The 115343-nt window shown below is 43.7% G+C and carries 72 protein-coding genes and 1 pseudogene (1 of these 73 running past the window's edge); 36 read left to right on the top strand and 37 right to left on the bottom strand.

The window, feature by feature from the left end; all coding sequences use genetic code 11:
• Positions 1 to 113: 113 nt before the first annotated feature.
• Positions 114 to 1346 (top strand): nucleoside recognition domain-containing protein, encoded by a 1233-nt coding sequence (locus tag K6V21_RS04830; RefSeq protein WP_217712826.1) that lies wholly within the window; start codon positions 114 to 116, stop codon positions 1344 to 1346.
• 19 nt (positions 1347 to 1365) lie between these two features.
• Positions 1366 to 1776, top strand: a complete 411-nt coding sequence (gene ybeY, locus K6V21_RS04835; RefSeq protein ID WP_224321015.1) for an rRNA maturation RNase YbeY — start codon at positions 1366 to 1368, stop codon at positions 1774 to 1776.
• A gap of 179 nt (positions 1777 to 1955) precedes the next feature.
• Here ybeY and K6V21_RS04840 read toward each other — a convergent pair whose 3' ends face one another.
• From K6V21_RS04840 to K6V21_RS05005, 34 genes are all read right to left on the bottom strand, one after another.
• Positions 1956 to 3977, bottom strand: coding sequence for a hypothetical protein (locus K6V21_RS04840; RefSeq protein WP_224321016.1), 2022 nt, complete (start codon positions 3975 to 3977; stop codon positions 1956 to 1958).
• Between the two features lie 22 nt (positions 3978 to 3999).
• A complete protein-coding gene (locus tag K6V21_RS04845) occupies positions 4000 to 4926 on the bottom strand; it encodes a family 43 glycosylhydrolase (RefSeq protein ID WP_258771239.1) in 927 nt (308 codons plus the stop codon).
• Positions 4927 to 4991: 65 nt separating this feature from the next.
• Positions 4992 to 6023 (bottom strand): family 43 glycosylhydrolase, encoded by a 1032-nt coding sequence (locus tag K6V21_RS04850; RefSeq protein WP_224321018.1) that lies wholly within the window; start codon positions 6021 to 6023, stop codon positions 4992 to 4994.
• 8 nt (positions 6024 to 6031) lie between these two features.
• On the bottom strand, positions 6032 to 7852 hold the full coding sequence (locus tag K6V21_RS04855; protein WP_224321019.1) for a RagB/SusD family nutrient uptake outer membrane protein: 1821 nt from the start codon (positions 7850 to 7852) through the stop codon (positions 6032 to 6034).
• 34 nt (positions 7853 to 7886) lie between these two features.
• Positions 7887 to 11009 carry a SusC/RagA family TonB-linked outer membrane protein gene (locus tag K6V21_RS04860; RefSeq protein ID WP_224321020.1) on the bottom strand — a complete coding sequence of 1041 codons (3123 nt, stop codon included), beginning with the start codon at positions 11007 to 11009 and terminating at the stop codon, positions 7887 to 7889.
• A gap of 373 nt (positions 11010 to 11382) precedes the next feature.
• Positions 11383 to 14136, bottom strand: a complete 2754-nt coding sequence (locus tag K6V21_RS04865) for an MGH1-like glycoside hydrolase domain-containing protein (RefSeq protein ID WP_224321021.1) — start codon at positions 14134 to 14136, stop codon at positions 11383 to 11385.
• A 299-nt stretch (positions 14137 to 14435) separates the two neighbouring features.
• Positions 14436 to 16982 (bottom strand): glycoside hydrolase family 31 protein, encoded by a 2547-nt coding sequence (locus K6V21_RS04870; RefSeq protein WP_224321022.1) that lies wholly within the window; start codon positions 16980 to 16982, stop codon positions 14436 to 14438.
• A gap of 269 nt (positions 16983 to 17251) precedes the next feature.
• On the bottom strand, positions 17252 to 20224 hold the full coding sequence (locus K6V21_RS04875) for a glycosyl hydrolase 115 family protein (protein WP_224321023.1): 2973 nt from the start codon (positions 20222 to 20224) through the stop codon (positions 17252 to 17254).
• 25 nt (positions 20225 to 20249) lie between these two features.
• Positions 20250 to 21356: a glycoside hydrolase family 105 protein gene (locus K6V21_RS04880; protein ID WP_224321024.1), complete on the bottom strand. Its 1107-nt coding sequence runs from the start codon at positions 21354 to 21356 to the stop codon at positions 20250 to 20252.
• A 64-nt stretch (positions 21357 to 21420) separates the two neighbouring features.
• Positions 21421 to 22569 carry a glycoside hydrolase family 130 protein gene (locus K6V21_RS04885; RefSeq protein ID WP_224321025.1) on the bottom strand — a complete coding sequence of 383 codons (1149 nt, stop codon included), beginning with the start codon at positions 22567 to 22569 and terminating at the stop codon, positions 21421 to 21423.
• A gap of 37 nt (positions 22570 to 22606) precedes the next feature.
• The gene (locus tag K6V21_RS04890; RefSeq protein ID WP_224321026.1) at positions 22607 to 24469 is read right to left on the bottom strand and encodes an FAD-dependent oxidoreductase; all 1863 of its coding nucleotides are present in this window, start codon (positions 24467 to 24469) and stop codon (positions 22607 to 22609) included.
• A 9-nt stretch (positions 24470 to 24478) separates the two neighbouring features.
• Complete coding sequence (locus K6V21_RS04895) at positions 24479 to 27199, bottom strand: glycoside hydrolase family 2 protein (RefSeq protein WP_224321027.1); 2721 nt, start codon at positions 27197 to 27199, stop codon at positions 24479 to 24481.
• 51 nt (positions 27200 to 27250) lie between these two features.
• Complete coding sequence (locus K6V21_RS04900; protein ID WP_224321028.1) at positions 27251 to 28354, bottom strand: glycoside hydrolase family 105 protein; 1104 nt, start codon at positions 28352 to 28354, stop codon at positions 27251 to 27253.
• A 535-nt stretch (positions 28355 to 28889) separates the two neighbouring features.
• The gene (locus K6V21_RS04905; RefSeq protein ID WP_224321029.1) at positions 28890 to 32915 is read right to left on the bottom strand and encodes a hybrid sensor histidine kinase/response regulator transcription factor; all 4026 of its coding nucleotides are present in this window, start codon (positions 32913 to 32915) and stop codon (positions 28890 to 28892) included.
• Between the two features lie 187 nt (positions 32916 to 33102).
• Positions 33103 to 34065 carry a glycoside hydrolase family 43 protein gene (locus tag K6V21_RS04910; protein WP_224321030.1) on the bottom strand — a complete coding sequence of 321 codons (963 nt, stop codon included), beginning with the start codon at positions 34063 to 34065 and terminating at the stop codon, positions 33103 to 33105.
• A gap of 51 nt (positions 34066 to 34116) precedes the next feature.
• Positions 34117 to 35667, bottom strand: coding sequence for a sulfatase (locus tag K6V21_RS04915; protein WP_224321031.1), 1551 nt, complete (start codon positions 35665 to 35667; stop codon positions 34117 to 34119).
• Between the two features lie 93 nt (positions 35668 to 35760).
• Positions 35761 to 37581 (bottom strand): RagB/SusD family nutrient uptake outer membrane protein, encoded by a 1821-nt coding sequence (locus tag K6V21_RS04920; protein WP_217712834.1) that lies wholly within the window; start codon positions 37579 to 37581, stop codon positions 35761 to 35763.
• Positions 37582 to 37592: 11 nt separating this feature from the next.
• A complete protein-coding gene (locus K6V21_RS04925) occupies positions 37593 to 40922 on the bottom strand; it encodes a SusC/RagA family TonB-linked outer membrane protein (protein ID WP_224321032.1) in 3330 nt (1109 codons plus the stop codon).
• A gap of 361 nt (positions 40923 to 41283) precedes the next feature.
• The gene (locus tag K6V21_RS04930) at positions 41284 to 42129 is read right to left on the bottom strand and encodes an FAD:protein FMN transferase (protein ID WP_224321033.1); all 846 of its coding nucleotides are present in this window, start codon (positions 42127 to 42129) and stop codon (positions 41284 to 41286) included.
• Positions 42130 to 42211: 82 nt separating this feature from the next.
• Positions 42212 to 43552, bottom strand: a complete 1341-nt coding sequence (locus K6V21_RS04935; protein WP_217712837.1) for a DUF1080 domain-containing protein — start codon at positions 43550 to 43552, stop codon at positions 42212 to 42214.
• A gap of 38 nt (positions 43553 to 43590) precedes the next feature.
• Positions 43591 to 45009: a Gfo/Idh/MocA family oxidoreductase gene (locus tag K6V21_RS04940; RefSeq protein WP_224321034.1), complete on the bottom strand. Its 1419-nt coding sequence runs from the start codon at positions 45007 to 45009 to the stop codon at positions 43591 to 43593.
• A gap of 41 nt (positions 45010 to 45050) precedes the next feature.
• Entirely contained in the window at positions 45051 to 45299 is a 249-nt protein-coding gene (locus tag K6V21_RS04945) for a hypothetical protein (RefSeq protein ID WP_224321035.1), read from the bottom strand.
• Positions 45296 to 46588 carry a Gfo/Idh/MocA family protein gene (locus tag K6V21_RS04950; RefSeq protein ID WP_224321036.1) on the bottom strand — a complete coding sequence of 431 codons (1293 nt, stop codon included), beginning with the start codon at positions 46586 to 46588 and terminating at the stop codon, positions 45296 to 45298. The genes K6V21_RS04945 and K6V21_RS04950 overlap by 4 nt, the downstream gene beginning before the upstream one ends.
• A 151-nt stretch (positions 46589 to 46739) precedes the next feature.
• Positions 46740 to 50690: a hybrid sensor histidine kinase/response regulator transcription factor gene (locus tag K6V21_RS04955; protein ID WP_224321037.1), complete on the bottom strand. Its 3951-nt coding sequence runs from the start codon at positions 50688 to 50690 to the stop codon at positions 46740 to 46742.
• Between the two features lie 21 nt (positions 50691 to 50711).
• Positions 50712 to 52529 carry a glycoside hydrolase family 2 protein gene (locus K6V21_RS04960; protein ID WP_224321038.1) on the bottom strand — a complete coding sequence of 606 codons (1818 nt, stop codon included), beginning with the start codon at positions 52527 to 52529 and terminating at the stop codon, positions 50712 to 50714.
• Positions 52530 to 52943: 414 nt separating this feature from the next.
• Positions 52944 to 53399, bottom strand: a complete 456-nt coding sequence (locus K6V21_RS04965; RefSeq protein ID WP_217712843.1) for a DUF2589 domain-containing protein — start codon at positions 53397 to 53399, stop codon at positions 52944 to 52946.
• Between the two features lie 236 nt (positions 53400 to 53635).
• Positions 53636 to 54268 (bottom strand): DUF2589 domain-containing protein, encoded by a 633-nt coding sequence (locus K6V21_RS04970; RefSeq protein WP_224321039.1) that lies wholly within the window; start codon positions 54266 to 54268, stop codon positions 53636 to 53638.
• Positions 54269 to 54351: 83 nt separating this feature from the next.
• A complete protein-coding gene (locus K6V21_RS04975) occupies positions 54352 to 55143 on the bottom strand; it encodes a DUF2589 domain-containing protein (RefSeq protein ID WP_224321041.1) in 792 nt (263 codons plus the stop codon).
• A gap of 304 nt (positions 55144 to 55447) precedes the next feature.
• Positions 55448 to 56029, bottom strand: a complete 582-nt coding sequence (locus tag K6V21_RS04980; RefSeq protein ID WP_224321042.1) for a hypothetical protein — start codon at positions 56027 to 56029, stop codon at positions 55448 to 55450.
• A 130-nt stretch (positions 56030 to 56159) separates the two neighbouring features.
• The gene (locus K6V21_RS04985) at positions 56160 to 56909 is read right to left on the bottom strand and encodes a PP2C family protein-serine/threonine phosphatase (RefSeq protein ID WP_217712847.1); all 750 of its coding nucleotides are present in this window, start codon (positions 56907 to 56909) and stop codon (positions 56160 to 56162) included.
• Between the two features lie 62 nt (positions 56910 to 56971).
• On the bottom strand, positions 56972 to 57646 hold the full coding sequence (locus K6V21_RS04990; protein WP_224321044.1) for an FHA domain-containing protein: 675 nt from the start codon (positions 57644 to 57646) through the stop codon (positions 56972 to 56974).
• A 30-nt stretch (positions 57647 to 57676) separates the two neighbouring features.
• Positions 57677 to 61006: an AAA family ATPase gene (locus K6V21_RS04995; protein WP_224321045.1), complete on the bottom strand. Its 3330-nt coding sequence runs from the start codon at positions 61004 to 61006 to the stop codon at positions 57677 to 57679.
• A gap of 15 nt (positions 61007 to 61021) precedes the next feature.
• Positions 61022 to 64489 (bottom strand): protein kinase domain-containing protein, encoded by a 3468-nt coding sequence (locus K6V21_RS05000; protein WP_224321046.1) that lies wholly within the window; start codon positions 64487 to 64489, stop codon positions 61022 to 61024.
• Between the two features lie 50 nt (positions 64490 to 64539).
• Positions 64540 to 65529 carry a zinc ribbon domain-containing protein gene (locus K6V21_RS05005; RefSeq protein WP_224321047.1) on the bottom strand — a complete coding sequence of 330 codons (990 nt, stop codon included), beginning with the start codon at positions 65527 to 65529 and terminating at the stop codon, positions 64540 to 64542.
• Between the two features lie 1086 nt (positions 65530 to 66615).
• Here K6V21_RS05005 and mnmG point away from each other — a divergent pair.
• From mnmG to deoC, 6 genes are all read left to right on the top strand, one after another.
• A complete protein-coding gene (gene mnmG / locus K6V21_RS05010; RefSeq protein WP_224321048.1) occupies positions 66616 to 68490 on the top strand; it encodes a tRNA uridine-5-carboxymethylaminomethyl(34) synthesis enzyme MnmG in 1875 nt (624 codons plus the stop codon).
• Between the two features lie 57 nt (positions 68491 to 68547).
• Entirely contained in the window at positions 68548 to 69072 is a 525-nt protein-coding gene (locus K6V21_RS05015; protein ID WP_224321049.1) for an adenine phosphoribosyltransferase, read from the top strand.
• A 26-nt stretch (positions 69073 to 69098) separates the two neighbouring features.
• Positions 69099 to 70925 carry an excinuclease ABC subunit UvrC gene (uvrC, locus tag K6V21_RS05020; protein WP_224321051.1) on the top strand — a complete coding sequence of 609 codons (1827 nt, stop codon included), beginning with the start codon at positions 69099 to 69101 and terminating at the stop codon, positions 70923 to 70925.
• A gap of 101 nt (positions 70926 to 71026) precedes the next feature.
• Entirely contained in the window at positions 71027 to 71479 is a 453-nt protein-coding gene (dtd, locus tag K6V21_RS05025; protein WP_007216627.1) for a D-aminoacyl-tRNA deacylase, read from the top strand.
• On the top strand, positions 71479 to 71817 hold the full coding sequence (locus K6V21_RS05030; protein WP_026366777.1) for a nucleotide pyrophosphohydrolase: 339 nt from the start codon (positions 71479 to 71481) through the stop codon (positions 71815 to 71817). The genes dtd and K6V21_RS05030 overlap by 1 nt, the downstream gene beginning before the upstream one ends.
• Positions 71804 to 72706: a deoxyribose-phosphate aldolase gene (deoC, locus tag K6V21_RS05035; RefSeq protein WP_224321052.1), complete on the top strand. Its 903-nt coding sequence runs from the start codon at positions 71804 to 71806 to the stop codon at positions 72704 to 72706. The genes K6V21_RS05030 and deoC overlap by 14 nt, the downstream gene beginning before the upstream one ends.
• Before the next feature lie 88 nt (positions 72707 to 72794).
• On the opposite strand, the gene K6V21_RS05040 is transcribed toward deoC, so the two are convergent.
• Positions 72795 to 73769, bottom strand: a complete 975-nt coding sequence (locus tag K6V21_RS05040) for a polyprenyl synthetase family protein (RefSeq protein ID WP_224321053.1) — start codon at positions 73767 to 73769, stop codon at positions 72795 to 72797.
• 86 nt (positions 73770 to 73855) lie between these two features.
• Between K6V21_RS05040 and polA the strand changes: the two genes are divergently transcribed.
• The 10 genes from polA (at position 73856) to lgt (K6V21_RS05090) (ending at position 84302) form a co-directional block, all read left to right on the top strand.
• A complete protein-coding gene (polA, locus tag K6V21_RS05045; RefSeq protein WP_224321054.1) occupies positions 73856 to 76681 on the top strand; it encodes a DNA polymerase I in 2826 nt (941 codons plus the stop codon).
• A 279-nt stretch (positions 76682 to 76960) separates the two neighbouring features.
• Entirely contained in the window at positions 76961 to 77353 is a 393-nt protein-coding gene (locus K6V21_RS05050) for a DUF3836 domain-containing protein (protein ID WP_007211197.1), read from the top strand.
• 140 nt (positions 77354 to 77493) lie between these two features.
• Positions 77494 to 78120, top strand: coding sequence for an HD domain-containing protein (locus tag K6V21_RS05055; protein ID WP_224321055.1), 627 nt, complete (start codon positions 77494 to 77496; stop codon positions 78118 to 78120).
• A gap of 10 nt (positions 78121 to 78130) precedes the next feature.
• Complete coding sequence (locus tag K6V21_RS05060) at positions 78131 to 78877, top strand: TonB family protein (RefSeq protein ID WP_224321056.1); 747 nt, start codon at positions 78131 to 78133, stop codon at positions 78875 to 78877.
• A 115-nt stretch (positions 78878 to 78992) separates the two neighbouring features.
• Positions 78993 to 80096, top strand: a complete 1104-nt coding sequence (ychF, locus tag K6V21_RS05065; protein ID WP_044534838.1) for a redox-regulated ATPase YchF — start codon at positions 78993 to 78995, stop codon at positions 80094 to 80096.
• A 73-nt stretch (positions 80097 to 80169) separates the two neighbouring features.
• A complete protein-coding gene (locus K6V21_RS05070; protein WP_224321057.1) occupies positions 80170 to 80985 on the top strand; it encodes a carboxypeptidase-like regulatory domain-containing protein in 816 nt (271 codons plus the stop codon).
• A gap of 14 nt (positions 80986 to 80999) precedes the next feature.
• A complete protein-coding gene (locus tag K6V21_RS05075; RefSeq protein ID WP_224321058.1) occupies positions 81000 to 81923 on the top strand; it encodes a ketopantoate reductase family protein in 924 nt (307 codons plus the stop codon).
• Positions 81924 to 81998: 75 nt separating this feature from the next.
• The gene (locus tag K6V21_RS05080; protein WP_224321060.1) at positions 81999 to 82571 is read left to right on the top strand and encodes an ORF6N domain-containing protein; all 573 of its coding nucleotides are present in this window, start codon (positions 81999 to 82001) and stop codon (positions 82569 to 82571) included.
• A 21-nt stretch (positions 82572 to 82592) separates the two neighbouring features.
• Positions 82593 to 83435 carry a prolipoprotein diacylglyceryl transferase gene (gene lgt / locus K6V21_RS05085; protein WP_224321061.1) on the top strand — a complete coding sequence of 281 codons (843 nt, stop codon included), beginning with the start codon at positions 82593 to 82595 and terminating at the stop codon, positions 83433 to 83435.
• 33 nt (positions 83436 to 83468) lie between these two features.
• Entirely contained in the window at positions 83469 to 84302 is an 834-nt protein-coding gene (lgt, locus tag K6V21_RS05090; protein WP_254882859.1) for a prolipoprotein diacylglyceryl transferase, read from the top strand.
• Between the two features lie 50 nt (positions 84303 to 84352).
• Here lgt (K6V21_RS05090) and K6V21_RS05095 read toward each other — a convergent pair whose 3' ends face one another.
• Positions 84353 to 85894, bottom strand: coding sequence for a hypothetical protein (locus K6V21_RS05095; RefSeq protein WP_217712861.1), 1542 nt, complete (start codon positions 85892 to 85894; stop codon positions 84353 to 84355).
• A gap of 298 nt (positions 85895 to 86192) precedes the next feature.
• On the opposite strand from K6V21_RS05095, the gene rbsK reads away from it, so the two are divergent.
• From rbsK to K6V21_RS05170, 15 genes are all read left to right on the top strand, one after another.
• Entirely contained in the window at positions 86193 to 87101 is a 909-nt protein-coding gene (gene rbsK, locus K6V21_RS05100; RefSeq protein ID WP_217712862.1) for a ribokinase, read from the top strand.
• Positions 87102 to 87125: 24 nt separating this feature from the next.
• On the top strand, positions 87126 to 88130 hold the full coding sequence (locus K6V21_RS05105; protein WP_217712863.1) for a GRP family sugar transporter: 1005 nt from the start codon (positions 87126 to 87128) through the stop codon (positions 88128 to 88130).
• 117 nt (positions 88131 to 88247) lie between these two features.
• Entirely contained in the window at positions 88248 to 91259 is a 3012-nt protein-coding gene (locus K6V21_RS05110) for a SusC/RagA family TonB-linked outer membrane protein (protein ID WP_224321064.1), read from the top strand.
• Between the two features lie 11 nt (positions 91260 to 91270).
• Positions 91271 to 92839, top strand: coding sequence for a RagB/SusD family nutrient uptake outer membrane protein (locus K6V21_RS05115; protein WP_224321065.1), 1569 nt, complete (start codon positions 91271 to 91273; stop codon positions 92837 to 92839).
• Between the two features lie 17 nt (positions 92840 to 92856).
• Entirely contained in the window at positions 92857 to 93846 is a 990-nt protein-coding gene (locus tag K6V21_RS05120; protein WP_224321066.1) for a BACON domain-containing protein, read from the top strand.
• Positions 93847 to 94011: 165 nt separating this feature from the next.
• Positions 94012 to 95046, top strand: a complete 1035-nt coding sequence (locus tag K6V21_RS05125; RefSeq protein ID WP_224321067.1) for a hypothetical protein — start codon at positions 94012 to 94014, stop codon at positions 95044 to 95046.
• A 52-nt stretch (positions 95047 to 95098) separates the two neighbouring features.
• Entirely contained in the window at positions 95099 to 96151 is a 1053-nt protein-coding gene (locus K6V21_RS05130; protein WP_224321068.1) for a nucleoside hydrolase, read from the top strand.
• An 8-nt stretch (positions 96152 to 96159) separates the two neighbouring features.
• Entirely contained in the window at positions 96160 to 97305 is a 1146-nt protein-coding gene (locus K6V21_RS05135) for a sugar-binding protein (RefSeq protein WP_217712868.1), read from the top strand.
• Positions 97306 to 98404: 1099 nt separating this feature from the next.
• Positions 98405 to 99604, top strand: coding sequence for a glycoside hydrolase family 76 protein (locus K6V21_RS05140; protein ID WP_224322001.1), 1200 nt, complete (start codon positions 98405 to 98407; stop codon positions 99602 to 99604).
• A gap of 31 nt (positions 99605 to 99635) precedes the next feature.
• Positions 99636 to 101102: a glycoside hydrolase family 125 protein gene (locus K6V21_RS05145; protein ID WP_224321069.1), complete on the top strand. Its 1467-nt coding sequence runs from the start codon at positions 99636 to 99638 to the stop codon at positions 101100 to 101102.
• A 49-nt stretch (positions 101103 to 101151) separates the two neighbouring features.
• Positions 101152 to 104313: a SusC/RagA family TonB-linked outer membrane protein gene (locus K6V21_RS05150; protein WP_217712870.1), complete on the top strand. Its 3162-nt coding sequence runs from the start codon at positions 101152 to 101154 to the stop codon at positions 104311 to 104313.
• A 19-nt stretch (positions 104314 to 104332) separates the two neighbouring features.
• Positions 104333 to 106219, top strand: a complete 1887-nt coding sequence (locus K6V21_RS05155) for a RagB/SusD family nutrient uptake outer membrane protein (RefSeq protein ID WP_217712871.1) — start codon at positions 104333 to 104335, stop codon at positions 106217 to 106219.
• 17 nt (positions 106220 to 106236) lie between these two features.
• Positions 106237 to 107313, top strand: coding sequence for a DUF5013 domain-containing protein (locus K6V21_RS05160; protein ID WP_217712872.1), 1077 nt, complete (start codon positions 106237 to 106239; stop codon positions 107311 to 107313).
• A 13-nt stretch (positions 107314 to 107326) separates the two neighbouring features.
• Entirely contained in the window at positions 107327 to 109357 is a 2031-nt protein-coding gene (locus tag K6V21_RS05165; protein ID WP_217712873.1) for a beta-L-arabinofuranosidase domain-containing protein, read from the top strand.
• Between the two features lie 389 nt (positions 109358 to 109746).
• Complete coding sequence (locus K6V21_RS05170) at positions 109747 to 110643, top strand: Abi family protein (RefSeq protein WP_217712874.1); 897 nt, start codon at positions 109747 to 109749, stop codon at positions 110641 to 110643.
• A gap of 160 nt (positions 110644 to 110803) precedes the next feature.
• Here the strand turns inward: K6V21_RS05170 and K6V21_RS05175 are convergent, their stop codons facing one another.
• Positions 110804 to 112069 (bottom strand): VapE domain-containing protein, encoded by a 1266-nt coding sequence (locus tag K6V21_RS05175; protein ID WP_224321073.1) that lies wholly within the window; start codon positions 112067 to 112069, stop codon positions 110804 to 110806.
• 338 nt (positions 112070 to 112407) lie between these two features.
• On the opposite strand from K6V21_RS05175, the gene K6V21_RS05180 reads away from it, so the two are divergent.
• The 3 genes and pseudogenes from K6V21_RS05180 to K6V21_RS05190 all read left to right on the top strand — a co-directional run.
• Positions 112408 to 113046, top strand: coding sequence for an HU family DNA-binding protein (locus K6V21_RS05180; RefSeq protein ID WP_224321074.1), 639 nt, complete (start codon positions 112408 to 112410; stop codon positions 113044 to 113046).
• A 122-nt stretch (positions 113047 to 113168) separates the two neighbouring features.
• Positions 113169 to 114422 (top strand): annotated as a pseudogene (locus tag K6V21_RS05185) (AAA family ATPase); the annotation flags it as partial.
• A 232-nt stretch (positions 114423 to 114654) separates the two neighbouring features.
• Positions 114655 to 115343: the 5' end (the start) of an ATP-binding protein gene (locus K6V21_RS05190; protein WP_224321077.1), read on the top strand. 763 nt of this gene lie beyond the right edge of the window; 689 of the gene's 1452 nt are visible here — the first part of the coding sequence; the start codon lies at positions 114655 to 114657; its stop codon lies beyond the right edge, outside the window.

Raw genomic sequence — 115343 nt, forward strand, 5'->3', positions numbered from 1 at the left:
GAATTTCATATTCGAAATAGTGTTATTGCCCTAATAAATGCAATAATCTTTCCATTTATCACGCTAAATAGAAAGATATTCCTACTTTTGCACGAAAATCAACGCGTTATTTTATGGTTTTAAATTACATTTGGGTAGCATTCTTCGTAATTGCTTTCATTGTGGCACTCATCAAGCTCCTGTTTATGGGCAACACAGAAATCTTTACGGAGCTTGTCAATTCAACATTCACTTCCTCGAAAACAGCCTTCGAAATATCACTGGGGCTGACGGGCATCCTTTCTCTATGGCTGGGTATCATGAAGATCGGCGAGCAAAGCGGTATGATTAACGCACTGTCCCGCTGGCTGAGTCCGGTGTTCTGCCGTCTTTTCCCCGAAATACCCAAAGGGCACCCTGCCATGGGTTCCATCTTTATGAATCTCTCCGCCAATATGCTGGGACTGGACAATGCAGCCACCCCAATGGGTTTGAAAGCTATGAAGGAACTGCAAGAACTGAATCCCCAAAAGGATACGGCAACCAATCCGATGGTCATGTTCCTGGTGCTCAATACTTCCGGATTGATCCTGATCCCTATCAGCATCATGATGTATCGTGCCCAGATGGGCGCTGCACAGCCTACCGACATATTCATCCCCATACTGATCACATCAGCCATCTCCACCCTTGTGGGAGTGATTGCCGTCAGCATTGCCCAACGTATCAACCTGATCAACAAGCCCATCCTTATCCTCATCGGTTGCATCAGCCTTTTCTTTGCAGGGCTGATTTACTTGTTTATGAGGCTTGGCCGGGAAGAAATCGGCACGTATTCCACACTGATTGCCAACGTTATCCTGTTCAGCATCATTCTTTTGTTCATAGTCTGGGGATTGTGGAAGAAAATAAATGTATATGATGCCTTCGTAGAAGGTGCAAAAGAAGGCTTTACCACCGCCGTGCGCATCATTCCATACCTGGTGGCGTTTCTGGTGGGTATTGCCGTTTTCCGCACTTCCGGCGCAATGGATATGCTGGTAAGCGGCATCGGTTACGTTGTGGGATTGTTCGGCGCAGACACCAGCTTTGTAGGCGCTTTGCCAACCGCACTGATGAAATCGTTGAGTGGCAGCGGTGCCAACGGTCTGATGATTGACACCATGAAGGAGTATGGCGCAGATTCTTTCGTAGGGCGAATGAGTTGTGTAGCCCGCGGCGCTTCGGATACCACCTTCTATATCCTGGCCGTCTACTTCGGAAGTGTAGGCATCACCAAAACGCGTAATGCCGTCACCTGCGGACTGATAGCGGACCTTGCAGGTATCATTGCCGCCATCATCATCAGCTATCTGTTTTTCTTTTAATTTATAATTTTTAATTGATATGATTTCCTATCAGACAGACGGTGTAGAAATGCCCGCCATCAAAAAGAGCCAAACCACAGAATGGATTAAAGCCGTTGCCGCCACTTACGGGAAAAGAGTCGGTGAAATCGCTTATATTTTCTGTTCCGACGAGAAAATCCTTGAGGTGAACCGCCAGTATCTGCAACATGATTACTACACGGATATCATCACTTTTGATTATTGCGAGGGGAATCGCCTCAGCGGTGATTTATTTATCAGCCTCGATACGGTACGCACCAATGCAGAGCAGTTCGGCAGTGACTATGAAACGGAACTATACCGGGTTATTATCCACGGTATTCTGCATCTTTGCGGCATTAATGATAAAGGACCGGGAGAACGGGAGATTATGGAGGCAGCAGAGAATAAAGCGCTGGCTATGCGATAAAGAAACGAAAGAAAGTCGCTGTTTAGAGCATCTATAGATGGGACGCGCAGGATATATAGATGGGACACGCAGGACCTATAGATCGGATGTATAGGATATATAGATCGGATATGCAGGATATATAGATGCAACGTGCATGAGATTATGACTCATGCACGTTGTATTTTATATCCATCTTTTTATTTCAATAAGAACTTCTCCGCACGTCCCGGAGAGAAGAGTTCCCACAAGGAAGCAACCGTCCAGCCCGGAGCGAAGATATTGTTATAATATCCCTTTCCATTGCGACCATAATCCCAGTTGGTATGCTGCACAACTTCGGGATAAAAGCCCACTTTGGCCACACCGCACATGTGTCCTTCGTACGGCAAAAGTTGGCGCATAGAGGTAGAAATCACCTGTGCAAATTCTGAGAAACGAGGTTCACTGTATTCTTTGGAAAGCCAATTCAATACGTCGGCAAATTCGAAAACAAACACATCGATGTGGTTATTCTCTACCGATACATTTCCCCAGCCACGGGTTTTCAAACCGATATCACCCAGCATCTGACCTTCGGCAAAGGGAACGTCCCAGGTATAATACCAGGATAAAGCAAAATAAGCCGCTTTCTTCGACAGTTCGGCATAATGTGCACGCTCTGCACCTTTAGTAACCAAAGCCAGATAATACGTAGCGGTAGCGGCATACAGGGAAGCTTCTTTATCCTCACAATTTGCATCCAGGGTCGAAGAGAAGAAATCGGCCTTGGAGATAAGTTCTTTCTCCAGATAGCCCACCGTGCGTTTCGCACTCTCCAGATAACGTTTATCCTTGAAATACTTGTAAGCCATCACCAAAGGCAAAGTGGCCGAAGGGGTGCTTCCACCGGTTCCGTCTACAATGGAGAAATCATCCTTAAACTTGCGCGGGAAGCTGCCGTCCTCGTTCTGTAAACGCAGGAAGCTATCCAAAATACCTTTGATACGCTTCTCCCACTCAGGATGTTTGCGCTTCTGCTGCTTTTCGTAACTCAGGTAATTCAGCACGGCATACACACCCTCTGACTGACGACGGATGCTGTGCTTGGATTCTTTAAAGCCACGATTGTAATGTACCACCTCATTGAAGAATCCTGCCGGAGAGAAACCGTTCTGAAGATATGTATCAAAAACACTGTTGGCACTATTCATTAATTCCTGGCGGTTCTGTTGCGTACCATATTCCAGTGCATTGAAAGCATTGAGCAACGTACGTCCCACAAATCCGATTTCGGCAACATCCACATGATCGCAAGTAGCCGTTTTCAGTTCCACGCCTGAGTAGTAATGAGTAGGCGTATTGTCCACATAACTTTCTACAAAGAAATTGCTGAGTACTTCTTTCATTCTGTCCACCGTATAAGGTGTATCAACAGGCTGAGGGCGGTTGGTATCGTAGCAATACTCCCAGGTACGCTGCACGCACTCAGAGAAATCGGCAGCATCTATTTCCGCCAACTCCCAGGTCAGAGTAATGCTGTCTCCCTTGCGAAGCGACTGGAAAGCCTCAACGGGAGGAGCTAAAGTCAATTTACGAATATAAGTTTTCGGAGCTTCCCGATACGGAAAGCCGTAAGAAAGCACAGTCATGCCTCCTACATTTTCAAATCCGGTATAGCCTATGGATGTTTCTCCGGACACAATGACCTCTCCTTCTTTGTGAGTGGCCAACGCCTCCTTGTCAAACTTATCAATGCGGATAACCGACATTGATTTACCATTTGCAGGACTGAAAGCTGCTGTAAGCGGAGTACTCAGACGGTCCTCGCGCACCAACCAACTATCGGAAGTATGGAATGAAGGTGCTTCCTTGGGTGAACGCAGATTGCGACGATACCAGAAACCGGGCATATAGAACTGGCAGTCATCATGCTTATAACCGGTTTTTATCTGCTCTCCATAATTGAAATACACATTCTCCAGAGCTTTGATGACAACATTGATGCGTTGTTTTCCATCTTTCTCTGTAACCTGACGGGTAATGACCAGCGGCAGATTCTCGGAAGGCTGACAATTGTACACGCCATCCTGCACTTTCCGGAGAGTTAATGAATAGTGTTTGGCATCATTTCCCGGAACTTTTAAAGATACGGAAACATTCTCTGGAATATAGTTTGCCGCTCCAATATTTGCAATGCCCGCAGAAAGCATTATCCCTAAAAACAATCTTTTTAACCTCATATTCAATCTTCATTTTACTATTTTACAATACAGGCCTTTCGGATTCTGATGACGGAGAATTGCCAGACACGGATGGCCATCCGTTTTTCCAATCAACCTTATCCAGCATCAACACACGACCTCCGGGATTCTTGGTACTCACTGCATGATAAAACACCCAGTCATTACCCGCCTTATCCGTTACAATCTCTGAGTTATGTCCGGTACCTACAAAAGCCTCATTCTTATGAATCAGTACTTCATGGTGGTTATCCAGCATCTTCCTACCGTTTTTATCCACATAAGGTCCAAAAAGTTTCTTCGAACGACCTACAACCGTAGTATAAGTACTTTTCAATCCTTCACAGCAAGTTCCTATAGATGCAAAGAAATAATAATAACCATCTTTTTTATGAATATATGTTCCTTCATAGGCTGTTCCTGCCACCCGGCGGAGCTTGGCACCTTTCCTAACAGAAAGTCCGTCATCCGACAGTTCAATGCCGTAAATTCCCCGGAAACTACCCCAAAAGAGATATTTCTTTCCTCCATCCTCTATATAGAAAGGATCAATGGAATTCTGTACATTGATTTCATTGCTGCGGAACATCTTTCCATGATCTGTAAAAGGGCCTTCGGGCTTATCGGCAGTGGCACATCCGATACCACAGGTCCATTCGCCACCCCAGACAGACATAGAATAATAAAGCACGTATTTATCACCTATTTTATTGATATCAGGAGCCCAGAGTCCTCCTTTAGGTTCAAAATCCGGACGAGTGCCTTTGGTAAAAGCAGTACCCACATACTCCCACTCCACCAAGTCTTTTGAACGATGGATAGGCAAGTTTCGGATATCTTCGGTGGCATACAGGTAATAATAACCATCTTCCCCTTTGATAACAGAGGGATCGGGCAGGCTATAATTTACAACCGGATTCTGATAGTTTTTGACGGGTCCTTTCGCCATAAGCAAACAGCTTATGGCGAGAAAGGCTCCGATTAACAATATTTTCTGCATATATTCACCATTACTTATTTACAAACCGGAGCTTCTGCCTCGGTAGATGGACTATTACCGGCAATCACCGGCCAATCATTTTCCCAAACAATCCGGTCAATCATCAAATAGCGTCCTTTGCTCGGGGTGTGTCTGTCATAACTATGATATAACATCCATTCATTACCCTCACTGTCCGTTATAATCTCCGAGTTATGACCCGGCCCTACAAAACGATCATTGGCTCTGATCAGCACTTCATATTTATTGTCCAGCATTGATTCTCCGTTCTTATTCACATACGGGCCTAAGAAAGAAGTGGAACGGCCGACAACCGTAGTATAAGTACTCAACATAGAGTTACAGCATGAACCGACAGATGCAAACATGTAGTAATAATCGCCACGTTTATGAATGTAAGGTGCTTCAAAAGCAGTACCCGCAACCTGCACTCTTTCTTTCTTGGCTGTTGCAATGTCGGGATATACTCTTGTACCGTCTTCATTCAGCTTCACAGCATACAAACCGTTGAAACTACCCCAAACCAGCCATTTCTGTCCGTTGTCTTCGAAGAAACAAGGATCGATGGAGTTTCTTACATCAATTTCACTTGAAGTGAACAACTTTCCTTTTCCATCTACCGATATATCCAATGTGAAAGGACCTTCGGGAGAGTCAGCCGAAGCAATACCGATACCGGCAGTTGCAGGCTTGCCCATGGCAGACATGGCAAAATACAGGATATATTTGTCACCGACCTTTTCGATATCCGGTGCCCAAACAGCTGCACCTGATTCCGTAACGAAGGTAGGTTTCGTTGCAAACATCTTGCCTCCGTCTGTCCAATGAATCAAATCTTCCGACTTACGGATTACAGATGTATTGGTGGCATATACATAGAATGAATGGTCGTTCTCTTTCCAGACTGTAGGGTCAGCTGCGCTGTAATCAGTCAATGGGTTTGAATAAGGATTCTTATAGTTTGCAGTTCCCTTATTATCGTCGTCCGAGCAGGATGCCAAGGCTCCTGTCAGAGCCAAGGCAAACAATATATATTTACTTCTCATATATTATCTTATTTATATCTTTGTTCAAGTTCTTCTACCGGGATATTATCTTCATAACCGTCGTAACCATAGTTCTGATTGATACGGCCTTGAGTGTTGGATTCTATGGCATTACGCGGAATGGGCCACAACACGTGATACGGCTTCATGATAAATGCATTGGTTGAATAATAATATTCAGTTGCAAAGAAATTATTCTTCTCCATCATGCGGTCATAATACCAGTTCTTTTCTGAAAAGTTATTGAGTGAATATCCATCTATGCCCTTTTCTGCTTTCAGGAAGGCAATACGAGTCAACTCAGTCTTACGATGGTCTTCCAGGAACAATTCTCTAGCTCTTTCATCCAGGATATCTTCCAGTGTAACAGATGAGAGTTCCGGTGCATTCACACGACGACGGATTGTATTCACATCCTCAGTAGCCAGATCGTTCTTGCCTAACCACCAGTAAGCCTCAGCTCTATTCAGGTAAGTTTCGGCAAGGCGGAAGATATACTGGTCAGTGAAACCACCTACAGGTACTTTACCGCCTGCATTCGGATCATCCTTATCAATCAGAACCTTCACAATCGGGAAAGAGAAATAACAGCGCATGGTATCGGTACAGTAAGCAGGATCAACCGGTTGACCGAAGTAAGCGGCACTACCTCCCTTTGAAGCCGGCAGATTATATTTGATACGTGACTTATCATACCAGTTATTGGAATTATGACGCATATCATCTCCACAATTCTTCCACAACTCATATTGTGCATAGTTGGTAGGACGTATCTTGGCAAGACCTCTACCCAGCTCTTCCAACTGTTCGTATCCATCATAAATACCTGATGCATCAGTCGTTCCGTTCTTTCCGTCCGGTGTCTTCATTTTGCTTCCGGCATGCCACTGCGGCACGAAGTTACGCTTGCGTTTTGAACCGCTTGGAGAAGAACATCCGTCCAGACCGTAGATTTCCTGACCGATCATAATGCCTTCTTTGTTCTCAACAATACTGATATTCTCTTCCTGGAACAGGTCGTTGTATACGTCCTTACTCTTATCATCCATATTGATACCGAAACGTTCGGTCATCAGACGCAATCCGTAATCATTGATACAACGAGTAGTTGCATCTACTGCCTGTTGGAAGTCACCGGTAGCCAGACATATTTTAGCCAGTAAATGTTCACCTGCAGCTCTGCTCACAGCACCACGGATTACTTCTTTTGGCAACCATTGTACGGCATATTCCATATCTTTCTTGATATTTGCCAGAATAGTCTTGCGGGAAACGGTATTAAAGTCCAGTTTTGCACCGGTAATTTCTTCTCCAATCCAAGGTACATCTCCAAATTGGTTAGTCAACAGATAATACCAGTAAGCACGATGGAAATACCCTTCTGCCAAACAAGCGTTTCTGTCTTCTTCCGAAGCCATACCTTCAGCTTCAGGAGCACGGGTAATAACCGTATTGGCATACTTGATACCGTTCCATCCAAAAACCCAGTAACGAAGATGCAGATACATATTAGTGGTTGGAGTCAACTGAGTCACCATATTATGGATTTCCTTCGTTTCAGGACCACCCATAACGGCCAGGTCAGACCAAGCATATTCATATACAGAATAGGTTTCACAGTTTCCGGAGTTGAAAGCGTCTCCAAACCATTCAAAATTCATCTGTTTACGGCAGAGGCGAAGCATGGTTTCCAAACCTGCTTTATCAACAAAAGTGTTCTCCGGTGTCAGGAACGACATCGCCTTCGGTTCAAGATCAACACAAGCAGAAAGACTGGCAGCTATCAGGCAACTTGCCAGACCTTTTAGTATATATTTCTTTGTTTTCATTTGAATATCTTTATTTAATTATCGTTCTATCAGATTATAAGGTAATGTCTACACCAAACGTCCAAATGCGTGGAGTAATGGCCTTAGTCAAGGGATCGGAAGTTCTCCATTTAGAGATAACGAATGCATTATCCACATTAATGCTGAATCTTAGATTATCAATCATAAACTTGTTGATCAACTTCTTCGGGAATGTATAAGACAATGCCATATTCTGCATTCTTACGTAATTTCTCTTTTCGTAAATGTTCACACCCGGACTGTCGATGTTTGCACCCAGACGAGCATACTTGCTATTCGGATTCCATGGTGTCCAATACTCGGTCCAAACAGAGTTTGAAGTATTGTAGAAACGGTTAGTTTCGTTTCTCGGCAGGTTATCAATATCCATCCAACCGAATTCCCCACGCAGCACAAAAGAGAAATTGATGCATTTGAACAAATTCAGGTCACTGCTCAACGTCATACGATGCTTCGGAGTTTTTGTACCCAACCAAAGCTTATCATCATCATTGATCTTACCATCATTATTAACATCCAGCAATCTCGGGTCACCCGGCTGCTTGCCATATTTTGCAGCTTCCAATTCTTCACCCAGTTGCCATACACCAATCCACTTATAATCATAGATTTCATCAATAGCGTGTCCGATATACCAACCGTTCTGTACATCATCGTCTTCACGCTGACCGATAACGTTACCATCTGCATCCAGCACATCAATCATATCACCATACAAGTGCTTGATTTCGTTCTTATTAGTAGAATAAGTAAAGGTGGTATTCCAACGTACATTAGAAGTATTGATATTTACACTTGACAAAGTCAACTCAGCACCCTGGTTAGCAAGCTCTCCTAAGTTAGAAGCAATTTTACCGTATCCTGAGATTTCAGGCATAGCACGGTCCATCAACAAATCGTTCGTTTTGTTCTTATAAAGTTCTACAGAACCGCTCAGTCTGTTTTTGAACAATCCAAAGTCAACACCGAAGTTGAATCCGGTAGTAGTTTCCCATTTCAAATCTCTGTTAGCCAAACTTGAAGGATATACACCTTTATAGTTTACCCCATTCTGAATAACGTTGGTAATAGTTAATCTTGAGAAGGCAGCATAACGACCGATGTCACGGTTACCGGTTTGTCCCCAGGAAAGACGCAGCTTCAGGTTGTTAATCCATTCAACATCTTTCAAGAATTTTTCTTCTGAAATACGCCATCCGGCAGCAACTGTAGAGAATACACCGAAAGGATTATTCTGTCCGAAAGCTGAGAAACCGTCACGACGTACAGAACCTGTCAGCAAATAACGATCCATCAAAGAGTAATTCAAGCGCCACAACAAACCATTACCAGTCTGCATTTCGTCATTTGCACTGACAGTAGGAGTTATACCGGCCTGAATACCATGATAACTCAATGCGCCATTCGGCTGGAAACCTTCATTGTTTCCTGTACTCTGCCAGTTCTGGTACTTTTCAGCAGTATATACGAAAGTGAAGTCAAAGTTATGAATTTTAGCAAAGGTACGGTTCCATTTCAACATGTTATCAATGCTCCATTCATAGTCTGAATAGTCCACACGTTTTGCTTTACCACCTGCTACTACACCCGGTTTGATATCAGAATCAAAATAGTAATCCTTTCTCCAGCCATAACGCACATTGAAAGTTGTCTGCCAGGTAAATCCGAAAGGAAGAGTTAGCTTACCATAAACGCTAGAATTAAAGGTCTGCGTTCTGTAATATTTATCATCCACCGAACGATTCAATAACGGATTGGCAATACGGTTGTCATCCCAAGGTCTAACCTTGATGCTTCCATCAGCCTCATAAACGTCTCCAAAGGGACTGGCTGCCTTAGCTGCACCCGTATCTGCCTTAATATCATCCGAGCCTTTATGAACGAACTGCGCATTCAAACCAATATTCAACCATTTCGTAATCTCAGTATCCAAATTCACACGTGATCTTGAAGCACGGAATTGATCACCTACTACAATACCATCATTATTAGTGTAACCTAACGACACATAATAGTTGGTTCTTGCCGTCTTACCGGAAACAGAGGCACTGTAATCCTGTCTCAAACCATTCTGATAGACGAGATCCATCCAGTCAACGAATTTACCGGCTTTATAGTTGTTAACCTCAATAGGATTGAATTCCAGTCGTTGCATCCAGGTTTCAATATAATCACCAGAGAAAGAGCTGTCATAGCCTGCCCATTGTTCACGAGAAACGCCATCGGGCAGATTGTCGGGATTATCATAATAACCCAAGCCATGCTGTTGTTCACCCGGCTTAAAGTAATCGATTGTTTTGAAGTAATCAACACGCCTCTGCATATACTGTTCAGCAGTAGGCATCTCCGGCATAAAAGTAGCTTGTGAAACACCTATTTTTGTACTTACGTTGATAATAGGTTTCTCAGAAGAACCTCTCTTGGTATTGATAAGAATGACACCTGCCGATCCTTTCGAACCGTAGATAGCAGTAGAGCTGGCATCCTTCAGGATATCCATACTTTCAATGTCATTCGGATTAATATCATCAATATTACCATAGAATACCACACCATCCAAAACAATCAAAGGAGAAGTACTGGCCTTCAAGGATTGTTTACCACGAATCAAAAGTCCGGAGGCACCGCCACCTGCATCAGTAGAAGGAGTGATGTGCACACCGGGAACAGTACCCACCAGGAAGTCAAGAGCATTTGTTGCAGCCCTGTTCTTTGTCACTTCCTCACCAACGTGTGCCACAGCACCTGTTACATCCTTTCTCTTCATCGTACCATAACCCACCACAACAACTTCATCCAGCAACTTAGAATCTTCCACTAATGTAACATTCAGAGTTCTTGCGTTGGCATCAATCGTTTTTTCTACCGTTTGATAACCAATGAATGAGAATACTAAAATAGATTTTTGTGCAGGAACGTTCAATGAATACTTACCATCTAAATCGGTAATAGTACCCAAAGCAGCATTACCCTTTACAGTAACGTTTACACCGATTACTGTTTCGCCCGTGGCATCTTTAACGACACCCGTAACGATTCTGCCCGATTGGGCTTGAGCATAAATTGTAGAAATGAGGAGGAGGAGTAACATCCTAACCCTTGCATCAGAAAAGAATCTTAAAATCTTCTGCTTCATAATATTAAATTTTAAAAAATTGTAAAGACTTACTTAGCTTTAAAGCAAGACAAAAGTAGAGATTTGATTGAATAACAGATGATACTGTAATCCCTAAAAAGAGAAAAAATGTCCCATTTTACCCGTCAGGAGCATCCAAAACTGTGATAGACACAAAATTTTCAATAATGAGACGAATATATTATTCCACTTATTACTTAGAGATAGCACTACGAACCTATTGACAAACTTTCACACCATAAAAAAGAGCAAAAGAAATATTATTTCAAGAAGATAATACAAGATGCCCATTTCACATTCTATGAAATGGGCATCTCATCCCCCAATATAGGCTGATAATGAATATGAAAGAAAATAATGTTATCAAAAACTCTCAATCAAGAGCTTGGATTACAAGCTTTCCCGCCTTATTTGTAGCCGGCAGAGTAATTTCCAACATTCCTGCATGGGCAGGTCTATACTGAACTGGTTTTCCGTTGAAGAATACTTCATATTGATGTCCTGCATCCATACAGACAATCATACAACGCTCATGAGGTGTTGTCGAATCATCAAAAGAGAGTTCAGCCTTATATGCGGAATGATTCTCATTAAAATCACTCTTCGTAATCCATACCTCAAAACCAGTGGAAACTTTACCCGGCCTATAGTATGCTGCAAACCAATTTAATATAGGAGATGAAAGCCCCGAAAACTGGTGCCACCCTGCTCCTCTCCCCGACGAAATGATGAAATGCTCGAATGTGAAATAACTTTCTTCACACTCCTTCTCCCAATTATCCAGAGCTGTATGTGCCACTCGGTAAGCCTCTTCCCCTTTACCCAAATCTAAAAGAGCCTTCCACATCATCCACTGATGGGGAAACCAGACAGCACCGTTCCAATATCCATCTTCTTTATAATAAGGAGCAGACTGATCGACCGTTGAAAGCCCGACTTTAGTCCACAGTTCGTCAGGAGAAAACAAATGTTCCATCAACCGGTCCACCTGAGCGGAAGAACAGATACCTGCTGCCAAAGGGGTAACCCCATCCAGTCCTTTATTGAAATTAGACCGATCCTTATACCGGAAAATATCTTTCGCATTTCCCAGAGAATCATGGACTACATATCCGAAGTATCCGCTTTCTTCATCCCAAGAGTAAGTTTGCAGGGCGTACGACAAGAGTTTGATGATCCGTTCATACTCCTTCACATCCTTTTTCAGCCCCAGTCCCTTCGCTGCCAGGCGCAGAATCTTCGCCGCCCGCAGATAATAAGCAGAGGTAACCACAGGAGTCACCGATTGATACTGCGATTTATTACCACGTAATGCATGTTGAGGCGGATAATCGTCCCATCCACCGGAATTATAGAAATAATCCCATGTACGAAGCAGACCGGAACCTGCCATTCGGGTAGGTGAATACGGATCAGCTCCGACCATAAAATCAAAATATTGTTTCAGCCTGGGATATAAGAATCTCAGCGCTTCCTGTGACAGGCTGTTATTCCACAAATCAGCATAAGCATACATCTGAATGGGTAACGGGGTACCGTGATGTATGAAAGCCGATTCACTCCCCACCGGAGTTGTATAAGCCTTGATACATTCGAAAGCCTTGACCGGGTCCACATCAATCAGTCCCAACGCAATGAAACCGGAGTCCCAGGTATAAAGGCTGTTCCAATTCTTACCCGGCGTAAAATGTCTGATGTATTCCTTCTGTGTATAAACCGGATATACGATATTCGACAAGAGTGAGGCTTGCAGCAGGCGATTTCCCAGAAGATACTTCTCTCCGCCTGGCAGCACCTGGTCTTCAGGCTTCGCTTTTTCCGCTGAACTGATCCGTGCAACCAGTTTATCCGCTGTCGAATGGAAATCCAGCAATTCCTGCTTCACCTGTTCTTTATTCCCACTGCACACCAGCATGTAAATGGTCTGTTCCGAATCAGGTTTCAGCACGATAGGACGCAAAAAAGCATTGGCATAATGCCAGTTCCTGTCCCCAATCAGCCTTGAAGATACATGTTCATGCACCCTTCTACGGAAGAAAGACTCCAATTCACCGTTCAGTATCTCCCTGACTTCCGAATGTTGGTAGTTCCACGCCACGCCATAATAGTTGCTACAACCCTTATATTTCAAGATAAAATCCTTTTGGGTTTCTCCCACCTCCATTACAGGGGTGAAAGGAATCGGTGCGCGGACTACATTCACATTGTTTATATCGTTAGCATCCCCTATAAAGAACCCATCCAGACTAATTGCAACAGTACTGCCCGAAACAAGTTCCAGTTTATATCCTCCTACCTTCTTTCCATGATAAGGAACTGACAAGAAAGAGAATTCCCCCGTACCTTCCAACTCTACAGACTGTTCCACCAGCCCTTTCAGATGCAGCACGGCACTCTCTCCTTTCTTCATCTTAAACCGGAGACCTATCGCCCCGTCTTCCTGCCCCGGAAGGATGTTTACCAGATAACTCAACCTGTCACCTCTATTCCTGCCGAACCCTCTTCCCAATATGGAACCGTCGAGTGACGAAGTACTACGCTCCTCATTCCGTTGCCATCCGTCATACACCAATCTGTATTGAGGGGATTTACTGGCAGGTTCATTCTCAATATAGTCAATGGCATTATACCATTGCAGACCGGCTGTATCCGAAACCGCTACCTGCGGATATGTCTCAGGATAATCTATATACGCCATCTGATTCAAGACCAGATTTTGGGGCATACTCGTATTGTTAACACAACGTATCCCGACCAGTGTACGGTTATCATCCAATATATGATAGGTAACATCCGTATAAACCCGGTCTTTCCACTCCAGTTCATAGCGATAAGTGATGCGGGTCATCTCCGGATTTATTTCCCACGGATAGTAGGATGATTCGAACAGGACATGCGGCACCAACTGGCGGTTCCGGTAATACCCGGGCATCACCGAAAAGTCAAAACGTATCCCTTTACGCATATCAGGTATGTGCGAGATGCCGGCATAACGTTTCGAGTAAGGCCCCCATGCATGCAATGACGCTATATCATGGCTATTGCCCGAAAAAGGCAAAGGAAAAACAGCTCCTGCACAGTAAAGAGCCAGAAATGCGGCCAGAAATGTCATCAAGTATCGTTTCATCTATTACTATAGCTTTAGTATTCGGCACTATGTGCGCTTTCATCATTAATTTACAGAATCATTTACAGCAATCCTACGTTATGAAACAGTCGTTACCTTAACCTATATCAGTCGTTACTTCATTGCCATTCACTCGTTACTTCATCCCTATTCAGTCGTTACCTCATTATAGAGCATTTTTGCCTACTGTTAATCAAAGAGTTACAAAAGAAACAAAGAGTATTATCCGATTTCATAAATCCCAACAAACAAACCACTGATACCTCATTCAGTAACTCCTATTCCGGACATATCCGGAGTTACTTTTCACCCCAGCAAACGGATTGCAGGAACCATGTTGCCTGCTCGCTCTTCAAACCCTGCCGTTCCAATACTGAAGGCAATTCATGATAACTCTTCCAGAAATCAGCGATCAAAGCGGGCATTTCAGACGGAGCATACATCACAGCCTCATTCAAACTACCCATTCTACCGAACTCTTCTTTGAAGACAATATACGAATTACGATACTTCAGTTGTTCCATAGACCGGGCTACTCTTTTGGATGCCCCTAAAAGTCCGTTCATATCCACCTTCCCGGACGGATAAATGATCTTAATCACTTTTTCCTGGTTACAAGGCAATTCCGGCAAATCTACCAGCAATGCAAAGTCTTCAGCCGAATATCTGTATTCTGTCGGAACTCCATTTACCGTGACGGACTGGGGAAGCAGGGATGAAAGCACTTTCACCGTGAACGGACGGACAAGAGGCATTTCTTTATAGCCACCTTCGCGCTTGCCGATAACAATCGTTTGCTCATTACCACTACGGGCAGAAGTCAGCTTAGTCACGGCATACTCGGATGCATAATTCTTATCATTTCCGTTATCTTCATACAAATTAAATGCCGTTGTACCGCTTCCACCGGGAAACACCGTCACCGCTATCTCTTCGTCATTACCGTTAAGGTTCATCACATTCTCCAGATACAAAGGAAGTATAGCACCCGCCTTTACATAAATTGGATATTCATCAATGGCGAAAGAGCGTTCTACAATCCGGTTACCTTCCAGTAAAGCTCCCGTATGCCATTCGTACCATTCTCCTTCCGGCAACCATACACGTACCTGTGCATAACCATCCTTGGCCGGAGTAGTGACCGGTGCAACCAGAACGTCATCTCCAAACATATACTCATTGCCAAAGTCATAAGCTTCTTTGTTCTCCGGATAATCATAATACATCGGACGGCAAAGAGACAATCCGTCGTCATACCCCTTACGAGCCATGGTGTAGATATAAGGAGCCATCACATAGCGTTGGCGAATCGTTTCACGGATAATATCACAATATTCCTTGTCGAACACCCAGGGTTCTTTATTCAGCTTAGCCCCTTTCTGGGAGTGGGTACGCATAATCGGACTTAATGCTCCGAATTGTAACCAGCGGGTATACATTTCGGGATCTATCTGGCTACCGATATGTCCGCCCAGATCATGACTCCAGTAACCGTACAACACGTTGGAAGCTGTAGAATTGAAATAGGGTTGGAAATCAAGTGACTTCCATGAAATCACAGCATCACCCGAGAATCCGACCTGATAACGATGGTTTCCCAATCCTCCCCAGCGATGGTAGAGCATCGGACGTGTCTCCCGACGTTGCTCCATATCGCTGAAAAATGCATAGTTAATCCACCAGGTATTACTCAGATTCTTCATCTTTGAATCGAACATTCCCTGCTGCCAGTCCAGCCACCAAAAGTCCACTCCGTCTTTTTCCATCGGAGCCAGGATATTCTTGAACATATTCTTCATGAACTTCTTATCTGAATTTATCCAAGGGATCGTCTGCTTTGTAGCCGGGTCTACACCCATGTCCTTAGCCATCTCCGGATATTTCTCTTCATAAGCGGCCACTCCGTCTGCCGGATGCAGGTTGAGTGTCACTTTCACGTTATTCTGTTTCAGGTATTTCAAGAAACCCTGAGGATTCGGAAATAAGTCCCTGTTCCAGGTCCAGCCGGTCCAGCCTCCCTTACCTTTCTCGGTATAATGCCAGTCCATATCCACCACTAACACGTCCAAAGGTATCTGATAAGTATGAAAATTATCGATCAGATTACGGAACTCTTTATCAGAATACAGCCAATAACGCGACCACCAATAGCCAAATGCGTAACGGGGAGGCAACGGCATCTTGCCGGCAAAAAGAGTATAGTCTTTCAAGGCCTGTTTATAGTCATGCCCGTAAGCCATGAAGTACCAGTCTTGCCCTTCATTAGCGGGGCGTTCCTTAGCCCAGTCCCAGTCTGGATCATTATCAAACAAAAGTCCGTGGGAATCGTCAATGAGCGACCAGCCATCGGTTGCCAACAAGCCGTCTTCCAGTTTCAGTTTATCCCCTTTCTTCGTATCAGACACCCAAGTTTGAGTCTGTGTATCGCCGTCCATCCCATCAAGAGTGCGATATGTGCCTTTCAGATTGCCTTTCTGCTGCATTCCGGGCTTCCAGGTGAAGGGGAATACTCCCTTTACAGCTTCGATTATCAAATTATTGTTCGTAAACCGCCCACTGTCTTTTTTATAACGCATTTTCATCTTGGAGGTGGTTATTTCAATCCATGCCCCCCTTGTCTTCAGTTTGTAATCAACCTGCGGATATAAACGGTCTACTGCAATAAAAGACTTGTCGTCTACAAATTTTCCATCCGGAGCATACTCCAAACGGAGCGTTCCATCCGATATGACCGTAAACCGTACATTGTTATCAGTATAAGCAATATTCTGCTGTTCACCCTGCGCTTGCAGTGACAACAGGACACCCTGCAAAATGCAAAGAATAAGTATCAACTTCTTCATCATGGTACTATTGATTTTAAATGGTTTCTGAATTCGATATCTCTTTACGTAACATTAGACTATATGTAATATAACGACAACAAAAATAGGGAATTATATCAGCCTGACACCTTAAAAACGATTCAATAAATAGAAGATTCGTATCAAAACAAAAGATGTAGGATTCTAGCGAATCCTACATCTCCCATTTAAGCAATTATACAACAATGCTTCTTAAGAATTTTCAGCTATTCAAGCAAGGAAGCAATTCTATTCACCGTTCACAATGGCTTTTATTTAGCAACCTCTTGTTCGTTTCTGGTAGGTTGCGGTCCCATATAGGAACGCTTCATACCGCCAAAGTCCAACACAACCTTTTGCAGAACTGTTCCAGCATCTCCACAGATGATTTTCACCGTATGCTTACCCGGTTTATCGATATGGAGAGTGGTCTTGTTGATTCTGCAATTCTTCAATACGCTTTCATACCATATCTGTGCATATTCGAAAGAAGAAGTAGATGGAGTCATTACCGGACCTTCGTCTATACATACACCATATTTGGTTTCAACATTGGTTGCTTCATGTCCGGCATATCCTCTGTCCTTGCTGATGGGGAATGTAGGCAGCACATACGTATAAACGTCTACCGATCCCTGCTCAAACGTATAGAAATCATATTCCAGACGCGGTGTATTACGTCCTGCGGTACGTTGCGCCGGAGCAATAGGATTACCCAACTGTACAGCTGTATTCTCGCATCCCAGGTTCGGAATAATAATCATCTTAATGGCATCATTCTCCACTTTACGGTGGAAACTTGCCGCATCTATCGAAACATATCCGTTGTTTTCAACGAACAGCGTATCCATTTCGGCCAATGAAGGAGAGGTAGGGTTAAAGACGGAGATATAGACACTTTCCTTCTCACCACGATCAGAAGTGATATCCAGTGTTCCGAGTATTCTTTCACCGGCAGGGACTTTTGCCCAGTCGATAGAAACTTCAATACGATCTTCAGTAGCTGTCTCTCCAGATTTCTTGCTAACCAAAATCCAGTCATTTGTTACAGCAGCTTTCCATTTCAGCGGAGTAGCGCCCTTGTTGAATACATCTACATAATAGGACTGGCGCAAGTAAGTGTTAAAACATGGCAATGAGTGGAAACTCTGAAGACCTTTCAGCACAGCTTCACCTTCGGCCATTACGCCTAAAGAAGCAGTAGGAGCCAATTCAACGTCTCTCAATTTCGGAAGTTCAAAATAAGCGGCGGCAAATCCCTGTTTCATCGTCATCACATGATTCCACTTACCGCCAAGCAACGAGTTATAGCCGTTGGTAATTATTTCCAGACTATCATAACAGGCTTTCGCTGATTTCTCCAGTTCTTTGGTTAATGCTCTTTGCTGAATGGAATACCAGCGGTTTCTTTGTCCGTCCAGTATCATTCTGTTCAACAATTCGCATCCTTTCACCGGATAATATAATGACTGGTAGAAACATGCTTTCTGTTTCTCGTCCGACATATTGTTCAGAATCTTCTCTACAATACTTCCAATACGGCGGTATTCATTCAAACGATTGTCTGCCTCACGATAGTTGGTAAGTGAGAAATCCGTATCCGTATTCCGTTCTCTCCCATGCTTATCAGTAGTCCATTGGTAACCCCACCCCATAAATTCGGGTTTACGTGCGAAAGCCAGCTTATAGAAAGAATTAACCACATCCTGATATTCGTTACGGTATTGGTCGCCCAACATACCACACAACCATTCAGTACGGTAGTTGGCTGCCCTTTCAAAGTTAAAAGCATCAATATCGAAAGCCATTGTCAGGAAATAATCTACAGCGAACTCACAGGATTTGATATCACCGGCATTCAGCAACCAGATGCGATCCGCCGTTGCATCATACGCTTTACGAAGTTCTTCATACATCAATGTAGGAGAAACCGTGTTCATCCAAAGATGATCGTGAGGCTTGCCAAGATAAGAAGAATGGTAGTACACACCCGAACGACCCGAACGTTTCTGTTCCTTCGGACTGCTCAAACGTTTCATATAACCATAGTTGTCGTCCGGCCAGATAATTGTTACGTCATCCGGTAATTCCAGACCTTCGTCATATACATCCAGCACTTCTTTATAGGGAGTAAATGCTTGGGGAATCTCTTCACCCGGTTTACCGATGGCATCAATCAACATCTGTCTTTGGGCCATCAAAGCCTCCTGAAGCATATCTTTTCTGTCGCCCATATCATTGCTTGCATTCATGGCTCTGTCATGCAGTCCGCGCAATGCCAGCGTATATACATTTTCAAAGGGAGCACATTCCTTCACGCGTGCATTCAACACGCTGTCTACACCTTTTTTATTATTGATGTAGTCCCACTCACCCATTTTATCACGTTTCCATTCACTTGCGGTATTAAACAATAACGGTTCACAATGAGAAGAACCCATGATGATGGCAAAGCGGTCTGCAACCACTCTGTTCTCGGGAATGCGGTGAAATGCCATAGATGCATCATGCATGGCCGGACACAAATAGTTGGCCTGGAGACGGAGCAACAGTTCGCAAACCTTAGCGTAAGTCCGGGGACCGAAATTACCCACTTCTTTCTCGAAGTTTCTCTTAGACCAACGGTAGAGCCCCCAGTCTTCATCGTTGATGAAGATACCTCTATACTTCACAGTAGGCTCTTTAGATATATATTTATCTACTTTCAGGTGTAACTGATCCTTCTTTACAATGGGAGCGTCTGCCCACCAGTACCAGGGAGATACACCGATAGTCCTCGACACAGACAACAATCCGTAAGCAGCACCTCTGCGGTCGCTACCCACAATAACCAATGCCTTGTCTACACCAGGAAGCGGATTACGAACGAGCTGTACCAGATAGCTTTCCCAACGATTCTTCAAAGGTTCCACATCCAGTTTCTTCTTTGCAATCATCTGGTCAATCCATTCATTATGCCCCAAGGTTCCGACAATAATACAATTCTTCTGAGGAGTTTCCTTGGTAGTAGCAACGCCTAGGATTTGTCCACTCACCTCTTTCACATCATTCGCAAATAGTCCCGCCGTTGTTTTTACAACTTCAAAATCTTGTGCGTCATAGTACACGCAGGCTTTATCCTTCTTGCCTACGAGACTGAATACGTTGGGTCCACTACTATTTTGCGATAGCGAAACCTGAGCCAACGCCACTGAAGAACTCAGCAGCAACATGCCTCCTAATAAAACAGATTTAAAAATACTCATGGTTTATTTATTGATAATTTATAAGTTACTTCTCCATCAGGGCAACCACACACCAAAGGTAAGGTCCTTGTGCATGAAAATCACCGGTACGGCGCGGACGGTCATAATAGTATTGCTTGTCGTTCTTCTTGTTGGTACCGACACAGATTTCTCTCACCTGATTTTTTTCGGTAAGGTAAGTCACCAAAGCCATCCATGCCTTGCGGGCTGCCGGAGCATATTCTTTGGCATCCAACCATCCGTTCTTTACACCTGTAATAAAAGCGAAAGTAAACATAGCAGAACCCGATGTTTCAGTCCAGCATTCAGGATCATCGAGCAACTGATTCCACAGACCTTCCGGGTTCTGATATTCCTTCAGACTTTTCATCATAGTCAGGTAACCTTCCATAATGCGGGGACGGTCTTTGTGCTTCTTGGGCAAATAACGAAGTAATTCTGTCATACCTGCTGCCATCCATCCGTTTCCGCGTCCCCAATAGAAAGGCACATCCGGTGCATGATAGAAGAGACCGTTGGGACGTTGCAGTTCATCCAGATACATCACCATCTCTTTGGCTGCACGATCTATATATTTGCTATCATTGGTCACTTTGTAGGCATGTGTCTGTACAATGGTAATCATGTACATATCGTCAATCCAAAGACGTGTTTGCCACGAATAGCCCTTCTCTGCCCATTCCTTCTCACTTGGTTTGGCATCTTCGGGAACTTCCCATTGGGTATCGGCATAAGGCAATCCCAGTTCTTTGTAGCGTTCATCCTTCGTCACCCAATAAAGCTCCAGAGGCAAACTTCCGAACATATTCAGATCGACATGATTCTTGATGGGCAACAACTCCTTTTCGGTAGTAAACAGATGCTCAAATCTGGCTTGCAAAAGTTTGATGAGCGCTTTGTCTTTGGCCGCCGCTGCATATTTAAGAGAACCGTTCCAATAGAAGGTTTCAGGATAACCAATCCATTTTCCGGCATGCAATGCATGTTTCTCGGTTACAAAACGGTAGGCAATACGTCTGCCGATTTCATCGGGAGTATACCCTTCGGGAAAATTCTTCAGAAGACTAGTCTGAGCGATTAGCAACTGGAAAGATGATAATAAAAATAATAATGCGAATACTTTCTTGTACATAACAATTTGAATTCTATCTATTAAACATTACAATAATTTACTTTCTCTGGAATATCCGTTGATATTACTTCACTTTCGATAGTTTCTTGGTGTCGTCGCACACGGCTACCGCCACTTTGGAGTCTGCACAGCCGTAATAAAGATATAGCTTCTTCTTATAATAGGCCAATCCTTCGATAAACACGGTTCCGTCCTTATACTGCCCGCTCTTCTCAAAAGAAGCTTCGGGCATGAAAAAAGGCTTGTCTAAACGCCCCAATACTTTATAAGGATCTTTGGAATCAAGCAGGAGCTGACCAGCACAATAAGCACCTGCCGGATAATTTGCATCGCCTCTCTTTTTATCATTCTTACCATTATACATCAATACGATGCCTTGTTTGGTACGAATAGCAGGAGGACCACATTCAGTCATCTGGCTGTCGAAGTATCCGTTACGCGGCCTGGCTATTTTCAACAATTCGTTGTTCTCATCCAGCACAGGATACCAGTCTGTAAGATTGTCGGAAGTAGCTGCATGCACGGCATATTCTCCCCAATACATGAAGTACTTACCATCTACTTTATCGATAACCAGTTTCCCACCTTTCACCTTGGTAAGCATAGAGGCTGACTTGGTAGCAATTCTGGCGAAACGCCCGTCATACGCTTTTTCAAAAGCAAGACCGTGCTTGGTCCAGTTCTTCAAATCTCTGGAAGTAGCTACCGCAAGACGGGGAGTCTTCCGGTTCCACGCCGTATAAAGCATCACGTATAATCCGTCTTCGGTCATTGCCACTCGCGGATCTTCACAACCACCCGGACACTCTATACTCTCAAATTCATCTCCACCGGGGAAAAGTACCGGGCTGTCGAATCTCTTCATAGTTACTCCATCCACGCTTTCGGCATACCCGATACGGGAAGTTCTCTTCCCGATGCCTTGTGCCGAGTTATCTTCAGCACGATAGAGCACGACAATCTTTCCATCTTTCACGGTGGCAGCAGGATTGAAAATATCACTTTCCTCCCACTTTACCTGTTCCTTTCGCATCGGACAATAGAAAGAGGTAGGCTGTGGAGTGAGTACAGGATTGACACCTTCAGGACGATGAAATGGGCCAATTACCCAGTTCTCCTGTTCTTTCTTATCGGTATCATCTGAAGAAGGCAGAGTAGAAAAACTACTCAATGACAGCACTCCTATCAAACCGACTATGAGTTTTAACTTCATCTTAATATCTATGTTTTGCATGGTTAAAGTTATCGTTTTATTGACGAATATGTTTATAAATCTCGGTCAATACTTCCAATCTGGTTGTTTTTCCGGGAACAGCCCGGGGCTTAAACCCACATAATGTATTCCAGTCCTGCAATGTCTTTTCATCGACCGTTCCTTGCAAATCCGCATCCCATCCGGGCAAATACCCCCTCAATCCCATATATTGAGCTAAATGGAAATCAGGGTCTCTCGGACGCAAGTCACGAAAGTAAATCAGCGTTGCTTTCTGATCGATCAGCAGATCCTGCAACATGGACATATCCACATCCTGCACAGCCACTTTACAATCAATAGCCAGCGAAGCCGCGATACCTGCTGCCTGCCCCAATGCCATCCAACATGGCTCCATACGCAATGTGGAGAATCCTATATGCGAACCGGATACAGGTACAGGTAATAGCAGATTATCTACATTCCGAGGTAGAATCACGCCCAAGGGCACCGTATACACTGCTGTAGGGTAGCTGATGAATCCATCCAAATGTACTCTTCCGGCTTCCCGCTTTCTGGCAGCATGCGAATCGAGTGCATAATGGCTGGCTGTCACGCTACTGCCATGCAAAGGCGGGCGTTTGCCCGGTGCAGTGGGTAAAGCGTCCTTAGCAGTAAAGAAGTAAACTCCTTCAAAGCGTCTTCCTTCACGTACATAGACCTGGCGGGGAAAATATTCATTATCCTGATATTCGTCTTTAGCCAATCCCCATTCTAGCATTGCTTTACGGAAATGCTCCGGCAATTCCGGATCATTCTGGGCAAACCAGAATAAACCCAATGTATAATCTTTCAGACGTTTGGCAAACTTATCCCTCCACTCCCAGGAAGAAGTAGGCCAAGGCCAGTTCTCTTCCGGCAGATCAGTAGAGATAAATGCAGCATGCTGATTATTGCCATCTGTCTTCTGATTAGGCAGTTTCACGATACTGCTCAGTTTTCTGATTCCCCAACTGTCTCCTGGAAGTTTAGTCTGGTTGCCGCCAGCAATATGACGACGGTTTTCTTCCATCATTTCACCGGTCACTTTCAGCATGGCCCGTTGAGTATTCTTTCCGGTCCATACATCTTCAATCAGTGAAACATATTCGTTCCTGTTATACGATGCCGGCTTCGGAAAAAGAATACGATTATCAGGATCATTAGTCAGGCAAAGGCGATAGTTATATGCCTGGACTGCATTATCAGACTCTCCTGTGCTGCCACTGGCTGGCAGGCTTTTCCAGTATTCATAGGTTCTTCCTGCTCCGGGTTCTCCGAATTCGGCTTTGCTTTCCCTACCTACGCGGAAAGGCACACCTGCCGCAGCACCCAGATCACCTTCATAAGTGGCATCCACAAAGATGTCACCCTGATAAAGTTCTTTCTCTCCATTCTCACGATTCAGTATACAGATGCTTTCAATGCGCCCGTTTCTGAGAGTGATATTCTGATCTTCAGCATCGAACTGCCGCATAAGAAGCACGGTAATCTTATCCTTATGTTCGTTCAGCATATCCTGATAGATAGAGGCTGCAACAGACGGTTCGAAATGAAAGCCGTCACTGCAATCCTTCAGCTGCTGAGAGTTCTTTCCATACCGTTCTGTATAGTATTGCTTGATTCTGGAAGTAAACTCCATGAACAGACCGGTAGTTGCCTCCCGGGTAGCAATATCAGTAGCTCCCAGTCCGTTGGCCGGAAGTCCTCCAATATGTTGGGTACGTTCCAAAATAACCGAGGTCTTGCCCTGCCGGGCCGCTGCAATCGCCGCCATTATGCCACCGGGATTACCGCCTACCACCACAATATCAAAATGATTTTGAGCGGATATCCCCCAGCTGAACAGCAACAGAACAGTAAGAATATGGAATCTATTCACGTTATTTTTTTATTTGAGTTTATACTTCTGAGTAGTTACATTCCAACCCTTCAATACCAGAACAGCTCCCTCAATCAACTTTTCTTCCGCCGTTTCAATGGTGACAGTTTTCTTTTCACCCGGAACCAGAGAGAAAAAGTTATCCGAATAGAACGACGGGCGTATCGGACTCATCTTAGAATTGAGGAATTGCAACTGATTAAAGAAAGCGATACCACCGGAGGTATTCTTCAATGTAATGTCTACGAAATAGCGACCATTTGCCTGACGCGCTTTATAGGAGAGCTTCACATTAGCCGCTTTCAGCTTACTCAAGTCTTCAAATCCTGAAGATGCAGGACCGGTCAGAGTCTTACTGCCTTCATACTTATCATTTGATCTCCAATAAAAGTTGGAAGAAACGTCTTTACCCTTCTCATCCTTCAGCACCAGCTTGATAAAGTGAACCTGAGAGATGTTTTCAGGAAAACGGATGGTCAGTACATCATTGGCTACTCCATCTTCCGGAAGATTCACGGAAGCAGATTCTTCAAATACCTTCCGGCTATTGATATCATATACCCGTGCTATCACTTTGTAATTATTAAAAGAGCGATAATAATCGTTCACCACAGACACTGTATTCTTCAGATAATCGAACTGGGCATGTAGTGGCTCCAATGAATTGGCTGTATGGTACAAAGAAGCAGTGGGTTCCAAAGACCAATCCCACATACGGGAAGATACCTGACGCATGGAGCAGTTATGATACCAGAACAAGAGTCCGGAACAGAAACGATCACCATAATCCAACTTATTGTAATTCCACACTTCCCAGATACTCTTTGAGTTAATGGCACCCAACAGTTGTCCTTTCTGAGCAAACTCATCAATAGAGGATGACTTTCCATAGTTGTTCACCAAATCAGTATACATGGTAGTCATCAAATGGAACCCATTTCCATCCAGGTAATCCCATACCTCTTTATTGATAGGCCAAAGATCTTTTTCATCCATCATCTCACGAAGAATCTCCACTGTGGGAAGTGTAGGCGCACCATACTCCGGATTGAAACCATCGACACGGCTTCCACGCGGAGATGCCGTATTTTCATAATGCTGCATCGGATTCACCTGCTTATACGGACTTCCATCATGCACTCCGGCACATTCTGACTGCATCTGATATCCTCGCGTACCGTCCAGCTTGTTCAATAATTCAGGCGTACCTGTAACCTCGGTACTTTCATTAGAGGCTACATAATAAGCCAGAGAAGGATGATTGCGGATACGTTTCACAGTAGATGCCACATTATCCAGATAATTGCCCTTATCGTTCGGATGGCGTGTATCACCCGTCATCCAGAATTCCTGCCATACCAGCAGTCCCATCTCATCACACAACTGGAAGAAATAGTCGGATTCGGCAATACCACCTCCCCACATGCGTAAGAGATTGACACCCGACTGACGGCTATATCGCAGTTCGGCATACGTACGCTCGTCAGAAGTTCTCAACATAGCTTCCGGTATCCAGTTCGTTCCACGGATAAAGAGACGCTTGCCATTGACATAAAAAACACGTGACTTATCAGGCGTATTCGTATCGGAAGTAATCTCACGAATACCGAATTTTGTTTTAACCGAGTCGCAGACTACTCCATCGATGGATACGGTCATTTTCAACTCATACAGGTTTTGAGGACCTTTGTTCACAGGCCACCACAAACGAGGAGAGTTAATCACTAATTGAGGAAATTCATCCGGAGAAAAAGACAAGATTTTCTCTTCTCCACGCAAAACTTTAAGCTTTTTCTCGAAAGTTATATTTTCACCTGTAATCTCACCTCTTACCGTACAATTAATTCCGCTAAATCCGGTAGTAGGATTTACAACTTCCACAGAAATGAACTCACGTGCCTGGTCATAACCGGGTTTACGCAGTTCAGACTTCACAAAAGGATGACGTAACGCTACTTTACCGGTAGCATAGAGAGAGATGTTTTTCCAGATCCCCGTATTACGGTCGCGGATACCATCCATGAAAGTAAAATCCCAGCCTACGGTCATCAACATAGTAGTGTTCAATCCGATATTTCCGTTTCCACCATTGTGGAACTCACCCACTGCACCCCAGGATTTGGGTTTGGCACTGCCGGGGACATCAACCGGATATACTTTTATAGCCAATGCGTTAGCCTTATCTATCTTCACAAAGTCAGTCACGTCAATATAATCCTGCATAAACATACCTTTAATAGTACTGAGCAGATTTCCATTCACCCATACTTCGGCACGATAGTTGATACCATCCACTTGCAACCAGACATGTTTTCCTTCAAATGATTTGGGAACTGTAAATTCAGTCCGGAACCAGTAGGTATAAAAGTCACGACCGGTTTCAGAGATATCCGGTATTAATTTGGATTCGATCTTATTGTTGATTCCGTAATAAGGTTCCGGATATTTCCGGTTATGTACCAATGAATTCAGAACTGTACCGGGCACAATGGCAGGCAACCAGTTCGCGGTCGGGTAATCTGACAATGATACCTTTTCTCCAGGATCTGCTACATCTCCTGCCTTTATCATTTTCCACTGATAGTCTCCATTATGGGTAATTTTCGAGTCGAGCCAGAGGCGTTCAGAGTCTCTGACATCATTTACTTTGGTTTGTCCGGTTACTACTGTCGAATAGGAAAACAACAGTACAACAAAGGTAAGGGCCTTCACCCAACTGCTTATGTTCATCTTATAAGTATAAATAGATTTTCGATATGAGATTATTAAAGTAATGCTATCTTATTCCTCCAAAAGTGCAACGGCACACCAGAGGTAAGGAGCTTGTCCATGATAATCACCTACATTTTGTTTGCGATCATAGTAATACTGTTTGTCGTTCTTCTTATTGGTACCTTCGCAAACAGATTTCACATTATCATTTTCATCTATGTATTTCACCATAGCCATCCATGCTTTGCGGGCAGCGGGTGCATATTCCTTGGCATCCAACCAGCCATTCTTCACTCCTTTAATGAAAGCAAAAGTAAACATGGCAGATCCCGAGGTTTCGAGCCAACAATCGGGATGGTCCAGCAACTGATGCCACAAACCGTTTGAAGACTGATATTTCTTCAGACTTTTCATCATGGTACGGTAACCGTGCAGAATACGTGGACGATATTCACTGTCTTCGGGCAAGCTGCTCAACAATTCAGCCATACCGGCAGCCATCCATCCATTACCTCTTCCCCAATAGAAAGGAACATCCGGAGCATGATAGAAAAGGCCATTCGGACATTGCAGTTCGTCCAGATACATCACCATCTCTCTTGCAGCACGATCTATATATTTACGATCACCGGTAACTCTGTAAGCCTGAGTCTGCACAATAGTAATCATGTACATATCGTCAATCCACAAACGGGTCTGCCAGGAATAACCTTTCCGGTCCCATTCTCTTTCTTTCGGTTTGGCGTTTGCAGGGAGTTGCCATTGAGTATCGGCATAAGGAAGACCCAATTCCAGATAGCGTTGGTCCTTTGTAATCTTATACAATTCCAAAGGTAAGCTACCGAACATATTTACATCCACATGATTCATGATAGGCAATAGAGCCTTTTCTGTTGTGAACAGAAGTTCAAATCTGTTCTGCAAAAGCTTCACAAGTTCCTGATCATTGGTAAGTGCAGCAAACTTTAGCCCTCCATTCCAGGTAAAAGTTTCCGGATAACTAATCCACTTTCCAATATGAAGCATGTGCTTTCCATCTACAAAATGATATGCAAGACGTTTACCGACTTCTTTAGGGGTATATCCCTCGGGAAAATCGGTCAATAAACTTGTTTGAGCGAACACGAACTGAAAAGGAAGTAAAAACAGCAATAATAACGACTTCTTACACATAAGGTTAATTCTTTATTTATTAGACATTAAGAAACACATAATTGTTATCATGGTATAATCTCTTATGAGACGGTTACAAAGATAGCGCACAGTATCTTCTCAATACGAAATAAGCATTCCAATAAATAGAAAAAACATCTCAAAATCGCATAAAAGCCACAATTTTATTCCAAATAAAGCCACTAAATATCAGTCATCAATGAATTTGTTCACTCCGTCATCCTGAGCTTGCTGAAAAATCTCATTTCTTTGCACAAGTTACTTCTTACTTACTTTAGTCGGAGCGTCCGGAACATCCGGTGCATGAGTTTAAACTTTCCCTGCAATTAGTTGTATAGATAGGACGTGCAGCATCTATATATCGGACGTATTGCATCTATATATCCAATGTGTTGCATCTATATATCCAATACGTTGTATCTATATATCCAACGCCACCGACATATAGATGCAAAACGAACAGAAAAAAGAAAGACGTTCAAGACTTCCAATACCGATGATTTAACTCATACACCGGAAATTCCGGATGCCCCCTTTAGCCGGCAAAATCCTTCGGAAGCACCCCAAATTGCTTCAGGAAGCATTTAGAGAAATAAGAAGAAGAATTGAACCCGACCATATAACAGATTTCATTGATACGGCTCTCACCTTCTTTCAATAATTGGGCGGCACGCTTCAAACGTTCTATGCGTAAATACTCATTAGGACTCAAGTCTAATACTCCCTTCATCTTACGATAGAAACTGGAACGACTCATATTCAGGCTCTCTGCCATATCATCCATACTGAACTCCTGGTTTGACAGGTTAGAAAGAATTATTTCGTTCAGCTTCTTGATAAATTCTTCATCAGCCTTAGTCAATGCCATTGTATTGACCGCAACAAAAGGAGATTTAGCAAAATCCCTGCGAAGCTTCTCCCGGTTATTTATCAGATTGGAAACCACAGCCAGGAGATATTCCGGTGAAAAAGGCTTTTCAATATAAGAGTCCGCTCCCAGTTCCATTCCCTCAATCTTAGACTGGATATTTGTCTTTGCAGTTAAAAGTATAATAGGAATATGGCTATAACCTACATTCGATTTTATAGTCTTGCAAAGTTCAAAACCATCCATCAACGGCATAACGACATCACTCACCACCAGATTTACGAAATTACTATCCAAAGCTTCCAAAGCCTCTTTACCATTGGTAGCGGTGATTACAGCATACTGAGACGATAACTGACGTTCGATGAAAGCGAGCATTTCCGGATTGTCTTCTACAACCAAAACCATATGTTTGCTTTCTTTCGAATGTTTCCCTTCCAATTTATCATCCGGATAGGATTCACCGGATGTTTCCGCTTGCAACTCTGCATCTTTATTCTCTACATCAGAATCCAAAGCTATGACCATATCCTGAATGATAGGAAGTGTCAAGCGGAAAATGTTCGCTTCTTCTCCTTGAACCATGACCAAAGTACCGCGATGGAGCTCTGCCAACGAACGGGAAAGAGCCAAACCGATACCCGCGCCTGTAGTAACCTTTCCCTCTTCCTTCTGGCTAAAACGGACAAAAGGCTGAAAGATCTCCTCTTTCATCTCATCAGGAATGATTACTCCGTCGTTCTTAGTCACCACATAGAAAGCCTGCTTTTCCTGATCTACCTCCAGCTTTATATGCATATAACTATCAGCATACTTCATTCCATTATTTAAAAGATTACTTATAATCTTCGTAAAAGCTTCACGGTTGACATGCGCACAGAAGTTTTCATCCGGCAACTCCAATGTAAAGTCGAGACCTTTCTGGCGCGAAAGAGAACTAAATCGCATATAAGTCTCTCTCAAAACATTAGTAATATCACATTTGGTAAAGTTCAGACTGTATCCCTGACTCTCTACCTTTCTGAAATCCAGAAGTTGGTTCGTCAGGTTCAGCAACCTTTCCGTATTATGCTGCATGATATTCAGATCCTCATGAGTTTCCGGATCCAAATGCTTTTTCAGAATGATATTCTCCAAAGGTCCTTTTATCAATGTCAGCGGAGTGCGGATTTCATGTGCTACATTCGTAAAGAAATCTATCTTGGCATTATAAATCTCACGTTCTTTTTCCTGTTCGAACTTCTCAAGCTGACGACGGTGCTGCCTGCTGCTACGTTGCTTGAAATACCAGAAAGTATATACAAAGCAAACAATAAACAACAATAAATAAATGCAATAAGCCCAGATGGACAGATAAAAAGGAGGACGGATATGGATATATAACAACTGTTCTTCAGGTCCCCAAATACCATCACTATTGGATGCTTTCACACGAAACTGATAATCACCATGCCACAGATTGGAATAAGTCACAATAGGGCTTTCCCCCACAGTTATCCAGTCCTTATCAAAGCCATCCAATCTGTACATCAATTTATTCATTTTCGGCACCTGATAACCCAGGGCTGCAATACGGAAGGAAAATGAGTTCTGATTAGCCTGAAGGGCAATGCTGTCCGAGAAAGTAATGCTCTTATCAAGAGGAGTACTCTCTTCATCGGCACGAACTTCTTTATTAAACAGCATAAAATCGGTAATCACCACCGGCGGCAGGTTCTTATTCTCTGTAAATGTCTTAGGATTAAATACAATAAATCCATCAATACTACCCAGATAAATGTTACCGGCTTCATCCTTATAGCTGGAACGATAGTTAAATTGATCGCCAAGCAATCCATTGGCCGTAGTATATCCCTTCACCTGTTTAGTTACAGGGTTAAAACGTACCAACCCACTATTCGTAGTCAACCAGAACAAACCCTCCGCATCTTCTACGATCTGGTAAACGACATCATTAGGCAATCCGTTGGATGAATTATAGCTGGTAAAAGTCTCCGTTTCAGGATGAAACAGACAGAAACCACCTCCCTGCGTAGTCAGCCAGATCTGACGATGGGAATCTTCAAAAATACTCAAAACCTTATCATAAGGAAGGCTCTCTTGATTACCCTCATTGTGCACATAGTTTTTCCATCTCTTTTCATTCACATTATAGCAATAAGCGCCATTCGCATAGGTTGCCAGCCACAGGTTACCGCCCGAATCCTCCTTTATATCATATACAAACCTGCCTGCCAGTTCTGTAATCCTTTCAAAGTCATCCGTTTGCCCATTGTATTTTAACAGACCGAACATCGTTCCCAAATAAATATCACCAGTCGTTGTTCTGCAAATAGCAAAGATGCTGTTATCAATTAATGAACGCGGAGAATCATTTTTCTGGTAGGTTTTCAGGATATTACCGGTATTAGTATCTACAATTTTCAAACCTTTAGAGAAAGTTCCAACCCACAACTTATCACCCACCATACAGAGCCCATGAATATTCGTAAATCCAGAACTAGGTGCAAAGAATGAGAAGGTCTTGGTACTCGGATCAAAACGGTTCAAGCCACCATCTTCGGTACCAATCCATAATATGCCCTTATTATCCTGACAAAACTCACGGACCCGCTTACCTTGCAAATTATTGTCCCCATCTTTCGGATAATACTTCTCAAAATAAGTATAGGATTTCGGATAATAATCTACTCCTCCAAAATATGAACCTACCCAGATACCACTTTCACGATCCTCGCACAACGAATAAACGGCATTATCGGACAACGAATAAGGATCATCCTTAGAACTATGCAGATGCACATACTTGTCCGTACGAAGATTGTAGATATAAACTCCCGATTCAGCCCCTATCCACAGTTCATTATCCGAATTTACCAACAGGTCACGGCTATATACCATTTCACCGGTTTCATCCATCAACAGCAAATTTCTCAGGTTACCGGAAGTCAGATTCAACTCCTGCACTCCCTTTCTTATGGAACTTATATAGATGCAATTATACGCTCCCGGAACTATCTTCATGATAACATCATCCTTAAAAACCTCATCACTATCCTTCGGGGAAAGATAAGGGTGAAGCGTTTTTAAATTATCCTTGGAATAGAACAGCCCATTGCCATAAAATCCTACCCAGATTGTTCCACTATTATCAAAAGCAACGCTCTGTACATTGGCTGAGAACTCATTCAATGTATAATTATGAAGTTGGCCTTTTTGCGGCTCATAACAGAAGAGTCCCTGTGTTTCGACCGCTATCCATACCCGGCCCTGTTTATCTCCCGAAATAGCGGAAACAGTCCGTTCTATCTTTGTATTTTCCCCACTCAGACGGTCAAATGGAATAAAAATCTCCTGGTCAGAATAATAAATATACACCCCGGCATCTGTACCAACCCAGATATTCCCTTTATTGTCCTGATAAAGACAAGTCACGAAATTGTTTCCCAAACTATGATTATCAGTCATATCACGCTTAAAGTTCCGGAATGACATCCCATCGTATCGGCTCAGACCACCCTTGGTACCAAACCACATAAATCCCATCTTGTCCTGTATAATTGCATTGACTGTAGTCTGGGATAACCCATCCTGAATACTGAGGTTTTTGAAATAGTAATGTTCATCTGCTGCTTGTGCCCAGCAAATGATATAGCAAAGAAAACTAATAAGGGCTATTATTCTTTTCTTCATTTTCGTGCTTTTTATAGATTCATACGTCAAATATAGCCCAATTTGGCGATAAACAATAAAAGAAACATTTCAATAAATAGAAATATCGTCCCTTTAAGATTTAAGAGAATCAATCAAACAACGGCTTATAACAGAACTTCGATAAAAATAGCCCTTTTCATCGAAGTTCTGTGACTCAAAACAATCCTCATTCCACAAGTTTAGGGGTTATATACTCTTCACTAATTCTCATGCGGTCCACTCCATCGACATTTTCAAACGAAACTTCTCCGATGTACATGGCACGCGGATGAATGTTATCCTTATCTTTATGAGCATGATAGACTATGCGAAGCTTGCCGGCTTTATCCGTAAACATAGCACTATGCCCCACTCCAACCAGCTTACCGGGCTTTTGCAATAAAGGGTTTTCATCATACTTCGTCCATGTACCCATCAGATCGGTAGCCGTAGCACAGCCTACACCATAAAATGGACTTTCATAACTGTTAGCCGAATAAGACATATAATAAATCCCATTATGCTTAAGAATATAGGAACCTTCATTCACGCGAGGCCAGACTTTCTCCCATTCCTGAGTTACATGGAGGCAAGGATGCATTGTCTCTTTCTTGATAGTAACCAAATCCTTTTCCAACTCTGCTATCCAAATGTTGTTACCGTCATTGAAACGTACAAAAGATAAATAGGGCGTACCGTTATCATCTATAAACAGAGAATTGTCAATACACTTCTCATCAGCAATCATCGGCTCCTTCTTATCCTGAACAAACGGTCCCGTGGGAGAGTCCGCAACCGCTACACAGATATGTTCATCTGCCGAATAATACATATAGAATTTCCCATTTACAAAATAAATCTCAGGAGCCCAAAACCAACGGTCCGCCCAGGAATCTTCCTTATTCAATGCCAACCCTCCATACTTCCAGGTCAGCAAGTCATCGGAGGTGTAAAATTCAATTCCTTTATTCGAATGCGTACCATAGGCATAGTATACTCCATCGTGCAGCAAAATGAACGGATCGCCCAAAGGCACAGGCGTTTCAGTGGCATTGACAACAGCATTGTCAGCACTCTTTTTAGAGGAACATTGACAAGATGCCAATGTTCCAAACATAAACAAACAGACAAGAAATAAATTCTTTTTCATACAATTCTATTTCGATAATACTCTATTGACACAACCTGAATACATTCTTCATTAGTCAGTAAAATGATAGTTATAGGGGTTCCGCTTAAAATGATAACGGTGTCTTGGCAATGGCAACGGGTCCTGCAAACGCAATTCCCAGGCCAACAATTTTGTCAGCAACTCGCTCTGCTTATCTATCAACTTGGGATTTCCAAATAAATTATTAATTTCATACGGATCTTTCTTCAAATTGTACAGTTCCCCTTTTCCATAACTATTCATAATCAGTTTCCAGTCACCCATACGTACCATTCGGGAAGTTCCACTTTGAGTCCATGTATTCAGTTCGTCAAAATGAGCCACTTTATTGGGGCCCAGTGCACCTTCCTGCTCGAAAGTCAAGTTATCGTCCAAAGGAACATCCTCTCCGCCAAAACCTAACTGTACAACAACGCTTGAGAACTCTTCTTTCGGATATTCTTTACCCGTCAACATAGGCCATAAACTCCGTCCCTGAACACCTACCGGTATTGAATCACCTATCGCAGTACAGAAAGTAGGAAAAAGATCGGCCAACGAAACATGCGCATCCAGAGCCTTAGGTTGCTTCTTTATCTGATAGCCTGCCCAAACCATCGGTATTCTGGTTAGAGACTCAGACAAGCCTACCCCCTTACGAATTAGTCCGTATTCACCGCAATAATCTCCATGATCGGACAGGACAACGATGATCGTTTTCTCAAATAACCCCTTTTCCTTCAGATCCTCAACCAAACGTTTGATCTGATCATCAATGAGACGAATCATTCCCATATAATTCCCACGCAACCGAGGCAGGTCTCTTTCAAGATCAGGACAAGAAGCGTCTTCCAGCTCCGCCAGAATCTGATACTTTTCTCCCTTCTTTAATACATCCTTACGTGAAGTCTTCACAGCCGGAATCTTATCCGGTGCAAACATTGAGTAATAAGGTTCACAGACCTGATACGGATTATGCGGTTCAGGGAATGATACCCATACAAAGAACGGATTGTCCTTCTGGCTGTCTATCCATTCTATGGCCTCATCCACAATTCTCGTAGGTTGCTGATCTTTCAAAGGTATAGGCGAAGGTTCCAGATACTGCCCGACTGCCTCTTTAAAGAATTTGGAAATAGCACGCTCTCCCTCCGTCACCGGCTTATTCTTCCCCCAGTGGGAATATTCAGACCAGAAATCCATATCCTTTGAGTTCAGATAAGCATGATTCTTACCTACTAAAGCTGTTTTATAATGATTCTCCTTCAGAACAGTTACCAAGTCTTTCGCATAATTAATGTCACGCACATTGTGATTGGTACGTACATGAGTTGCAGTTGGAAAACGGCCGGTAAACATGGAACAACGTGCAGGAGTACTGGCCGGCATAACCGTATACGCTTTATCGAACCAAGCGTTCTGATGTGCCAATTCATCGACAAATGGAGTAATATCCATAGGAAAACCTTCGCGTCCACACAAATCGGCACGTTGCTGGTCTGTCATTATCACTACGATATTAGGTTTATCTGTCTGTGCAAACAAAGACAAACCTATTCCCTGGAGAACGATTCCCGAAAAAAGATGCTTTCTAAAATTCATAACTATCTGATTTTAATTAATAACCATATAAAAATAACACATACTCCATAACCCCTATAAAGAGATTATGAAGTATGCAGAGACTCAATCATATCAATCCCAACCCGGATTCTGCACCATATTAGGATTCATTTGCATTTCTCTCGCCGGTATCGGAAGACTCCAGTAATGATCTCCTCCCCAGGCATAATTATTAGTTCTGGTTCCCCATATCTGGGTCATACCGTTCATTTTGCCTTCCTTATCCTTATAGAACTTCAGATCTTTCCAGGTCCTCCAACGAATCTCATCGAAATAAATCACGTCTTCACCTATTAATTCCCAATGGCGTTCGTTCATGATACGCTGGTGCATATCTGTTTTTCCTGTAACCTGAGTAAATTCATTGGTTCCCAGTAACTGGGCTCCTGCCCTTTCGCGCACTTCATTCACTTTGCTTATAGCTCCCGGAAGATCATTCAATTCATTCAATGCCTCCGCCCAATTCAACAGAACATCCGCATAACGGATAAACGGCAAATCCAATTCAGAATATATGTTCGGTAACTCTAATCCTTCACCTACAAACTTACGATTTAAGTAATAGAACTTCAAACTTGTATCTGTTTTCAAATCTCCGTATGTGGTATAAGAACGGAAAGGATAACGCATCACATACTCTTTAGGAGTTCCTTCAACCCCACCAAGAAAAGAAGCATAGGGAGTTATAACAGACATTGCCATTCTCGGATCACGGTTTTCATAAGCTTTTTTAATCCTCTCCTCGTTACCGGAAGCATCATATTGGGACATATCAGCTCCCGCAGCTACTGCGTTCTTTCTTTCAGTTTCCGTGATGTTATTCCGCAGGAAATACACCATACGCTTATCAATGCCCATATCATTATATCCGGGGATAATGTCATCCCAATTGAACTTACTACCGTCTCTATTTTCGTAAGACTCGGCAAACTGCGGGTTTATAATATAATTATTCCATCCCAATCCATTGCCTGAAGGGTCAGGCGGCAAGCATCTGTTACCGAAACCTCTGTTCTTTTTCTGCGTATAATCCGGATGGTCCAGACACTGCAAAGAGAATATCATTTCATCGCAACGCTCATTTTCCACCTTAAACAGCTTCTTGTACGACTCCTCACCCGCACCTTTATAGAGCGTGTATCCACAATCCTTTACTGCCTGAAAATCATCAGCTGCTTTCTTCCACTCTTTCATCCACAGATACACCTTACCTCTTAAAGCATAGGCTGCACCTTTCGTAATATGCCCATAATTGGCATCATCCGAACTGTATTTATCCGGCAGATTCGGATTATTGATACAGGAAGTCAGATCATCCACTATATACCCCCAGACTTCATCCTGAGTGGAACGTGCCAGTTTTGCCTCATCAATATCCTTAATCGGATCCTTATAGTAAGGAACTCCATTATACAAGATATTCAGCCTGTAATACCACCAGCAACGCAGAAACATACATTCTGAAATATAGCGGCTTCTTTTATTCTCATCAAATCCCTCGACCGTAGGCAGATTGCCAATCACATCATTTGCCTTGATAATTCCCTTGTAGAATCTCTGCCAGGGAGCAGAACTTCCCTTAACAGAGCTCGGAGAATTTGTCGCGAATAAGAAATTAAAAGTAGGAGCTATACCTATACCGTAGTCCATAGTACTGGACCATATATCAAACCATCCGTTGGCAACATCGCTATAATCCACATACAGTTGATTATACACACCCGCTATCGTCTGTTCCGCCAAGGTAGGAGTCGACCATACATTCCCTTCCGCCGGCTTTCCATTGGGTGACAAATCCATATCTACGCAACCTGCGGTTGACATTCCCACAAGGACCACTGCGGCCATTGTTTTCATCAGACTTCTTCCTCTGTTTATATTAATCTTGTTCATATCATTTAATTTTAGAAAGTAACATTTACACCAAAAGCATATTGTCTCATTGGAGCATAACCCACTCCACTCATCATCTCAGGATCAATGCCTTTGAACTTAGTAATCGTCAGCAGATTCTCTCCCGAAACATAGAAACGCACATTTTGCATACATACCTTCTGTACCCAATCTTTAGGGAGCGTGTAGCCGACTGTCAGATTCTTCAACTTCAGATAATTGCCATTATGCAAAATATGCTGCCCGGATGCACTTACCTGAGCCGCTTTATCCATGGTCAGACGAGGATTCGCTGAAGTAAGGTTTGTCCGCGGGTCATTCGGATTCTCAGGATCATAAAAGTAATGGTCATAAGCCACATCTTTACCCATTCCATATCCAAACCAGGTTATACTGCTATTCTCCCCAGACTGATACCAGTTGATTTTGAATCCGGCAGCACCAGCCCAGTTCATAGAGAAGTCAATGCCTTTCCATGACAGATTTGTCTGGAAGCCAAAGTAATACTTCGGTGTTTTAGAATAGCCCTGGAAATCCTTGTCATCGTCGTCACCATAAATGCCGTCTCCATCCAAGTCTGCATAAATGATATCACCATACCAGATATTACTCTTGCCGATTCCCTGTTTCGGATAGAACTTATATCCGGCATCCGTCATGGCCTGCAACCATTTCATATCATCTTCCGTACGGATCATTCCGTCAGAAGGCCCTCCTTTTGGATTTACCGTACCGTCGGCATTAAAATAGTTTCTATCGCCTTTATATACGTTCAGCACATAAAATTCATTGATCATGTGTCCTTCCAAAACACGCTGTAAGTCTCCTGTTGAAACCTCACCCAGATTGGTATAATAAGTGGAACTACCATCCGCATTCTGCTGCCATCCGCGAACAAGTTCTCCTTTGTATTTGGTTACTTCATTCTTGTTGCAAGAGAAGTTTCCGGATATGCCGTACGAGACAGAACCGATCCGATCATTCCAACCTAAGGTTATTTCAAGCCCCTTATTAGTAACCTCTGCGATATTCTGGCGGGGAGAACTGAACCCTGCCAAAGTAGGTGACAAAGTCGGATTATACAAGATACCATCCGTCAACTTATTATAAACCTCCACTGTTCCACTCAAACGGTTTTTCAGCATAGAAAAATCGAGCCCCAAGTTGGTTACCGTAGTTGTCTCCCATTCCAAGTTGTAGTTAGAAAAGCTTCCCATACCCAACCCGGGGACCTCCTTGTTACCAAAGGCATAATGGGGAGCCGTAGCATAAACAGCCTGCCATTCATAGTTACCGATTGAGTTATTTCCGAGTTGTCCCCAGGAAACGCGTAGCTTCAGGTTATCGAGCCAATTCAGCTTCTTCATGAATTTCTCTTCCGACAAACGCCATCCTGCCGAGAAGGATGGGAATATACCCCAGCGGTTCTCCGGAGAAAAACGGGAGGAACCGTCATAACGGACATTCGCCTCAAATAAGTAGCGGGAATCATACGTATAAGTAACACGGCCAAAGACAGAACGGGATGAAAATTCTGTAGTGCTTCCGTCGATATAATCAGGTTCCGTCAATGCGTCAAAGTCTGTAAGACTGGTATCAAGCATCCCTTTCTTACTAATATCGGTAGTACGTGCCCATTTACGGAATTCCTCATAGCCCACTAAGGCTGCCACATCGTGTTTACCTTTGAAAATCTGTCCCCAGTTTAAGGTGGTGGTATTTTTCCAGCTCTGATTCCCATCAATATAATATTTCACAGGATACTCTGCAAGCAATTCGGAAGTAGGAGGAACATTCATCGTTTCTCCACGCTGGAATGAAAATCTTTCCTGATAATCGGAATAATGCCACAGATTCTCCTGCCGATAATGATCGTAGTAGAAGTTAGAAGTCAAATGGAAGTTCTTAAGGAAATCAATCTTAATATAAGGGTTTACAAAGAATTTCGTTGTTTTATAAGAGCCTCCCGCACTATTCAGATAATAAACCGGATTGTTGACTACCGGATCTTCTTCGAGGGCTTCGGGAGCTCCATATTTCCCATCGTAATACGGATAGGTTCCCGGTGTGCTTTTCTGCATTTGCAAACCATTCAGATCATCAACATTATTTCTTTCCTGATCGACATGATACCCCCATGCATTCAGTCCCACAGCTAGGAAACTGGCGACCTGCGACTCCAGATTACTGCGCATATAATATTTCTTCATTCCTGAATTTACCACCAGACCGGGATTATCCACGTACGTGGCATTCAGGCTATACCGGGTTTTCTTTTCCGCACCGGTAAGCGTAATAGAATGTTCCTGCATCAACTTCGGATTATACACCTCATCGTACCAGTCCGTATTCGGATAGGCCACATAATTCGGGTAGCCCGATTCGGATATTCCATTCGGATTGCTGGCCGCTGAACGCCACGTATCAATGGTAGTTTGGCTAAATACCTGTGCCTGCCCTGCATTGTCCGAAGCCTCATTGATAAATTCCATATAGTCGGCATAGTTTGAAACCATGCGAATCAGATTAGCCGGTGTATTATAGGAGAATTTTCCTGAATAGGTCACGTTGATTTTCCCGTCCGTACCTTTCTTGGTAGTCAATAGAATAACACCATTAGCACCCCGGTTACCATAAATAGCACACGAAGCGGCATCTTTCAGGATGGAAATGGAAGCGATATCATTAGGATTGACATTATTCAGCGACATCTCCATTCCATCGACCAACACCAATGGTGCAGAATCATTTAAAGTACCTGTACCGCGAATACGCAGAGTAGATGATTCCGAGTTGGGTTTACTGGATGTCTGCATCACATTCAGTCCGGCCACCATACCCGATAAAGTAGAGGCAAGCGTAGTTACGGGACGCGACAAGGTCTTATCATCAAAATTAACCGTAGCAACAGAGCCCGTCAAATTCACTTTTTTCTGAGAGCCATAGCCCACCACTACCACTTCATCCAACAATTCGTTATCGGACATCATCCGGATATCCAAGACACTCTGATTGCCAACCACTATCGACTGGCTTTTATAGCCGATATACGATATCTCCAAGACATCTCCTGTAGCCACAGGCAATGAGAACTTCCCATCAACATCGGTCACCGTACCCATAGAGGCTCCTTTAACCAGAATGCTGACACCAATAAGAGCCTCTCCGGTATCTCCGTCGATTATACGTCCTGTAATGTTCCGTTCATTTTTTGTTTGATCCGCCGAAAGGACAGATACGTGCACCGTTTCATTTGCCAAAGAAGACGATCCCGCCGCATTCGCAGAAAGACTCCCCATATATATAAGCGAACACACGAGGAATTTTGTATTTACCTGCATAAGATTTAAAGTTTTAATTAAACATCATTTTCTGTTTTCCATAAGACCGGTTCTTCCTGATAGTTTCCGGATACTAACAAGCTGAATCCAGCCATTCAAAGGTAGCGCTTATGTGCTATTTCCGATAGAACGAAAAGATCATTTTATAGAATAATCGAGGCAAAAAGGTATTAGTAGCGTATCCGGCTATACCTCTGACACAGATATTATACAAACAGATCCTATCCTTGCATACAGAATACCTGAGATGTACTTGCTCCGTACCAAATCCGTAGTTTCTTCGTCCAGAAGTACCTCTGAGCGAAGAATGTACGGAGCAAGTACGGCTCAGATATCTCATTACTTCAGTTGAAAAGTTCTTTTAAAGATCAAGAATCAAACGCGGATGGAACTCCGCTTTCAGAATTTTTCGCTGACGGACATCAGCCACAAATAAACCGGTCGATAAAACTTCACCTATAGCACCATTGTCCGTAACCACCGCTACCTCTCTTTCCCCTTCCACCGGTTTTCCATTCCGAGGATTGATGATATGTTTTCGCTCATATGAATCATTACCGGAAGTTGTGAGGCATTCATTCTGAAGAAGCAACTCCTGTGGTTCCCTCCCCTTTGGAACAGCGCCCTGTCCAAAACTGACCTTCCATCCATCAGCCAAGGGATGATGCCCCAAAGCCAATACAGAACTGTTTCCCATATTGATCAATGCATCCTTCACTTCATAATGTTGCAGTAATTTCCGTGTCTTTTCCAAAGCATACCCTTTCAGGAATCCGGAAAGGTTGATAGTCACTCCCGGTCGCAAAAAAAGAAGGGTACGCTCCTGAGGTGATAGTTGAACACAACGGATTAAATTGGGTGTATAGTCAGCCGAATGAATAGTTACATCAAAACATCCAGCAGTACGGGTATAGCAATCTACACAGAAAGTAAGCATATCATAAAGCTCGTGGCTGACCTGTTGCGGATGTATAGAAGCAGTCCGGTTCAAATATGCCAGTTCACTATCCGCATCATAATAGTTGGCCATCTTTTCTAAACGACACAGCATTTTGTACACCGCATCGACTACCGACAGCAAAACGTCCTCCCCCTGCCTGCCACACAGCATTATATCGACACGTGTATGCATGGATGGAAACCAGGCATAAAGCAAGCCACCCTGAGAAGGTGAATATTTATAAAGATGTTGAATAACGTCCGGCATTTCCAAGTCTGTGTTTCCTAAAGAAAAATGAAAGGGCAAGCCACAATTCTGCAACTCACCCTTTTCAAAGACATACTATTAATTACAACTCTTTGATCTTTATATTCTTAAACCAAACTTCATCGCCATGGTCTTGCAGAAGAATGTTTCCAGACTCTGAATTACCGAAGTTAGGCCAATCTCTATACTTGCTATATGCAACCAGTGCATCCCACATCTGGTTCTGACGTGTGTATTCGATGAGCTTCACACCATTCAGCCAATGCTCTACGTGGTCACCTTTCACGATAATCGTAGCCGTATTGAAATCTTTCTTGTTGAAAGGTTTGTCTGCCGGGGCAGGAATCAAATCGTAAAGTGAACCCAATGTGCGGTTTCCTTTCACGCCCAATTTAGCATCAGGATGCTTATCATCATCAAGAATCTGAAACTCGCAACCAATAGCCGAACCGGCTCCTTTATTCATATCGGGGTTTACGAAATATTTCACTCCACTGTTAGCGCCTTCAGTAATCTTGAAATCTACTTTCAGGATAAAGTTTTTGTATTGACGGGTAGTCACGATATCGCCACCGTTAGCAGATTCAGCGCCACCACTCTTCATCACTTTCAGGATGCCGTTTTCCATTTTCCAACCCTTTTCAGGGAAAGAATTCAGTTTGGCTCCTCTCCAACCTTCTGAAGTCTTACCGTCCCAAAGGAGCGTCCAACCTTCTTTTGCTTCATTCGGAGAGATGGTATTGGGGATAACATTTATCTCCGGAGCTTTCCGATCTGTCCGGTAGCGCTCTACGTCTGTTGTACAAATGCGGATATTCTTCCAACTGACTGTTTTTCCTTCATCGGCAGCATTACCGATAGCATGTACTTGCAAAGCAATAAAACCGGCAGGGGTCATATCGTCCCAGATATTGGCACAAGGCACTCCATTGATCCAGGTAGCGATAGAATTACCTATAGCCTCGATACGGGCCTTATTCCATTCATTGTTCTTAAAAGCACTTTTAGCTGCCGGATTTTGTGTCAGCGGATAAAGCCAGTTACGACGGGCCTCATCATAGATGCCACCCGACCAGGCGCGCTTGGAGGGATCAATTTCAAACTGATAGCCATGTACACGTCCTTTCTGGTAGTCTTTCTTGCTTTCACTGCGCAGCTGCACACCCGAATTCAAGCCATCATCTACTTTGAAATCAAACTCCAGGATAAAATCACCATATGTCTTCTTTGTAGCCAGAAATGTGTTAGGTGTTCCCATCTTCGAAATGCCGACAATAGCACCATCTACCACTTTGTATTCGGCTTTACCATTCAGCTTCTTCCAGCCACTCAGGTTCTTCCCATTGAAAAGCGGCTCCCAGTTTTGCGCCGAAACCACAGACGCACAAAACACAAACAAAAGCAACAAATAATTCTTTTTCATATTGATATTTCTTCTATTGATTATTTAATACTATGCAATTACAGTTTATAGAACTCGTCCCATCCTTTACGAGGCGGTACGCCGGTCAACATTGCATTCGCAAACTCATTATTTGTAATCTGCTTGGTGCGAGGATCAAAAAATATTTGCGTATTGAGACGTTGCGCAATCACTCCCAACGAGAATACCTGCCCCAGCACACCGTTAATTTCAAACGGTGAACGGGTCTTTTCCTGTCCCATACAAGCCAACAGGAAATTTTCGAAGTGATTCGACGGACTCTTAGGTACTTCCGGCAGTTTGCCTGCCATTTCCTTAGCTTTCTCTTCTGGTATTATGGAAAGTGTACTGCCATGGCTTCCACCCTTAAATATCAAATCCTTTGTATAAATAATCTTTCCGGGGTTCAGACTGGAGGCCGGCGTATCTCCCTGATTAGTTGCAGGAATATTAGGATCTAAACCGGATACACCATAACCGGCAGGGATAGGAGGAAGATTATCCAGACCATCATACCATGTAATGTCAACCGGCGGCATACCCTTACGTTGAGGGAAACGGAACAGGATAGTGGAAGAATAAGGGAAGAAATAGTCATTATGTCCGTTGGCATATTTCATAGACACTTCGTAGGGCAATCCCAATTCCAGGAATTCGTGAACCGTATCCAGGATATGCGCACCCCAATCACCCAGACAGCCCATTCCGAAATCGTACCAGCAGCGCCACTGTCCCAAATGGTAGTCTTTGTTATATTCGTGATAAGGAGTTACTCCCAACCAGGCATCCCACTCCATGTCTTTCGGCAGTTGCTGGCCGGAAGGGAACTTATAGATATTGGTATCCCATTTGTGCCAGCGACGGGGATTATTCATGTGTGCCGTTACAGCCGTTACATCCTTGATAATACCGGCATCCATCCACGCCTTGAACTGAAAATAGTTAGCTTCCGAATGCCCTTGATTACCGACCTGTGTAGCCAGGTTCGGACGTTTCAGTGCAGCTTGCATCAGCAATTCTCCTTCATAGAAAGTACGCGCCAGTGGCTTCTCCACATACACATGTTTGCCTGATGCCAAAGCCAGCATACTGATAGGGAAATGTGAATGGTCGGGAGTTGCTATGGCTACTGCATCAAAATCATTGCCCGCCTTGTCAAACATCTGACGGAAATCACGGAAGCGTTTCGCCTTAGGATACTGGTTCATCACTTTCTGGGTGTGAGCGGCTCCCATATCCACATCGCACAGAGCCACGACTTCTACCATACCGGTACGGGCAAAATCGCTTATAATCTGCTCGCCACGGTTTCCAATGCCTATATAGGCAATCTTCACTTTGTCCGTCATTTTCCTTTGCGTCGTGGAAGCACGGGCTCCCAGCACATCACCGGCTCCGAATGCCAGTCCGGCAGAAGCCATTGTCATCGTTTTCAAAAAATCTCTTCGTGTCGTCATATATCATTGGTATTAATTAAGTTACTGAATCTTGATCATCTTCAGTCCGCATCTCTTTTCTTCAAAAACAGACTTCTTATCCCATAGAACAGAATGCGCAGGATTGTCCAGAAGACATAAAGCACGCCCGAAAACGCGAGGACATAGAAAAAGGATGTCAGCATCTCCGAGAAAGGTGTCTTATAAGAAATTATGGCATACAGATTTGCCAGATTGCCTATAATGAAGCACGCCAGCAAAGTCAGCAGTTCTATCTTTTTCCGGCGGGCGGTAATGACTGTGTTTTTCATACGGCTTCAGGTGTTTTAGCTTGATGATTCAAGTAATTGATTTTATATTCATCGGGGAAGTATAGTACCCGTTCTTCCTGTAAAGCCTGATCGCCCAACAGGCAAAGCATACTTGCATAATAGCCCTCTTCGGCTATGCGTTCCGGCTGCCTACGGGTAATAACAGCCTCAACAAAAGCTTCTAATAACAAAGAAGTACCATCCGATTTAGGCCGTTCTCCCAGAATGAATTCTCCTTTGTTTTCATTGGCAGTTTCCGGTGCCCAGCTTGTTCCGGCAAAAGGTAAGGAATCAAACACTTTATTCTCCCATTCGTTAATCATCTGCAAAAATCCAGGTGCAGGAGGGACACTTTCAAAGAAGTATTTACCTTTCTCCGGTTCCACCGTCCCCAGATTACCCATGATTTGTTCTTCCAAACCATAGAATTTATTGGATATGACAGAATCAAATGTCATCTTCACTCCGTCATCGAACACATATATGCAACTTACATTATCATATACTTCCCTACCGTCTTTCCAATAGGTGATAGCCCCATGTCCCATCACTTTCTCGGGAAGCTTTTGCAGTGCCCAGCTCCCTATTTGTAACTGATGACAAGCCAGTTCGGTCATCAGTCCTTTGGAATATTCGCGATACAGACGCCAGTTAATCAGACGTTCCAGATCAGGTGAAGGCACTTCCCGCCTCCAGTCTCCATTCCGGTTCCAGAAAGTACGGATGGCATTTATCTCACCGAAAGTGCCGGCATGAACCATTTCCATGACCTTGATGTATCGCGGATCGAAAAGACGTTGCTGCCCGGTAAAGAATATTTTGCCCGTACTGATGTGCTTACTATAAATGCGGAAACATTCTTCCATCGTAAAGCCTATGGATTTCTCACAGAACACGTGCTTGCCGGCATCAAAAGCATCCAGCACAATTTGGCAATGGGAATTAAGAGGAGTAGCTACCAGTACGGCATCAACGGTTTTATCTTCCAGTATTTTCCGGTAATCGTCATAAACTTTAGCTTTCGGAGCCAGTTCCAGTGCTTTTTCAATAGAGGGCTGATAGATATCGCACAATGCCACAATTTCTACTTTAGGATTCTGCACCAGGAAGCTCATCAAAAAACGTCCTCTTGAACCCGGACCGATGATAGCCAGACGGCACTTTTCACCGGATGTTTCTACAACTTCCGAAAAAGCAGAAAGCCAAGGGCTTGCCGATAGCAGCACTCCAGCTCCAATCATCCCTATATCTTTCAGAAACTCTCTCCTACTGATCAATATATCTTTCATAATATAATCTTTAAAATAAAGCCTATTTCCCGTCTTTTACTGAAGGCAGAACAGCGATATAAAATGACAGTCCAAAAATAGCAAAATCCTGAGATATAGAGTATAAATATTTATCCAAACAATGCGAAAATAGTACCAATCGCCCCTGTTGTCACTTTATAAAGTCCTTAGGCAGAACTCCGAACTGCTTCTGGAAGCATTTTGTGAAGTAAGAAGGGGTATTGAACCCAGTCATGTAACATACTTCATTGATCTTACATTCTCCTTCCTGCAACAGCTGTGCCGCCTTCTTCAGACGTTCCAGACGAATGTAATCATTCGGGGTCAAATCCAGTATCCCTTTTATTTTCCGGTTCAGGCTCGAACGGCTCATATTCAGCAGGCTCGCCATATCGTCAAGACAGAATTCAGGATTTTGCATATTGGCCACAACTACTTCTTTCAATGTTTTAAGAAAGGTTTCGTCTGCTTTAGTCATCGCCATACTGTTAGCTTGTACAAAAGGAGAATGAGCAAAAGAAACCCGCAACTTCTCGCGGTTACTCAACAAGTTAGACACACACACTCTTAGGTATTCCACAGAGAACGGTTTTTCTATGTAAACGTCCGCACCAAGCCTCATACCTTCTATTTTTGCCTGAAGGGTGGTTTTAGCTGTCAATAATATAATGGGAATATGACTATAATCAAGCTCCGACTTCAGATGCTCACACAGTTCCAATCCATCCATCTCGGGCATCATAATATCAGAAATAACCAGATTGACCGTATGTTCTCCCAATACTTTCAACGCTTCTATACCATTGACGGCTGTCAGCACCTGATATTCCGATGACAATTGTTTGGTCACAAACAACCGCATCTCCAAACTATCTTCTACAACCAACAGGGTATACCGACATTGTTTACGACCGGTTTCCGGTTCTCCTTCTCCGGATGATTCTTCATTCATTACCGGTTCTTTTCGCTCTATTGTGACAGTTTGTACATGCTTCAGCGGAAGTGATAACAAGAAACAATTACATTCCATGGAATCTTCCATATATAATGTGCCTTCATGCAGTTCGGCAAGCAAGCGAGCTAATGCCAACCCAATGCCGGTACCGGATACGGAGCTCAAGACTCCCTCCTTATACTGGATGAACGGCTTAAAAATCTCTTCACGCATTTTTGCCGGAACAACAGGACCGTCATTACAAACCGAAAACAACAGTTTATCTTCTTCCACATACAGCCTAACGCGGATATAAGTTTCAGAATACTTGATGGCATTGGAAAGCAGATTACTGATAATCTTGGTCAATCCTTCCTTATCGACCGAAGCATACACCGTTTCGGGAGAGTCAATAACAAATTCCAATTCTTTCTGACGTGCCGAAAGTCTAAAACGCTTACACGTCTTTTGCAAGATGTCCGACACATCACATTCCACAAAATTCAGTTGGAATCCTTGCGTCTCCGTTTTTCTGAAATCGAGCAACTGATTGACCAGATCGAGCAGCCGATTTGTATTCAGGTCCATTATCTCCAAATCATCCCTGATTTCATCAGATACCGATTTGGACGACAACACATTCTCAAGCGGACTCTTTATGAGCGTAAGCGGCGTACGTATCTCATGAGCTACATTCGTGAAGAAATCTATTTTAGCCGTATACAATTCCCTCTCCTTCTCACGCTCAAACTTCTCCATGGTCTGCTGATGCTTCTGTTGGGTCCTTCTCCTAAAATAGAAAATAACGGCAACCAGAGAACATAAAGCCAATAGTACATAAACGACATAGGCCCAGGTAGACAAGTAAAAAGGAGGTCGAATACGTATTTTAAGCACACGTTGCGCTTCATTCCATTTACCGTCGCTATTAGATCCCTTTATACGCAACGTATAACTTCCGTAAGGCAGATTGGAGTAATTGATCATGGAGTTCCTGCCTACCGTATACCATTCACTGTTAAAACCTTCCAGTTTATACTCTAACCGATTCATCTCGGGAGCCTGATAACTTAAAGCGGCCACCTGAAGAGAAAAGGAATTCTGATTGGCATCAAGCTCTATTTCATCTGAATAAGTAATACTCTTCTTCATGGGAGAATCCGGACTATCCACTGATAACCGCTTGTTGAACAAGTAAAAGTCAGTAATGACCACCGGAGGAAGAAAAGTATTCTCTACAAAAGTTTCAGGGTCAAAAGCTATAAATCCATTGATACTGCCTAAGTAAATACGCCCTTTCTTGTCACAATATCCGGACTGGAAATTAAACTGGTTGCTCAACAATCCATTAGCCGTGGTATAAACATGTTTACTTTCCGTTTCCGGGTTGAAACAGACAAGACCATAATTAGTCGTAAGCCAAAGATTTCCCCGCTTATCCTCAACCATTTTATAGATAGTATTACTTGGGAAACCTTTCGACATATCATAGCGGGTGAAGTTATCCGTCTCAGGATTATAGCGGCAGAAGCCCTCGCCCAAGGTCATAAACCACAGGCGTTTTCTGCTGTCTTCATAGATACTGATCACCTTATTGTAAGAGAGCGAAGCGGAATCTTTTTCATTCGACAGGTAATTCTTCCATTTCTGACTTCGGACATTATAGCAAAAGACTCCATTGGAGAAAGTAGCAAACCAAAGATTACCGTTGAAATCCTCCAATATATCATAAGTAAACATACTCTTCAATTCAGCAATACGTGTAAAGTCGTCAGAAGAGCGGTTGTATTTCAGTAGACCGGCTGTTGTACCAATCCAAACATCGCCTGTAGTGGTTTTACAAATGGTAAAAGCATCATTAGCGGACATCGAGTTCTGAGTTTCACCTCTGGAATAATGTTTCACTTGTCTGGTATGCAGATTCACCCGGTTTAATCCACCGGAAAAGGTGCCCACCCATAGATCATCTCCATCCAGGCAAAGTCCATGAACATTCTTGTAAATAGCAGGATGATCAAAAGGCACTATTTTACCATTTGCAGGGTCATAATTGAATAATCCCTTGTCTTCAGTACCTATCCACAGCGTACCGTCATTGCTTTCGCATATTTCTCGCACTCTACGCCCGAAGCCCCTGAGATCATCCCTTGGATAGAACTTCTCAAAATAAGTCCATTGATATGGATAATAGTTCACACCACCGAAATATGAACCTATCCACATACCATTTTCCTTATCGCGGCACAGTGAATAAATGGCATTATCCGACAATGCATAAGAATCATCCTGACCAGGAACCGACAGATGTGTCACCTTATCATTTGTCAGATTGTATATATACAGACCAGACTCCGTACCTACCCACAGTTCATCATCGGATTTGAACTGCAACACGCGTACATAGGCGTCCAGCAATCTACGAGTTTTACCGGTGGTAAAGTTTATCTCAGTCAATCCGTTAACCGAAGCTATATAAACGCAATTGTGCGGACCACTGACATGCCAGTTAATGATATCTCCTTTAAATATCTCATTGCCATCTGCATCCTTAAAAGGTTGTAGCGGACTTTCAAAATTATCCTTTGTGTAGTAAAGATTGTCAGCATACAAAGCCAACCAGCAGGTACTTTCGTTAAGCCAGAAACGAGCTACATTGGACATGCCCGAATCATGCAGATAATTCCACAACCTTTTCTCATGGTTGTAGCAAAACAAGCCCTGATTCTCCACCGATATCCAAATATTATCGTATTCATCGCTTCCAATCATGGTTACGAAATCTCTAATAACAGTTCCTTTATCACTCGTCTGATTAAAAGCTGTGAAAGAATCAAGTACCGGATTATAGATAAAAACTCCCCCATCCGTCCCTATCCAGATATTTCCTTCATGATCTTCATAAAGTGCAGTAATGAAATTCTTGCCTAAACCGGAATTTTCCTTTTTGTATACGCGGTAAGATAAACCGTCATAACGGTTCAGACCATCTTTAGTTCCGAACCACATAAATCCTTTCCTGTCCTGTAAAATCTGATATACGGTATTTTGTGAAAGACCGTTCCGGATGTCCATTGTCTTAAAATAGTAATGAACAGCATTTTGTGCATATGACGGTAACACCGTCAATATGCACAAATAAAAGAATAGTTTTATAATCGTTCGGCTCATAACCTCCTCCTTCCCGGAAGATTACTTTTTCAACGAATTACAGATACGTGTATTTATTTCTTTAGCACGCTTTTCATCCAGCTTAATAACCTTACGGTCATAGGTCATCAGGCCATTCACTTCCACCTCCACGTCAGTAGTCTGTGTATAGACAGCTGCGGAGAATCCTCTGTCTACCATCTTATACAGCATATCGGCATACTTCACATATTCATCCGTAGCTTCCTTGGAAGAATTAAACTGAACATAACCCCAGTTGCGGTTCGGCTCCCAGATATGATCCTTTAGAACAAGACCGATACCACCGTATTCACCCAGGACAGTTGCACGCTGGGCATCATACAAGTACATCTCAGGTGCCGGATAATTATGCAGATCAAGCATATCACCACAAGTATAATGGTTACCACCACTTGCCGGATTCACCAAACGGGTTGGATCATATTGTTTCGTCCATTCAGCAATTTCAACGGTCTTAAACTGCCCCCAAGCCTCATTAAATGGCACCCAGGTACCAATGCAAGGATAAGAATACAGACAGTCCATTATTTCTTTCCATTCTTTGCGATAATAAGCTTCTGATTCGGCTGAACGCTTCATTTCCGTACCGTCAAAGTACTTCCGGTTCTGCCATTGCGGACCACGGTCACCACTCGGCATGTCTTGCCACACAATAATTCCAAGCTGGTCGCAATGCGTATACCAACGGGCAGGCTCTACTTTAATATGTTTACGGATCATATTATAACCGAAATCTTTTGTCTTCTGAATGTCGTACAGTAAAGCTTCATCCGTAGGAGCCGTATACAAACCATCAGGCCACCAACCTTGATCAAGCGGGCCAAACTGGAACAGCGCTTCATTATTCAGTTCCAAACGTACGATACCATTGGCATCCCTGCGAGTGGAATATTTACGCATGGCCGCATAGCTATCCACCTTATCTACAATCTTATTCCCCTCTTTTAAAGTAACTTTCAAAGTATAGAGAAAAGGAGAATCAGGGCTCCACAGTTTTGCATTTTCAGGCATCTCCACTTCTACAGGTTCTCCATTAATACTCTTACCGGCAGCAATTAATTGATTACCATCATACACATTCACCTCAACGAAATCTGATGTGCTGTTGGCGTTCAGTTCAGCTTTTACCGTTAACAGATGACGGTCAATATCAGGAGTAATACGAAGATTTTCAATATGTTTACCAGCAACAGGTTCCAGCCATACAGTTTGCCAGATACCAGTAACAGGAGTGTACCAGATACCTTCCGGCCTGCTGACTTGCTTACCACGTGGTTGAGGGCCTCTGTCCGTAGGGTCCCAAACCTTTACAACCAGGCGGTTGCTGCCTTTAGCCAATAAGGCAGGAGTTATATCAAAGGAGAATGGAGTAAATCCTCCGGTATGACTCCCAACCTTAATATCGTTCACCCATACATCGGTTTTCCAGTCAACGGCACCAAAATGTAGCAAAACCTGTTTTCCTCTCCAGGCTGAAGGTATCTCAAAGCTCCGTTGATAGATTACTTCCTGATTTTCGTTCACTCTCCTTCCTACTCCGGACAAAGACGATTCTACAGCAAAAGGTACGAGAATTTGGCCTTCAAAATCCGTTGGAATGCGTCCACCTTTATCAATAATAGCATAATCCCACAAACCATTCAGATTTTTCCAGTCATTACGCTGCATGATGGGCCTTGGATACTCGGGCAATACATCGGAAGGATTGATCTGTTCTGCCCACTTTGTCTTTATTCTATCTCCGGCCGGTTTCCATTGAGCCGAACTCTCCAAAATAAAAAACGTTACTAAAAATAACGAGATGAATAATTTTTTCATGGTATGTAACTCTATTTAATGTTTGGAAGCAAAGTTAGCTACAAATTCATTTTCTGAATAACGCAATTGACTCAATAAATGCAATAATCTTTCCATTTATTCGCTAAGATAGAAAGATATATGGGAAAAACGCACTAATTGGCGAGATCAATAGCAAGAAATAAAGAAGATGGGAAATTATAGAAGAGTAATATAACAGCCAGAATCATGAGGAGGTTTCCGGTATAAAATGGATACTACATAAAAACTTCTTGCTGACAAATAGTTAATAGCTTGTCAGCAAGAAGTCGAGAGTCTGTTTACAAGAAGTTATCGCCTTGTAAAGTCCTTATTTCCAATAAATTCTAAACATCAAACCGATATACTTTCTTAGTAGTTACTTTTTAAAATTAATAATTGAAACTTCCTTGTCTGTCAGGTAATCTGCCGTTTCAAAGCATTTGCATATCCCTCGATAATCAATTCCAGTCCATCCGTTAATTCTTGTGGTGAAATAACGATCTCCAATTTTCCTACCGTAGCATTTTCTGGTGTTTTTTTATTAGGGAAGCTGATCTGTAGCTCATCATTTATAACTTCTAGGGCAAATTCTGCCGTCACAGTAGCCTTTTCTATTTTAGAGGCTGTAACAGGTACCAATGTGATTAAAGGGACCTGAACTGTTGTAGTAGTAACTGCTCCGGTATCATCCAAAGCAGGATATTCAAGTTGCACTATCTTCGGAACCAATGCCCCTTTATTTTTCCCCTCCCCGTCAACAGGCTTTTCAAAATACTTATCCAGCAAGCCTTCATTCTTGTCCATCAGCGAGTCACTGGCACTTACAATGGCATGATGGATAGCCTCTACAAACAATTTAAAGCTAATCATATCGATGAATTTTATGATTCGACACTATGCTATTTTACTTTTTCTGAGGTGCTATCTTTTTCAACTTTTCAAAGTTGTCGACTGCCTCACTCACTACCGAGCGGCTTTCCGATGCTAACCCAATCGCCGCTTGACAGTTAGGGCATGAAAATTGTACGCCTTGGATTAACAAATGCAAATCAACGGGTATTTGGGTCCTGCATACCGGACATGGGATATTTTGATCTATCATACTTCTATTCTTCTTTTTCCGACTGTTTATCTATTTTTTGTATGGGCTGTATCGATTTCGTATACAAATCAAGTAAAGTCAATACTCCTTTAGGCAAAGGTAGTCTGCCCGCATGTATATTCACTTTAAGACGGCTTGACAAAGTACTATCATATTGTTCACGGAAGTTTTTCTTATATTCCTGTTTGGCTGGAGCAATTCTTCCATTCAGAACCGCCTTCTTCTCTACAAGTTGCACATCCGCATTCACTTTCGATTTATAATCATAAGAACCCACCGATGTGATTTCCAGATCAAAATCCACATTGATCTTATCAATTGCAAGAGAATTTAAAGGCAGTAAACACAGTAAAGGAACCTGGAAAGCCATTTTGTTGATAGAGATGTATCCCGGATCAGTCGGTTGTTTCGTATGATCAACAACCGGCTGAGTCAGCACCATCTCTATCATAAGAGGTTGTCGCAAGTCACTTCCCTCCTCTTTTGTGAAGCAATAATCAAGCAAGAATTGAGCCTGCCCGGTTAGCATCATAACATTGGCTTTCGAGGCCGCCACCAAAGGTGCGCCAATGATGGATTCAATGTTAAGCTCTGCCCCAAATTGAGGTTTGAATGTAACTTGCTCGTTTTCAGACATAATTGTTTATTTCGACTTAATATTAAATTTCCCTGATAATTCTACATATTAAGTTTATCACCAATATTTACTTATTTTGGTTCTTAACCTCCAGTTCCTCCATTAGCTCCAGTTCCTCCATTAGTTCCAGCCCCTCCATTAGCTCCAGCTCCTCCATTAGCTCCAGTTCCTCCATTAGTTCCAGCCCCTCCATTAGCTCCAGCTCCTCCATTAGCTCCTTCACCTTTTGCAGGGGTCAATTCTATAGGCTGAATTGCTTGTGCAAATGCTTCGATAATAGTGTTTACTCCTTTAGGAAGTGGCAATTGGCCTGCATGTACATTAACCGTATACTTGGCAGAATTACTCTTCTCATAATGTGTATCATGGGTCGAAGAATCTTTTGAAGAATAACTGGCCGAACCTTTAATAGTTGTACTTAGCAGCCCCCAGCCTATTTTAGTTTCAAAACTACCTTCACCTGCACTCTCAGATGATTTTGCTTCATTATTGTCTTCAGAGAAACTTGATTTTACTTCCATTTCAAAGTTTATATCCACGGTTTCGACAGCTAATGAATTGATTGGCAAGATTGTCAATAAAGGCAGACTAAATTTAGTACTGGCTTGAGGAATCCCTTTAGTAGTATCCATACCCGGAGTTATAACACTTCTGGTTAATACCATATCAATCATGATAGGCTCATACTGGGTCGGAATTTCGTTCCCATCTTTATCCTTCTTCTTCATGTTGAAACAAGTATCCAACATAAACCTTGTTTGCGTAAGAGCCATTGAAGAATTCGCCTTAGCGGCTGCATTCAAAGGACCTCCGATTAAGCTTTCCATTGGCAGCCCGGAGAATTGCTGCGACATCGATAATAAATTTGTATCCATAATAATGCGTTTTGAAGAAGTTATTAAATATGTTAACTAAAACTCAGAAGTCTCTTAATCCATCTTTTTATGCACTCGAATAAACGAACAAAAAATCCTTTTTTCCTCTTAGGCTTTTCCGCCGGATAAAAACTAATAGTAATGCGTTCACCCATATGTCTTTCACACTTACCCCAATTAGTAATGTGACAAAGTTAGTGACATAAAAGCAAAAAAAAGAACATAAGTGATAACAACTAATTTTCACAACTAGTTACTTATCAACCACTTACAAAGAGAAGTAATAACAATTTCAAAAAGCAGGCTAATTAGCAACCTTTAATTTTATCCGATGCCTCCTTTGAGCCACAATTTGCTTATTGACATTCCCAAAGCAGAGAGCAATGGTAAAATCATCTAATCCACAAATTGAGAGGCATGAAAATAGACAATCGTCTTCTGTATATTTAGGATAGGTTTGGTGCAGATACTCTATATAGTCCTTGTATATCTCTACAACAGTAGAACGCAGTTTCTTCTGTTCATCTTCCAATAAAATGCGTAAGTCCTGTTTATTTTTAGTTTTGTCTTGACGGCTAAGCCGTTCTATTGTTTTATAAATGGATGTCTCTTTAAAGATCACATTGCATAATTGTGCCTTTTCATCGGCCAATTTTCTGATTTCACTTTCTTTCTGAGAAAGCAGTTTTTGAGTTTCTTCTTGCTTATCCCTCAATAAAGAAATATAATACTCAGTCTCTACCGCATGCACTTCCAATAAAGCCTGGTCATACTTGTGCTCCTGTTCGAGATACTTCTTCCGCTGCTTGGTCCGTTGAATATACCAGACCAGAAAAAGAATCACGAGTAAACAGAAAACGATCAGATAGATAAATGGAAACTGCATCTTCGCTCTTACTTTAAAATATTCGATTATTTGACAACAAAGGAAACAAAAATAAAAAGAAATAGCAATATATTTTTTTTAAATATCTGACTCATCAACCTATATCGTGCATTTGATCGGCTATCTCTTCCTATTCTATCACCCGCAGAAGCACAACACTCACATTATCCCTGCCACCTGCCGCCTTTGCAGCTTCTGTCAAACTGATTGCAGTAGGTTCTCGCTGAAGGACTTCCTCAATCTGATCATCTGTAAGCATATCACTCAAACCATCGGAACAAATCAAAAAGAGGTCTTCATCCAATAATTGGCCGGTTAATTCGGTGAAATCGGCAAAAGCTGATGTTCCGGCACCCAAAGAATTATAGATTACATTGGATGGAGTAGTCATATCTCCGGTCAGTTCCCGCATGGAGTGGTCCGACGAAAGTTGTTTCAGAATACCGCCACGATAACGATACAGGCGGCTGTCTCCAATATTCACCATATAGATGCTCTCTTCATAACTGAACATACCTACAAAAGTGGTTCCCATTCCCTCGTATTGAGGAAGTTCAACGCCCTTATTTGTTATCAGAGCATGAGTTTCATTCACCCAATTCTTTATCTCACCGGACAGTACTTCATGAGAAAGTCCACAAGGAAGATCGGTAATAAAACGGTCGAATGCCTGGGTAGCCAACTCACTGGCAAACTCTCCACCTTCGTGTCCGCCCATACCATCCGCTACAAAAGCCGTAAAACGAGCTTGAGGAATGAGTTCAAACTTTTGTTCGTATGTTTCGTCACGATAAAGTCCTCCGTTGAAGAGTATCATATCTTCATTATTGGTACGTATGCACCCCATATCACTGGCAAGCTGACATTTCAATAATAACATAAGGCAATTTTGCGATTTAATGATTACAACCTATGATTAAGATTGGCTCTATTCCATCGATTCTATTCAACCTTGAAATCAAGATTGGCTATGCGAATGACATCTCCGATGTTAAACATAACAGGTACATTCGGCGAAAGACGGTTACCGTTTACAAACGTGCCATTGGTAGAATCCAGATCCACTATTTCCCATTGTCCGGATACATTCTTCTGTAAGCGGGCATGGGTACCGGAAACATATCCCTGAGAAGCAAATGCAGATACATAATCGCCCTTTCTGCGACCAATCACCACGCCATTTCCCAAACCTAAACGAATGCCTGCGGCAGAACAAACCAAACGTACAGGAAGTGGAACTGCGGATACTCCCGGACGCATTGTCTTTTCAGGCTCAGAAGAAACCGGACTCACAGGAGAAGCCGAGGAATTCACAGAAGAAGTGGAAGGACACACAGGCGACACGACTTGGTTTGCAGATGAAGGCGCGAAATTAGCAGCTCCGCCAGAAGCAGGTTGCCCTGCAGGAATCGGAGCAACCGATCGGTCCTTGGAACTGCTATCGCCTGCTGTAGCTTTAGCGGATACTAACGGCTGACCGCATTGCGTGCATCGCTTCCCCTTTCCAAACACATGGCATTGAGGGCAAATATACAGTTCAACACCACATTGATCGCAATAGTAACTATCACTTTCTATTTCAACTCTGCACTTGGGGCAGTTGACTAATGTACTCATTTCTTTAGTGATTAACGATTAGTGATTCAATTATCCCATATCCTCAGGTAACAATATACTGTAGCTTGCCGGATCAAAGTCAGGACGCTCCATTTCGTGACGAAGACGGGAACTCTGGTTCTTTTTCACCCGATCGAAATAATTATTTACTTCACGGGCATTGGCAAAATTACGTTCACGACGATTATATAAGTCCGTGAAGTAAACATGCATGGCATTTTCTGCCTCAGGAGTCAGTGTTAGCTTATCCTTTTTCACCTTCATCCTAAAAATTTGCGCCAATTCATCGGGATTATAGTCCTCAAAATGAATTACCTTGGTAAAGCGGGATTCCAAACCGGAATTCGTATCAATCCATTGGCGGATCTCACGCGGATACCCGGCAGCAATGCAAACCATCTTCCCCTTATAATCAAGCAACATCGGCAAAATGGTATTCGTAGCCTCCTGCCCGAAGTTATCGCCCATCAGTGAATAAGCTTCGTCAATAAAGAACACACCGCCCACCGCACGCTTCACAACCCGTGCCGTCTTAGTGGCAGTCTGTCCCACATAGCCTTCTACTAGGTCCTTACGGGTTACTTCCAACAAGCGATTGCTGGGCAATACGCCCAATGAATAGAAAATATTTCCCATGATACGTGCCACAGTAGTCTTTCCCGTTCCCGGATTACCGACAAAGAGATAGTGATCCACTACACCCTGGAATTTCTTACCCATCGCTTCCGCCTTAGCACGCTCCACTTTGATATAATCGGCAATCTCCTTCACTTCACGTTTCACGCCGGATAATCCGATCAATTGGTTCAATTCTGCCATGCACTCTTCTTCATCGATCATCTTTGGCGGATCATACGGAATATCCTCCGCCTCGATGGTCAGGTACATTTCGCGAGTCAAGGTCTGTCCTCCGGCATGTAATTGTGCCAGCCGGTTGGCACGGCGGGCTTTGGTTTTCTCAAAGAGTTTCACCATTTCCCCTGCATTTCCAAAGTTCTCATCTTTCGATGTCACCATTTCATCGACTAACTTAATCAGCATCTCTTCTGCATCCGGTGTCAGTGTATTCCCTTTCTTCCTGATAAGAGAACGATAAATACAAATCAACTGGTCTGCCGAGTAGTCCTCGATATGCAGAAAATTACTAAACCTGCGCCGGAAGCCCGGATTGGCATTATTGACAAATTCCTCCATTTCAGCGCGATAACCGGCACAGATAACCACGAATTTCCCGGCATCCTTCACCATTCGGGTCATTAGTGCCTCCACGGCTTCCACTCCAGTCTGATCCTTACTTCCACCCGCACTGATAGGCATCAGGGCATAGGCTTCATCTATAAAAAGAATACCGCCCATTGCTTCGTCACAAGCCTTATCCACAAGTTTGGCCGTCTCATTCTGATATGTACTTATCAGATGTTTACGCTCCTTTTCCACGACTTTATCGGTAGGCAGCAGACCGATGGCTTTAAAGACCTCTCCCAACTTACAGGCAATGGTGGTCTTACCTGTCCCCGGATTACCCGTCAGCACAATGTGTACAGGAGTCACCTCAGCGTCAGCAATACCCATTTCCATCATTTCCTTGTCCATGGCTATCTTGTTCGCCAACGCACGTATCTCTGCTTTTACACTGTCCATACCGACGAATTCATTCAGTTCAGCAAGTACAGTGTCCAGACTCTTGATATTTTTGCTTTCTTCACCTTCAATATCCGCACGCGTCAGTACATGCACCATAGATACATCATAATCCGGTGTACCCTTCAGTTCCAGCAACCGGACTCCCTGATTCTTGATTGCACGATCCATTGTGTTACGTACCTCGCGGGCATTACCGAAATTGCGTGTACGGGTCAGATACATCTTCGAGAAGTAATTACGGATAAATGCCTCGGCCTCTTCATCCAGGGTCAGATGCTCTTTCTTCACCTGCCGACGAAAAATTTCCGCCAATTCATCGGCTTTATAGTCGCGGAAAGTCACCGTTTCATTGAAACGGGAGGCCATCCCCGAGTTGGAGCTCAGAAATTCTCCCATCTCCTTTGTATATCCGGCAGCAATAGCCACAAACTGCCCACGACGGTCTTCTACCAGTTTCAGCAACGTATCAATTGCTTCCTGGCCGAACTGGTCATTATCACCTTGCTTCAATGTATAGGCTTCGTCAATGAACAGCACTCCGCCCATAGCCATATCCACATATTTTTCCACGGCCAAGGCCGTCTGACCCACATATCCCGCAACCAGCTCCTTTCGTGAAACTTCCACCAGCTGACCGATGGGCAACACTTCCAGCGAATTCAGAATATCAGCAAAGATACGGGCAATCGTTGTCTTCCCCGTTCCCGGATTACCAAGGAACAGAAAATGATCTTTGACCTCCCGTTTAGCTCCGGCACCTTTCCGTTCCCGTTCAAAATCTATCTTATGAATGATTTTCTGCACCGTTGCCTTGATTTCATCGATACCGACAAACTCATCCAGCTCTGCCATGATCTCCTCATAACTCTTCTGCCGGAACTCTTTACCGGGAATATCCTCAGGAATGGCAACCGATGCATTCGGATCGCGCTTGATAGTATTGGCAAAGATATCAGCCGCTTTTTTCACAGCCAAATGCCCATTCCCGAAATCATCTGATTTCTGTCGCATCTCATTCTTAAACACACGTTCCAATTTGGCATCCGCTTCCTCGCTCAATGCAATCCCATAACGTTTTTTAAGTTCATGGATACAAAGCTGCTTCAGTTCCTCCATACTGAAATCTTTCAGATCGAAGTAATACTCAAAGCGATTGCGCACATCAGGATTGGATACCAGAAACTCTTTAAAGGCCGATGAAAGCCCGGAAAGAATGACTATCGGATCATTGTTCCACTTATCCATACAGCTGAACAGCTTATCAAGCTTATTGATATCATTGGCTGCACCCGAAGGCAAAAGCTTCTGCACATTTTCAATGCAGAGAATACCCCCTTTCAGGTCGGCGGTATTCTTTTCCCACTCTTTGGCAAACTCCTCATAATCCACCGCATCCACTACTTTCATGGCAGGCTTCTTGATAATACCACTGGAGTACAATAGTTTTTGCAATACTCCTGCCAGTTTGGTTTTACCGGTTCCGGTATTTCCCGTAATAATCATGTCCATGCCCAGGCGAATGGAAATGCCACTACGCTGTGCACGCAAAGCGAGCGACTCACAAGTATTTACCAAATCCTGCAACTGGTTCTTGACGGTTTCCATCCCTACCAACTCACGCAACGGTTCAGTAGCTTTAGTAACCACATTGGTGCCACACCATTTGCAGAAAACAGCGTTTTCACGGTTCGGCTTATTACATTTCGGACAATTCATAGTCATCTTCATTTATCAGTTCTCTACATCTGCTTTCGCTTTTTTGAAACTGAAGTTCACTTGTTTCTTGGTCGTATAATTCTCATAAGTACCTTCAAAAGCATCCATTCCATCGCCGGTGAACGTACCGTTATACTGCCCGTCGAGAGTACCGTTCTTGTATACATCGTCAAAATGGATAGTATTCGTAACGGCATTCACAGTGCCCGTCAGCGTCTCATCGGTCAGATTCGTATATTGCACATGTATAGTAGCCTTCAAACCTTCCGAGTCTGCTTTCGTTATGTTCAGCGTAGCATTACGCCCTTCGAACGTACCCTCCCATGTACCTACCAGCTCTTTAAGCTTCCTGTCGTTTTGCAGAAAACGGGAGGCATCCAGACCGAATGCCGGAGTATATTGCACAAACAGGTAGGCCAGCCAGCCTACCATCACCATGGAAAGCACGGCACGATAAATGAACTTGCGGATGCACTCCTTCAGATAGGTGGCGTATTTCACCGATTCACCACCGATGGAAGATTCAAAATGCGTTCCCACATCCGCCTTGAAAGCGAAATGCAACGGCTCCAATCCCGTCTCCTCGAAACCTGGATTCAGCAGATGGCTGTGCAGGCTCCGCTCTACCGGAAGCTTGAAATAACAGCTTTTCATCAGATAATAAGCCAGCAGAACCAGAAGTCCGGCCAATACATAATGGGCATATGGCATGATGAGTTCGAGCACAAAATAGACCACATAATAGATTACCGACCCCACTATAGCACCTAAAAGAATACAAAATATAAGATTCTTGAAATCAGAAGCGACATACATAAGGATACTGAAAATTACAGTCATCGTCACAATGGCACCGACGGAGACAGTGGGCAACGGATTTTCTGTGAACGGAAGCCCGTAGAAGCATAATGCAGCTGCAAAAGCCAGAATAGGAATGAAACACAGTATTCCCAGCAATACACGCATCACTGTCAGTATCCTACAACGCAAACGCACTTTCCGCAGGTTCTTATTCACAAAATTGGTGGCAATACGGAAATTGGAAACATCTGTATCTTTACTATCTATTTTTTCGATGAATTCGAGATATTTCACCGTTTCCTGCTCATATGCGAATTTGGGAGAAAGATTCTTCAACGGATTCTCCTGAAAGAAAGTAGTAAGCCAGTCTCTCAAATATCCACTCTCCAGTTCTGCCTTAACTTCTTTCGATGGAATGGACTTCAATCCGTCCAAATCGGTTATACTCTTATCACTATCCTTGAAGTAATAATAAGGTAAAGCGCCCAATCCCTTGATCATCTTAAAGGTAGCTATAATCCAGTTGTAAGGGCCTGCTTTCCGGAGATTATCTTTGGATTTCAGTTCAAAGCAATAATTTATCCATTCAATCTTATCCTCATACACACCCTTAGACTTCAGATAGAAATAGAGCCGCGAACCTTTCAGACTTGAAAGCATGCCGAGAATATAATCGGCATATTCATGATCCGGATCATTCTTCGGTGTATTCTTGTAAACCATCAACTGTTGATTGATGAATTGGGCTATTTGAGTATGCGTGAAATAATAATTATTTGCTGTCTCGTCCATTTGCAGGGTAAAGGAAACCTTAGGACTCAAATTATAAAGTACACCGTAAGTTACCGCAGCATCGGATGTAGTGAAACCTTTCAATTGAGTACGTATCTTCCCTACCAATCCTTTATCACGACCTGCCAACCATATCAGGAAAGACTCTTCCGCCAAATCATTCCACGAATCAGCGCTCAACATATGATTATAAGCATAATGAAGAACTTCTTCCGGTGTATTGCAACGCCCCAAATTCCCCTTTTCATCGATCAATTCATAAGGACGTGAAGGATCAAGCTCATAGATCAAACGCCATAAAGCCTCCCGCTGGCGACCTTTTTTATTAAACAAGGAAGCTGCATTATCCGTAAGCCGCTTCAGATCGTGCGCATTAAAAAAGAGAAACAGGGGATCGTTCGCGTTCGCCAAGGTAGTCTGGTAAGTGCTGAAGTTCTCAATGAGAGATTGCGCTATTTCTTCGGCGGTAGTCCGCGGACGTCCCTTGACATCATAATAGGGCATATCCACATTGAGCGTATAACAGGCGGCATACAGCCCGGCAGTCTGGTCCTTCGGATAGCGCTTTTCTACAATATCTTCGATTTCCGAAACCAATTCCGGCCGCTGATTATCATTCAGCCATTTCGTAAGCTTACCGGTATAGAGATATTTAATGGCAAGATTCTGATCCTGTCGCATAAAATCAGCCAATTGTTCGGGTGAATGTGCTATCTGATTCTTTCCGGCATTAAAAATAATACTGAAACGACGTTTACTTTCCTGCCCGACAAAATCACTGAATACATCCTCTCCCCGAGCCCAACGAACGATTTCGGTAAATCCACAACGTTTTTCCGGCTGCGGTGCAGTCAATGCTTTTATTAATTGTAGCGTTCGTCCCGATAAATCCACAGGAAAAGGCAAATCTCCCGTACGTTTGCGCTTCATCAGTTCAAATTCTCTTTCTTTAAACTCTTTCTCGCCCATCCACAGACAGAGCAAAACCATACCAAGAGAGTAAAAATCACTCTTCGTGTCAATCTCCACCCGATTCTCACCGGGAACCGTATAATACATTTCGGGAGCTGCATAAATGCGGGTACGAGCCTGGTCCGTACGGGCAACTCCATTCTGATCGCATCTTACAGAAATACCAAAATCCCCCAGCAGCACCTGATTCTGATTCTCATCGGCAAAAAAGAAATTACCCGGCTTGATATCCCGATGAATAAACCCATGCTTATGACAGAAATCAATGGCAGCAGCAGCTTGTTTAGCAATTTCACAAAGCCTTCTTTCGTCTCCTTTCAGGTTTATTTTATCCAAAGAGCCTCCTTTACAGTAAGTCATTACTTCATAATGCCTCAATTCACCGGAAACACGCGGATTATCCCACTGACCATGATCTATGATATCCACTAATAATCCCGAGCGCGGAGTTTGTCTTATAATTTCAAGTATCTGATGATTAGGAGGCGGTTCAATACCAACATAATAGAGTTTTAGTACGTACTGCTTTCCCTTATTTTCCACCAGAAAGATCTGAGCTTCTCCCGTCCCATCCGATATTAACTTTATAACCCTGTAATTCAAACCTTTAATAAGATATTCCGTATCATGCTGGCGAGTGATAGCCTCAATCGCCTTTTGCTGTTCGGCACGTAAGGTCGCATCATCTGACGAAACCGGACGCAACGTCTTATCCTCCATTCCACCGGGATGCAGAGTTTTGTCAATGTTAGCTACACCAGGGCGCAAGGTCTTCTTACTATCATCTTCCGGGCGAAGAGTTTTTTCTTCTTCACCAGGACGAAGGGTTTTCTCGGCTTTCAGGGCAGGGCGCAAAGTTTTATCACCGTCCGCACTACCGGGACGCAGTGTTTTATCACTGTCTCTAAAGTCGCTCATAATTCTATATAGTTTTAAGATTAGCCAATCCGGCAAGGCCCCATGAAGGATCAATCATCCTGATACTCAAAGGTTTTTGTAACAGTCACCACATCCTCATATACCCAAGTCCCCCCCAGTTCCGGCTGGGCACACTCACTTGGGTGGCTATGGTGGCAACCGCAGAGGTTACATATCCAACAAACAGGCGCTGTTGTTACGGATTTCCGCAAAACAGGCAATTTCCTTGCCGAATAGTAATTCCGCTGCATCTGTGGCGTCATATCTCCTTCCGGACGAAGTTTCTCCATCAGCAACTTCATTTCTTCCAGTTTCTCTTTATAAGATTGCTTCGCTTCGTCAAGATCTACCTTCTTCACATTCAGTTGTATCTTCGGACGGGTTTGAACAGGTTCCTCCACTTTCGGTTTAGGTCTGGAAACCTGCATTCCTTCAAGAGAACCGCTTCCTGAAAAGAGATCTTTATATTGTTGTATCAGTTTCTTATCGGCTTCACTCAATTCTACAGGAGGCAGTTCCGGTTCCCCCACCGGAAGTTCTTCAGAGACAGTATTCAGTATTTGTTCTTCCAAATCGGCAAGTTCCTGTGCCAATGCCAGCATTTCCTGAAAGACGGGGTCTTTCTTCGCCTTTTGCATTTCCTGCATTGCCATCTCATTCAGGGGACGATTACATTTTCGGCAAAAACTGCGGAAATTAAGGGTATTGCAGTCAGGACAGATAATCCCTGTGCGAGGATTACCACAATCAGGACAGAAGAAATCATCCGCTTCCATCGAGGCACCGCAGAATGAGCACAATTCTGCATGAAGTCCTTGTCCGCAATGAGGGCATATTTCCCAATTAGGCTGAACAGGAGAGTTACAACGCATGCATGAAGTTCCTTTAAGCGCCATGCCACATTCTTCACAGAATTTATCGCCACTGTGACAAGGTGTCCCGCAATTAGGACAACATTGCGGCTGTTCCGCCTGTTTCTCCGAAGTCTTCTGCTGCGCCTTTATCTGTTGTTCCGATAAAGATTGATGTTGCTGTTCCATAAACCGTATTCAGACTATAAGTTGACCACCCAGATTTTAAGTTTCCAAATATATCAAATTATTTGCGGAATACGATGGCGGCAGATAGAAAAAACTCTTTTTTGCTTCTAAACAGAAAAAGAAAGGAATGAAGTTACGAGCTACAGGCTACAAGCTACAAGTAGCTGCGCTATGTTCCGAAAGGCACTTGTAGCTTGTAGTCTGTAGCTCGTAACTGATTCATAACCCTACAAAAATGCACAAAACATAACCAATAGAAATTTAACTCATATTCTGGATATTAGCTATATATATCGGACGCGCAGCATCTATATATCGAACATGTCGCATCTATATATCGGACATGCAGCATCTATATATCCAATACCACCGATATATAGCTCGTTAGTCCGCATCACATACACACTTTTTTCACATAATATGGAAATGCAGCTTGTTATAGTTGCAACAGTGACGATATATTCGTCCTATCAATCACACTGTGTAAGGAAATCGAAAGCCTGTTATTTCTCCCTTTACAGGAAGTTAAGAGTTTGTCGACAGGAAGTTAACTTCTTGCCAACAAACTCTTAATTCCTTGTCGACAAGAAATTGGCACTTTGTAGTGCCTTGATAATCAGCGATAAATTTTCCTTGTACAAAAAGAATATTCGTGCACATATATTACTTGCTTTTCACACCTCTAACATATTCCACTTACTTCGAAATCGGACATGCCTGAAACTACAAGCAACGTCATGATGCAAAACTAGCAATGTCGTAATGCGGAATATTGCTAGTTTTGCGTCATGACATTGCTTGTTATAATTATATTCAATACACCAAAGTGTTATTTTCTTCTTGCAGTCTTTCAGTTTTTTCCCGAGCTCCCTGTTCATAGGCATTTCAGCTGAAACATCCAAGTCTATAGTCGTTTCAGGCATATTTCAGCCGGAATACTGATGAACAGGGAGCTCGGGAAAAAACTGAAAGATTGGTGTGGTTCACAAGCCACTAACCTTCCCTTAAACAATGATAAGAAAAAGAAAAACTGGATGAGTAGTAGTTTTTTTCGTAACTTTGCACTGTTTTAAAGACATTGAATGAATGGAGTTTAAATACGACGTTATCGTGATTGGCGCCGGACATGCCGGTTGTGAGGCCGCAGCTGCTGCGGCAAATCTGGGTTCAAAAACCTGTCTTATCACCATGGACATGAATAAGATAGGACAAATGAGTTGTAACCCTGCCGTAGGCGGTATTGCCAAAGGACAAATTGTACGCGAAGTAGATGCTTTAGGTGGATATATGGGATTAGTGACCGATCAGACCGCCATCCAGTTCCGTATCCTGAACCGTTCCAAAGGCCCCGCAATGTGGAGCCCCCGTGCACAATGCGACCGCAATAAGTTCATCTGGGCATGGCGCGAAATATTAGAAAACATTCCTAATCTGCATATCTGGCAAGATACAGTACGCGAAATTCTCGTTGAAAACGGAGAAGTGGCAGGCTTAACCACTTTACTCGATGTAACCTTCCGTGCAAAGTGCATCGTACTGACCGCCGGCACTTTCCTGAACGGATTAATGCACGTAGGACGTACCAAACTTGCCGGAGGACGTATGGCAGAACCTGCATCTTACGAATTAACCGAATCCATCGCAAGACACGGCATCGAATACGGACGCATGAAAACCGGTACGCCTGTTCGCATAGACGGACGGAGCGTGCACTATGAATACATGGAAACGCAGGATGGAGAATGTGATTTTCATAAATTCTCATTCCTGGATACCAGCGTACGTCACTTAAAGCAACTTCCATGCTGGACTTGCTTCACGAACGAGGAAGTACACCATGTATTACGTGAAGGGTTGCCGGATTCTCCCCTTTTCAACGGACAGATTCAGAGTATCGGTCCACGTTACTGCCCCAGTATCGAAACTAAAATAGTTACTTTCCCCGATAAGGAGCAACACCAACTTTTCCTGGAACCTGAAGGAGAAACGACACAGGAACTTTACTTAAATGGTTTCTCTTCATCACTCCCGATGAATATACAGATAGAAGCACTGAAGAAAGTCCCTGCATTCAAAGACTTGGTGATTTATCGTCCCGGATACGCTATCGAGTATGACTACTTTGACCCTACTCAACTAAAACATACGTTGGAAACGAAGAAAATTAAAAATCTATTCTTTGCAGGACAGGTAAACGGAACTACCGGATATGAAGAGGCAGCCGGACAAGGAATCATTGCCGGAATCAATGCACATATAAACTGTCACGGTGGCGAACCATTTACTCTTGCACGAGACGAAGCATATATCGGCGTATTGATCGACGATTTGGTAACCAAAGGCGTGGATGAACCTTATCGCATGTTCACTTCGCGCGCCGAGTACCGCATCCTGCTACGTATGGACGATGCAGATATGCGTCTCACCGAAAAGGCATGGAAACTCGGACTTGTAAAGAGCGACCGCTATGAATTATTGAAACGAAAACGTGACTCAATCAATAGTATCATAGAATTCACTCGTAACTATTCGATGAAACCGGCATTAATCAATCCGGTATTGGAGCAATTGGGTACCACTCCCCTCCGCCAAGGATGCAAATTGATCGACCTTATAAACCGTCCCCAAGTTACGCTTGAAAACATGGCTGAGCATGTCAGCGCTTTCCGCCGGGAACTGGATAAAGTTACTGAAAGAAAAGAAGAAATAATTGAGGCAGCTGAAATCCTGATTAAGTATGAAGGATACATTGGACGTGAACGAATGATTGCAGATAAACTGGCTCGTCTGGAAAGCATCAAAATAAAAGGGAAGTTTGATTATAATGCCATCCAATCCCTATCCACCGAAGCAAGACAGAAGCTGGTGAAGATTAATCCGGAAACGATAGCCCAGGCAAGCCGGATTCCGGGCGTATCACCAAGCGATATAAACGTATTGTTGGTGCTTTCGGGCAGATAAAGCAAATACGTTCCACGTGAAACAAAGAATTCAATAAACGCATTAAAAATACTGATTATGAGCAAAGAAACTCTTGCAAAAAGCATTCGGGAAATCCCCGATTTTCCTATTCCGGGAATTCTATTTTACGACGTAACTACATTGTTCAAAGATCCTGCAAGGCTTCAGGAACTTTCAGATACATTGTATGAAATGTACAAGGACAAAGGTATCACAAAAGTGGTAGGTATTGAATCGAGAGGCTTCATTATGGGACCTATCCTCGCCACCCGCTTGGGTGCAGGTTTCATTCCTATCCGCAAGCCCGGAAAGCTTCCTGCAGAAACCATCGAGGAAAGCTACGATAAAGAATATGGTAAAGACACCATTCAGATACATAAAGATGCTCTCAACGAGAACGACATAGTTTTGCTACATGACGATCTGCTCGCCACAGGCGGAACAATGGAGGCCGCCTGCAAGCTAGTACAAAAGATGAATCCGAAGAAAATATATGTAAACTTCATCATAGAACTGAAGGAGTTGCACGGAATAGACTTATTCAACAAAGACGTAGACGTACAGTCGGTACTTTCATTATAAACAAAGAGAAGAGACCTGAGAACCACATGGAGAATAACCCTGAACTTAAAACCAGCGAATATCTGAAAGGAATTGTATTAAACCTTCCGGAGAGCCCCGGTATTTACCAATATTTGAATACCGAAGGGGTTATCATATACGTAGGTAAAGCTAAAAACTTAAAGCGAAGGGTCTCCTCCTATTTCAACAAAGAACACGAACCGGGAAAAACAAGAGTACTCGTCAGCAAAATAGCCGATATCCGATATATTGTGGTGAACTCTGAGGAAGACGCCTTGCTGCTAGAGAATAATCTCATCAAGAAATATAAGCCACGGTACAATGTCTTGTTGAAAGATGATAAGACATATCCGTCCATTTGCGTTCAAAACGAGTATTTTCCCCGGATATTCAAGACACGTAAAATCATACGCAACGGTTCCTCTTACTATGGCCCTTACAGCCATGTACCTTCCATGAATGCATTGCTCGATCTTATCAAGCATCTGTATCCGTTACGCACCTGCAACCTGAACCTTTCACCCGAAAATATCCGGGCTGGAAAATTTAATGTTTGCCTGGAATATCATATCAAGAACTGCGCCGGACCTTGTGTAGGGAAGCAATCACTGGATGATTACATGAAAAACATCGGAGAAATCAAGGAAATCCTCAAAGGTAATACGCAGGAAATACAACGGATACTTTTTCAGCAAATGCAGGAACTGGCTGCCGAAATGAAGTTTGAAGATGCACAAAAGGTCAAGAGTAAATACATGCTGATTGAAAGTTACCGTGCCAAGTCAGAGGTAGTAAGCAATGTTCTGCATAATATCGATGTTTTTTCCATAGAGGAAGACAGCGATGGCAAATCTGCATTTATCAATTATCTGCATATCACAAACGGGGCAATCAACCAGGCTTTTACATTCGAGTACAAGAAGCGGTTGAATGAAACCAAAGAAGAACTTATCCAACTGGGCATCATTGAAATGAGAGAGCGATACAAGAGCCTTTCACGCGAAATCATCGTGCCTTTCGAGGTGGATATGGAGTTGAAAGACGTGGTCTTTACAATACCTCAGCGAGGGGATAAGAAGAAACTGCTGGATCTTTCCATTCTGAATGTAAAGCAGTATAAGGCCGATCGCATGAAGCAAGCCGAAAAGCTGAATCCGGAACAGCGCAGCGTCCGCTTGATGAAAGAGATACAGGAAGAGTTACACCTTGAACATTTACCCATACAAATAGAGTGTTTTGATAACTCAAATATCCAAGGCTCCGATCCGGTTGCCGCCTGCGTGGTATTCAAGAAAGCCAAGCCCTCAAAACAAGACTACCGGAAGTACAATATCAAGACCGTAGTAGGTGCAGACGACTACGCCTCCATGAAAGAAGTCGTAAGACGCCGTTATCAGCGCGCTATTGAAGAAAAAGCAACCCTACCCGACCTCCTTATCACCGACGGTGGAAAGGGACAAATGGGCGCCGTAAAAGAAGTTCTGGACGAACTAAACCTGAATATCCCCATTGCCGGACTTGCCAAGGATGGCAAACACCGCACATCCGAACTGCTTTATGGCTTTCCACCGCAGACTATCGGTTTAAAACAAAACACTCCCCTGTTCCGATTATTGACGCAGATACAGGATGAAGTACATCGTTTTGCCATTACTTTCCACCGCGAAAAACGCAGCAAACGACAGATTGCTTCCGAGTTGGACGAGATAAAAGGCATTGGAGAAAAGACAAAAGCAGCTCTGCTAAAAGAGTTTAAAAGCGTAAAGCGCATAAAAGAAGCATCCCTGGAGGCGCTTACGAAGGTTACAGGAGAAGCTAAAGCAAAAGTTATTGAAGAATATTTTAGGAGTTAACTCCTCCTTCTACATATTCATACGTACAAATTGCAGGCAATCACGAATTTATTCGTAACTTTGCATCCGGAAAAGTTTTAAAAGATTAGGATAAAAAGAACATGAGAGTAGTCATACAACGTGTCGGACACGCTTCCGTTACAATCAACGGAACATGCAAGTCCGCTATAGGGAAAGGGCTTCTGATATTGGTAGGTATTGAGGAAACAGACGGACAAGAAGATATTGACTGGCTTTGCAAAAAAATTGTCAACCTGCGTGTCTTTGACGACGAGAATGGAGTAATGAACAAATCAATCCTCGACATTAACGGTGAAATACTGGTAATCAGTCAGTTTACCTTGCATGCTTCCACAAAGAAGGGTAATCGTCCTTCATATATACGTGCAGCAAAGCCCGATATTTCTGTTCCGCTGTATGAACAGTTTTGCAAAGATTTGAGTTTTCTATTAGGCAAAGAAATAGGTACCGGAGAATTTGGTGCCGACATGAAGGTAGAATTATTGAACGATGGCCCTGTGACCATCTGTATGGATACAAAAAACAAGGAATGATGACATTAGAAGAAGCTCAGCATCAGGTAGATTGCTGGATTAAAAAGTATGGTGTACGCTATTTCAGCGAACTCACCAATATGGCTGTCCTTACCGAAGAGGTAGGTGAACTGGCAAGAGTTATGTCCCGCAAATACGGTGACCAATCCTTCAAAGAAGGAGAAAAAGATAATATCGAAGACGAAATAGCGGATGTCCTCTGGGTACTACTCTGCATTGCCAATCAGACAGGTGTAAACGTCACTGAAGCGTTTGCCCGCAATCTGGAGAAGAAAACCCAACGGGATAACACCCGCCATATCAATAATCCTAAATTGCAAGACCATGGAGAAGAATGAACCTAACCAGAACAAGTATGATGCCGCATTGGCAAAGTACAACACACAGCTGGACGATACGGAAGTAGCTGTCCAGGTAGCGAAAATCATTGCAGAAAAAGTGCCCGGAAACCATACGGAGGAGGTCAAGAAATTCTTGTTCCACTGCATTGATCTTACTACACTGAACACTACGGACAGCGATGAAAGCGTGATGAAATTCACTCAAAAAGTAAATCAGTTCGATGAAGAATTCCCTGATTTGGAGAATGTCGCTGCTATCTGTGTTTACCCTAACTTCGCAGAAATCGTAAAGAGTACCCTGGAAGTAGAGGATGTAAAAATAGCCTGTGTTTCGGCAGGTTTTCCTTCCTCACAAACCTTCACAGAAGTAAAAGTAGCAGAAACCGCCATGGCACTGATGGAAGGTGCAGACGAAATAGATATCGTAATTTCAGTAGGCAAATTCCTGAGTGGAGACTACGAAAACATGTGCGAAGAGATACAGGAACTGAAAGATGTCTGCAAGGAACATCACATGAAAGTGATTCTGGAAACAGGCGCTCTGAAGAGTGCTTCCAATATCATGAAAGCCTCTATTCTATCTATGTATTCGGGCGCAGACTTTATAAAGACATCTACCGGGAAACAACCACCCGCTGCAACCCCGGAAGCTGCTTATGTAATGTGCCGGGCTATTAAAGAATATTACGATAAAACCGGCAATAAAGTAGGTTTCAAACCTGCCGGAGGCATTAATACCGTAAATGACGCCGTCATCTACTACACTATCGTCAAAGAGGTGCTTGGCGAAGAATGGCTCGACAACCAATGGTTCCGTTTGGGAACTAGCCGCCTGGCCAACCTTCTACTTTCGGATATTAAAGGCATGGAAATAAAGTTTTTCTAAAGATAGAAGTAAAACTGAATATAAAAGCCTGACAGGAAATTCTGTCAGGCTTTTATATTATGAAGGCAGTACAAAATTTTCGGGGAAATCACTTATCGCGGTCCACTACATAATCCAAATAAGCAGCAAGGCCGGCTTTTACATCTGAATCAGGCAAGGATGCCAATAATAAAAGCGCTTTTTCCTTATAGGCAAACATGGTCTGCACTGCATATTCAATGCCACCTTGTTGCTTGGCAAATTCGATTAATCGGGCGATTTCATCGGCCGAGGCAGTACCATTTTTCACTTTGACGGCAATCTCTTCCGCACTTTCATCCTTGGTAGAGTTCAAGGCATAAAGAACGGGAAGGGTCAGTTTGCCTTCCAACATATCGTTTCCTGTTGGCTTACCTATCTCCTTACTATCATAATAGTCGAATATATCATCCTTAATCTGGAAGCAAAGACCGATATATTCACCGAACTGGCGCGCAAATTCCGCCTGTTCATCGGTCACTCCTACCGAGAGAGCACCCGATTTGGTACAAGCTGCAAAGAGCACAGCCGTCTTCTTACGGATCACATCAAAATAGATTTCTTCGGAGAATTGGAGATTACTTACATTAGAAAGTTGAAGAAGTTCGCCCTCGGATAAATTCTGTCCCAGACGGGAAACCACATCAATAATAGCGTAATTATGCGTCTTGCCTACCTGCACAAGTGCGGTTGCCAAAAGGTAGTCACCCACCAGTACCGCTACCTTATTATTATAAATAGCATTCACCGACAGCTGTCCGCGACGCTCGGTACTTTCATCCACCACATCATCGTGTACCAGACTGGCCGTATGTAATAATTCAAGGGAAACCGCCGCATGAAGTGATTCGGGACAAATCCGTCCATATAGCTTTGCCACAAGCAGCAGCAAAATCGGACGCATCATCTTCCCGTTCTTTTGTCGAATGTGTGAGATTACTTCATTCAGCAAAAAGTTGGAACTGGTAAGCGAATTATCAAACAGCTTTTTGAAATCGTCCAGTTCTGCCGCTATCGGAGTTTTTATGAGTGATGAGTTGTCCATGCATCGCTATTTTCCCACAAAAATAGTAATAAAACACTTAATACGGTATTTTTTTGTACTTTTACCATGAAAAAAAGGATAAATATATGAATTCTGACGATAAACTGTTTCTTCTCGATGCCTATGCATTGATATATCGCGCCTATTACGCGTTCATCAAGAGCCCTCGGATTAACTCCAAAGGGTTCAATACTTCCGCCATTCTGGGCTTTGTAAATACCCTGGAAGAAGTACTCAAAAAAGAGAATCCTACTCACATCGGAGTCGCTTTCGATCCCGCCGGACCGACCTTCCGCCATGAGGCCTACGAACAATATAAGGCACAACGTGAGGAAACTCCGGAAGCTATCCGCCTTTCCGTACCTATTATAAAGGATATTATACGTGCATACCGCATTCCCATCCTGGAAGTAGCGGGATACGAAGCCGACGACGTCATCGGTACGCTTGCCACTGAGGCAGGACAACAAGGCATCACCACTTACATGATGACTCCCGATAAGGACTATGGCCAATTAGTATCTGAAAATGTATTCATGTACCGTCCCAAACATACCGGCGGGTTTGAGGTTATGGGAATAGAACAGGTAAAAGCTAAATTCGACATTCAGTCCACCCAGCAGGTTATTGACATGCTGGGATTAATGGGGGATGCCTCCGATAATATTCCCGGATGTCCCGGTGTCGGAGAGAAAACCGCACAAAAGCTGATCAGTGAATTCGGCAGTATCGAAAATCTTCTGGAGCACACCGATGAACTAAAAGGTGCATTGAAGACGAAAGTCGAAAATAACCGGGAAATGATTACCTTCTCCAAATTCCTTGCAACAATCAAAATCGATGTTCCCATCAAACTTGACATGAAAGCTCTCGTTCGTGAAGAACCGAATGAAGAAGAACTCCGGAAAATTTTCGAAGAACTGGAATTCCGTACACTCATTGACCGTGTACTCAAAAAGAGTAGCTCTCCCTCCCCTTCTTCCGTTGCTCCCGATCTTTTTTCACCAGACCCGCTTTTTACTCAAAATAACGGTCCGATTCAAGGCAATTTGTTTGAAGAATTTGCGTCCAACGGGCCGGAAGATTCCAAAAATTCAAATCTCGCGCGTTTAGAAACCATCAATGCAGACTACCAACTCATTGATACAGAAGAGAAAAGGAGCAAAATTATTAAAAAGTTGCTTACAACTAAAATTCTCTCAATAGATACAGAAACGACTTCAGCCGAACCAATGGAAGCAGAATTGGTAGGGATGAGCTTCAGCGATACCGAAAATCAGGCTTATTATGTTCCGGTTCCGGCAGAACGGGAAGAAGCGTTAAAAATAGTAAATGAGTTCCGGCCGCTCTACGAAAATGAAAATTCAATGAAAGTCGGACAAAATATCAAGTACGATATTCTTGTTCTTCAAAATTACGGGATGGAAGTGAAAGGTGAACTTTTCGACACCATGATCGCACATTACGTTTTGCAACCCGAACTTCGTCATAACATGGATTACCTGGCAGAAATTTACCTGCATTATCAAACCATCCACATTGATGAACTTATCGGCCCGAGAGGAAAGAACCAAAAGAACATGCGGGACCTTCCACCAGAAGAAGTTTACAAATATGCATGCGAAGATGCAGACATTACTTTAAAGCTAAAGAATGTACTTGAAGAAGAATTGAAGAAGCAGGGAGTTGAACATCTCTTCTATGAAATAGAAATGCCGCTCGTACGCGTACTTGCCAATCTGGAAAGTAACGGGGTGCGCATTGATACCGAAGCACTGAAACAAACCTCCGAGCATTTCACTGTCCGCCTGCAAGAGATAGAAAAAGAAATCTATGAACTGGCAGAGGAAACGTTCAATATAGCTTCACCCAAGCAGGTGGGCGAAATCCTGTTCGACAAACTAAAGATTACAGATAAGGCAAAGAAAACCAAGACAGGACAATACGTCACTTCGGAAGAGGTACTGGAAAGCCTGCGCAATAAACATGAGATTATCGGAAAGATCCTCGAATACCGTGGATTGAAAAAATTATTAGGAACGTATATCGATGCTCTCCCCCTACTGATCAATCCACGCACAGGGCGTATTCATACTTCTTTTAACCAGGCAGTCACAGCTACCGGACGACTCAGTTCCAGTAACCCGAACCTGCAAAACATTCCTATCCGCGACGAAGACGGTAAGGAAATCCGTAAAGCCTTCATTCCGGACGATGGTTGCGAGTTCTTCTCCGCCGACTATTCACAGATAGAGTTGCGCATTATGGCACATCTAAGCGAAGATAAGAATATGATTGACGCCTTCCTCAGCGGTTATGATATTCATGCCGCCACTGCCGCTAAAATATATAAGGTAGACATAAAGGACGTCACTTCCGACATGCGTCGCAAAGCCAAGACAGCCAATTTCGGTATCATCTACGGTATTTCTATCTTTGGACTGGCAGAACGTATGAATGTGGACCGTAAAGAAGCCAAAGAATTGATCGATGGGTATTTCGAAACCTACCCGCAAGTTCGTGAATATATGGATAAAAGCATTCAGATAGCACGCGAACAAGGATATGTGGAAACGATCTTCCACCGCAAACGTTTCCTGCCCGATATCAACTCCCGCAACGCAACCGTACGCGGATATGCAGAGCGCAATGCCATCAATGCGCCTATCCAGGGAAGTGCAGCTGATATCATTAAAGTTGCCATGGCACGCATCTACAAACGCTTTCAAAGTAACAATCTGAAAGCAAAGATGATTTTACAGGTCCATGACGAACTAAATTTCAGCGTTCCAGAGGCTGAAAAAGAGTTTGTGCAACAAATTGTAATTGAAGAAATGGAACGTGCATATCGCATGCACGTACCCCTGAGAGCCGATTGCGGGTGGGGGAAAAACTGGTTGGAAGCCCATTAACTCCACCTATAACTTTATTTAACTTACAATCAGAAAGCAACTGAAGTAATCTGTTCGAAATACAGTTTGCTCACCATAATATCCGGCAACATCACTGCCGGATATTTTTTTGTCATCAATCTTGGCAAAAAGAAAGCATAAGGGAGCAACCATATTTGACATTTTGACTATATTTAATTCATATATGATATTTATGTCAATTAAATACGTACCTTTGCAACGAATTCAATGACATATTGATAGAATACAGTAAGAGATAACTTAAAAACATATAGAACCATGAGAACAAAAGTATTTTTAAAAACAGTTGCTTTATCAGCAGTAATTCTTTTTAGTGCTATGGCAGCTTCTGCAGCTAACAAAAACAACCTTATTTACAATTCGGAAGAGAAAGACGGAATGATGGTTGGGCAAACCGTTTACAAGATGGACAGTGGAACTTTAGCAAACTACATGAAGTACAGCTACAAGTATGATGACCAAAAACGTATGACGGAAAGCGAAACTATGAAGTGGAACAGCCAAAAGAATACTTGGGAAAACGATCTTCGCATTTGCTACGCCTATCAGGGAAAAAGCATCACTACCACTTATTATAAATGGAACAGTAAACAAAAAGCATACGTCCTTGTACCTGACATGACGGTTACGATGGACAATCCAAGCCTGTAAATCTTACAGATACTCTCTTAAAATTCTAACAAATTGAACAAACCGAAACCTTTATAAGTTTTGTACACCAACGAAAGCCGGAATACGCGATGTATTCCGGCTTTTTTCATAACTTTGCCTTTCAAAAAAAACATCTATTTATGATACCTGCCAACCTCACCCACTACATTGAAACAGAAATCATTCCACGTTATGAGAAGTTCGACAAGGCTCATAACCTCTCGCACGTACAGGCCGTTATAGAAGAGAGCCTTTCACTTGCCAAACAGTATGGTGTAAATGAAAGTATGGCATATACTATTGCCGCTTACCACGATACCGGGCTTTGTCATGATCGTGCTACACATCACCTAATCTCAGGTGAGATTCTGAAGCAAGATGCCGCTCTCCGCCAATGGTTCAATGAAAAAGAAATAGAAACCATGAAGGAGGCGGTAGAAGACCATCGGGCATCTACGGACCATGAACCTCGGAGTATTTACGGAAAAATAGTCGCAGAAGCAGATCGCGTGATTGACCCCACTATCACTCTACGCCGCACTGTACAATACGGGCTGAAACAACAACCAGAAGCAGATAAAGAATGGCACTATCAACGTTTTCATCAGCATTTAATGGATAAATATGCACCGGGAGGATATCTGAAGCTCTGGCTTCCAGACTCCAAGAATACAGAACGCCTGAAAGAACTACAAACTATTATCCTAAACGAAGATTTGCTCAAAAGAACATTCAACAAATTATTTTCAGAAGAAAAAAACAATTAAACCTCCGATAATGAAAGCACTTTATTATAATGCCATACTTGGCATATTACTATTCTTTCCCTCATTTTTGAAAGCGCAAATCAGACCTTTTGAACCACTTAATCCAGACAGGATATTCTTTAAGGGAAAGGTTGTGGATACAGATAACAACGCTCTCCCCAAGGTAAGTATCTACATACCCGGAAGTATGCGTGGAACAATTTCAGACTCAAACGGAAATTTCTACATAGATGCCAAACCTAAAGAAACCCTATACTTCACCTATGCAGGAAAAGAAGATGCATACAGACAATTACAGGAGAAAGATACTACCGGCTTCATAGTACAAATGCAACCACGTATTCAAAGATTGAAAAATGTACATGTAAGAAAAGATAAGATAATCATTGAAAAAGGTGAACCTTATGAAGACGACCGTGATGGTACGTTTGAACTTGTATATGCAGATGCCTATTTCCCAGATGGTGAAGAAGCTTTATACAAATTCTTTAAAGAAAACCAACAATATCCTCAGGAAGCTTTTAAGCAAGGAGAAGAAGGAGAAGTACTAATACAGTTCACTATTGACAAAAAGGGCAAAGCTACCGATCCTAAAATCCTCCGGAGTGTATCATCAATGCTGGATCAAGAGGCAAAACGCCTCGTTCTTTCCATGCCAGCTTGGAAGCCTGCCAGACAAAGAGGTTTGTGTGTAGAAAGTACCTTTATATTGCCTATCTATTTCCATATAGATATATGGAAAAAATATACAGAATAACACTACATAGCATTGAAAGACATAGGGCAACGTTAATTAAAACCTAATCTTTTATCAGATAAACAGAAGAATACCTATCTTTGCAGCAAGAAAATAAGTAATAACAAAATAGATAATGGCTTTACAATGTGGTATTGTTGGCCTGCCGAACGTAGGCAAGTCGACGCTTTTCAACTGTTTGTCCAACGCAAAAGCGCAGGCGGCAAACTTCCCTTTTTGTACAATAGAACCGAATGTAGGTGTAATCACCGTGCCCGATGAGCGCCTGACGAAACTCGCCGAACTGGTACATCCGGGCCGCATCGTGCCCACTACAGTGGAAATCGTGGATATTGCCGGACTCGTAAAGGGTGCCAGCAAAGGCGAAGGACTGGGTAACAAATTCCTCGCGAACATTCGTGAAACGGATGCTATCATTCACGTGCTGCGTTGCTTCGACGATGAAAACGTGACACACGTAGACGGAAGCATCAACCCGGTGCGCGACAAGGAAATCATCGACTACGAATTGCAACTGAAAGACCTGGAAACCATTGAAAGCCGCATCCAGAAAGTGCAGAAGCAAGCACAGACAGGTGGCGACAAAGCTGCCAAGCTGGCTTACGACGTACTGGTACAGTATAAAGAGGCACTGGAACAAGGCAAGAGCGCACGCACCGTGCAGTTCGAAACCAAAGACGAACAGAAGATTGCCAAAGAGCTTTTCCTCCTGACCAGCAAACCGGTGATGTACGTTTGCAACGTGGACGAGGCAAGCGCAGTGAATGGCAATAAATACGTGGAAATGGTGCGCGAAGCAGTGAAGGACGAAAATGCCGAAATCCTGATTGTAGCCGCCAAGACCGAAGCCGACATCGCCGAGCTGGAAACATATGAAGATCGCCAGATGTTCCTTGAAGAAGTAGGATTAAAAGAATCCGGCGTAAGCCGCCTGATTAAATCAGCCTACCAATTGCTGAACCTGGAAACCTTCATCACCGCCGGAGAAATGGAAGTGAGAGCATGGACCTATCAAAAAGGCTGGAAAGCTCCGCAATGTGCCGGAGTTATCCACACCGACTTTGAAAAAGGATTCATCCGCGCCGAGGTTATCAAGTACGAAGATTTCATTCAGTATGGCAGCGAGGCCGCCGTACGCGAAGCCGGAAAGCTGGGCGTGGAAGGCAAAGAATACGTGGTGCAGGACGGAGACATCATGCACTTCCGGTTCAACGTCTGATTTACGGAACTCATTATAAATCGTCCGCCAAGTGGCGGGCGATTTAATCACAGAATAATACTGCAAACCAACCATGAAGCAACTTTTCTCTACTCTACTCGTCATGCTTCTGTGCAGTGTCGCTTATGCACAGCAACAAGACTCAGTGACCATCTCCGGTCGTGTGACAGACTATGACGGGCAACCGATAGACAGTGCCAGTGTTTGGTGGCAAAACCCGCAGTTCAACGATGTCATAGAAGTCGTCACCGGCAAAGACGGACACTACACTGCCCGCGTGCCTAAAGGCAAATATCAGAGTGTGGCTTCTATCTACTTCCCCTCTTATGCGCATATCGCCATGAAAAGCGGTCTGCCCGAAGCAGAACACCGCCTGGAGTTCTGGGCTTGGGACTTCATCGCCGACCGCGACACTACGCTTAACATCCGCTACAACCGTATGGAAGCTTACGGCCTGCGTGCCTTCCGCATTCCCGGTGCCATGCCCACCTATCAGATATACGTCCGCCCCATGAGTCTGACGCGCTTCTACCAATGGATGGAAAAGACAAAGCCCGAATCCATACTGCACGGTGAAACTCTTGGCGACATCAAGCAAGAGTCTCAGAGCAAGGATGCCAAAGAATCGCAGTGGGCGCCCCGACCCGAACAACTGAAAGTCACAGTCTGGATAGATGGCGAGGAAGTCCCCGTATTGATGAAGCAGGAAATAAAAGAGTACTTTGACGCCAACGAATACGCCAATGCCTATCTGCTGACCGTAGACCTCCCCAAGCATCCGAAAGCAGGACTCCCTTACCGTATTTTCAAGGTAGAACTGGAAGACCTGGAGAACGGTGACCGTGGCGAAGGGCTTTACTATATGGAAAAAGAAATCTACGTAAAATAGTACATTGCAACAAAATGGAGAACAATAATATGAAATACCTTATAGCCGGCACAGGTGGTGTGGGAGGCAGTATCGCCGCCTTTCTTTCCCTTGCCGGAAAAGATGTGACCTGCATTGCCCGCGGTGAGCATCTGGCTGCCCTGCACGAACACGGATTGTGTCTGCACTCCGACCTGAAAGGTGAACATACACTACCCATAAAAGCCTATACCGCCGAAGAATATACAGGCAAAGCCGACGTCATCTTTGTATGCGTCAAAGGCTATTCCGTAGACTCGATAACGGAGTTGATAAAACGCTCCGCCCACAAGGACACGGTTGTAATCCCTATTCTCAATGTCTACGGCACAGGTCCCCGCATCCAGCGCCTGGTGCCCGGAGTGACGGTTCTGGACGGCTGTATCTACATCGTCGGCTTCGTGTCCGGCAAAGGGGAAATCACGCAAATGGGCAAGATATTCCGTCTGGTTTACGGTGCACACAAAGGCACGGTTGTTCCCCGTGGAACGTTGGAAACTATACAACAGGATTTGCAGGAAAGCGGCATCAAAGCCGAGATATCTCCCGACATCAACCGGGATACTTTCGTGAAGTGGTCTTTCATCTCCGCTATGGCTGTCACCGGAGCCTATTACGATGTGCCTATGGGCGAAGTACAGAAGCCCGGAGAGGTGCGCGATACGTTTATCGGACTATCCCGTGAGAGTGCTGCACTGGGCGCTAAACTCGGTATTGACTTCAAGGAAGACATTGTAGAATATAATCTTAAAGTTATCGACAAACTGGATCCGGAAAGTACTGCTTCCATGCAGAAGGATATGGCTAAGGGACACGAAAGTGAGGTGCAAGGGTTGCTTTTTGATATGATTGCTGCCGCAGAAGAACAGGGGATTGATATTCCGACGTACAGGATGGTGGCGGAGAAGTTCAAATCTTGAAGTCGCAATTTGCGACTTCAAATAAGGCAGTAACCGATGAAATACTATTTATGCATCCCAATATAAAAAAAACAGATGGAATTAACAGTAATCATACAGAGTAAAATATACGAGATAAGGGGACAACAAGTAATGCTTGACTTTGACCTGGCAGAAGCATATGGCATAGAAACAAGAGTCCTTAAACAAGCCATCAAACGCAACATTAAACGTTTTGAAGGAGAGGACTTTATGTTTACCCTAACCAAAGAAGAACTTTCAAGATCACAAATTGTGACCTTGAACAAAGGGCGAGGTAGCAACTTTAAATACATGCCTTTTGCTTTTACTGAATTAGGGGTAGCTATGCTTAGTAGTGTATTAAACTCTGACACGGCTATTGAAATGAATAAAAGCATCATGCGTGCTTTCGTCGCCGTCCGCCGATTTATAGCTAATCCGCCAGTTGACAGAGTATCCGAGCTGCAAAACGAATTGAAAGAACTCAAATCCTACATCGAAGAAGTCTTCACCGACTACAACGATATCAACGAAGACACCCGTGTGCAACTGGAGCTAATCAACCGAACCCTTGCCGAACTGCAAGCCCAGAAAAGACTGGCAGACAGCCCCAGAAACCCTATCGGCTTCATAAAACCAAAACAATAAACCATATAATCAGATATATTTATGCCATCACTGCTCACCATCAACTGGAATCCCGACCCCGAACTGTTCAACCTCTTCGGAAGTTTCCCCATTCGCTATTACGGGCTACTGTGGGGCATCGGCATCGTACTTGCCTGCATCATAGTCCAGCGCGAATACCGGGACAGGAAAATCAGTGAAGACAAGTTCACCCCCCTCTTTTTCTATTGCGTAATCGGTATCACCCTCGGAGCAAGGTTAGGACACTGCATTTTCTATGATTGGGGTTATTATCAGAACCATCTCATAGAAATGATACTTCCCATCAAGCAGTTTCCAAACGAAGGCTGGAAGTGGATAGGCTATCGAGGACTTGCCAGCCATGGCGGTACCCTCGGACTCATCATCGCCCTGTGGCTCTATTGCCGCAGAACCAAGATGCACTATATGGACGTACTGGACATGATAGCCGTAGCCACCCCCATCTGTGCCTGTTTCATCCGCCTTGCCAACCTGATGAACTCCGAAATCATCGGCAAGCCAACCGATATGCCTTGGGCTTTTGTATTCGAACAGGTAGATATGCTACCCCGCCATCCGGCACAGCTTTACGAAGCCATCGCCTACTTCATCTTCTTCCTGGGAATGGTTTACTTATATAAGAAATCAGATCACGGCACAAAGCTGCACCGCGGCTTCTTCTTCGGCCTCTGCCTGACAGAGATATTCACCTTCCGCTTCTTCGTGGAATTCCTCAAAGAAAACCAAGTGGATTTTGAGAATACAATGACTCTCAACATGGGGCAATGGCTCAGTATTCCGTTCGTTATCATCGGAATATACTTCATGCTCCTTTACGGGAGAAAGCAAACGATAAAAAAGTAAATAAACTTATCTATAACCAATATAATTGAAAATATGCTCTCATTATTAACCATCAACTGGAACCCAAACCCCGAACTATTCAATCTGTTCGGACATATTCCCGTACGTTATTACGGTCTGTTATGGGTCATCGGTATCGCCTGTTCCTATTTCGTAGTCCGCTACCAGTACAGAGACAAAAAAATCGGCGATGACAAGTTCGAACCGCTGTTCTTCTATTGCTTCTTCGGTATCCTCATCGGAGCACGCCTGGGACATTGCCTGTTCTATCAGCCGGAATACTATCTTCATCACTTCTGGGAGATGATATTGCCTATACAGTTCCTGCCCGATGGAGGTTGGAAATGGACCGGCTATGCAGGTCTCGCCAGTCATGGAGGCACGCTGGGGCTGATGATAGCCCTATGGCTGTACTGCCGCAAGATGAAAATGCACTATATGGATGTATTGGACATGATTGCCGTGGCAACTCCTATCTGCGCCTGCTTCATCCGCCTTGCCAATCTGATGAATTCTGAAATTATCGGTAAAGCGACCGATGTGCCTTGGGCATTTGTATTCGAACGGGTAGATATGCTTCCCCGGCATCCGGCACAGCTTTACGAGGCAATCGCCTACTTCATCTTCTTCCTGCTGATGATTTTCCTGTATAAGAATTACGGCAAGAAGCTGCATCGTGGTTTCTTCTTCGGACTCTGTCTGACAGAAATTTTTGTATTCCGCTTCTTCGTAGAATTCCTGAAAGAGAACCAGGTAGATTTCGAGAATAGCATGTCACTGAATATGGGACAATGGCTCAGCGTTCCGTTTGTAATCATAGGAGTGTATTTCATGTTCTTCTACGGAAAGAAGAAAACACAGAAATAAAAGAAGAATGAGGATGTATCAGACACGATTCTGATGCATCCTCATTCACACTATTTACGTTGCCACTTACTCTTCGAGGCATGCTCCCGCTTCAGAATATCACTTAGGGGAACTTCAAATATCTTGGCCTCAACCCATGCTACAAAGTCAAACTTACGCAAAATCTGAGTCTCATATTTATCCGCATACAAAACGTGAACTTCCTCCGCCATACTTTCCCATATTTTCGCTCGTTTTTTCCGGTCCGTATCAACAAAAGAGTAATTCAAGAATTTAAGCAGAAAAGATTCTACCTTCAGATTATGCCCTTTATTTTTGGACATTTCCCGCTTGATAGAGCGAACTTCGGACTGGATATAGTCTACATCCCCCAACTCATAATGAATCATCACATTCACGATCCTAATGGTGCGAAACAGCGGCAGAGAATATAGATGTCCTCTCCCGATAGTCGTACTCAACCGTTTCCGGGCTTTCCTGTACTCCCCGTTACCCAAATGGATCAAGGCGACATACAAGGACATTTCCGCCTGTTGCTGTTCTTTTAATAAGGCCATTTTATCAATCAGCGAAGCCTGATGTTCAGCAATCCATAAACCAGCCTGCTCAAACTCTCCCCTATCGATATAGGAGAATAACCTGTATATGAATATCACATAAGTTACATTCAACTGAAAACTCGATGACGGCGAAGACAGTTTCTCCAACTTCCCTATAAAATAATCCATACCCTCATAATTGTGCATGATACGAAGACTCTCTAACATTCCTTCCACCGTCATCAGATAATATACCGGAGGATTATTCCAAAGATGGGTGTTCTCTTCGAACAACTTGTTCAGCTCCACAAACGAATTGAACGCAGCTCTGTAATCTCCCACCGTCACAAAGTAATTGGCCTGGAAAAGCTGGTGATTCTTCTTTATCTCAAAGTTCTCGACGCCTGCACTTGCCACGATACTGATCTCACTCGTCACCAGATCATCTAACTTCTGTGTTTCCTCCAATGATCGTGAAGCTCCTCTATTAAGCATTCTCAACTTCAATAACTCATACAATGAAGACTGTTCATTCAGCTGCCTGATATTCTTTAGGGTATTATTCATCTTATATTGCTTGTTCAGGAGTTTCTTTTCATCCACCTCTTCGAAATCCAAAGTCAAGAGATAATTCAGTTCCAGCCTTTGCGCCACAAGCAGTGCAAAATGATTCTCATAGTAGACAGCTTTTTCCTTCACTTTTTTCAGTACCTGGAAGCACTCCTGATACATTGATTTCTCATACAACACCCTGGCATGCAGCAGCTCATTGAACAACAGATAATAGCTATCCTGCTCTGTTCTCAGTTCTGTCAATATCTCTATCAGCAGGTCGAACAGGTAAATAACCACCGTATTGAAAGAAGAAGTGGGCTTTGCCTTCAGGAAACACTGTTTCAGTTCTTCAGGGTCACTGATCTTCTTGTCATCAATCAATCTGAAAAGGAAGATATAGTCTTTCTCCGGCTTATTGGATATATAGATAGAGAATTCTTTCTTCTCTTGTTTCGTGAGACTATTTATCAATTGGATAAGCGATTCGGACTTTAGCATAGCATTAGTAGATTTTGAAATAACGAAAGCAAGGTAGAGAAAAAAACAAAAGGAAACAATCCTTTCGCGGAATAATATAAGCTTTAGCTATATTACAAATATTAGAATACCGCATATACATATACACAAAATTCATTATATATCAATCAATTAACACTTATGATAACGATATTATATAAATTTACCAGTATTATATTTGTGCACTTTTTGTTTGCTTATGAATTATCTATCGCATACATTTGGCGTAGAAAAAGAAAGCACAGTTCCGAATTACTTAATCTTAAACTAATTAATAGCCATGAGCAAGAATATCATTGTAATAGGTAGTTGTAATACAGATATGGTCATCAAAGCCGACCGCCTCCCCGTTCCCGGAGAAACAGTAATGGGCGGCAGTTTCATGATGAACCCCGGAGGTAAAGGAGCCAACCAGGCTGTAGCCGCTGCCCGATTAAAAGGAAATGTGTACTTCATAGCCAAGACCGGCAACGATCTATTCGGCAAACGTTCCATAGAGCAGTACGAAGACGAAGGAATTCACGTTGAAAATATCTATTCAGACCCTACCCTCCCTTCCGGAGTAGCACTGATTATGGTAGACGTGAACGGAGAAAACAGTATCGCTGTCGCCTCCGGAGCCAATGGCTCACTGAGTCCTGAAGATATCCGGAAAGCACAGCCTGTCATCGAGAAAGGAGATATCCTGCTGATGCAACTGGAAATTCCCATAGAAACAGTGGAATATGCAGCCCAGATAGCAAGCGAACAGGGCATCAAGGTTATTCTGAACCCAGCACCCGCCCGCGCTCTCTCCAACAAGCTGCTGCAAAACCTGTATATGATTATCCCCAACGAAACGGAAGCCGAAATCCTTTCGGGAATCAAAGTGACCGACTGGGAAAGCGCCCGGAAAGCTGCGGATATCATCAGTGCCAAAGGAGTGGACATTGTCGTGATTACAATGGGTTCCAAAGGAGCTCTGATTAAGGAAAACAACGAATACCACGAGGTTTCCGTCCCCAAAGTGAAAGCGGTGGATACCACAGCTGCCGGAGACACCTTCTGCGGCTCTCTGTGTGTAGCCCTATCCGAAGACATGAATGTGCTGGATGCCGTGAAGTTTGCCAATAAATGCGCCTCCATCACAGTGACCCGCATGGGAGCACAGTCCGCCCTGCCCTATCGCAAAGAAATAGATATTTTATAAATAATAACTTTAAATTCTGATACCATGTTTATTGTAGACAGTTACTCATTAGCCGTTATTTTCTGCGTTATCACGATGCTCTGCTGGGGTTCGTGGGGTAATACACAGAAACTTGCCGGGAAGACCTGGCGTTACGAATTGTTCTACTGGGATTACGTTATCGGTATCCTGGTCTTCTCCCTCCTTTTAGGATTCACGCTGGGCAGTACGGGAGATGCCGGACGCGGTTTCGTTGAAGATCTGAAACAGATCAGTATGGAGAACTATGCAAGCGCTTTTGCAGGAGGGGTTATATTCAACCTATCCAATATCCTGCTGTCAGCTTCCGTCTCGATGGCCGGGCTTACGGTAGCATTCCCTCTGGGAGTTGGCATAGCATTGGTATTAGGGGTTTTCGTCAACTACTTTGGCGAGCCCAAAGGTGATGCGGTAATCCTTTTCAGTGGTGTGGCGCTGGTGGTACTAGCCATTATTTTCAATGCCATAGCTGCCGGAAAGATGAATAAGAAAGGAAGCAGTACGAATAAGAAAGGAATTCTTATCGCCATCATAGCAGGTGTACTGATGTCCTTCTTCTACCGGTTCGTTGCCGCTGCCATGGACTTAAATAACTTTGAGTCGCCTACTCCCACAATGGCTACTCCGTATTCTGCATTCTTTATATTCGCAATAGGTATCTTCATAAGCAATTTCATTATCAACACCATCGTGATGAAGAAGCCGTTTGTAGGTACTCCGGTAAGCTATAAAGAGTACTTCCAAGGCAAATTCAGCACACATATGGTCGGAGTGCTGGGAGGAGCCATCTGGGGATTAGGCACGGCTCTGAGTTACATTGCAGCAGGGAAAGCCGGCGCGGCTATCTCGTATGCTTTGGGACAGGGAGCGCCTATGATTGCAGCTTTGTGGGGTATATTCATCTGGAAGGAGTTCAAAGGCTCTTCACGGACGGTAAATATCCTCCTGGCTTGCATGTTCGTTCTGTTTATATCTGGTTTAGGAGCAATTATCATCTCCGGAGCCAATTAATCCGGCTCTCACTCGATCTCATAAATTAATGCTTTCTTTTTCTACCTTTCATCGAGTGAAAGAGGAAATTGCCTGAACTAAATATACATTTTCGTTCAACCTAAAATTTTTTAATACATGAGACTAATTAAAGCAATATTATTCTGTCTGTGCATGTGTTCGTTCGACTTGTACGCACAAGTCAATGTCACAGGTATTGTAAATGATAACACCGGGGAGACACTTCCCGGAGTATCTATTCTGGCAAAAGACGGCGACCGTACCTACGGCACCACCACCGATATGAATGGCAAATACCAGATTAAAGTCAATCAAGGTGCTACCCTTGAGTTCAGCTTCATCGGCTTCGCCACACAAAAGGTGAAAGTGGGCACCGGCAACGTCATCAATATCACTCTGGAGCCCGAAAACAAACTACTGGACGAAGTAGTGGTTATCGGTTATGGTACTGTAAAGAAGAAAGATTTGCTGGGTTCCATATCTACCGTCAAGGAAGATGCTCTGGCCGAACGCGTTTCGGGCAATGTAGTGGAATCTATGCGCGGTCTGACTTCCGGTGTAAAGATTACGAGCAGCGGTCAGCCCGGCTCCAATGCCAACATCACGATCCGTGGTTTAGGCAGTCTGACGAACAATAACCCGCTGTTCATCATCGACGGTGCCTATGGCGGCAGCGACTTGGGTGTCAATGTGGAAGATATCGAATCCATCCAAGTGTTGAAAGATGCCTCATCAGCGGCCATATACGGATCGCGTGCAGCCAACGGTGTTGTAATCATCACCACCAAACAGGGTAAAGAAGGTGACTTGAAAGTAAAGTTCGACTCCCAACTGACGCTGAGCTGGCTCCCCCGTTACGACCTGATGGATGCCGAGACATATAAAATCTACAACGACCGCGCCTACGACGAAGCCATACTGGCAGGCGTCTCAGGCATTACCAAACGTCAGAACCACTACGACGGGAATACCGACTGGCAGGATGAAATGCTGAGCACCGGTGTTTTACAGAACTACAACGTCTCGTTGTCCGGTGGTTCCAAAACGGTGAAGTACTACGCCTCACTGAACCGCATGGTCGACGACGGCGCCCTATTGAATACCAAGTATGACAAATACGGTTTCCGCATCAACACAAGTGGACAGAAGGGCATTTTCTCCTATGGAGAGAACTTCTACTACACCAAGTCGGACCGGAAAAACCTGAATGGTAATCCCTGGAGTGACTTTATCGGTATAGCACCAACAATTCCGGTATATGATGAATCACATCCCGGAGGATACGGATATGGTGACGTAGACCGCGCGAACACATACGGTCTGAACCCCGTAGCCATGCAAAACCTGTATGTGCAGAACAACGAAGAAGAGTATCTGACAGGAAACATCTACGGACAGATATCACTCTTCGGGATGTTCGATGCCAAACTGAATGTAGCCTACAAGAGTTATATGGGTATTACCAACTCACTGCGCAAGAAAGGTAACTGGACGATGGGCCAGGGAGACGATGCCGCGAGCTTAGGCTACGACAGCGCCAAGAATCACGACATCCTGATTGAGCAGACCTATAACTTCAAGCATAAATTCGGTAAGCACGATGTGAATGCTCTGTTCGGTATCACCTACAACAAGTTCCACGAAGAAAAGCGCTGGATAACGAAATTAGACCCACTGATGATAGGTGACAAATACATCACTTCACTCGATGCCGCCACCGGCAACACCACCGCAGGCGGTAATTATGGTGAATCTGCCTTGATTTCCTACCTCGGAAGAATCAACTATTCGTATGCCGACAAATATCTGGCACAGGTGACCGCCCGCCGCGACGGCACTTCCCGTCTGCCCAAAAACGACCGTTGGGGAAACTTCCTCTCCGTTTCACTGGGCTGGCGCATCAGTGGAGAGAAGTTCTTCCAGGTGCCCTGGATTGACGATTTGAAGATACGTGCCAACTACGGTACACTCGGTAACAGCAGTATCGGCTACTGGGACTACCAATCGGTCATCAACACCGCTCCGCGTGCAGTGATCGGCAGCCCCGAAAACATCCTGATTGGTATGACGCAATCCCAGTTGAGCAACAACGATCTTGTCTGGGAGAAGAAGACAACCGCCAACATAGGTTTCGACTTAGTCGCCCTCAACAACCGTCTCCGCTTCACGGCCGAATATTTCTACTCCAAAAGCGAAGACCTGCTTGTCTACCTGCCCATCCTGATGAGTTCAGGTAACGAAGGCGGTGCACCGGCTGTCAATGCCGGCAGTCTGGAGAATAGAGGAGTCGAATTTGAAGTAGGCTGGAATGATAAGGTCGGTGAATTTGAATACTCAGCATCATTAAACATCTCCCACTTGAAGAACAAAGTTATTGATCTGGGCTATGGGAAACAGAATAAGAAGATTCCTACATATACCACGCTCGCAATAACCGAAGTCGGACAGCCTCTCGGTATGTGGTACCTTTACAAGATGCTCGGCATCTTCCAATCCGAAGAAGAAATACAGAACTATGTAAACTCCGAAGGCAAAGTCATTCAGCCGAATGCCCGCCCCGGTGATATCAAATACGATGATTACAACGGCGATGGAATCATTTCATCCGAAGACCGCCAGAAAGTGGGCAATCCGTGGCCAAAGCTCGAACTCGGCTTAAATCTTGGTGCCTCCTATAAAGGTTTCGACCTGAGCATCAGCGGTTACGGCCGCTTCGGACAGGAAGTATGGAACGGCTCGGCAGCCGCAGCCGGTGACTTCGCCAACAACCAGAACAACTTCAACGGCATTGTTCCCTGGACACAGGAGCACCCGGTGAACGACCGTCCGCGCATCGTATACGGAGATTCCCGCAACAGCCGAAGCGACCAGGACCGCTGGTTAGAGAACGGTTCGTTCTTCCGTCTGAGCGACATTACCTTAGGATATACGGTTCCTGCCCGTTACATCAAGAAAATCGGTTTGGAGAGACTCCGTGCGTCAGTCACCCTGCAGAACATGGTTACTTTCACCGGATATTCCGGACTTGACCCTGAATTTGCAGACAGCGGCATCTTCACTATGGGAGCAGACTATTGCTCGTTCCCCAACCCGCGTGCCGTACAGTTTGCCTTATCATTCACATTCTAAATACTGCCGATATGAAAAAGATAGCTCTATATATATTATGCGGCGCAGCAGCGCTGTTCACGTCGTGCGACCCTTCCCTGCTCGACCTGCAAAATGAGAACACCCTCAGTACGGGCGTATACTGGAAGACGGAATCCGACATTGAGGCCGGTGTAATATCTGTATATGGCATGTTCTACCGCCAGGGAACATGGACCCGCAATATCTATACACAGATGATAGGCATGGCCGACGAAGGCGTCAGCTATGCCGGATGGACGGAACTGAACGAGTACACCAAGTTCATCTTTACCGATTATAACTTCACAGAGGTAAATACTAAGATCTACCGTGAACACTACACCGCCATCTTCCGTGCCAACCAGGTGCTGGACAACATTGATAATGTTGCATTTGCCGACGAAACGCACAAAAATGACCTGATAGGGCAGACCAAGTTCCTGCGTTCTTTCTACTACTTCTATCTGACCACCCTTTGGGAGAACATTCCCATCGTCCTGAAGACTTCTTCGGCCGCCGACAAGCCCATGCAAGCCAGTGCAGACGAAATGCTCACTCAGATAGAAACCGACCTGGAAGACGCCGTCACCAAACTGCCCGCCACCCGCGACGCCAATAACTACGGCCGCCCGACGAAAGGCGCCGCCTACGGACTACTGGCGAAAGCCTATGCACAGCACCATAAATGGGAAGATGCCCGCAGATGCCTCGAATGGCTCATCGACGGTGAAGGAAAGCGGTACTACGACCTCGTCCCCAACTGGGCTGACAACTTCAGCAACCAAACGGAAGACAACAAGGAGTCGCTATACGAAATCCACTTCTCACTGACCAACCGGGTAGGCTTCGACCAAACAGACAACTACCTGGACCCGAACGCACAGTTGGGCACACAGATTGAGATGAATCAAGCCCCCACCGGAATCGGTTGGAACAACATTGAAGCAAGGCGTTGGCTGGTGGACTACTATAAACGCGAACAAACCACAGATGGAAAGAATGACATCCGCCTGTTCTACACCCTGTGGTACGACGGAGCTGCATCCGACTTCCCCGAATATCCGAACCAGCTGATTTATGGCAAGCCCTGGAACAGCGATTGGGGTAACCGCGTGTTTATCAAGAAGTATAGCACCGATGCCTCCCCGCTGTATTACTGGAACAACAACAACTTCCGTTCATTGCGATATGCCGATATGCTATTGCTCTATGCCGAAGCACTCAACGAGCTGGGAGCCACCCCGTCTGCCAAAGCTATCGAATGCCTCAACCGCGTGCGCAACCGTGTAAACCTGCCCGACATAGAAGACAGTTCTTTCTACAATGGCAGCCAGATAACAGGCAATAAAGACGCTTTCCGCGAACATCTGAAAATCGAACGCGCCCTTGAGCTTGCCATGGAATGTGTACGCTGGGTTGACTTGAAACGCTGGGGCATCAATGACATCAACACTCTGAACGAGTTGAAAACCCGTGACAGCGATTTCAACAACTTCATCATCGGTAAGTCTATCCGCATGCCTTTGCCGCAAAGCGAAGTGGATAACAATCCGAATCTGAAACAAAATGACCAATATTAACCGAAGACATCTGAGTTATGACTAAAACAAGATATTTATTGATAGGAGCAGTCATATCACTGCTGACTTTATGGGGATGCAGCAACGATTCCGACTATGTAATCGGAAGCAATCCCAATGAATTTGCCATCAATCCGGTAGCCATACCGGTAAGCGCGGATGGCGGAACCTACGAACTGACAATCACCGGCAATGAGTCCTGGACAGCCAAATTAACCGACTCCAACAGTTCGGCACAAGACTGGTGCACACTGAGTGCAACGTCGGGCACAGGCAAGATGGTAATCACGCTCACCGTAAAGCCGAGTACCTCGTTCGTAAAAAACCGTTCCCTCCTCATCGAAGTAAGCGGCGGCAACAAGACGCTGAAGTCCAGAGTGCTGCAAGAAACGATGGTACTGGGCGAAGACGAAATACTGATAAACGGTATGGTATGGTCTACCAAGAACGTAGGCTCTCCCGGAACATTCGTAAGCTCTCCCGACGAGATAGGACAGTTGTATCAGTTCAACCGCAAAGTGGGTTACCCCGCCGGTCCTCAAGGTGACCCCGCACCAGCCAACTGGCCCGCAGACTATATGAACGACAACACCAACTGGATGACGGAGAACGATCCTTCACCCGAAGGCTGGCGTGTGCCTACCACACAAGAAATGGCAGCCCTGTGGGAAAAAGGAGCAACATGGGTGACAGCCGCCCAAACCGGCTTCAAAGTTGACGGAATCATTATCGGAGTAGATGAGGCCACCGCCAAACGTGCCACCAAGGACAACCTGAAACAACTGGGCTGCCTCTTCCTGCCCCAAAGCGGCTGGAGAAGTGAAAGCGGAATGATGGACCGCACATGGCTCTGTGCCGTACGCAGTGCCAATTCATTGAGCGTCACACATGGCGGAATGTCATTGGGAGACTCAGGCGGTTACCGGGACACATGGGGCTGGGGCGATGGCCAAAAGGCCCGTGCAGCCATGATACGCCCTGTCAAAAACATACAAGTTGAAGATTAGTTTGCAGCATCCATTTACCCAACGTGAAGGACATATATATTCAACACGTTGGATATATAGATCCAACGCATCCGATATATAGATCCAACACGTCCGGTATATAGATCGGACAGATTGGATCTATATGCCCAACAACTCATTCATTAACAAACCAATTTTAAGAAGATGAACAGATATAAGACCTATATATGCCTTACCCTGCTAGCCCTTTCCGGCTGTAAGAACAATGACGACAACAGCCCACAGACACTCACACCGCAAATCCGGTATGAGTTCAGCGGTGGCGCAGGACACTATAATTATGCTCCGAGCATCATCCAGGACGAATACGGCATCCGCTACGGGTTCATCTGCGAGAACCGCGACCCATTCAAGATAGTGGACTATGTTTATCTGTATAAAGGCATCCCTACGGAGAAAGGCTACGTATGGCAACCCGGCACACAGATTATCGAACCCTCTGAAAGCGGCTGGGACAACTGCCACATCTGCGACCCCGACGTCCGCGAATTCAAAACAACCTATAAAGGGGAAACCTACAACTGGATTATGACCTACCTCGGCGTAGATCGTTGGGACTGTAACCATAACCAGATAGGACTCGCCATCTCCAAGAACATTGAAGGTCCTTATATCAAGTTCGACAAAAACCCATTGGTTGCCTATCAGGACACCACCAAATGGGGTGTAGGGCAAAGCACCACCATCGTCAAGGACTCCGCCACCATACAGTTGTTCTATCACTCCACCACGGAGAACGGCCCCTTCTGCATGCGCGAGATAAAACTGAACGATCTGGATAACATCGTATTGGGCGAGGAACAGGCAATCCCCTTCCTGAGCGCCAACAGTTATCCCGCCATGTCCGACAAGTACATCTATATGGTGTCCGAAACCCGCGTATCTCCCATCAAGGAAATACCCACCTGGGTAGGCGATGTATGCCGCCTGGCGTACAAGCCGAGAACCGAAGACCTGGCCGGAGACAAGGACGGCTGGATAGAAATCGGACATGCCGGACCGGAAGAGACGGGATTCCCGCGAAACCATAACCCGGGCATCCTGACGGACACGAAAGGTTATATGCTCAGTGATGACGAACTGGTGATGTACTTCACCCCCGCCATGACAGGAGAGAACTGGTTATGGTCTTATGACCTGTATTCGGCTACGTTCAATCTGAAAAGTTACTTCAAATAAGAAAGTTCACATTTTCATTTCACCGAATAATTAACTTCTAAAACATAATGTTATGATCAAGAACAAACTTTATCTATTAGGCTTATTTCTACTGGCCTTGTCGAGCTGCACTTCCTCCGGGAAACAGCAGAAAACGGAAGTTGCTTCAAACGCGGAAAAGATTATCTTGGAAACGGACATCGGCAATGATGTGGACGATGCTCTGGCGCTGGATATGCTCTACAAATATCTGGATGCGGGAGACATCGACTTATTGGGTATCATGATAAACAAGGAGGGCACTTACCCTGCCGAATACACAGACATCATGAACACTTGGTACGGTTATCCCCAAATTCCCATCGGCATCCTGCACAATGGGGCGGACTGCGAGAATGACGCCACAAACTATGCCAAAGCCGTATGTCTGATACAGGATGAGAACAGCAAACCGACATTCAAACGTTCGCTGAAAGGTGGTTACGACCAACTGCCGGAAGCTCCCGCCCTCTATCGCAAGCTGCTGGCACAGCAACCGGACAGTTCCGTCACGATCATCTCCGTAGGTTTCTCTACCAACCTTGCACGCTTGCTGGATACTCCGGCCGACGAATACTCATCGTTGACGGGCAAAGAGCTGGTTGCCAAGAAAGTGAAACTGCTATGCACTATGGCAGGATGTTTCAACAACCCCGAATTGTACGAATACAACGTTGTGAAAGATATTCCGGCAGCAAAGAAAGTGTTTACGGAATGGCCCACCACGCTGGTGACTTCGCCTTTCGAGGTAGGTATCGCCATCAACTATCCTGCTACCAGCATCAAGAACGATTTCCAATGGGCACCGATACATCCGATGGTAGAAGCGTACAAGAGTTATCAAAAAATGCCATATGACCGTCCGACATGGGATTTGACCTCAGTACTCTATTCTGTTGAAGGACCTTCCTACTTCACTGTTTCGCCCGCAGGCAAGATAAGTGTAACGGACAAAGGGGCTACGGAATTTACTCCCGATGCGACCGGAAACCGCTACTACCTCACGGTAGATGCCGCCCAGGCTGAGAATATCAAACAACATTTTGTCAAACTGATTAGCAAACAACCCGCTCACTTTACTAAATAATCAATATCATGACTAAATATCTATTCTATATTATCGGGTTATGGCTATTCTGCTCTTGTTCGGACAGCACACCGGGAGAAGAACCGCCCGTTACCCCTCCCGAACCGACTCCTACCATAACCATCAGTAAACCGGAATTCGTCTTCGGTTTCACGGGAGAGAGTAAATATTCTTATTGTCCGAGCGCACTGAAACAGGAGGACGGCAGTGTACACCTGTTCTTCTGCGGCAACCCGGAGAACCAGATTATGGTTGATAACATCTTCCATATAAAAATCAATTCGGACGGTTCGCAAACTGCTCCCAAAAGTGTACTGCAACCGGGCATCGCAGGCACATGGGACGATCATCACACCTGCGACCCTTCCGTCATCGAGGGCAGTTTCAGCTGGAACAACGTGACTTACAAATATGCCATGTTCTTCCTGAGCAATATGTACGGAGTGTATTACAATGAAATCGGTGTGGCATTCAGTAACAGCTTGGATGCCGACAGTTGGGTGAAATATCCGAAACAGATTGTAAGAAAGACGTGGTCGGACGACGGTGACCAGGAAATTGGCGGCGGCGGAAAATCGTGGGGAGTAGGCCAGCCATCCGTAGTATCTCTTGACAAGAAAGGGAAGGTATTGCTGACTTACACCATCGGTGACATCGGCGGCACACGGATAGCATGGGCGGAAGCTGACTTCAGCAACATGGATAGCTATACCATCAGCACTCCTATGACTATCGTTCAAAGCGGCTTGCTGGCTATTGACAACCAATCGAGGGATTATACCTGCAATTCCGAGTTCGCCATCAACCAAGATGCGGATAAAATTGTCATGATACGCCCTGTGCAACCCATGCCCAATGATTACCCCGCTTATCTGAACAGTGCGCTGGAAATAGACTACATGAACCTCTCCGACTTCATGAACCAAAGCGGCAGTTGGACACCCATATACCGGATTACTCCCGACGATACGGGTTACCCGAGAAATCATAACGCAACTTTATTACGGGATAACTTCGGGCACTTACAAGATTGGGAAGAACCGGCTTTCTACTTTACAGTCAGCAAGGCGGCACCTGACGTACAACCTTCGGGCAGCAGCCATGCCGAATGGACATATCATATCTGGAAGAGCAAGGTGGTGAAAAGCAAATAATATCAATCTGACAATTTGATAATCCCATCACGCGAGAATGTCTTCTTTCCACCCGAAGATAAAGAAGGAAGAAAAAAACGCAAGGATTTCATTTTGCAGAAACGCAGGAAGAAGGGGAAAAGCACTTTTGGAAGAACATCATGGAACGATTTGTCCCCTTTTAGTGTTTTAAAGCCCGATATCGGGCGGAATGCTGACAAAAGGTGGGATTGCCGGTTATCACGTCATTCGTTCAACCAGAAGAAAATAAAGCATGTTCCCGGTAAGGCTACACCCTTTCATCCACATGGTATCACCCTTTCAGGGAAATGGCTACACCCTTTTTGGGAAAAGGTGTAGCCCTACCGAAAAACAGATGGTGTATTTTACCTGAATACATCATCTGTTTTGTCTGAAAAGACCATCCGTTCAAGGCAAATAGATGGTGTATTGCAGACAAAAAGATGATTTATCTCCCGAAAAGAGACGATGGATTGCGCTAAAAGGAGTAATTCAATCCAATGCTACGTCAGCAGAATATACGAAATTACATCTTTATGTCAACAAAATAGCAATATCTTTATCCTTGAAGCAGACTGAAAAGCACTCAGCAATATTTCACAAGTCTTATTCTCTCAGCTACCCGGTTACCCCTACTTTATTACAAATAACAGGGAATCATACCCCCACTTCATTACAAAATCATTATCTTTATACTGAAAAACAAACACTTAAGCTTTTATGATAGAGCGTAGACTTTTATCCCCCTTGACCGAATGGAAAAACAGTAAAAACAGAAAGCATGAGGAACAGCCCCACAGGAACATAACGGGCTGTTCCTCTTCTTTTTACGGTTTTGTGACATATCTATCTATATTTATGCCATTGCCTGCATCCATACATTAATGTCGCGAAATCATATACCTCTTCCCACATTTGCGCATACCTTTGCAAACAGAAAAAAATTCATTTGTATCCTTGATTGAAGAATAGGTAAGATAAAAACATAGGTAAGAAAGATTTCAGAACAGGAAAACAAAAACAGGTAGTTGAAACTGCTACCTGTTTTTCTAAAAGAGAAAAAGAAAAACATACAATATAACAATCTAAATTAAGAATGATGAATTCAAAACAAGCGCTTTTCAGTCTATTAATATGCGTAATGGCAATAACAGGTTGTGATACGCAAAAACAGGCCCTCGTAGGTAATGAACTTGCCCTGACACGAGCCAAGCAAACGTTGGATTCCTTGTACCAGAATTATTCAGTCTCCGGCACATGCCTGTTGCGTGAAAATTATCCTTCCAACATAGGTGATTATACTGCAACCTACCTGGCATCCGAAGAGCAAAAGAATATGCCTAACCTGTATTCCTATCTATGGCCCTATTCCGGAACCTTCTCGGCCGTAAACGCTTTATTCGAGACAACAAGCGATGCAAACTACAAATCATTGCTCGATACTAAAGTATTAATAGGCCTGGAAGAATATTTCGACACCCGGAGAACTCCCGAAGCCTACGCTTCATACATCAACAGCGCAGCGCAATCCGATCGTTTCTATGATGATAATGTCTGGTTGGGAATCGACTTTACCGACGTTTACACGCTTACCAAAGAAGCAAAATATCTCCAGAAAGCACAACTTATCTGGAATTTCATAGAAAGTGGTATGGACAACAACCTGGGAGGCGGTATCTACTGGTGCGAGCAAAAGAAAGAATCCAAGAACACCTGCTCGAATGCTCCCGGTTCAGTCCTCGCGCTGAAACTCTTCAAAGCCACAAAGGACAGCACCTATTTCGTAAAAGGTCAGCACCTTTATGAATGGACCAAAGCGAACCTGCAAGATTCGACCGATTACCTGTACTTCGATAATATCGCCCTGGACGGAAAAATAGGTAAAGCCAAATTTGCCTATAACAGTGGCCAGATGATGCAGTCGGCCGCCCTACTTTACCAACTGACCGGTGACAAAAACTATTTGACCGACGCTCAGAACATCGCCCGGGCATGTCACAACTATTTCTTCATGGACTATGCAACAGAGCAGGGTAAAACCATCAAACTCCTGAAGAAAGGCGATATCTGGTTCACCGCAGTCATGCTCAGAGGTTTTATCGAACTATACCAGGCAGACCGGAACAAAGTCTATCTGGATTCCTTCAACCAAAGTCTGGACTATGCCTGGGAACATGCACGGGATGAGAAAGGATTATTCAGCACCGACCTCAGCGGAAGTACCCACGATAACCGGAAATGGTTGCTGACCCAAGCTGCCATGGTTGAAATGTATGCCCGCCTTGCGGCCGTCAAATAATAAATGAGAATATACTAATACCTTTTAAAACATGAAAAAGAGAAATATCGGTCTATGCGCCGTAGCGTTGTTCTGCATGCACAACAATGCCAAAGCAATGGAGCCAACTTTAAAACAGGACAACACCAAAGTTGTGAACCATGCCCAGGTGACTGCCGCTTACAAGACCAACCGCCCTGCCGTAAAAAACAGACTGTACGTTTCGAAAGCCGTAGAAGCCGAAATCCTGCGGGTAAAGAAACTGCTGACCAACCAGAAACTGGCATGGATGTTCGAGAATTGTTTTCCGAACACACTGGATACCACCGTACATTATCGTTTGCTGGATGGTAAACCCGATACATTTGTCTATACCGGCGACATCCACGCCATGTGGCTGCGCGATTCCGGTGCACAGGTTTGGCCCTACGTGCAACTGGCACACAAAGACCCTGAACTGAAAAAAATGTTGGAAGGCGTCATCCGTCGCCAGTTCATGTGCATCAACATCGATCCTTATGCCAACGGATACAACGATGGCCCTACTGGTGGCGACTGGATGTCAGATATGACCGACATGAAACCCGAACTGCACGAACGTAAATGGGAAATAGACTCCCTCTGCTACCCTCTCCGACTGGCTTACCAATACTGGAAAGAGACAGGCGATGCCAGCGTCTTCGACGAAGCATGGATAGAGGCTATCACCAACATCCTGAAAACGTTCAAAGAACAGCAGCGCAAAGACGGTGTAGGCCCTTATAAATTCCAACGCAAGACGGAACGCGCGCTCGACACACTGAACAATAATGGTCTGGGTGCTCCAGTCAACCCTGTCGGACTCATTGTTTCCTGTTTCCGTCCTTCGGATGATGCCACCACACTTCAGTTTCTGGTTCCGTCGAATTTCTTTGCTGTATCTTCTTTAAGAAAAGCTGCGGAAATCCTTTCGACGGTGAATGAAAATGGTACTCTGGCTCAGGAGTGCACAGCCCTGGCTGACGAGGTAGAGATTGCCTTGCAGAAATACGCTACCTACAATCACCCGAAATACGGCACAATCTATGCTTTCGAAGTAGATGGTTTCGGCAACCACATGCTGATGGACGACGCTAACGTACCGAGCCTCCTCGCCATGCCTTATTTGGGAGATGTGGATGTAAACGACCCTATCTATCAGAATACCCGTCGCTTCGTATGGAGCCAGGACAATCCGTATTTCTTCAAAGGAAAAGCCGGTGAAGGAATAGGCGGCCCACATATTGGATATGATATGGTATGGCCCATGAGCATCATGATGAAAGCTTTCACCAGTCAGGATGATCAAGAGATTAAAGAATGTATCAAGATGCTGATGGATACAGATGCAGGAACCGGATTCATGCACGAATCTTTCCACAAAGATGATCCGGCAAACTTTACCCGCGCCTGGTTTGCCTGGCAAAACACACTGTTCGGAGAGCTGATTCTGAAACTGGTGAATGAAGGAAAGGTGGAATTACTTAATCAAATATTATAAAACTCTGAAACAATAAATGTTTGCTACACTTTAATAATACTATAAACATATGAAAGAAATCAAAAAAAGAAAATGGTTTATTCTGACAAAGCACTCAACCAGAATAACGGCTATCTGTATTTCCCTCTTGGTAATAGGGGCATTTAGCGAGCAAGTTTATTCAAAAGATAACTTGGTCAATAAAGCCACAAACATTACAGATGGAATTCGGCAAGAGGCAAAAAGAAACATCACCGGACAAGTAAAAGACAATATGGGTGAAAGCCTAATTGGAGTAACCGTCCAAATAAAAGGAGAAGTAGGCGGAACCATCACCGATATAGACGGCAAGTTTACAATTAAAGCCAATATAGGTGACAAATTGGTAGTATCTTATATTGGATACACCCCTCAAGAAATAATGATTGACAATCGTGAGCATTTCTCAATCGTCTTAAACGAAGACGTCAATGAACTGCAAGAAGTTGTAGTTGTAGGGTATGGTACACAAAAACGTCTGAATGTAACAGGTTCTGTGTCATCCGTTTCTTCAAACCAGTTAAAACAAAGCCCTGTTGCCAATATATCTAATGCTTTGGCCGGACGCCTACCCGGTATCATTTCCGTCCAACGTGGTGGAGAACCGGGCAATGATGGAGCCAACATATGGATACGTGGTTTCGGTACGTATGGAACAGCAAACTCCCCACTTATAATGGTAGATGGACTAGAACGCAGTTATGACAATATTGACCCCAATGAAATAGAGGATATCACCATATTGAAGGATGCCTCTTCTACTGCAGTTTATGGAGTTCGTGGTGCTAACGGTGTTATTCTTATCACAACCAAAAGGGGTACTGCTGAAAAGCCGCAAATTAGCGTTAACTTGCAAACTGCCATTCAGCAACCTACACGTTTACCTAAATATTTAGATTCATACGATGCCTTAACGCTCTATCGTGAAGGTTTAGTGAATGATGGACTAAATGCTGCTATGTATACAGACGAATACTTAGCAAAATACAGAGACAACAGTAATCCTACTTATAAATATCTTTACCCTAATGTAAATTGGCAAGACGAAATGCTTAAACCGTCTTCAATGATGCATCAAGCTAATATCAATATAAACGGTAAAAATTCATTTGTCCGCTATTTTGTTTCAGTATCTTATATGCAGCAAAACGGACTTTATAATTATGAAGATGCCACAGAAGACTATAATATTCAAGCAACTCTGAACCGATATAATTTCCGCTCAAATGTAGATTTATCCATCTCTAAGAATTTAGAAATGGAAGTCAATCTAGGAGGTATCATCCGTGACCGTAACTATCCTAACGTAGATACTGGAGACCTTTGGAATCGTTTAAAGATAACACCTCCATGGTGGTATCCCGTACAGAACCCTGACGGTTCGGCTGCCGGTGTACAAGGTTTAGCAAGAAATCCTTATGCCATGTTGACCCAACAAGGTTATAGAAAGAATTTCGAAACAACTCTCCAAGCTACGGCCGGTTTTACATGGAAGTTACCTTGGGTAACCCCTGGATTAAGTATAAAAGGCCGCCTGTCCTTTGATACAATGAATTTCAGGGATGTAACTCGTGCTAAAGGAGCATACACCTACCGTTATGTAACAAATGAAGATGAACCCGACTTATCCAAAGGTACATACATCCGCGTGGAAGAAGGAACCAACACGTTAGATTACTCTGTTAATGCCAACGGAAACAAAAAAGTCATTGCAGAACTGTATCTTAATTACGAACGCAGGTTTGGCAAACATGATATAAAAGGGCTCTTACTGTATAATCAAGAAAGCTATTCCGCTGCTGTGGGAGGAGGCAAAAACAATGCAATTTCTGGATTACCCTACAAATATCAAGGTTTAGTGGGACGGGCAGCATATGCTTTTGACGACAGATACTTTGCTGAATTTAACTTTGGTTACAATGGTTCGGAAAACTTTATCAAAGGACGACGGTTCGGTTTTTTCCCAGCCTTCTCTGCCGGTTGGCTAATTTCTAATGAAAGCTTTATTCAAGATAATCTCCCACAAATAAGCCTATTGAAACTCAGAGTTTCTGCAGGCGTTGTTGGAAATGACAAGTCAGGACAACGCTTCCTGTATCAAGGGAAATGGATATTGGATGCTCCGGGCTACCAGTTTGGAACAAACAATGACGGTGCTTGGTATGCCGGAGCCGAAGAAAATGCTACCGGTAACCCATTCGTTACTTGGGAAAAGTCTAAGAAATTCAATTTCGGTCTTGACTTAGGGCTGTGGAATAATGAACTAAAGTTGGAGACAGACATCTTTTACGAACGAAGAGACAATATTCTGACACAACCATTAACCATACCCGAAATTGTGGGTATAGCAAACTTACCGATGATCAACGCAGGTATAGTTGATAACAAAGGATTCGAAGCCACCCTTACTTATCAAAAGAATATTAATGACTTTGGTTACTTCATCAGAGGGAATGTTTCTTTTGCCCGCAATAAGATTGTGGACATTACTGAACCCAAACTGGAAGGAAGAGAGTGGCAAGCACGTACTGGACGAAGAATCAATGAACACATGGGTCTGACTGCCATAGGTTTGTTCAAAGACTGGGAAGACATTGCAAGCAGTCCTAAACAAACTTTCGGTCCTGTCCAACCAGGTGATATCAAATATGCAGATCTAAATGGTGACGGACAAATAGACACACAAGATGAAGGATACTTAGGAAGAGTATCAATTCCGGAAACGATGGCAGGATTATCCTTAGGATTAAATTACAAAGGATTTGATATTAGTGTATTATTTCAAGGTGCTTTTGGTGCCTATGTCTACTACGGAGGGAGCAGTACTTATCCGTTTTCACAGAACAGTAGCGTCTTGGCAGAAGTAAAAGATAACTATTTCAGCACCCAAAATCCTAATGTGAATGCCTTATATCCACGTATGACATCCAATGACAATGCCAATAACTATCGTGTATCAAGTTTTTGGCACCGAAACAGCGATTATGTCCGGCTCAAAAATGCGGAAATAGGTTATACCTTTTCGAAAGCACTAATCAACAAGATTGGAATATCAAATGCCAGAATCTATCTTACTGGTTTGAATTTGTATACATGGAGTAAAATCAAGACCTTTGACCCGGAAATACCCGATGGTACGGGCAGTTACCCACAACAACGTACTATCAACATGGGAATAAACTTTTCTTTTTAACACTATAAATTATCAGAACATGAAAAAAATATATTTCATCATTATATATTCACTATTAGTGACTTCATGTGACTTCTTGGATATCGTGCCGAAAGAAGTTGTAATGGAGGAGGATATTTGGAATGACATCAAGAATGCTGAAAAAGTACTTGCAAAACTCTATAATGCTATACCTAGCGAAACGATGAGCGATGATGTGTGGGGGGCATCAGACGAAGCCTGGCATCATTGGGAAAATAACAATCAGTCTTCATGGAAATACAATACCGGAAGTTGGGGTCCAACAGACAACCCACTTGGAAACTGGAATTGGCGCTATCAAGATATACGCCGGGCAAACCTATTTATTGAACATATTGAGTCTGTACCTCTACAAGGAGACCAACAAGAGTATTATCAAGTAAGAATACCCGTATTTAAAGCCGAAGCTCGTTTTTTACGTGCATTCTACTATTTTGATTTACTTAAAAGATATGGAGCGGTACCTCTGATTACCGAGTCTATAAAAGATATCAATAACACCACTTCAACTTTAATAGAACGAAATTCTGTAGACGAAATAGTTCAATTCATTGTTAATGAATGCGATGACATTAAACACACTCTCAAAGTAGATTATACCGATGAGCCCTCTCAGACTGGTAGAGTGACAAGAGGAGCAGCCCTTGCACTGAAAAGTCGTACATTACTTTACGCCGCCAGTCCACTATTCAATGGCAATAAACTATATGAGAACATAACTAAACAAGACGGAACCCCGCTATTTAGTACAAATTACGATCAAGAAAAATGGAAAAAAGCTGCTGACGCAGCTGAAGAACTATTAGCTTTGGTAGACCAAGATGTTTACGAACTCTATCAACCCAATCCCGATAACCCAGTGGATAATTATGCACAATTATTCTACACTCGCGAATGGAAAGAAACAATTTTAGCTTATTCACAAGGTAATGGTAACGGTTATGAAATCGGACATTTTCCGAACGGATATCCCTTCAACGGACAGGGTAAAATGAGTGTATTACAGGAATTAGTTGACGCTTACGAAACAAATACAGGATTTCCCATAGACGACCCACGAAGCGGTTACACAGAAAAAGGATTCTGGGATGGAGTCATGTGGGACGGAATAGAATTCTCTGATGTCCATAATGTATCCAACATGTATTTCAACCGCGATCCACGATTTTATGCTTCTATCTATTTTCAATACTGTAACTGGGTGCTATCACGCCATAAAAGGCCTGTCAAGTTTGCTTATTACGGAAACAGAAACTTCAACAATGATGACTCCGATGCGTGGCCTTGGTCAATGGGAACACACAACATGACAGGATACGGAGTTCGAAAATGGGGATCTCCTGAAGTAGATATTTTAAACGGAACAGGAACTGCCCGAAGAAATATTCCCGTCTTCCGCTTAGCAGAAATCTACCTAAACTATGCAGAGGCATTAAATGAATATTTAGAGAAACCTGATCAAAGAGTATACGATGCAGTGAACAAGGTAAGAGCACGTGTACAAATGCCTGCACTTCCTATCAAAGACAGAACGGAAGATTTAACTAAAGAAGGTATGCGAAAACGTATCAGAAATGAACGTCGTGTAGAACTAGCATTTGAAAGCCATCGTTTCTATGATGTAAGACGCTGGATGATTGCCGCCAATCATAATGGCGTGAAAGGAACAGACAACGGAATTGTATACGGAATGAATAACCGCCCTTCGCAAGAAGAACTGGAAGCAACCGGATTAGATTGGAAAAGCGAGGCAGCAGGAGTGGCGGTATTCTACAAAAGAACTCCTATGCAAACTCGTGTATTTCAAGAAAAGCATTATCTCTTCCCGATTCCTAAATCGGAAATAGATAAAAATCCCAATTTAAAGCAAAATTATGGTTGGTAAATAAACAATATAAACTCATGAAATTACATAAAATCATATTATCAATAGTTACACTAACAGCAAGTATCATTGCTTGCGAGTCATTACCTAAAGAAGAAGGCATTGCCAAAATCTACTTTACAGGAGGAACAAATGGAGTAGCTGAAATAAGCCCTGATGATGTAATCATCGACAAAGAAAATAAAACCATGACTTTTGCTTTTGGCATCAGTCGATCAGGTTTACAACCTGCTATCGGTTTCACAGTGAACTGTGAGATTGATAACACTAAGGTGCCTGCCAACACAGTACCCTTATCCGAAAATGAATATACCCTGTCTACCAAAGATGGAGAAATGGGAAATACCATTAAGTTTGATAATGAAGAAATAAGCAAGACACTATATCTGACCGTCTCTGAAGAAACCTTCGCAAAATACAATGGGAAAAAGATGGCTATCCACCTCCATATGTCTGAACCTTCACTTTATGAATTGAATGCTTCTCTTTCCGACATGGATATCGTGATAGACGTAATAAATTTTTTGGGTGCCTACGAAGATATAACAGAAAGTGTACTAAAAAACTTCAAAAGTCCATTCGAAGTCACCCCGGACTCTCCTCCTTTAGGAAGCTGTGATCCCGAGCAACATACTCCTACAGAATGGATTGTGAATGATGCTGTAAAGATTCACCTATATAATGGGAAAATGCATGGCGGAGTAGATGCCCGATGCTGGGGAAATAGAAATTGGCTCAGTGCAGGAAACTTCGACTTTTTTAATGAGAAAGAAGTGTTAAACGGAAAAATCTATCAAACAGCAAAGCTTGTAGCTGGTCAGTATCGCATCGAATACGAAATAGGAGAATCCTTTGGAGGCCCCAATCATGCCGCATTAGTCATTACCAATGGAGAGACCCTACCTGATTTCGACCAAAAAGAAAAAGAAACCATCGCCTGTCATGAATTCACAGCAGGCACAAGTAAGGACTTCAGTTTGGAAGAAGATAAAACTGTATCTATCGGGTTTGTTTATTATATCCCCAAAGGAGTACAATGTGCATATGCCATTAGCTCTATAAGAGTAAAACGACAAATTAATGTATTTAACTAATAAAAAGAGACAGATGAAAAAGAAATTCTTACTTTTATCCCTATGCGTGGCAATAAATACATTTATGACGCCAACAACTAATGCTTCTAATCCAATAAAGATTAAGGACAACTATCAAAATAACAGATTTCCATTACAAAGAAAGCCTTATGTGCAGCTTCCCTTAGGAAGCATCAAACCCAAAGGCTGGTTAGAAGAAATGCTGATAAGACAGAGGAACGGATTAACCGGCCAGATGGACAAATTGTACCCACTCATGGGAGAACGAAACGGATGGCTTGGTGGAAATGGGGATCAATGGGAGAGAGGTCCTTATTGGATAGACGGATTACTGCCTCTGGCCTACATTCTGGATGATAAAGCAATGCAAAAGAAAGTTCAACCCTGGGTGGAATGGGCACTGAAAAGCCAGAACGATGAAGGATTTTTCGGTCCGGCAACAGATTATCCCGGCGAAGCCGGTCTACAGCGCGACAACTCACATGACTGGTGGCCACGCATGGTAATGTTAAAGATTCTGCAGCAATATTATTCGGCAACCGAAGACCAAAGAGTTATCAGCTTCATGAGAAATTATTTTGCTTATCAGCTGAAAACATTACCCGAAAAGAAATTAGGGCATTGGACTTTCTGGGCCGAGTTCAGATCTGCTGATAACTTACAAGCAGTCTACTGGCTATACAATATTACAGGAGATGCTTTCTTACTGGAATTAAGTGAGTTGATTCATAATCAATCTTTCAGTTACCTTGACATGTGGAAACGGGGAGATCTGAAACGTATCAAGACCATCCACTGCGTAAACTTGGCACAAGGCATTAAAGAACCTGTCATTTATTACCAGCAAGCTAATGACGCAAAATATCTGCATGAAACCAAAGAAGCCATTAAGGACATTTGCGAATTTCATGGACAACCCCAAGGAATGTATGGAGGAGACGAAGCCTTACATGGAAGTAATCCTACACAAGGTTCAGAATTATGCTCTGCCGTAGAGTTCATGTTTTCTCTGGAGAAGATGGGCGAAATTACAGGAGATATAGACTATGCCGACCATTTAGAACGAATAGCCTTCAATGCACTGCCTACTCAAATTTCTGATGACTTCATGAGCAGACAATACTATCAACAAGTGAATCAGATTGCCGTAACTCGCCAACGCCGCAACTTCGATCAGGAACACGAAGGCACAGACAATCTCTTCGGCTTACTGACAGGATATCCATGCTGCACCTCAAACCTTCATCAGGGATGGCCTAAGTTCGCGCAAAGTTTATGGTATTCCACACCCGATAATGGTCTGTCAGCATTCATATATTCTCCATCCGAAGTTACAGCTAAAGTTGCCGACAACTGTACGGTGACTATTGAAGAAAAAACTCATTATCCTATGGATGACAAAATTACATTTATCATCCGCTCCATTGATAACAAAGAAAAGAAAGTGGAGTTTCCATTTCACCTGCGCATACCCAAATGGTGCAAACAAGCTGAAATTACAGTTAATGGAGAAAAAGTACGCACCGCAGAAGGAGGCAATATAGCCGTTATCAAGCAAACCTGGAAAAAAGGAGATACCATTGAACTATTCTTGCCAATGGAAGTTTCAGCCTCTACCTGGCACGAAAGCTCCGTAGCTATCGAAAGAGGGCCTCTGGTATATGCACTGAAGATGGAAGAAAACTGGGAGCGTAAAGAAATGGACAATAAAGTTTATGGCGATTATTATTATGAAGTAACTTCGTCTTCTCCATGGAATTATGGTTTGGTTGAGTTTGACCGGAACCGGGCGAATGAAGTAGCCGAGGTTATTATTGATAAGGAAAAACAGAAAACAAACTATCCATGGAACACAACAAATGCCCCGATTGAAATAAAGATGAAGGCAAGACGCATCCCCTCATGGCAAATATACAATGGCTCAGCCGGACCTCAGCCATTCTCTTTCTGTCCACTTGCCGAAGGTGAACAACAAGAAATAACTTTAATCCCATACGGATGCACTACACTAAGAATAACAGAGTTTCCAATGGTTGGTCGATAAGACTAATTAACGAATAAGTGCCAATCACAAATCAAACTGTATTACAATCTCAGGGACTCAATAATAAGGATGCCAACCTATTAAGTTCTTGTATAAAGGCTGAAAGAATTAATTCTTTCAGCCTTCACCACAGAAACATCCCCCGGCTCTCTGCCACCGAAATTTATTTCTCCGTCAAAGAAGCTGTGATGAAGTCTCAAGGCTGACATACAGTTTCCCAAGAACAGAAGAACACGAACAAGAAAGTTACTGTTTTTCCGAATATTCCCAAATAAACCGGGCTATTGTTTTGTTTTTTGAGAGAATCGTTTTATCTTTGCGTCAACATGCTTACCCCGCTTCCCGTCAGATCAGCGCGCTCAGGGTAAGCCTTTTATTTTTACACCCCTATGACTAAAATTCCCTATCCCAAAAATCTCATATCTTTTGCAGATCAGATTACCTTACTGAAACAACGTGGACTTTGCTTCGGCGATGAATCCAAAGCGTTACACCTATTGCAGAATATTAGCTATTATCGTTTGAGCGGCTATTGGTATCCTTTGTTAGCGAATAAACAGAACCATATTTTCAAATCCGGCAGTACGTTTGAAACTGCTTACAATATTTATAAGTTCGATAATGAACTCCGCAAACTGATTATTGCAGAGTTAGAAAAAATAGAAATAGCAGTACGTACACAAATCACTTATATACTTTCTTCACAGTACAATGGTTATTGGTTTACCGATGCTTCTCTTTTCAATAATCCTGTGCGCCATGCCCACATGGTAGCCAAGATAGATGAAGAATATCAGCGTAGCGATGAAGAATTTGTAACGGCTTTCAAAACTAAATATTCAGACCACTTTCCTCCAAGTTGGATAACAATGGAAATTACCTCTTTCGGTACGCTGTCTATTCTGTATAATAACTTAAAACCCGGACGGGTAAAACGAAATATTGCGACCTATTTCGGGCTACCGGATACCGTTTTCGCCTCATGGCTGCATAGTATTGTCTACATTCGCAACATTTGTGCGCACCATTGCCGCTTATGGAACAGGACATTAAGCATTCGTCCCCTGATGCCCCGTTCGCCCCACAAACCGTTTATATCTCTTCCTGCCGGTGGCACACAACAGGTTTACTTTATATTGAGCATGATCACTTATCTGCTGAATATCATTAATCCCAACCATTCTTTCGTAGTAAGGCTTAAAGACCTATTAGCAACCTACCCCTCGATTGATATACGGGCTATGGGTTTTCCTGCCAACTGGGAAAATGAAGATATTTGGAAATAGACCACATTGCATTTACCGGAATATATTTGCAACCGGAGCACCAATTCTTTCAGCCCTCCTATCACCCTTATTTATAAGATTTTACGCTGAAAGTATCCTCTGAAGGGATACTTTCAGCTTTCAGTCGTCACCACAACCGCAGAAACATTTTTCAGCCCCACTATCTTCTCACCACCTGATACACATTTCCATACTCCGTGTGCCGACGCACCACCCCCGCTTTCAGCAGCACTTGGCCGAAGCGCATAGGATTGACACTGCGCATGGCAACGGAATTCTTTTGCTGAAGCTCCCTGAAAATCTGGGCAGCCGTAAGGCCGAGACTCTTCTCACCGGGATTCGCCACACGAAAATAACTATGAAAAACATCCTCTGCGGGACAAACACGGTAGAACGCCGCATTCTGCGCTTGCAACACCTGCTCCTCTTCTTTGGTGAACCAATCACGCCTCCCCGCAAGCAGTTCCGCCTTCAGTTGCGCATAGATCTGGTCGTGCTCTATGTGGGTACAATCGATTATCCGCTCCACTTCCACGCAGAGAAAACGACGGCTTCCCGTAGGGTCGGTAAGTAAGTCGAAACGGTTACTGGTACCAATAAAAGAGGCGACACGAGGCAATTGGCGGAAACTCTGCTGATAGGCTTTACGAATATTCAAATCAGACATTTGCATCAGGTTTTTCAGCAACGGCATTTTGTTTTCAGCATATTTATCGAACTCGTCCATATTCAGCAAGCCCATTTCCGCCAAAAGGCGTTCCGCCTGCCCTTGCGAAGTAAGCTTCAGATTATCCACATAATATCGCCGCAGAACCATCGGCATCAATGACTTGCAAAATGTGGATTTCTGCCGTCCCTGCTCTTGACTTACAAGAATAGGCGCCACACTGTTGGCATGTATACCTGCCAGCCCCGACCATTGCGCGGCAAGCCCCAGCATCCAGGTGTGAAATCCCTGCACCCAATGCGGACAGCCGGAAACCCGCAAGGCAAGCTGTGTCAGGCGGTCAACACCGTCCCATTGCGGCAATTCCTCCATATAGAGGTGGAAAGGGTGATAGTCAGAAATATAAGTGGAATAGATATAGCGGTTCAGGTCTTTGTCCCAGCAAGGGATACCCTCAGTATGAGCCTCAATGCAGAAAGCATTCAGGTTTCGCTTACCCACAGGCAGGAAAGCAAAATCACGCTGTCCGGCAGGACGGAATTCGGTCTCCTCCGTCAACAGATTATAACGGAAATCATAACGTTTCGTCAGGAAATCCATGACCTGCCTCGTCAGGCGAACCGTTGTATTCGTGTTGTCTCCGGACTCCGATGCTTCCGGTGTTTTCTTCTTTGCTTTCCGTTTTTCCGAGAAAGCCAGCAACTGTTGTGCCTCGCACAGCAAGCGGCGTTGTTCCAATGTCATTAATTTCTTTTTCATAACTTCTTTTCATTTAAATAGTAAACAGGTTTCGTTTTGCCAGTACCGACGCTACGAATTTACTACAGCGTGGAAGCGTTTTGCAAGCGTTTCACCAACTATTTTTCTTAAAACACAGTTAGAAAGAAAGTAAGGACTTCCATAGGAAAATCTTACTAATATCACTACCTTTGTGTGCTGACTTAGAAACGACCGACTGGAGTTATTCACTCGAACAACTTCAGTCGGTCGCTCTACCAACTCCAGTCACTCATCCGACCGACTCCAGTGGTTCACTTTCAAAACAGCACCTTCGGGTCAACAAGCATATACATTTAAAGCATTAAAATACAAGCATTATGGCAATAGTTTACGACTGGTACGAGAACCCCAACGCAGAAGGGGAACCGGAAGAAAGAGGACTGCACCCCCGCCCACTGCTCAACGGCAAGGTAAGTATGGAGAAACTGTATTATCGGGTACATGAACGTAGTTCGCTCAGCGTGGGTGACGCAAAAAGTGCAATAGACACCTTGGCACAGCTTTGCGGAGAAGAGCTACGCGAAGGTCGTGAGGTACACATCGAAGGATTGGGATACTTTGCCCCTACCCTGGAGGCCACACAGAAAGTAACCCGCCAAACCAAGAACAAACATTTGAAACTACGTTTGAAAGGCATCAGCTTCCGCCCGGACATCCGCCTGAAAGCTGCGCTGACAGGCGTTACCGCCACCCAAAGCAAATACACGCGCCACTCCCTGCGACTCTCCGAAATAGAGATCGACATGCGCCTGAAAGAGTATTTCGCGGAACATGACCTGCTGCTTCGCATCGACTTTCAGGAATTGTGCGGCATGGCTCGCACCACCGCCAACAACCATCTGCAACGGTTGCAAAAAGAAGGTAAACTGATGAACGTGGGAAGACGTGCACAACCCATCTATCGGCCTATGCCGGGATATTACGGAATGTCAAGGGATGCAGCACCCAAAAGATAAATCTGAAAGCACTTCCCTAAACAAGTAAGAGAAAACGCATCGTCCCTACAAGAACTTTTGTTATCTTTGTATCGTTGCGTGACAAAGTAACAGATTTAAAAACAATAGCAGGAGGGTAAAACATGGATCCATTGGAATATATAGTACCGGACAGAAAGAGACTTCCCTACGGAATGATGAACTTTGCGGTTATTCGCCGCGACAATTATTATTACGTAGATAAAACCCGCTTTATCCCCCTGATAGAGCAAGCAGACCCTTTCTTCTTTTTTATCCGCCCTCGGCGCTTCGGCAAAAGCCTGACGCTGAACATACTGCAACACTACTACGATGTGAGTACGCACGACAAGTTCGATGAACTCTTTGGTGGTCTCTATATCGGACAACACCCCACACCAAACCGCAACAGCTACTTGGTGCTCTATCTTAACCTCTCCGGTATCAGCGGAGAGCTGAATGATTACCGCAAAGGGTTGGATGAACACTGCGGCACCACCATCGAAAGCTTTTGCAAGAAATATGCCGACCTCCTTCCCCCGGAGACATGGGAAGAACTGCACACCAAAAAAGGAGCTGTAGCGCAACTGGAGTTCCTCTATCAGGTATGCGAACGTGCCAACCGTAACATCTACCTCTTTATCGATGAATACGACTACTTCACCAACGCCATTCTCGCCAACCCTGAAGGTTCACATCATCACACTAACGAAACGTATGGCGAAGACTATCTGCGTGCTTTCTTCAGCAAGGTGAAGGCTGGAACTTACTCCAGTATCAAGCGTTGCTTCATCACCGGCGTAAGCCCTGTGACCATGAACGACCTAACCAGCGGATTCAACATTAGCACCAACTACTCCCTCTCACCGAATTTTAACCAGATGATGGGCTTCACAGAGGAGGAAGTACGCGAAATGCTGACTTACTATTCAACAAACAGCCCTTTCCATCACACAGTGGACGAACTGATAGAAATAATGAAGCCTTGGTACGACAATTACTGTTTTGCACAGGAGTGCTATGATGAAACCACGATGTACAATCCCAATATGGTGCTATACTTTGTCAAGAACTACATCATCCACGGCAAAGTGCCGGAAAGCATGGTAGAAGACAATATCCGCATTGACTTCGAGAAACTGAACATGCTCATCCGTAAGGACACCCATAATGCTTCTATTCTCCAAAGTCTGATGAGCCAGGGATACATCATCGGGGAGTTACAGGAAGGATTCTCTCCTACCAACATCACCAACCCGAATAATTTTGTGAACCTACTCTACTACTTCGGCATGCTTACCATCAGTGGCAAATATCAAGGAAGAATCAGGCTGACCATCCCTAACTTAGCGGTTCAGGAACAACTTTATACCTTTCTACAGTCAGTTAACTATCCTATAATGGCGATTACGGCACAAGATTGTAGTGGTATATAAAGGAATAGAAATGCGGGTATGCAAGGAAGTGACCTAATCCGCCTGAAAGCACTTCCTTGTCTTTCAGGCGGTAGTTTCAGCGGAAAAGCCGATGAATAAGGCAACGATGAAAGATGAAAGAACTCCATACTATTTTATAAATAATGAGTACTTTTGTAAATCAAAAGTATACGCAATGAAAATAGATAGCATTGAAGATATAAAGGAGCAGATAGCCCAAACTGAAAATGAGCAGGTGGAATTTAAAGAAACTACCGGACAGCTAGAGCGCGGTATGGAAACACTTTGCGCTTTCCTTAACAGGGAAGGTGGAACCGTCTTGTTTGGAATCTCCGACAAAGGCAAGATAATCGGACAAGAAATAGCAGATAGTACCAAAAGAAGCATCGCAGAAGCAATCAACAGACTGGAGCCAACGGCAATTGCACAAATATCATATATACCTATTCCTGACAACAATAAAAAAGTAGTAGTCCTCCATGCTGAAGAATCAAGTATGAATCGCCCGTTTTGCTATAAAGGACGTCCATATTACCGAGTGGAAAGTGTGACCACTACGATGCCGCAAGCTGTATATAACGAATTACTAATACTACGTGACGGAGCAAAATATCGTTGGGAGCTATTCAGGAATCCAGACTTCACATTGCAGGATATAGACGAGAACGAGGTACTGAAAACCGTAAGGTTAGGTATCGAATACGGTCGCTTGCCTGAAAATACTGGTAATAACATACCTGTGATTCTAGAGAAATTCGGGTTGTTGAAAAATGGTATGTTGAACCATGCGGCAGCTGTACTGTTTGCCAACCGGGAATTGGTGGAATACCCACAGTGCCTTTTGAGACTAGCACGCTTCAAAGG

This window comes from Bacteroides cellulosilyticus (genome assembly GCF_020091405.1).
Lineage (GTDB): Bacteria > Bacteroidota > Bacteroidia > Bacteroidales > Bacteroidaceae > Bacteroides.

Excerpts from the sequence above, each read along its gene's own strand:
- K6V21_RS04830 (WP_217712826.1), top strand. The coding sequence starts at position 114 with ATGGTTTTAAATTACATTTGGGTAGCATTCTTCGTAATTGCTTTCATT.
- ybeY (WP_224321015.1), top strand. The coding sequence starts at position 1,366 with ATGATTTCCTATCAGACAGACGGTGTAGAAATGCCCGCCATCAAAAAG.
- K6V21_RS04840 (WP_224321016.1), bottom strand. The coding sequence starts at position 3,977 with ATGAGGTTAAAAAGATTGTTTTTAGGGATAATGCTTTCTGCGGGCATT.
- K6V21_RS04845 (WP_258771239.1), bottom strand. The coding sequence starts at position 4,926 with ATGGCGAAAGGACCCGTCAAAAACTATCAGAATCCGGTTGTAAATTAT.
- K6V21_RS04850 (WP_224321018.1), bottom strand. The coding sequence starts at position 6,023 with ATGAGAAGTAAATATATATTGTTTGCCTTGGCTCTGACAGGAGCCTTG.
- K6V21_RS04855 (WP_224321019.1), bottom strand. The coding sequence starts at position 7,852 with ATGAAAACAAAGAAATATATACTAAAAGGTCTGGCAAGTTGCCTGATA.
- K6V21_RS04860 (WP_224321020.1), bottom strand. The coding sequence starts at position 11,009 with ATGAAGCAGAAGATTTTAAGATTCTTTTCTGATGCAAGGGTTAGGATG.
- K6V21_RS04865 (WP_224321021.1), bottom strand. The coding sequence starts at position 14,136 with ATGAAACGATACTTGATGACATTTCTGGCCGCATTTCTGGCTCTTTAC.
- K6V21_RS04870 (WP_224321022.1), bottom strand. The coding sequence starts at position 16,982 with ATGATGAAGAAGTTGATACTTATTCTTTGCATTTTGCAGGGTGTCCTG.
- K6V21_RS04875 (WP_224321023.1), bottom strand. The coding sequence starts at position 20,224 with ATGAGTATTTTTAAATCTGTTTTATTAGGAGGCATGTTGCTGCTGAGT.
- K6V21_RS04880 (WP_224321024.1), bottom strand. The coding sequence starts at position 21,356 with ATGTACAAGAAAGTATTCGCATTATTATTTTTATTATCATCTTTCCAG.
- K6V21_RS04885 (WP_224321025.1), bottom strand. The coding sequence starts at position 22,569 with ATGAAGTTAAAACTCATAGTCGGTTTGATAGGAGTGCTGTCATTGAGT.
- K6V21_RS04895 (WP_224321027.1), bottom strand. The coding sequence starts at position 27,199 with ATGAACATAAGCAGTTGGGTGAAGGCCCTTACCTTTGTTGTACTGTTG.
- K6V21_RS04900 (WP_224321028.1), bottom strand. The coding sequence starts at position 28,354 with ATGTGTAAGAAGTCGTTATTATTGCTGTTTTTACTTCCTTTTCAGTTC.
- K6V21_RS04905 (WP_224321029.1), bottom strand. The coding sequence starts at position 32,915 with ATGAAGAAAAGAATAATAGCCCTTATTAGTTTTCTTTGCTATATCATT.
- K6V21_RS04910 (WP_224321030.1), bottom strand. The coding sequence starts at position 34,065 with ATGAAAAAGAATTTATTTCTTGTCTGTTTGTTTATGTTTGGAACATTG.
- K6V21_RS04915 (WP_224321031.1), bottom strand. The coding sequence starts at position 35,667 with ATGAATTTTAGAAAGCATCTTTTTTCGGGAATCGTTCTCCAGGGAATA.
- K6V21_RS04920 (WP_217712834.1), bottom strand. The coding sequence starts at position 37,581 with ATGAACAAGATTAATATAAACAGAGGAAGAAGTCTGATGAAAACAATG.
- K6V21_RS04925 (WP_224321032.1), bottom strand. The coding sequence starts at position 40,922 with ATGCAGGTAAATACAAAATTCCTCGTGTGTTCGCTTATATATATGGGG.
- K6V21_RS04930 (WP_224321033.1), bottom strand. The coding sequence starts at position 42,129 with ATGCCGGACGTTATTCAACATCTTTATAAATATTCACCTTCTCAGGGT.
- K6V21_RS04935 (WP_217712837.1), bottom strand. The coding sequence starts at position 43,552 with ATGAAAAAGAATTATTTGTTGCTTTTGTTTGTGTTTTGTGCGTCTGTG.
- K6V21_RS04940 (WP_224321034.1), bottom strand. The coding sequence starts at position 45,009 with ATGACGACACGAAGAGATTTTTTGAAAACGATGACAATGGCTTCTGCC.
- K6V21_RS04945 (WP_224321035.1), bottom strand. The coding sequence starts at position 45,299 with ATGAAAAACACAGTCATTACCGCCCGCCGGAAAAAGATAGAACTGCTG.
- K6V21_RS04950 (WP_224321036.1), bottom strand. The coding sequence starts at position 46,588 with ATGAAAGATATATTGATCAGTAGGAGAGAGTTTCTGAAAGATATAGGG.
- K6V21_RS04955 (WP_224321037.1), bottom strand. The coding sequence starts at position 50,690 with ATGAGCCGAACGATTATAAAACTATTCTTTTATTTGTGCATATTGACG.
- K6V21_RS04960 (WP_224321038.1), bottom strand. The coding sequence starts at position 52,529 with ATGAAAAAATTATTCATCTCGTTATTTTTAGTAACGTTTTTTATTTTG.
- K6V21_RS04965 (WP_217712843.1), bottom strand. The coding sequence starts at position 53,399 with ATGATTAGCTTTAAATTGTTTGTAGAGGCTATCCATCATGCCATTGTA.
- K6V21_RS04970 (WP_224321039.1), bottom strand. The coding sequence starts at position 54,268 with ATGTCTGAAAACGAGCAAGTTACATTCAAACCTCAATTTGGGGCAGAG.
- K6V21_RS04975 (WP_224321041.1), bottom strand. The coding sequence starts at position 55,143 with ATGGATACAAATTTATTATCGATGTCGCAGCAATTCTCCGGGCTGCCA.
- K6V21_RS04980 (WP_224321042.1), bottom strand. The coding sequence starts at position 56,029 with ATGCAGTTTCCATTTATCTATCTGATCGTTTTCTGTTTACTCGTGATT.
- K6V21_RS04985 (WP_217712847.1), bottom strand. The coding sequence starts at position 56,909 with ATGTTATTATTGAAATGTCAGCTTGCCAGTGATATGGGGTGCATACGT.
- K6V21_RS04990 (WP_224321044.1), bottom strand. The coding sequence starts at position 57,646 with ATGAGTACATTAGTCAACTGCCCCAAGTGCAGAGTTGAAATAGAAAGT.
- K6V21_RS04995 (WP_224321045.1), bottom strand. The coding sequence starts at position 61,006 with ATGAATTGTCCGAAATGTAATAAGCCGAACCGTGAAAACGCTGTTTTC.
- K6V21_RS05000 (WP_224321046.1), bottom strand. The coding sequence starts at position 64,489 with ATGAGCGACTTTAGAGACAGTGATAAAACACTGCGTCCCGGTAGTGCG.
- K6V21_RS05005 (WP_224321047.1), bottom strand. The coding sequence starts at position 65,529 with ATGGAACAGCAACATCAATCTTTATCGGAACAACAGATAAAGGCGCAG.
- mnmG (WP_224321048.1), top strand. The coding sequence starts at position 66,616 with ATGGAGTTTAAATACGACGTTATCGTGATTGGCGCCGGACATGCCGGT.
- K6V21_RS05015 (WP_224321049.1), top strand. The coding sequence starts at position 68,548 with ATGAGCAAAGAAACTCTTGCAAAAAGCATTCGGGAAATCCCCGATTTT.
- uvrC (WP_224321051.1), top strand. The coding sequence starts at position 69,099 with ATGGAGAATAACCCTGAACTTAAAACCAGCGAATATCTGAAAGGAATT.
- dtd (WP_007216627.1), top strand. The coding sequence starts at position 71,027 with ATGAGAGTAGTCATACAACGTGTCGGACACGCTTCCGTTACAATCAAC.
- K6V21_RS05030 (WP_026366777.1), top strand. The coding sequence starts at position 71,479 with ATGACATTAGAAGAAGCTCAGCATCAGGTAGATTGCTGGATTAAAAAG.
- deoC (WP_224321052.1), top strand. The coding sequence starts at position 71,804 with ATGGAGAAGAATGAACCTAACCAGAACAAGTATGATGCCGCATTGGCA.
- K6V21_RS05040 (WP_224321053.1), bottom strand. The coding sequence starts at position 73,769 with ATGGACAACTCATCACTCATAAAAACTCCGATAGCGGCAGAACTGGAC.
- polA (WP_224321054.1), top strand. The coding sequence starts at position 73,856 with ATGAATTCTGACGATAAACTGTTTCTTCTCGATGCCTATGCATTGATA.
- K6V21_RS05050 (WP_007211197.1), top strand. The coding sequence starts at position 76,961 with ATGAGAACAAAAGTATTTTTAAAAACAGTTGCTTTATCAGCAGTAATT.
- K6V21_RS05055 (WP_224321055.1), top strand. The coding sequence starts at position 77,494 with ATGATACCTGCCAACCTCACCCACTACATTGAAACAGAAATCATTCCA.
- K6V21_RS05060 (WP_224321056.1), top strand. The coding sequence starts at position 78,131 with ATGAAAGCACTTTATTATAATGCCATACTTGGCATATTACTATTCTTT.
- ychF (WP_044534838.1), top strand. The coding sequence starts at position 78,993 with ATGGCTTTACAATGTGGTATTGTTGGCCTGCCGAACGTAGGCAAGTCG.
- K6V21_RS05070 (WP_224321057.1), top strand. The coding sequence starts at position 80,170 with ATGAAGCAACTTTTCTCTACTCTACTCGTCATGCTTCTGTGCAGTGTC.
- K6V21_RS05075 (WP_224321058.1), top strand. The coding sequence starts at position 81,000 with ATGGAGAACAATAATATGAAATACCTTATAGCCGGCACAGGTGGTGTG.
- K6V21_RS05080 (WP_224321060.1), top strand. The coding sequence starts at position 81,999 with ATGGAATTAACAGTAATCATACAGAGTAAAATATACGAGATAAGGGGA.
- lgt (WP_224321061.1), top strand. The coding sequence starts at position 82,593 with ATGCCATCACTGCTCACCATCAACTGGAATCCCGACCCCGAACTGTTC.
- lgt (WP_254882859.1), top strand. The coding sequence starts at position 83,469 with ATGCTCTCATTATTAACCATCAACTGGAACCCAAACCCCGAACTATTC.
- K6V21_RS05095 (WP_217712861.1), bottom strand. The coding sequence starts at position 85,894 with ATGCTAAAGTCCGAATCGCTTATCCAATTGATAAATAGTCTCACGAAA.
- rbsK (WP_217712862.1), top strand. The coding sequence starts at position 86,193 with ATGAGCAAGAATATCATTGTAATAGGTAGTTGTAATACAGATATGGTC.
- K6V21_RS05105 (WP_217712863.1), top strand. The coding sequence starts at position 87,126 with ATGTTTATTGTAGACAGTTACTCATTAGCCGTTATTTTCTGCGTTATC.
- K6V21_RS05110 (WP_224321064.1), top strand. The coding sequence starts at position 88,248 with ATGAGACTAATTAAAGCAATATTATTCTGTCTGTGCATGTGTTCGTTC.
- K6V21_RS05115 (WP_224321065.1), top strand. The coding sequence starts at position 91,271 with ATGAAAAAGATAGCTCTATATATATTATGCGGCGCAGCAGCGCTGTTC.
- K6V21_RS05120 (WP_224321066.1), top strand. The coding sequence starts at position 92,857 with ATGACTAAAACAAGATATTTATTGATAGGAGCAGTCATATCACTGCTG.
- K6V21_RS05125 (WP_224321067.1), top strand. The coding sequence starts at position 94,012 with ATGAACAGATATAAGACCTATATATGCCTTACCCTGCTAGCCCTTTCC.
- K6V21_RS05130 (WP_224321068.1), top strand. The coding sequence starts at position 95,099 with ATGATCAAGAACAAACTTTATCTATTAGGCTTATTTCTACTGGCCTTG.
- K6V21_RS05135 (WP_217712868.1), top strand. The coding sequence starts at position 96,160 with ATGACTAAATATCTATTCTATATTATCGGGTTATGGCTATTCTGCTCT.
- K6V21_RS05140 (WP_224322001.1), top strand. The coding sequence starts at position 98,405 with ATGAATTCAAAACAAGCGCTTTTCAGTCTATTAATATGCGTAATGGCA.
- K6V21_RS05145 (WP_224321069.1), top strand. The coding sequence starts at position 99,636 with ATGAAAAAGAGAAATATCGGTCTATGCGCCGTAGCGTTGTTCTGCATG.
- K6V21_RS05150 (WP_217712870.1), top strand. The coding sequence starts at position 101,152 with ATGAAAGAAATCAAAAAAAGAAAATGGTTTATTCTGACAAAGCACTCA.
- K6V21_RS05155 (WP_217712871.1), top strand. The coding sequence starts at position 104,333 with ATGAAAAAAATATATTTCATCATTATATATTCACTATTAGTGACTTCA.
- K6V21_RS05160 (WP_217712872.1), top strand. The coding sequence starts at position 106,237 with ATGAAATTACATAAAATCATATTATCAATAGTTACACTAACAGCAAGT.
- K6V21_RS05165 (WP_217712873.1), top strand. The coding sequence starts at position 107,327 with ATGAAAAAGAAATTCTTACTTTTATCCCTATGCGTGGCAATAAATACA.
- K6V21_RS05170 (WP_217712874.1), top strand. The coding sequence starts at position 109,747 with ATGACTAAAATTCCCTATCCCAAAAATCTCATATCTTTTGCAGATCAG.
- K6V21_RS05175 (WP_224321073.1), bottom strand. The coding sequence starts at position 112,069 with ATGAAAAAGAAATTAATGACATTGGAACAACGCCGCTTGCTGTGCGAG.
- K6V21_RS05180 (WP_224321074.1), top strand. The coding sequence starts at position 112,408 with ATGGCAATAGTTTACGACTGGTACGAGAACCCCAACGCAGAAGGGGAA.